Consider the following 115,343-nt stretch of genomic DNA (forward strand, 5'->3'; position numbering starts at 1 on the left):
TCGATGTTGCGGCCGCTCGCGCGCAGCGGCGCGGCGCCGGCCAGCCGGGCGAGCTGCTCGCTCGACAGGTACCAGCGCGACGGGTGCGGCGCCTCGAGCCGCACGCCCAGCTCCTCGATCAGCGGCCGCGCGATGGCGAGCAGCGCGGCGGCGTCGCCGTCGTCGAGCGCGAGGGCGGCCGGATCGACGAGCACCAGGTGATCGTGTGCGATTTCGACGTGCACGGGCTCGACGCACGCCCACGCGTGCGTGCCGGGGGCGCCGCCGTCGGCCAGCAGCATGTAGGGCGCGAGCGGCGCCTCGTCGGCGGCGTTGCCCTGGGTCGCGCCGAACTGGCGGGCCAGCCAGCGTTCGTGCGGCAGCGTGCGCTGGAAGTCCTCGCCGGCCACGCGCTCGACGAGGCTGGCGCGGGCGAGCAACTTTTCGAGCGCGGGGCTGTCCAGCGTGTGCAGGGACGAGGCCGCATCGGCCGCCGACGGCAGCGCGAACGGAACGAGAAAATGGAGGCGTCGGTCGTGCATGATGGTGCGCATTGTATGGCAAACTGCGCGCGTGATCGGGCCGGCTGACGGCCCGTTCGCGTCCGGCGGCCGTTTTTCGACCGTGCCCGGGCCGGTGGTCGCCACCGGGCGGCGGTCCGGCCGCGGGGCGCCTCCCCGCCGTAACCAGCAGAAAGGATTCGCTTGAAACTTCCGTACGAATGGCAGATCGGCTGGCGCTACACGCGCGCCGGCAAACGCACGACCGGTAACGGCTTCATTTCCTTCATCGCGCTTGTGTCGATGCTCGGGATCGCGCTCGGCGTCGCCGCGCTGATCGTCGTGCTGTCGGTGATGAACGGCTTCCAGAAGGAAGTGCGCGACCGCATGCTGTCGGTGCTCGCGCACGTCGAGGTGTTCTCGCCGACGGGTTCGATGCCCGACTGGCAACTGACCGCGCAGGAAGCGCGCCGCAATCCGTCGGTGATCGGCGCGGCGCCGTACGTCGACGCGCAGGCGCTGCTCACTCGCCAGGACGCGGTGAGCGGCGTGATGCTGCGCGGCGTCGAGCCGACGCTCGAGCCGCAGGTGTCCGACATCGGCAAGGACATGAAGGCCGGCCAGCTGGGCGCGCTGGTGCCGGGCCAGTTCGGCATCGTGCTCGGCGATGCGCTCGCCGGCAACCTCGGCGTGACGGTCGGCGACAAGGTCACGCTCGTTGCGCCGGAAGGGTCGATCACGCCGGCCGGCATGATGCCGCGGCTGAAACAGTTCACGGTCGTCGGCGTGTTCGAGTCGGGGCACTACGAATACGACAGCACGCTCGCGATGATCAACATCCGCGACGCCGAGGCGCTGTTCCGGATGACCGCGCCGACCGGTGTGCGGCTGCGGCTGAAGGACATGCAGAAGGCGCCGGAGGTGGCGGTCGAGCTGTCGCATACGCTGTCGGGCAGCCTGTACATCCGCGACTGGACCCAGCAGAACAAGACGTGGTTCTCGGCCGTGCAGATCGAAAAGCGGATGATGTTCATCATCCTCACGCTGATCATCGCGGTGGCCGCGTTCAACCTCGTGTCGTCGCTCGTGATGACGGTGACCAACAAGCAGGCCGACATCGCGATCCTGCGCACGCTCGGCGCGCAGCCGGGGTCGATCATGAAGATCTTCGTCGTGCAGGGCGTGACGATCGGCTTCGTCGGCACCGCGTCGGGCGTCGCGCTCGGCTGCCTGATCGCATGGAGCATCCCGTGGCTGATCCCGATGATCGAGCACCTGTTCGGCGTGCAGTTCCTGCCGCCGTCCGTGTACTTCATCAGCGAGCTGCCGTCCGAACTCGTCGCGAGCGACGTGATCCGGATCGGGCTGATCGCGTTCGCGCTGTCGGCCGTCGCGACGCTCTATCCGAGCTGGCGCGGCGCGAAGGTGAAGCCGGCGGAGGCGCTTCGCTATGAATGACCGCGCGACCGCATTCGCGGACTCACGACAACACAACAGACAGGATTCGGCAGGTATGCAGGAATACGTGCTTCAGGCGCGCGGGATCACGAAGGCGTTCGTGCAGGGCGGCTTCAACGTGCAGGTGCTCAACAACACCGAGCTGACGGTGCGGCGCGGCGAGAAGCTCGCGGTCGTCGGCGCGTCGGGTTCAGGCAAGAGCACGCTGCTGCACGTGCTCGGCGGACTCGACGAGCCGAGCGCGGGCGAGGTGTCGCTGCTCGGCAAGCCGTTCACACAACTCGCCGAGCGCGAGCGCAACGAATTGCGCAACCGCGCGCTCGGCTTCGTCTACCAGTTCCATCACCTGCTGCCCGAGTTCACCGCGCTCGACAACGTCGCGATGCCGCTGCGCATCCGCCGGATGACGACCGAGGACGCCCGCGAGCAGGCACAGGCGATGCTCGAGCGCGTCGGGCTCGGCCCGCGTGCGAAGCACCGGCCGGGCGAACTGTCGGGCGGTGAACGCCAGCGTGTCGCGATCGCGCGCGCGCTGGTCACGAAGCCCGCCTGCGTGCTCGCGGACGAGCCGACCGGCAACCTCGACGGCACGACGGCCGACACGGTGTTCAACCTGATGCTCGAGTTGTCCGAGACGCTCGAGACGAGTTTCGTGATCGTCACGCACGATCCCGATCTCGCCGCGCGCTGCGACCGCATCATGCGGCTGCGCGACGGCGTGCTGCACGAGGAGCCGGCGCTGCCGGTGTAAAAGGGAAGCGAACGCGCGGCCTGTTGCCGGCTTCGTGCCGGCACGGCGCCGGCGCGCAGGATTGCCGCCATGTGGATCGACACGCACTGCCATCTCGATGCCGCCGAGTTCGACGCGGACCGCGACGACGTCGCGCGCGCGGCGCGTGCGGCCGGCGTGTCGCGCATCGTGATCCCGAGCGTCGGGCGCGACAACTTCACGACGGTGCGCGAGCTCGCGCACCGCACGCCGGGCGCGGTCTATGCGCTCGGCATCCATCCGATGTTCACGCCGCGCGCACGCGACGAGGATCTCGACCTGCTGCGCATGGAGATCGAGGCGAGCGTCGACGATCCGCGCTTCGTCGCGATCGGCGAGATCGGCCTCGACTATTTCGTGCCGGGGCTCGACGAAGCGCGGCAGCAGTTCTTCTACCAGGGGCAGCTCAAGCTCGCGCGTGAATTCGATTTGCCCGTGCTGTGCCACGTGCGCAAGTCGCAGGATCGCGTGCTCGCGGGCCTGCGCCGCTTCGGCGTGCGGCGCGGCATCGCGCACGCGTTCAACGGCAGTTTTCAGCAGGCCGAAGCATATCTCGCGCAAGGGCTGCATCTCGGCTTCGGCGGCAACGTGACCTTTGCGCGCGCGCTGCAGATCCGCCGTCTTGCCACGGAGCTGCCGCTCGATGCGCTCGTCGTCGAGACGGATGCGCCCGACATCGCGCCCGAATGGGCATACAAAACCCGCAACACGCCGGACCAGGTGCCGCGCATCGGCGAGGTGCTCGCCGAACTGCGCGGGCTCGACGCCGACGCGGTGTCCCTATGCACTTCGGCTAACGCGCTCGCCGCGCTGCCGCGACTCGCCCTTTCATCCGCATAATCGTTGCCGGAAGGCGCCGCGTCTGAAATCGCGGCGCCGGGTCGACGAGGAGGGGCGATGCGCGTGTGGTGGATCGCGTTCGCGCTCGGCGTGGTCGTCCTGCAGCGGCAGGCGGCGTTGCCGGGCGCGATCGCGTGGACGATCGGTGCGGCCGTGCTCGCGAGCTGCGCGGTGCTGGGCGCGTGGTGCATGCGTCGACGCCGCACACGGGCGAGCGTCGTGCTCGGATGGCTGTTTTGCGCGGTCGCGGCCGGTGTCGTCGGATTCGGCTACGCGGCCGCGCGGGCCGAATGGCGGCTGGGCGACAGCCTGCCCGTCGAGTGGGAAGGGCGCGACATCGTCGTCACCGGCGTGATACGCGGGCTGCCCGTGGTCGACGAGACCGGCGCGCGGCTGCTGTTCGCGGTCGAGTCGAACGATGCCGCGCTGGCCCGTTTCCCGCCGTTGATCCGGCTGTCGTGGCGTGCGTATGGCGCAGCCGCGACACGCGATCCGCTTCCCGAGCTGCGCGCCGCGCAGCGCTGGCGTTTCGTCGTGCGCCTGAAGCGGCCGCATGCCGAGGCCAATCCCGGCGTGCGCGACAGCGAGGCGGCGTGGCTTGCCGCGGGCATTCGCGCGATCGGTTATGTCAGCGCGCCCCGGCGTGCGGTATTGCTCGATGCGCGCGCATCGGGATGGCGTGCGTCGATCGATCGCGTGCGCGACGCGCTGCGCGCGCGTATCGGCGAGGCGCTCGGCGGCGACGCCGGCCACCGCGGCATCGTCGCCGCGCTCGCGATCGGCGACCAGTCGGGCATCGGCGACGACGACTGGCGCGTGCTGCGCAGCACGGGCACGAGCCACCTGGTTGCGATTTCCGGTCTCCATGTCGGCCTCGTCGGCGCTATCGCGGGCGGGCTCGTGTCGATGGTGTGGCGCCGCGTGCGCTGGCGCGCCCGCGCCGCGTCGCTCGTGGTGCCGGCACCGTACGCGGCCGCGCTCGCCGCGCTGGCGGCCGCGGCCGGCTACGCGGCGCTCGCCGGCTTCAACGTGCCGGCGCAGCGCGCGTGGTGGATGATCGCGACCGGCGGCATCGCGTATCTGGCCGGGCGCAGCGTGCCGACCTCCGCGGTGCTGTGCGCGGCGCTCGGCGGCGTGCTGCTCGCCGATCCGTGGGCCGTGCTGTCGGCCGGGTTGTGGCTGTCGTTCGGGGCGGTCGCAGTGATCCTGCTGGCCGTCGCCGGCTGGCGCGCGGTGCGCGAGCCTGACGCGGAAAGCGGGGAGGGCGACGTCGAGGCAGGCTTGTCGAGCCGGTTGCGCGCGTGGGGCGCACGCGCCGGGCGCCGTCTCGCGGAAGCCACGCGTGTGCAGTATGCGGTGACGATCGGTCTCGCGCCGCTGACGGCCGCGTGGTTCGCGCAGATATCGCTGTCGGGCCCGTTCGGCAATGCGTTCGCGATTCCGTGGGTCAGCTCGGTCGTCACGCCTGTCGTGCTGGCCGGCATCGCGCTGCCCGCGCCGCTCGATGCGTATGCATTCCGGCTCGCGCATGCGGCGCTCGAACCGATGATGCGGTTGCTCGGACACCTCGCCGACTGGCCGGCCGGCGTGTTCTGGCTGCGCATGCCCGACTGGCCGGTGCTGGTGCTGGCTTGCGTCGGTGTCGCGTGGGCGCTGATGCCGCGCGGCTGGCCGTTGCGCTGGGCGGCACCGCTCACGTGGCTGCCGCTCGTCGCACCGGCCGCCGATGCGCCGCCGCCGGGCGGTTTCCGGCTGACCGTGCTCGACGTCGGGCAGGGCGCGTCGGTGCTGGTGGAGACCGCGCGGCGCACGTTGCTGTTCGACGCGGGACCGGGCGCGGAGTCGACCCATGCCGGCGCGCGGATCGTCGCACCGGCACTGCGTGCGCGCGGTATCGCGGCGATCGATTCGCTCGTGCTCAGTCACGCGGATGCCGATCACGCGGGCGGTGCACCGGCCGTCTATGCGGCAGCCGACGTGCGCCAGCTGCTGGCCGGCATTGGGCCGGACAGCCGGCTGTGGCGCGACGCGGCCGCCGCCGGCGTCGCCGACCGGCTGCCGTGCGCGGCCGGGCAGCGCTGGACCTGGGACGGCGTCGCGTTCACGATGCTGTGGCCGCGCGGGGGCCCGGGCGCGGGGACGTCGAACGGGCAGTCGTGCGTGCTGCGCATCGACGCGGGCGACACGTCGGCGCTGCTGACGGGCGACATCGAGGCGCGCGCCGAACGCCAGCTCGTGGCCGCCGCGCGCGATACGCTGGCCGCGCAGATCCTGGTGGTTCCGCACCACGGCAGCCGCACGTCGTCGGTCGAGCCTTTCCTCGATTCGGTCGGGCCGCGCGTCGCGGTATTTCCTGTAGGCTATCGCAATCGTTTCGGGCATCCGCACCGGTCGGTGCTCGCCCGTTACGAGGCACGCGGGATTCCGCTGCCGCGTACCGATCGCGACGGCGCCGTGCGGTTCGACGTCGCGCCGGCCGATGGCGGGTTTGCGTTCGAGCGTCATCGCGACGTTCGGCGACGCTACTGGATGGATCGGTGAGCGCGGCGCGGGGCGGCGTATCGGAAAAGAACACCCGGGGCTCATGCGCGATGGGCAAGCATGCGCCCGGCAGAGCGCGAACAGGGGCGCGGGGCATGTGCTGAAGCATTCGCCCGGTCGACTGCGAAGCATGGACGGGAGTCGGCGCCGAAGCACTCACTCCCGTCGACAAAGGAGACATCGGCGTTTGAAGGACATCATCCACTTCTCGCATGCGAACGGCTTTCCGGCGTCGACATACAGGACGATCTTCGCCGAACTGTCCGACGACTACGAGCTGCGCTACATCGAACGGATCGGCCACGACCGCCGCTACCCGGTGACGCGCGACTGGCCGCATCTCGTCGAGCAACTGCTCGACGACATCGGCAGCTGCTACGAGCGTCCCGTCTGGCTCGTCGGCCATTCGCTCGGCGGCTACCTGTCGCTGATGGCCGCGCTGAAGAAGCCGCAATGGGTGCGCGGCGTCGTGATGATCGATTCGCCGATCATCGCGGGATGGCGCGCCCGCGCATTGCGGGCGAGCCAGTGGGCGGGGCTCGACGAGCGGCTGTCGCCGGCCGCCGCGACGCGCAACCGGCGCACGCGCTGGGGCAGCCGCGACGAAGTCTGGCGGCATTTCCGCGAGAAGCCTGCATTCGCGCGCTGGGACGAACGGATGCTGGCCGACTACATCGACCACGGGATTCCGCAGGCCGGCGCCGACGGCGAGCGCTCGCTCGCGTTCGACCGGCAGGTCGAATACCTGATCTACCGGACGCTGCCGCACACGCTCGGCCCGCGGCTCGCGCACGGCGCGCCGGTGCCGCTCGGTTTTCTCGCCGGCACGCGTTCGCGCGAGGTGCGCCAGGTCGGGCTCGATGCGACGCGGCGCGCGGCGCGCGGCCGCATCGAATGGCTGGAAGGCAGCCATCTGTTCCCGATGGAGCGGCCGATCGAGACCGCCCGCGCATTGCAGCGGATGCTGAATTCGCTGAGGGCGGCGGAGGGCGATGCGTCGCAGGGCGGCGCGCCGCTCGCGAAGCGCGCCTGACGCACGGCTCGACGGCCGGGGCGAACCGCCGGCGCACGCGGTGGCACCGGCTGGCGGGCGGCTTCGGCCCGGCGCGCGCGGCTGGCGGGGCGGTGGCGCGGGTCGGTGCGGGTCGGCCCGAAAGGGCGCGATCATCACGCCAATTGCTGAGAAAAGGGCGGGCTTTACGGTATAATCCGTTTTTCCCGCGAGCATCCAGCGATGACCAAATATGTTTTCGTCACCGGCGGCGTAGTTTCTTCCCTCGGCAAGGGTATTGCCGCCGCCTCTCTCGCCGCGATCCTCGAATCGCGCGGTCTGAAAGTCACCCTCCTCAAACTCGATCCCTACATCAACGTCGACCCCGGCACGATGAGCCCGTTCCAGCACGGGGAAGTGTTCGTGACGGAAGACGGAGCGGAGACCGACCTCGACCTCGGCCACTATGAGCGCTTCATCAGCACGAAGATGCGCAAGGCCAACAACTTCACGACCGGCCAGATCTACGAATCGGTGATCCGCAAGGAACGCCGCGGCGACTATCTCGGCAAGACCGTGCAGGTCATCCCGCACATCACGAACGAAATCCAGGCGTTCATCGAGCGCGGGGCGGCATCGGCCACCTGCGGCGAGCCGGACGTCGCGATCGTCGAGATCGGCGGCACGGTCGGCGACATCGAGTCGCTGCCGTTCCTCGAAGCCGCGCGCCAGATGAGCCTGCGCCTCGGCCGCAACAGCGCGTGCTTCGTGCACCTGACGCTCGTGCCGTACGTCGCGACGGCCGGCGAGCTGAAGACGAAGCCGACCCAGCACAGCGTGCAGAAGCTGCGCGAGATCGGCATCCTGCCGCACGTGCTGCTGTGCCGTGCGGACCGCCGCATCCCCGACGACGAATCGAAGAAGATCTCGATGTTCTCGAACGTGCCGGAAGACGCCGTGATCTCGGTGTGGGACGCCGACAGCATCTACAAGATTCCGCAGATGCTGCACGACCAGGGCCTCGACCGGATCATCTGCGAGGAACTGAAGCTGTCGCCGAAGGACGCCGATCTGACCATGTGGTCGACGCTCGTCGAGAAGCTCGAGAACCCGAAGCACGAAGTGACGATCGGCATGGTCGGCAAGTACGTCGACCTGACCGAGTCGTACAAGTCGCTGATCGAGGCGCTGCGCCACGCATCGCTGCACACGTCGACCAAGGTCAACATCGAATACATCGACTCGGAAGAGATCGAGACGAACGGTGTCGACAGCCTCAAGCATCTCGACGCCGTGCTGGTGCCGGGCGGTTTCGGCCGTCGCGGCACGGAAGGCAAGATTGCGGCGATCCGCTATGCGCGCGAAGCCAAGGTGCCGTATCTCGGCATCTGCCTCGGCATGCAGCTCGCGGTGATCGAATTCGCGCGCGACGTCGTCGGTCTGAAGCAGGCGAACAGCACGGAGTTCGACCCGGACACGCCGGAACGCGTGGTGGCGCTGATCACCGAATGGTACGACCGCGACGGCAAGGTCGAGACGCGCACCGAGGAATCCGATCTCGGCGGCACGATGCGCCTGGGTTCGCAGCGCTGCCCGATCAAGCCGGGCACGATGGCGGAAGAGATCTATGGCAAGGACGTGAACGAGCGCCATCGCCACCGTTATGAAGTCAATAACCGCTTCGTGCCCCAGCTCGAAGCCGGCGGCCTTATCATCAGCGCCCGTACCCCGAGCGAGGATCTGCCGGAAATGATGGAGCTGCCGCGTTCGATGCACCCGTGGTTCGTCGGCGTCCAGTTCCACCCGGAATTCACGTCCACGCCGCGTGACGGTCATCCCCTCTTCAAGTCGTTCGTCGAAGCAGCGCTGGCCAACAAGCAGGCGCGCGGAGTGCAAGCATGAAGCTGTGCGATTTCGAGGTCGGTCTCGACAAGCCTTTCTTCCTGATCGCGGGTACCTGCGTCGTCGAATCGGAGCAGATGACGATCGACACGGCGGGCCGCCTGAAGGAGATCTGCGCGAAGCTGAACGTTCCGTTCATCTACAAGTCGTCCTACGACAAGGCGAACCGCAGCTCGGGCAAGTCGTTTCGCGGCCTCGGAATGGACGAGGGCCTGCGGATCCTGTCCGAAGTGAAGCGCCAGCTCGGCCTGCCGGTGCTGACCGACGTCCATTCGATCGACGAGATCGAGCAGGTCGCGTCGGTCGTCGACGTGCTGCAGACGCCGGCGTTCCTGTGCCGCCAGACCGACTTCATCCATGCGTGTGCGCGCTCGGGCAAGCCCGTCAACATCAAGAAGGGCCAGTTCCTCGCGCCGCACGACATGAAGAACGTGATCGACAAGGCGCGCGACGCGGCCCGTGAAGCGGGGCTGTCGGAAGACCGCTTCATGGCGTGCGAGCGCGGCGTCTCGTTCGGCTACAACAATCTCGTGTCGGACATGCGTTCGCTCGCGATCATGCGCGAGACGAACGCGCCGGTCGTGTTCGACGCAACCCACTCGGTGCAGTTGCCGGGCGGGCAGGGCACGAGCTCGGGCGGCCAGCGCGAATTCGTGCCGGTGCTCGCGCGTGCGGCGGTCGCGACGGGCGTCGCGGGCCTGTTCATGGAAACGCACCCGAATCCGGCCGAAGCGAAGTCGGACGGCCCGAACGCGGTGCCGCTGAACCGGATGGGTGCGTTGCTGGAGACCCTCGTCACGCTCGACCAGGCGGTGAAGCGCCATCCGTTCCTGGAAAACGATTTCAATTAAAGATCGAATGAACCTTGCGACGGCTTCGCGCGTCAGTAGCGAAAGCGGTTCGGGCACGCGCGCCGTCGCAGTTTGAAGAATCCATCGTCATTCTCAGAGGAAACCCATGAGTGCAATCGTAGATATCATCGGCCGCGAGATTCTGGATTCGCGCGGCAACCCCACCGTCGAATGCGACGTGCTGCTCGAATCGGGCACGATGGGCCGCGCGGCGGTCCCGTCGGGCGCGTCCACGGGCTCGCGTGAAGCGATCGAACTGCGCGACGGCGAAGCCGGCCGCTACAACGGCAAGGGCGTGCTGAAGGCAGTCGAGCACATCAACACCGAAATCTCCGAAGCCATCATGGGCCTCGACGCGTCGGAACAGGCGTTCCTCGACAAGACGCTGCTCGAGCTGGACGGTACCGACAACAAGTCGCGCCTCGGCGCGAACGCGATGCTGGCCGTGTCGATGGCCGTCGCGAAGGCAGCCGCCGAGGAAGCCGGCCTGCCGCTGTACCGCTACTTCGGCGGTTCGGGTGCCATGCAGCTGCCGGTGCCGATGATGAACATCGTCAACGGCGGCGCGCACGCGAACAACAGCCTCGACATCCAGGAATTCATGATCGTCCCGGTGAGCCAGCCGACGTTCCGTGAAGCCCTGCGTTGCGGCGCGGAAGTGTTTCACGCACTGAAGAAGATCCTGAGCGACCGCGGCATGAGCACGGCGGTCGGCGACGAAGGCGGCTTCGCGCCGAACTTCGGCAGCAACGACGAGTGCCTGTCGACGATCCTGCAGGCGATCGAGAAGGCTGGCTACCGTGCGGGCGAAGACGTGCTGCTCGCGCTCGACTGCGCGGCATCCGAGTTCTACCACGACGGCAAGTACCAGCTCGCGGGCGAAGGCCTGCAACTGTCGTCGGCCGAATTCACCGACTACCTCGCGACGCTCGCCGACAAGTTCCCGATCGTGTCGATCGAGGACGGCATGCACGAAAGCGACTGGGAAGGCTGGAAGCTGCTGACCGATCGCCTCGGCAAGAAGGTGCAGCTGGTCGGCGACGACCTGTTCGTCACGAACACGCGCATCCTGAAGGAAGGCATCGAGAAGGGCATCGCGAACTCGATCCTCATCAAGATCAACCAGATCGGTACGCTGACCGAAACGTTCGCGGCAATCGAAATGGCGAAGCGCGCAGGTTACACGGCCGTGATCTCGCACCGCTCGGGCGAAACGGAAGATTCGACGATCGCGGACATCGCGGTCGGCCTGAACGCCGGTCAGATCAAGACGGGTTCGCTGTCGCGCAGCGACCGCATCTCGAAGTACAACCAGTTGCTGCGCATCGAGGAAGATCTCGGCGACATCGCAAGCTACCCGGGTAAATCGGCTTTCTATAACCTGCGCTAACGCGCTAATATCGGGTTCGTCATATCGACGCCGCTCTGTGCACGTGCGCGGAGCGGCGCTTCTTATATCTGCGTCTCTTACATGCGGCTTGTCACTGTCGTCCTGATTGCCTTGCTGGCGCTCATTCAGTACCCCCTATGGTGGGGACACGGCGGCTGGCTGCGGGTGCATGAATTGCGTCAGCAGTTGGACGACCAGCTCCAGAAGAATGCGGACGAGAAGCTGCGAAACGAGCGCACGGCGGGCGAGGTGCAGGATCTGCAGAGCGGCACCGCGGCCATCGAGGAGCGCGCGCGCTACGAGATGGGCATGGTGAAGGACGGCGAAGTATTCGTGCAGTTCGTGTCGCCGAATGCACCGGCCGCGCCGCTGAACAACGTGCCGTCGAATACGTCGACGCGCGGCACCGTGTCTGCGGCGCCGGTGCGTGTCGTACCGAATCCGCAATCGATCGCCAAGCCGTCGCGGCATCACGGCGGTGACAAGGGCAAGGCCGCGCATCACTGAGCACGGCCGCTCGAATCCATTGAAAAAGCGCGGGAAATGCCGCGCTTTTTTATTTCCTGCCGGGAGTCAATCGCCCTGGCGACGCACGCTCACCACCACCATCCCGGGTAGCCGTAGCTGATCCCGGTGCCCCAGCGATTGCCCCATCCGCCGTAATACCCGCCGTAGACGGTCACGGGCGGCGGCGAGTAATAGGCCCACGCGCGTGCCGCGGCCTCGGCGGCCATCGCGCTGTTCTGCTCGCGCAGCACCTGCTGGTCGATCTCGTCATAGCGCTTGCGTTCGGCGCTCGACAGCGCGGGCGGCTGGCCGCCGGATGCGGCGGGTTCGGGCAAGCGGCTCAGGATCGTGGAAGTCGGCGGCGGCATCGCGCAGCCGGCCAGCGCGAGCGTGCCGGCGGCGACGCTCGTCAGCACGAGGGTGCGGAATGGTCGATGAAACGGTCGTTGAAGCGGACGATTCATGTGTTTCTCCTGCAGCACGCCGACGCCGGGAAGCGGCTGGCGCCGAAGTGCGGGACTTCGGCGCCGCAGCGGTGCGTGCGACGCTCATGCGTCATTATGCGCCCGTGCCCGCACGGCGGGCATCGGGCCGCGGCTCAGTGACGCTGGTCGGTTGCCGGCGCAATGCCAGTCTCGACGCCGGGTGCCGCGAACAGTTGCGCGACGTCGACCGGATCGAATTCGTAGCGCTGATTGCAGAACTCGCAATGGATCTCGACGTGGCCGCGCTCGACGATCACGCTGTCGACTTCCTCGCGGCCGAGCATGCGCAGCATCGCTCCGACCTTCTCGCGCGAGCACGAGCACTGGAAGCGCGTGCCGGCCGGTTCGAAGTGCTGCACGTTTTCCTGCCAGAAGAGCCGCCGGAACACGACTTCCGGTTCGACCTCGAGCAGTTCCTGCGCGGACAGCGTGCCGCCGAGCGTGCAGACGCGCTCCCACGTATCGGTATCGGTTTCGGCGTTGCGCGGCACGATGCCGCCGTCGCCCGGCAGCTTCTGCAGCAGCATGCCGACCGCGCGGTCGCGATTGGCCGCGAGCCACATCCGCGTGTCGAGCTGCTCCGAGTGATGCATGTAGTGCTCGAGCACCTGCGACACGGATTCGAGCGGGCCGTCGACGCCGTTCAGCGGCACGATGCCCTGGTACGGCTGCTGGCCCGGCAGCTTGTCGGCCGGGTCGAGCGTGATCACGCAACGGCCGTGACCGCTCGCATTGACGAGTGACGCGAAACTCGTGTCGTCGCCGATCGTCTGCGCGGCGTCGCCGGCGAACTTCGCGGTGGCCCGCATCGACAGATCCGAACCGCACTGGACGACCAGCATCTGGACCGGCCCGTCGCCGAAGATCTGCATGATCAGGGTGCCGTTGAATTTCAGGTTCGCGGACAGCAGCGCGCACGCGGCCATCATCTCGCCGAGCACCGTGCGCACGGGGGCCGGGTAGTCGCGGCGGGAGAGCACCTCCTGCCACGTATTGCGCAGCGAAACGATCTCGCCGCGCACGGGCGCCGCATTGAACATGAATTTCTGTAACTGGTCGCTCACTCTTCTTCCTTGAAATCCGTGCGAATCATCCGATCCGCACGAGTTGCTCCTTGAAATGCGCACGCCGCTCGACGTACGTCTTCGCGTTCGTGCGCAGTCGCGCAATGTCTTCCGCCGACAGCTCGCGCACGACTTTCGCCGGTGCGCCGAGAATCAGCGAGTTGTCCGGGAACGTCTTGCCTTCCGTCACGACCGCGCCCGCACCTACCAGACAGTTGCGGCCGATTACCGCACCATTCAAGACCACGGCCTGGATTCCGATCAGCGAACCTTCGCCGATCGTGCAGCCGTGCAGCATGGCCTGGTGCCCGATCGTCACGTTTTCGGCAATCGTCAGCGGAAAGCCGGGGTCGGTATGCAGAACCGCGCCTTCCTGGACGTTGCTGCCCACGCCGACGGTAATCGTCTCGTTGTCGCCGCGAATCGTCGCGCCGAACCACACGCTCGCGTTCTCTTCGAGCACGACCTTGCCGATGATGGCCGCCGTATCGGCGACGAATACGCTTTCGTGGATCGTCGGGGCCGTATCGCCCAGCTTGTAGATCGTCACGGAGTCTCCTTGTCTCTTCGATGAGGGGCGCCGGTAGAATGACGCGTCCGGTTTGCCCGGCGCATTCGTCTTGCGTATTGCGCCGCGGAACAAACGCCTATTGTAAACCGTCGCGTGCGTGCGCTCCCGCGATGCGCGCGAAGGGTGTCCCCGTTTATGAGCATGGAGTCTTCTTCTTTCGGCAATGCGCCCGCCTGCGTGCGCCGTGCCGCGCTTGCCGCGCTGCGCGACGCCGAACCCGCGGCCAAGGCCGCCCAGGTGCGTTCGCTTTACGACGCGCTGCTGGCCGGGCGGGCGGCGATCGCCCCGTCGCTCGAACTGGGCGAACCGGCCGATCTGCCCGGGCGCCCGGTGCGTCCGCCGCTCGTCGAGCCGCGCCAGCTCGAGCGGCGCAGCATGCGTTCGCCCGAAGGGCGCGCGGTGCTGCTGCACGCGCTCGCCCATATCGAATTCAATGCGATCAACCTCGCGCTCGACGCGGTCTGGCGCTTCGCGGGCCTGCCCGACGCGTTCTACGCCGACTGGCTGAAGGTCGCGGCCGAGGAGGCGTATCACTTCACGCTGCTGTCCGAGCGCCTGGCGGCCTTCGGGCATGCGTACGGCGATTTTCCCGCGCACAACGGCCTGTGGGAGATGTGCGAGCGGACAAGGGGCGACGTGCTGGCGCGCATGGCGCTCGTGCCGCGCACGCTCGAGGCCCGCGGGCTCGACGCATCGCCGCCGATTCGCGCGCGGCTTCTGCAGGCGGGCGACGATGCGTCGGCCGCGATCCTCGACGTGATCCTGCGCGACGAAATCGGCCATGTCGCGATCGGCAACCGCTGGTTCCGCCATCTGTGCGACGCAGCCGGCCGCGACCCGGTGCCGACCTACCGGCAGCTCGCCGAGCAATACCATGCGCCGCGGCTGCGCGGCCCGTTCAATTTCGATGCGCGCCGCGATGCGGGATTCGAGCAGGCCGAACTCGACGAACTGGCCGCGCAGGATGGCGCGGGCGGCAACGCGCCACGCTAGCCGGCTCGTGTCGGGCTGCGTTTCGCCGGTCGCCCGCCGTCGCGTGCACCCGGCCGGCGGCGCTTGCCGATGGCCCGTTGCACGCGGGCGCCGCTAGAGCGGCGCCTCGACTGCCGGACACCGGAAAGCACACGCCGTCGCTATAATCGAACGACCATTCTTTTTTCTGGCGGTTGCCATGAGTGTCTCGAGTTCTGTTTCCGACTTCGTCACGGTCCGTGGCGTTCAGCTGCATGTCCGGCGCTGGGGCCGGCCCGACGCGCCGACGCTGTTCATGCTGCACGGCTGGATGGACGTCGCGGCGTCGTTCCAGTTCGTCGTCGATGCGCTCGCGGGCGACTGGCAGGTGATCGCGCCCGATGCGCGAGGTTTCGGGCTGTCCGACTGGCCGGTCGCGCGGCAGGGCGGCGGCCACTACTGGTTCCACGAATACCTGGGCGACCTCGATGCGCTCGTCGACCACTATGCGCCGACCGGCGAAGTCAACCTGGTCGGGCACAGCATGGGCGCGAACGTCGTGTGCCTGTATGCCGGCGCGCGGCCGGAGCGCGTGCGGCGCGTGGTCGATCTGGAGGGCTTCGGGCTCGCGCCCGCGCGGGCCGAGCAGGCGCCGCGCCGGCTGCGCGGCTGGCTGGACGAGCTGCGCGAGCCGCCGGCGCTGCGCCCTTACGCGTCCCTCGACGACGTCGCGGCGCGCCTGACCAAGACCAATCCGCGGCTCGCGCCGCGCCGCGCCGCGTTTCTCGCCGAGCACTGGTCGAAGCGCGGCGACGACGGCCTCTACCATCTGCTGGCCGACCCCGCGCACAAGATGCCGGGCCCGCTGCTGTACCGGCTCGACGAGGTGATGGCGACCTGGGCGCAGGTGCGCGCGAAGGTGCTGCACGTGGAGGCCGTCAATTCGCCGACGCTGGCGCACATCGCCGGCGACATCCCGCTTCCCGAATTCAAGGCGCGTTTCAACGCGTTCCCCGACTGGCGCGAGAAGCTCGTCGAGGATGCCGGCCACATGGTGCACCACGACCAGCCCGAGCAGATCGCGGCGCTGATCGAGGCGTTCTGCGCGTAAGCGCGGCGGCAGCGGCGGGGCAGGCGGGCGGCGCATTGCCGCGTTGCAGTAGAATGAAGGCTTACCTGCCATGCCGACAATGAACGCCGATCTCCACTGCCATTCCAATGTTTCCGACGGGTTGCTGTCGCCTGTCGACGTCGCGCGCCGCGCCCATGCCGGCGGCGTGACCCTGTGGGCGCTGACCGACCACGACGAGATCGGCGGCCAGGCGGCGGCACGCAGCGAGGCGCAGGCACTCGGCATGCGCTACCTGAGCGGCGTCGAGATTTCGGTCACGTGGGCGTCGCGAACGGTGCACATCGTCGGTCTGAACGTCGACCCGGCCAACCCGGTGCTCGTCGACGGCCTGCACCGCACGCGCCACGGTCGCGCGGCGCGCGCGGTGGCGATCGGCGAACAGCTCGCGACGCTCGGCATTCCCGGTGCGTACGACGGCGCGTTGAAATACGTGTCGAATCCCGACCTGATCTCCCGCACGCATTTCGCCCGCTTTCTCGTCGAGAACGGCCACGCCGAATCGACCTCCGACGTGTTCGATCGCCTGCTCGGCGATGGCAAGCCGGGCTTCGTCCCGCATCGCTGGGCGTCGCTGTCCGATGCCGTCGCATGGATCCGGGCGGCCGGCGGCGAAGCCGTGGTCGCGCATCCGGGCCGTTATCGCTATACGCCCGTCGAATTCGACGCGTTCTTCGCCGAGTTCATCGATCTGGGCGGCCGCGCGATCGAGGTCGTTACGGGCAGCCATACGCCCGACCAGTACCGCGAATACGCGGACGTCGCACGCCGCTTCGGCTTCGAAGCGTCGCGCGGCTCGGATTTCCATGCGCCGGGCGAGGGCCGTGTCGATCTCGGCAGCCTGCCGCCGTTGCCGCCCGACCTGACACCGGTCTGGGAGCGCTGGCTCTGACGCCGGGCGGCGGCCGGCCGCCTGCTGCCCGCGTTGCCGCCGGCACGCGCATCCGACTTTTCCCCCTTTACGTACCCCCATGTCCCAGTTCTTCAGGATTCATCCGGATAATCCGCAGCCGCGCCTGATCAAGCAGGCCGTGGAGATCGTCAGCAAGGGCGGCGTGATCGCGATGCCGACCGATTCGAGCTATGCGCTCGCGTGCCATCTCGACGACAAGGATGCGGTCGAGCGCGTGCGCCGGATCCGCGGCCTCGACGAGAAGCAGCACCTGTCGCTGCTCGTGCGCGACCTGTCGGAACTCGCCAACTTCGCGATGGTCGACAACCGCCAGTACCGGCAGATCAAGTCGGTGACGCCCGGCCCGTACGTCTTCATCCTGCAGGCGACGAAGGAAGTGCCGCGCCGGCTGTCGCACCCGTCGCGCAAGACGATCGGGTTGCGCGTGCCCGATCACGCGATCACGCTCGCGTTGCTCGAATCGCTCGGCCAGCCGCTGCTCGGCACGACGCTGATCCTGCCGCCGGACGACGAGCCGCTCAACGACCCCGAGGACATCCGCGCGCGGCTCGAGAAGCAGGTCGACCTCGTGATCGACGGCGGCGCGTGCCCGCGCGAGCCGTCGACGGTGATCGACCTGACCGGCGACGCGCCCGAACTCGTGCGCGCGGGGCGCGGTGCGCTCGAACCGTTCGGACTCTCGGCGGCGTAAGCGCGCCGTTCCATTTTTGCGCGAGTGCGCTTGTTACAATAACGCGATATGGATGCTTCCCTGATACAGACCATCGCCGTCTACGCGCTGCCCGTGATCTTCGCGATCACGCTGCACGAGGCCGCCCACGGCTACGCCGCCCGCCTGCTCGGCGACAACACCGCCTACATGATGGGCCGCGTGTCGTTCAACCCGATGCGCCACATCGATCCGCTCGGCACGATCGCGATCCCGCTCGCGATGTATTTCCTGACGGGCGGCGCATTCCTGTTCGGCTATGCGAAGCCGGTGCCGGTGTCGTTCGGCAATCTGCGCGATCCGCGCTGGGGCAGCCTGTGGGTATCGCTCGCGGGCCCGGCCTGCAACTTCGTGCAGGCGCTGATCTGGGGTGTGCTGACGCTGGTGCTGCCCGCGGTCGGCGTCGACGAGCCGTTCTTCACGCGGATGGCGTTTGCCGGCGTCAGCGCGAACCTCGTGCTCGGCGTACTGAACCTGTTTCCGCTGCCGCCGCTCGACGGCGGCCGCATCCTGGCGGCGCTGCTGCCGACGAAGCAATCGATCGCGCTGTCGCGCATCGAGCCGTACGGTTTCATCATCGTCCTCGTGCTGGTCGCGACGGGCGTGCTGACGAACTTCTGGCTGCGCCCGCTCGTCAATGTCGGCTACGCCGTCCTGAGCGCCATCCTGTCCCCATTCGCCTCGCTTCTCTAACGACAATCATGTTCCCTGAACGTATTTTCTCCGGCATGCGACCCACCGGGTCGCTGCACCTCGGCCACTACCACGGCGTGCTGAAAAACTGGGTGAAGCTGCAGTCCGAGTACCCGTGCTTCTTCTGCGTCGTCGACTGGCATGCGCTGACGACGCACTACGAGACGCCCGAGGTGATCGAGAAGAACGTGTGGGACGTGCTGATCGACTGGCTCGCATCCGGCATCGATCCGGCGCAGGCCACGCTGTTCATCCAGAGCAAGGTGCCCGAGCACGCCGAGCTCGCGCTGCTGCTCGGCATGAGCACGCCGCTCGGCTGGCTCGAACGCGTGCCGACCTACAAGGAGCAGATGGAGAAGCTGAAGGACAAGGATCTGTCGACCTACGGCTTCCTCGGCTACCCGGTGCTGATGGCCGCCGACATCCTGCTGTATCGCGGCTCTCTCGTGCCGGTCGGTGAAGACCAGGTGCCGCACGTCGAGATGACGCGTGAAATCGCGCGCCGCTTCAACTACCTGTACGGCCGCGAGCCGGGCTTCGAGGAGAAGGCGCTCGACGCCGCGAAGAAGCTCGGCGGCAAGCGCGCGAAGCTCTATCACGAGCTGCGCAACGCGTATCAGCAGGAGGGCGACGACGAGGCGCTCGAACAGGCGCGCGCGATGCTGCAGGAATCGCAGAGCCTGTCGATGAGCGACCGCGAGCGCCTGTTCGGCTATCTCGAAGGCGCGCGCAAGATCATCCTGGTCGAGCCGCAGGCGCTGCTGACCGAAGCATCGCGGATGCCGGGCCTCGACGGGCAGAAGATGTCCAAGTCGTACGGCAACACGATCGGCCTGCGCGAAGACGCAGAGACGATCACGAAGAAGGTCCGCACGATGCCGACCGATCCGGCGCGCGTGCGCCGCACCGATCCGGGCGACCCCGACAAGTGCCCGGTGTGGCAGCTTCACCAGGTCTATACGGACGAAGCGACGCACGACTGGGTGCAGAAGGGCTGCCGCTCGGCGGGCATCGGCTGCCTCGACTGCAAGCAGCCGGTCGTCGAAGGCATCCTGCGCGAACAGCAGCCGATGCTCGAGCGCGCGCAGAAGTACATGGACGATCCGTCGCTGCTGCGCGCGATCGTCGCGGACGGCTGCGACAAGGCGCGTAAGTACGCGACCGAAACGATGCGCGACGTGCGCGACGCGATGGGCCTGTCGTACAACTGAGCGACCGCATGCGCGCATCCGTCATTGCCGCCGCGGGCGGCCACGTCGCCCAGGCCGAGCCGTCCCGCTGGGTCGCGCAATGGTCGCGGCTCGTGCCGGCCGGCGGCGCGGTGCTGGACGTCGCCGCGGGCGGCGGTCGCCATGCGCGCTGGTTTGCGTCGCACGGGCATCCGGTCGTCGCGCTCGACCGCGATCCGGCCGCGCTGGCCGCATTGCGCGCGATCGCCGGTGTCGACGCGCGCGACGCCGATCTCGAAGGCGCCCCGTGGCCGTTGCCGGTCGGCGAGCGGTTTTCGGCGGTGATCGTCACGCATTACCTGCATCGCCCGCTCTGGCCCCATCTGCTCGATGCGGTGGCGCCGGGTGGCGTGCTCATCTACGAAACTTTCGCGCAAGGAAACGAAACGGTCGGGAAACCGTCCAACCCCGCGTTCCTGCTCGCCCCGGGCGAGCTGCTGGACGCCGTGCACGGCCGCCTGCGGGTGGTCGCCTACGAAGACGGGTTCGTCGCCGCGCCGCGCGAGGCGTTCGTCCAGCGTCTCTGCGCGGTGCGCGAGGGCGCGACCCCGAAGGCGGGGGCGGGAATTCCACGTTACGAACTGCCCGGCTAATCCGCTACAATCTCAACGTTTACCGGTACACAATCTCAATCGCGTTTCATGGCTAACGGCACCCAAGACGGCATTCAATTCCGCGGCAGCATCCCCGCGATCGTCACCCCGATGCTCGAAGACGGCAGTCTCGACCTGCCGGCGTTTCGCAAACTGATCGACTGGCATATCGCGGAAGGCACCGATGCGCTCGTCGTCGTCGGTACGAGCGGCGAATCGGCAACGCTCAACGTCGAAGAGCACATCCTGATGATCCGCACGGCGGTCGAGCATGCGGCGAAACGCATTCCGATCATCGCGGGCGCGGGCGGCAACTCGACCGCCGAGGCGATCGAGCTGACGAAGCACGCTAAGGCCGTCGGCGCGGACGCGACGCTGCAGGTCGTGCCGTACTACAACAAGCCGACCCAGGAAGGCATGTACCGTCACTTCAAGACGATCGCCGAAGCGGTCGACCTGCCGGTGATCCTGTACAACGTGCCGGGCCGCACGGTCGCGGACATGGCGAACGAAACGACGCTGCGTCTCGCGCAGGTGCCGGGCATCGTCGGCGTGAAGGAAGCGACCGGCAACATCGATCGCGCCGCCCAACTGATCAAGGCCGCGCCGAAGCATTTCGCGATCTACAGCGGCGACGATCCGACCGCGATCGCGCTGATGCTGCTCGGCGGCCACGGCAACATCTCGGTGACGGCGAACGTCGCCCCGCGTGCGATGAGCGACCTGTGCCGCGCGGCGCTGGCCGGCGATGTGCAAACGGCCCGCGCGCTGCACATGAAGCTGCTGTCGCTGCACAAGAACCTGTTCATCGAAGCGAACCCGATTCCGGTGAAGTGGGCGCTGCAGGCGATGGGCAAGATGCAGGGCGGCATCCGGCTGCCGCTCACGGCGCTCGACGAGCGCTGCCATGATGCCGTGCGTTCGGCGCTCGTCGAGGCCGGCGTTCTCGCCTGATGCCGAGGCGGCCGCGTCCTGCGGCCGCCGGCTCGAACCCTGATCAACCCGCACCGGCCGGCTCCGTCCGGCGCCGCTCCTGACGAGCGTTCTAGCAAGACGAAGGATTTCATGAAACGTTTCGCCATTTCCTCTCGCGCCATCCAGATGTCGGTGGTGGCGCTGGCGCTGGGCGCGCTCGCCGGCTGCGATACGCTGAACGACTACCTGGCCCCTGACCGGGTCAACTACAAGAACACCGGCTCGGCGCCGCCGCTCGCGGTGCCGAGCGACCTGAAGCCCGTGCCGACGACGCAGCAGTTCGTCGCGCCGCCGAGCAACGCCGGGCTCGGCACGCTGCCGCCGCGGGTCACGACGCAGGCCGGCAACGCGACCGACGGCATCCCGAGCGCGCAGGATCCGCTCGGCATGCACATCGAGCGCGACGGCGACCGCCGCTGGCTCGTCGTCGACGGCCGGACGCCCGAGCAGCTGTGGCCGATCCTGAAGGAGTTCTGGCAGGAGAACGGCTTCTCGCTGAAGACCGATGCGCCGTCGACGGGCATCATGGCGACCGACTGGGCCGAAAACCGCGCGAACATTCCGGACGACTGGTTCCGCCGCACGATCGGCAAGGTCATCGATTTCGCGTACTCGTCGGGCACGCGCGACCGCTTCCGTACGCTCGTGAACCGCACGTCGGACGGCAACACCGACATCTCGATCACGCACAGCGCGATGGAGGAAATGATGGTCGGCCCGCAGGGCGGCACGTCGTCGCGCTGGGAAGAGCGTCCGCGCAATCCGGTGCTCGAAGCCGTGTTCCTGTCGAAGCTGATGCAGAAGTTCGGCCTGACCGACGCGCAGGCGAAGCAGCTGCTGACCGATGCGCGTCCCGCGACGGCGCCGGCGCAGGTCAGCGACACGAGCAGCGGCGGGGCGACGCTCCAGCTGGCCGAGTCGTTCGACCGCGCATGGCTGCGCGTGGGCCTCGCGCTCGACCGCACCAACTTCACGGTCGACAATCGCGACCGCGAGAAGGGCATGTACACCGTGCGCTATGCGAACACGATGGAAGAGCTCAAGCGTGACGGCCTGTTCGGCAAGCTGTTCTACGGCGGCCCGTCGGCTGCGAAGCCGGGCAAGGAATTCCTGGTCAACGTGCGCGCGCAGGGCAACGGCGGCACGCAGGTCGCGGTGGTCGGCGCGAACGGCCAGGTCGACAACTCGTCGGACGCGCAGCGCATCATTTCGCTGCTCCACGCGCAACTGAACTGAGCGCGTGCGATACGCCAGCCTCGGAAGCGGCAGCGAAGGCAACGCGCTGGTCGTCGAGGCCTCGAGCGGCACGACGACCACCCGCGTGCTGCTCGACTGCGGCTTTTCCGCCAAGGAGGTCGAGCGCCGGCTCGGCCGACTGAATCTCTGCATCGGCGATCTCGATGCGATCCTCGTCACTCACGAACACAGCGACCACGTCGGCAGTGCGCTGACGCTCGCCCGCCGCGCGTCGCTGCCGCTCTACATGAGCTGGGGTACCGCGCGCGCGGTCGGCGCGGACGAGGCCGACGTCGATCTCCACGTGCTGTGGGGCGACGAGACGGTCGCGATACGCGATCTGGCCGTCATGCCCTATACGGTGCCGCACGATGCGCGCGAACCGCTTCAGTTCGTCTTTATGGACGGCGCCAGCCGGCTCGGCGTGCTGACGGACGTCGGAATGGCCACGCCGCACATCACGGCCGTCCTGAGCGGCTGTGACGCGCTGGTGCTCGAATCCAACCACGATACCGCGATGCTGGCCGGGAGCCGCTATCCGCAGTCGCTGAAGGCGCGCATCGGCGGCAACCACGGCCACCTGAGCAACGACGCGGCGGCGGACATCCTCGCGTCGCTCGAACGCAGCCGGCTCCGGCACCTCGTCGCCGCGCACCTGAGCCAGCAGAACAACCTGCCGGAACTGGTCCGCCAGGCGCTTGGCGGCGTGCTGGGGACGAACGGGGAGGACGTGATCGTCGCCACGCAGGACGCGGGCTTCGACTGGCTGGCGCTCGGATGAGCGGGGCCGGGCCGCGGCGGCGGCCCCGTGTGCCTGCCGGGTGGCGGGCGCGGAAGCGACAGGCGTAAAAAAACCGGCCCTCGGGCCGGTTTTTTTTCAGCTGACGCTGAGGCTTACTGGCTTGCGCCCGAAGCCGGAGCAGCCGTCGCTGCCGAAGCAGCCGACGCCACTGCAGCAGCAGCGTCGCTCGCAGCAGCCGTTGCCGACGAAGCAGCAGCCGAAGCGTCGCTCGCAGCACCAGCAACTGCCGAAGCAGCCGACGAAGCAGCAGCAGCCGCGTCGCTTGCAGCCGACGAAGCAGCTTGATCAGCGCTCTTGTTGCAAGCAGCCAGTGCAACAGCAGCCAACAGGGAAGCTACGAGGAGGGATTTCTTCATGATCACGTCCTTTTATGGTTAAAGGTAAGCAACAGCGCGAAACAATACCGGTAATGTGCTCCAACACCGACCTGGGCCGCTGGTGGAGATGCACTTCTTAGAGCGTGAATCTTCCCTACGGCTTGGGCGGAAATTATATGCACTTTCCTATCGACCGTCGACAAATGCGGGGTCAATACGTTGTCTTTCCCATACAGAATTTGATCCGTACGGGCATACGGGGCGACTCACACTAATTCCGGTTTCCGACCCGTATCCAGCCCGCACAATACCACTCGTGCAACAAGGCTGTCATCGAGGGAACCCGGGATAGTGTTACAAACCGTTTCGCCTCCATCTGGCGTTGATTGGCCAGTTCGGGCAGCCATTCGCCGGCCTGCTCGAGCGGTCCTTCTTCGCCATTAATGAAGTACGATCGCGCGTTATACATCAATGCGGCCCTTCTGTCGAGACACACGCCACGGCGCGACGCTTGCGTGACGAACGCGGCCTCGGACAGCGGGCGCGCCGGCGGGTCGAAAACGACGTTCGACTTCGGCTCGCTCAGGTAGCAGCCGAGGAACTCGGTGACCTCCCGCTTGCGCCAGCGGATCGCGTCGACGATCTCGGCAACGCGCTCGACCATCGCCGGAGGCAGTTGCGCGGGGGTATCGACGGCCGGCTGCTTCGGGTCGCGGTAGAGGTCGTCGCCGCCCCCGTCGCGCAGGCCGCCGCGCTCCGCGAGATAGTACAGGAACTGGGCGCCCAGCTCGCCGGCGGACGGGGCCCGGAAGCCGATCGAGCAGGTCATGCATTCGCCTTCGGCAACGCCGTCGTGCGCAATGTGCGGCGGCAGGTACAGCATGTCGCCGGGCTCCAGCACCCATTCTTCGCTCGGCTCGAAGTGCTCGAGGATCTTCAGCGGCACGTCCGGCTGAAGCGACAGATCCTTCTGCGCACCGATGCGCCAGCGGCGCCGGCCTTCGACCTGCAGCAGGAATACGTCATACGAATCGAAATGCGGGCCGACGCCGCCGCCGTCCGTCGCATACGAGATCATCAGGTCGTCCAGGCGCGCATCCGGGATGAAGCGGAAGCGGTCGAGCAGCGCGCGCGCCGCGTCGACGTGCAGGTCGAGGCCCTGCACGAGCAGGGTCCAGGACTTGCGCGTGACGGCCGGCAGCGAGCCGGGTTCGAACGGGCCGTGGGCCAGTTGCCACTTGTTACGAAAATGGGTGATGAGTCGCGATTCGGCGTCATAGTCCGCCGCGAGCTCGAACAGTGCGTCGCGCGAGACCGGCGACGCGATGCCGGGAATGGCCTGGCGGATCAGCAACGGCTTCTTCTGCCAGTAGCCGCGCATGAATTGCGCCGGTGTAAGACCGCCGAGCAGCGGTGTGGGAAGATCGGAAGGCGGCGCGCCGAGCGGGGCGGCAGCGACGTCCCGCGGTTCGGCTTGAGACCGGTTGCGCATCGTATAATGAGATTTGTATTTGGGAGAATTGGATGAAAATCGCAAAAAACACCGTCGTGTCCGTCACTTACAAGCTGTCGGATGCACAGGGCAACCTGATCGAGGAAAGCGACGAGCCGATGGTCTATCTGCACGGCGGCTATGATGGCACGTTCCCCAAGATCGAGGAACAGCTCGACGGCCATGAGCCGGGCTACGAGGCGCAGGTCCAGCTCGAGCCGCAGGACGCGTTCGGCGACTACGACCCCGAACTCGTGAAGATCGAGCCGCGCGATCGTTTTCCCGAGCCGCTCGAAGTGGGCATGCAGTTCGAAGGCACGCCGGAAGACGGCGACGAGGAAGTCGACTCGCTGATCTACACGGTCACCGACGTCGCGGAAGACAAGGTCGTGCTCGACGGCAACCACCCGCTGGCAGGCATGGCGCTGCGTTTCGCGCTCACCGTGAAGGACGTTCGCGAAGCGACCGAAGACGAAATCGAGCATGAGCACGCGCATGGCGCGGAAGGGCTCGAAATCGTCGACGAAGACGAGGACGAGGACGAAAACGGCGACGCGCCGTCACGGCGCACCCTGCACTGAGCTCGCAGGCAGGCCGGGTGTCGGCCCCGACGCAGGGGCCGGCGCAGGCCATGACGCGCCGCCTGGGGCGGCGCCGTCGCCCTGCAATGGCGGCGCGACCGACGACGAGTCGGGCAGCGCCGGCAACGCGGGGATTTCCGGCATCTGCGGCAGCGGCACGTCGTCGCGCGGCACGAGCGGCAGTGCGGGCGGCACGGGCAGATTCTTCGGTACGTCCTGCAGGCTCACGTTGAAGATCGTCTGCCGTGCCGGCGACACACTCACCTTGACCCACTGATTCGTCGGATGGCGCGGTCCGATCGCGACGCGCGTCACGTTACCGACCAGTTCACCGTCGTCTGTCCGCAGCGGGCGGTCGATCAGAAAACCGCTCGCCAGCGGTTCGCCGCTCGCGTGCATCACCAGGATCGGGCCGCGGAACGTCGCCGCCGCCTTCACCAGCGTTCGTTTCAACTCACGAAAGCCGTCGCGCACGCGCGGCCGGTTGAAACGCAGCCATGCGAAGCGCTCCGCGCGCTCATAGCGTTCGAACTGCGGATCGCCTTCGAACACCACCACCATCGCGCGTGCGTCGCGCCGCTTCGCATATTCGGCCGCATGGTCGATCCAGAAGCCGTTCGCGATGATGCGGTCCTCGAATTCGCCGTTGCGGCCGCCGGCCGTCAGGTAATGGTTGTTCGGCGCGGGCGCGTTGAGCGCGACGAAGACGATGTCGTCGCGCATCCAGCGGGCGTTTTCCCGATATGGCCGAAAGCGTGCGACTTCGCTTTCCCGCGTGATCTGCAGTGCGCCGGGCGAGGGCGATGCCGCATCGGCGAGCAGCGTCTGCCGCAGGAAGTCGAGCCGCTCGACCGGATCGTAGCCGCCGCCCGCCGCGGTGTTGCACGTGACCCAGTCGTCGTGACCGGGAACGAATACGAGCGGGACGCGAGTCGCATCCAGGATCGCGCCGCGCTGCGAATACAGCGCATCGCGGCAGGCTTCCTTCGACCCCTTCAGGTCGCCCGCATAGACGACGAACGCGAGGTTGCGCTCGCGCGCGATCGCGTCGAGCAGCCGCTGCGCGGCCGGTTCGTCGCCAGGGGCGTTGATCACACCCGACACGACCGCGAACGAGTAGGGCGCGCTGTTGCGCTTCGGCGGCGCGGCCACCGCGGCGGCTTGCGCGAACGCAAGCACGGCCGCGACGAGCGCGGCCGCGGTACGCACCGGCAGGCCGCGCGGGATGCGCAGGATGCGCTTACGCGTGCCCGTCGGCATCGTGCGACCGGACCAGCGTGCGCAACTCGTACAGCAGGTCGAGTGCCTCGCGCGGCTTGAGATCGTCGGGATCGATGTCGCGCAGTTTTTCGAGCGCCGGATGCGGTGTGTCGGGCAGCGCCGGCGCGTGCGCGCATTCGAGATCGTCGGCGGTGACCGGCGGCGCGCTGAACAGGTCGAGTTGCGGCGTGTGCTGCGACGCCGACTGCTGTTCGAGATACGCGAGGTGCTTGCGCGCGGCGCGGATCACCGGTGCCGGGACGCCCGCGAGTTGCGCGACCTGCAGCCCGTAGCTCTGGTTGGCCGGACCTTCGTTGACCGCATGCAGGAACACGATGCCGTGGCCGTGCTCGACGGCCGACAGGTGGACGTTGGCCGCCTGCGGGAATTCGGCCGGCAGTTGCGTCAGCTCGAAGTAGTGCGTCGCGAACAGCGTGTAGCACGCGTTGTGCGCCAGCAGGTGGCGCGCGATGGCCCACGCGAGCGCGAGGCCGTCGAACGTCGACGTGCCGCGGCCGATCTCGTCCATCAGCACGAGGCTTTGCGGCGTCGCGTCGTTGAGGATCGCCGCGGCTTCGGTCATCTCGACCATGAACGTCGAGCGGCCGCCCGCGAGATCGTCCGCCGCGCCGATGCGCGTGAAGATCCGGTCGATCGGGCCGAAGCACGCCGACTTCGCCGGCACGTAGCTGCCCACGTACGCCATCAGCGCGATCAGCGCGGTCTGCCGCATGAACGTCGACTTGCCGCCCATGTTCGGGCCGGTGATCAGCAGCAGCTTGCGCTCGGGGCCGAAGCGGCAGTCGTTCGCGATGAACTGTTCGACCTGCGCTTCGACGACGGGGTGGCGGCCCTGTTCGATTTCGATTCCGATCTCGTCGGTGAAGGTCGGCGCGACCCAGTCGAGCGCGCGGGCGCGTTCGGCGAAGGCGGCGAGCAGATCGAGTTCGGCGAGCGCCGAGGCGACGCGCTGGCACTCGGGGATGAACGGCAGTAACGCCTGCAGCACCGCGTCGTACAGCGCGCGCTCGCGTGCCAGCGCGCGTTCCTGCGCGGACAGCGCCTTGTCCTCGAAGGTCTTCAGTTCGGGCGTGATGTAGCGCTCGGCGTTCTTCAGTGTCTGGCGCCGGCGGTAATCGTCGGGCACCTTGTCGGTCTGGCCGCGTGTGACCTCGATGTAGAAGCCGTGCACCTTGTTGTATTCGACGCGCAGGTTCGCGATGCCGGTGCGCGCGCGCTCGCGCGCTTCGAGATCGATCAGGAACTGTCCGCAGTTCTCCGAGATGTCGCGCAGCTCGTCGAGCTCGGCATCGTAGCCGCGTGCGATCACGCCGCCGTCGCGCACCATCGCGGCCGGTTCGGGCGCAATCGCGCTGGTGAGCAGGTCGAGGCATTCGGCGGGCGGCGCGAGTGCCGCGTCGACGCGGGCGAGCGCGTCCGCGTTCGCGACGATCGCGCTGATGCGCTCGCGCAGCGCCGGCAGCGCGGCGAACGTGTCGCGCAGGCTCGACAGGTCGCGCGGGCGTGCGGACAGCAGCGCGAGACGCCCGGTGATCCGTTCGACGTCGGCGATCTGGCGCAGCGCGCTGCGCAGCGCATCGAGGCTGGCGTTGCCCGGTGCGTCGAGCAGCGCGCCGATCGCCTGCTGACGCGACTGTGCGGCCACCGACGCGCGCGGCGGATGATGCAGCCAGTGACGCAGCAGCCGGCTGCCCATCGTCGTGCAGCAGGTGTCGAGCAGCGAATACAGGGTCGGCGATTCGGTGCCGCGCAACGTTTCCGTCAGTTCGAGATTGCGGCGCGTGGCCGGATCGAGCCCGATGTACTCGGTTTCGTTCTCGACCTTCAGGCTGCGCACGTGCCGCAGTTGCTGGCCCTGCGTGGCGGCTGCGTAGAGCAGCAGCGCGCCGGCCGCGCCGCACGCGCTCGTCAGCGAATGCGCGCCGAAGCCGTCGAGGCCCGCGACGTCGAGCTGGTCGCACAGGCGCTGCGTGCCCGATGCAATGTCGAAGTGCCATGCCGGGACGCGCTTGCTTGCGCCCGCGCCGGCGGGCACGGTATCGGTTGCGCCGTCCGGTGTCAGGATTTCGGCCGGCCGGATGCGCTCGAGCGCGGCAGGGAGTTGCTCGGGGGCGATTTCGGCGAGGCGTAGCGCGCCGCTCGCAAGGTTCAGCCATGCCAGGCCGACGTTTACCGCGACGCCGCGCTTGTTGTGGCCCGTGCACATCGCGAGCAGGTAGACGTCGTTCTTGTCGGACAGCAGCGCTGCATCGGTCAGCGTGCCGGGCGTGACGACGCGCACGACCTTGCGCTCGACGGGGCCCTTCGACGTGGCCGGATCGCCGATCTGCTCGCAGATCGCGACCGATTCGCCCATCTTCACGAGTTTGGCGAGATATTGCTCGACCGCGTGGTGCGGCACGCCGGCCATCTTGATCGGCGTGCCGGCGGAGGCGCCGCGTTGGGTGAGGGTGAGGTCGAGCAGGCGTGCGGCCTTCTCCGCATCTTCGAAGAACAGCTCGTAGAAGTCGCCCATCCGGTAGAAGACGAGTGTGTCGGGATGGTCGGCCTTGATGCGCAGGTACTGCTGCATCATGGGCGTGTGGCCGGCGAAGGCTTCGGGCGACAGCGTGGTCATAAGTCAGGCGTGAGTTTATTGCTTGGGTTGCCCGAGTTTACCAGCGGCGTCATGTGCGGGCGCGAAGTTCGCCGTTTGGCCAGGTGCGGGCGCCGGGAATCGGCGGCGCTCAGGGGCCCATCCCGGCTCGTGGGTCAGGCGGGCCGGGTGCAACCGGAAATGGAGTGCCAACCCCGACACGCGGGTTGTGGTCGGCAATTTGGATCGTGACGGTACGGATTCGTTGATCGAATGTCGGACGTTCAGTCCATTTGCCCGATCGGAGGTCGTGACGTGAATGAATCGATCTGCCGCCTGATTTTGGGCTGGGCCTGCATCGCAGGCGGCATCACGATGTCCGCAGTCATCGCATTTCGTCCCGAACGGCTATTGACCTTCTATTGCAGGTCAAGGGCCTGGCGATGGTATTTCAGGTTTATTTTCAACGTGTCGGCAGAGGACATCGGGTCCGCCAGAATGGTTCGACTATTCAGACTCCAGGGGGCGTGGGGCTGGCGTTCTTTTGTATCCCGATTGTTTTCTTCCTGTTCCATGTGTAGAACGGTGCCGCCTCCCGCTCTGGGCAACCGTTCAAATCGTCATACGGTAGTGCGTATCCGACGGCGAAACCATGCGCGGTTATCGATGTAATCGGCCTTCGACCGCCGGTATTCGCATGATATTGTGAGGACCCGCAGAAGAATCCGCTGTTCATTCCGGTATGAGGGGCGACATGCGTCTATCCGATTTCATTGTTCGGAACATGGAACCGATCCTGGTGCAGTGGGAAGCGTTTGCCGCCACGCTGCTGCCGGCCGCGAGGACCATGGACTCGCACGGGCTGCGCGACCACGCGCGTCAGATCCTGGAGGCCGTGGCCAAAGACATCGGTACCCCGCAAACCAGGGAGGAGCAGCGCGAAAAATCGCTGGGACGCGCTCCCGAACCGTTGGATGCCAAGGAAACGGCCGCGCAGACACATGCCGTCCTGCGCGCCCGGCGAGGCTTCAACATCAACCAGCTGGCGGCCGAGTATCGGGCGCTGCGTGCCAGTGTGCTGCGCTTGTGGATCGACGCGTGCCAGCCGAGCGCACCTGATCTGGACGACATGATTCGCTTCAACGAGGCGATCGATCAGACGCTCGCCGAATCGGTTGCCTTTTTTACCGAGCAGGTCGAGCAGGCCCGCAACCTGTTGCTCGGCATGCTGGGCCACGACATGCGCACGCCGCTGCAGACCATTCAGATGACCGCGTCCTATCTTGCGGCGCTCAATGCGGGCGAGGCAATCTCGGAGGCCGCCGCCCGGTTGATCAGAAGCGGTGGCCGCATGCAAAGTCTTCTCGACGATCTCTGCGACTTCAATCGAACCCAGCTCGGGCTAGGGATCAACGTCGTCCCTCGCAATACGGATCTCGCGCATGTCCTCGCCAATGTGATCGACGAAGTGCAGGCAGCCCATCCGAATCGCAAGATCGACATCGACGTGAGCGGCGATCTGCAGGGTGAATGGGATGATCAGCGGCTGCAGCAACTCCTGAGCAATCTGGTGAGCAACGCCGTCACGTATGGGGCGCCCGATGCGCCCGTCCGGGTGATGGCGACGTCGGACGACACCGAGGTGCGGATCGAGGTGGGGAATAGCGGGCCCGCCATCGATCGTCTCACGCTCAACCGCATCTTCGATCCGCTTCAGCGTGGCGCCGGCCAATCCGAAAGAACCGACAACAAAGCCGGATTGGGGCTCGGCTTGTACATCGCCAGCGAGATTGCCAAGGCACATCGCGGTCGTATTGACGCGCGGTCAGATCAGACGGAAACGGTATTCGCGGTGCGCCTGCCGAGAGGCGTGCGAAATGAGCTTCCCGGAACCCGAGTCGAGCCGCAGTAACGCAGCGTGGCCTTCCCGCTCACGCCTTGTCAGAGTCGGCGCAGGGACGATTGCATCGTTGGCGTGACGGTTGCAGGTGCTGCCGTGGGTCGGGTGCGCGTGTGACCGGGAAACGTTGCTTTGGCTGCCCAGGTTTGCCGGCAGCCTCGCGCACCCGTTCGACCTCGCTTGCCGACGGACAGGCGGGAATCGACATCGCTCGGCACGCGGACCTGCGCGCACCGAGCGGCGTGGTACATCAGTCCGCGTGCGCCGATATCATGTCGAGCGCCACCGCCTGCGCGACTTCGATCCCGTCGATGGCTGCCGAGTAGATGCCGCCCGCATATCCGGCGCCTTCACCCGCCGGATACAGGCCGTCGACGTTCACGCTCTGGTAGTCGTCCTTGCGTCGAATCCGGATCGGCGACGACGTGCGCGTCTCGACACCGGTGAGCACTGCATCGTGCATCGCGAAGCCGGCGATCTTCTTGTCGATCTCGGGCAGCGCTTCGCGGATCGCCTCGATCACGTAGTCGGGCAGCGCGGTGCTGAGGTCGGTCGGGTTCACGCCCGGCTTGTACGACGGCTCCACCGAGCCCAGCGAAGTCGACGGCCGGCCTGCGATGAAATCGCCGACCAGCTGGCCCGGCGCGCGATAATCGCCGCCGCCGAGTTCGAACGCACGCTCTTCCCATTTGCGCTGGAACGCGATGCCGGCCAGCGGGCCGCCAGGGTAGTCGTCCGGCGTGATGCCGACGACGATGCCCGCATTCGCATTGCGCTCGGCCCGCGAATACTGGCTCATGCCGTTGGTGACCACGCGGCCCGGCTCGGAGGTGGCCGCGACCACCGTGCCGCCCGGGCACATGCAGAAGCTGTAGACGGCCCGGCCATTGCTGCAGTGGTGGACCACCTTGTAGTCGGCCGCGCCGAGCTGCTTGTGGCCCGCGAACTTGCCGAAGCGGCTGCGATCGATCAGCCCCTGCGGATGCTCGATGCGAAAGCCCAGCGAGAACGGCTTGGCTTCGATATAGACGCCGCGATCGTTCAGCATCTGGAAGGTGTCGCGCGCGCTGTGGCCCACGGCCAGCACCACGTGGTCGCACGGCAGCGTTTCGCCGTTCGACAGCTTGAGCGCGCGCACCTTGCCCTGATCGATCTCGATGTCGTCGACCCGCGTTTCGAAACGCACTTCGCCGCCCAGTTCGTGGATCGACGCACGCATCTTTTCCACCATGCTGACGAGGCGGAACGTGCCGATGTGCGGCCGGCTCAGGTACAGGATGTCTTCCGGCGCGCCGGCCTTGACGAATTCGTCCAGCACCTTGCGGCCGTAGTGATGGGGATCCTTGATCTGGCTGTACAGCTTGCCGTCGGAAAACGTCCCGGCTCCGCCTTCGCCGAACTGCACGTTGGACTCGGGGTTGAGCACGCTCTTGCGCCACAGGCCGAAGGTGTCCTTGGTGCGCTCGCGCACGGCCTTGCCGCGTTCGAGGATGATGGGGCGGAAACCCATCTGCGCGAGGATCAGCCCCGCGAACAGGCCGCACGGCCCCATGCCGATCACGACCGGGCGCTGGAAATTGCCGTGCTCGGGCGCCTTCGTGACGAAGTGGTACGCCATGTCGGGCGTCACGCCGCAATGGGGCTTGCCGGCGAGGCGCTTGATCGCGGCCGCTTCGTCGGCGACTTCGACATCGACGATGTACGTGAGCTTGATGTCGGCGCGCTTGCGCGCATCGTGCGCACGGCGGAACACGGTGTAACGGAGGAGCCCGTCCTCGGCCACGCCAAGCTCCGCGAGACGCGCGCGAACGGCGGCCTCGAGCGCGCTTTCGGGGTGATCGAGGGGGAGTTTGATTTCGCTTAGCCGTAACATGGGGACTCGGATGCGATTGCCACGGCGTCGTGGCGGTGTTGATACGGGCTGGGGCCGGCAGGCCGGCGGTATGGTCCGCCGTGCACGCATGCCGGACGCAAGCCCTTCATGGTCGCTGCGGGAGCGGCGGCGCAGGCGGCAGTCCGTCGGCCGGCCGCCACCCCGCGAGCCACTCGGGCAACTTCAGGATAGGCGTACGCGGCGACCGTCGTGCGGGAAGATTGTCCGCCTCCCGGCAACCGGGAGGCGAACGGCGCGCCGTCATGACGATGCCCGCGGGCGATGCATGCGAAAGCCGCGCCGGGCGGGCGCGGCCGGGGCTTACTCCGCCGCCGGATGCACGCGCGTGTAACCCTTCAGGATCGGGATCATCTGCGCGTAGATCTTCGGGTTCGCGGCGACGATTTCATGGCGATGCAGGAAATCGGCGTCGCCCGTGTAGTTGCCGACGAGGCCGCCGGCCTCGGTGATCAGCAGGCTGCCCGCTGCCATGTCCCACACGTTGATGCCTTGCTCGAAGAACGCGTCGAGGCGGCCGGCCGCGACGTTCGCGAGATCGAGTGCGGCCGCGCCCGGGCGGCGCAGGCCCGTGCAGGCCTGCGTCATTTCGGTGAAGAGGCGCGCGTAGGCGTCGAGGCCGTCCTTTTCGCGGAACGGGAAGCCCGTGCCGACCAGCGCGTCCGACAGGCGGTCGCGGCGGCCGACGCGGATGCGGCGGTCGTTCAGGTACGCGCCGCGGCCGCGGGTGGCCGTGAACAGGTCGTTCTTGTTCGGATCGTAGACGACGGCCTGCGTGACGACGCCCTTGTGCTCGAGCGCGATCGATACGCAGTAGTACGGGAAGCCGTGGATGAAGTTGGTCGTGCCGTCGAGCGGATCGATGATCCACTTGAATTCGGATTCGTTTTCCGATTCGCCCGATTCTTCCGCGAGGATCGCGTGGTCGGGGTACGCAGTCTTCAGCGTCTCGATGATCGCGTCTTCGGCGGCCTTGTCCACTTCGGTGACGAAGTCGTTTTGCTGCTTCTTGCGAATCTCGATCAGGTCGAGATCGAGGGACGCACGATTGATGATCTGTCCGGCGCGGCGCGCAGCCTTGACAGCGATGTTGAGCATGGGATGCATGAGCCTGGATCCTGTAGCCGGCGGCACGGGCCGCCACGAAGTGGAACGACCGCCCGGCACGGCGCAAAACGTGGCAGGCGAGGTGAGACGCGAATTGACAAAGAACGGGGTACGACCCGCGCCGCACGTTATGCGACGCGTAAAGGCATGATTTTACCCGATTTTTGGCGGTTTCAGGTGACCGGAATACGGGGAAACCCCCACTATCCATCTGGACGAGTGGGTTTGCCGCGGCGATGGCGATACCATACGGCCATTCTGACGAACCGAGTCGTATCGTAGTGGAAACCCCGCAGAACACCGCCGCGCCGGCCAAGCCGGGCGCGGCCTCGTCCCTGCCGCCGTCCGGCGGCTTCACGTCCACCCGTTTCGTGCTCGTCGAGCCGAGCCATCCCGGCAATGTCGGGGCGGCCGCCCGCGCGCTGAAGACGATGGGCTTTTCGCGTCTCGTGCTGGTCGCGCCGCGCGTGCCGCACGTGCAGAGCGACCCCGAGGCGATCGCGATGGCCAGCGGCGCGGACGACGTCCTCGCGTCCGCGCACGTCGTGCCGACGCTGGGCGAAGCGCTGTCCGGCGTTCACTGGTCGATTGCGCTGACCGCGCGCACGCGCGAATACGGGCCGCCGCGCCTCGCGCCGCGTGCCGCGGCCGCGCAGGCGTGCGCCCAGGTCGGCACGGGCGACATCGCGCTCGTGTTCGGCAACGAGCGCACGGGCCTCGCGAACGAGCACGTCGAGCAGTGCAGCGCGCTCGCGCACATTCCCGCGAACCCGGCCTACAGTTCGTTGAATCTCGCACAGGCCGTGCAGGTGCTCGCGTACGAGTTGCGTGTCGCGTTTCTCGATCAGGCGAGCGCGCCGTCGGCGCAACCGTCGGCCGAAACCGGCACGCTTGCGCAGAGCGACGAGATCGAGCGGATGTACGCGCACCTCGAGAACGCGCTGGTCGCGCTCGATTTCCTCGATCCGCGCAACCCGAAGAAGCTGATGCCGCGGCTGCGACGCCTGTTCGCGCGCACGGGCCTCGAGCGCGAAGAGGTCAACATCCTGCGCGGTGTCGCGAAGCACATCCTGTTGAAATCGGGCAAGCCGGGCGGCGACGCGTAAGCCTGGTCGTCAGTCGGCGGCGCGGGTCGCGGGTTTCCCGGCGCACGGGAAATCTTCCCGTCGAACAGATGTGCCGCCGGGGCCGCCGAAAGCGCCGGGGCAGATCGCTCCCCGGTCGACCCTCCCGCGAACAAACCCGACGGCAGCAGGCGTTCCGCCTGAATACCCCCGTCGTCGGCGGGGTGAACGCGCGGGCTCGTGCGGCCGTGTGCGACTCGCCCTACAATCGCCAAACCTCATAAGTAAATGACCCGGCGCGATAAGGGTCGGCCATGGCCGGCGACGCGCGCGGGCTTTTTCCCGGACCACATCATGTTCACGAGACTGCGCGAAGACGTCGCAACGATTCGCGAGCGGGATCCCGCCGCTCGCAGTGCGTGGGAAGTGCTGACCTGTTATCCGGGGCTGCATGCGCTCGTGCTGCACCGTTTCGCGCACGCATGCTGGCGCGCGAAGCGCTACTGGCTCGCGCGTTTCGCGTCGCAGGCCGGCCGTTTCCTGACGGGGATCGAGATCCACCCCGGCGCGACGATCGGCCGGCGCGTGTTCATCGATCACGGGATGGGCGTCGTGATCGGCGAGACGGCGATCATCGGCGACGACTGCACGATCTATCAGGGCGTGACGCTGGGCGGCACGTCGCTCACGCGCGGCGCCAAGCGCCATCCGACACTCGAGGCCGGCGTGATCGTCGGGGCGGGCGCGAAGGTGCTCGGCGGCTTCACGGTCGGCGCGGGGGCGAAGATTGGTTCGAACGCGGTCGTCGTGAAGCCGGTGCCGGCAGGCGGCACGGCGGTCGGCAATCCGGCGCGCATCGTGATGCCGGCGCAGCCGAAGCCGCAGCCCGAACGCGCGGCGTTCTGCGCATACGGGATCACGCCGAATGCCGATGATCCGATGTCGCTCGCGATTCACGGGCTGATCGATCACGCGGCGAAGGAAAGCCGTCGCGTCGACGAGATCGTCGCGGCGCTCGAACGGCTCGGCACGCATCTGGAAACACTGCAGGGCGCCGACGCGGCGCGCCTCGATCTGCGTCGCCTGTCGGCCGTGCTGGAAGGTAGGTCGGTCGAACGTCAGACCTGATTCAATGAACGTTCGCGGCTGCCGGTCGGTGCGGCGGCAGCCGCGACGTCAGTCGAGCGGCATCGCGTGGATGCCTTCCGCGTCGACGCGCAGGTACCCGCCGCGCGGCTTGCCGTGGTCGAGATCCCAGTCGGGCAACACCCAGCGGATACCACCGGGTTCCATGTGCCGGGCAGGGCGGTGCGTGTGGCCGTGAATGATCACGCTCGCGCGGCTTTTCCGGAACAGCGCGGCCACGCCTTCGCGCGTGACATCGTAGATGGCCGACGCCGGGCGCATCCGGCCCGCTTCGCTGTTCGAGCGCATGCGCTGCGCGAGCCCGCGGCGCCAGCGGAGCGGCCATGCGAGAAACAGCCATTGCATGGCGCGGTTGCGTGCGAAGCGGCGGAACAGCTGATAGCCGCGGTCAGCCGTGCATTGCGCGTCGCCGTGCGCGAGCACGATGCGCTGGCCGAACGCCGTGATCAGCGAAGGGTCGGGCAGCAGCATCGCACCGGCTGCCTTCATGAAGCGCCGGCCGAGCAGGAAATCGCGGTTGCCGTGCATCACGTAGAGCGCAATGCCGCGCTCCGAAAACGTATGCATCAGCGCGGCCATGCGTGCCGCGAACGGATCGTCGTCGAGGATGTCGTCGCCGATCCAGTATTCGAACAGGTCGCCGAGGATGAACACCGAGTCGGCGCTGTCGGCGGTGTATTTCACGAAATGCTCGAACGCGGCGACCGTCTTCGGAATCGCTTCGCTCAGGTGCAGATCGGAGAGAAACAGGAACGGGCGTGCGGCTTGCGCGTATTCGCGCTCGCCCGGCACGCCCGCGGAGACGCTTCGCGGCGGACTTTCCTGCAACATCGAAGTGCCTCCGTAACCGTGCGTCAGACCACGACGGCCTTTTCGATCACGACGTCGTCGGTCGGTACGTCCTGATGGAAACCGGCGTTGCCCGTCTTGACGCCCTTGATCTTGTCGACCACGTCCTGGCCTTCGACGACCTTGCCGAACACGGCGTAGCCCCAGCCTTGCGGCGTCGGCGACGAGTGGTTCAGGAAGTCGTTGTCGTTCACGTTGATGAAGAACTGGGCGGTCGCCGAGTGCGGATCGTTCGTGCGCGCCATCGCGACCGTGTAGTTGTCGTTCTTCAGACCGTTGTTCGCCTCGTTGTCGATCGGCGCGTCGGTCGGCTTCTGCTTCAGGCCCGGCTCGAAGCCGCCGCCCTGGATCATGAAACCGTTGATCACGCGATGGAATACGGTGCCGTCGTAGTGGCCCTTCTTCACGTAGTTCAGGAAGTTCTCGACCGTCTTCGGTGCCTTCTCGGCGTCGAGCTCGAGCTTGATCACGCCGTGGTTCGTATGCAGTTCAACCATGATGAATTCCTTCGATGAGGCGGTTTAAATGGCACGCGGCCGGTCGTGCGACGCGGCCGCGTGAGGTGCCGGACGGGCCGGCAGGTGCTTACTTCGAGACGATGCTGGCCGATTCGATCACGATCGGTTGTGCGGGCACGTCCTGCATCGGGCCGCGCGAGGTCGTCGCGACGCCTTCGATCTTCTTCACGACGTCGAGACCCGACACGACCTTGCCGAACACCGCATAGCCGTTGCCGTCCGGGTTCGGGTAGTCGAGGCCGCCGTTGTCGACCGTGTTGATGAAGAATTGCGCGGTGGCCGAGTTCGGATCGCTCGTGCGCGCCATCGCGATCGTGCCCGTCAGGTTCTTCAGACCATTGCGGCTTTCCAGCGGGATCGGCGCGCGGGTCGGCTTCTCCTCGAAGTTGGTCTTGTAGCCGCCGCCCTGGATCATGAAGCCCTTGATCACGCGATGGAAGATCGTGCCGTTGTACTGGCCGGCCTTCACGTAATCGAGGAAGTTGGCGACGGATTTCGGCGCCTTCTCCGGATAGAGCTCGACGCGGATGTCGCCCTGCGAGGTCTTCAGCTGCACGACGGGGTGCGCGGTAGCCGATTGCGCGAACGCAGGTGCGGTCGCGGTCGCGAGAAGGGCGGCGCCGCCAAGCGCCAGCAACAGACGTTTCATTGCGATCCTCAGGTTGGGAGGGAGGGAAGGCCGCGCCGCTTATTGCGACGGCGCGACGTACGGCGCCGCCAGTGCGCCCGACGGACCGTTGAACTGGAACGTCGGCGACATCGGCAGCGTGGTGGTGCTCACGTTCGCGGCGGCGCGGTCGGTGTAGTCGCGCGTGGCCGGGGTGGTCGCGCGGGCGTTCGGCGCGGCCTTCGGCGGCGACACGATCTTCTGGAGATCGGCGAGGCGCTGCGCGGTCGCGCCGCTCGTGCGGCCGAGCGATTGCGCACGCTTGTACGACTCGGCCGCGAGGCGCAGGTAAAGATCGCCGAGGTTCTCGTACGCGAGCGAGTAGCTCGGGTTCGATTGCGTCGCCGTGACGAGCGCGGTGCGCGCTTCGTCGTAGCGGCCGTGCTTCGCGTAGAGCGCCGCAAGGTTGTTGTACGGCTCGGGCAGTTCGGGGTACGCCTGCGTGATCGCGACGAACTGCTGGATCGCGTCGTCGTCGCGGTTCAGGCGGGCCAGCACGGTACCGCGCTTGAATTGCGCCTGAAGGTCGTGCGGGTTCGACGCGATGCGCGCGTCGAGCTGCGCGAGCGCCTGCTTCCACTGCTTGCCGGCGATCGACGCGTCGATTTCGGGGGTGCCGTCGGCGGTGGCCGGGGCCTTCTGCGCATGCGCCGCGGGAGCCGCGAAAAGCGTCAGCGCGACGCCCATGACGGTGGTCGCAACGAGGGTCGCAGCGCTGCGCGCGCGGCCGCGATGAGGTTTCATAGGCGTAAATCGGAATGTTATACTCCGACCCATTCTAACAAAACGTCTGCGCGTTCCGGCGAGCGGCGGACAGTCTTTCTTTGCCTCTCGTGGCCGTCACCGCTGTGCTTGCAGCCTGACCGCCCCATGTGATATCGAGGACGCTCGGCCTGGGGCCGCAGCAGATGGTCCGTCCGTTTCGCATGCTGGGCGAGCTTCGCCAGGGCGGTTTCCTTCGGCTCACGGTTCATCTCTATGGAATCACTGCGCATCTACAACACGCTCGCGCGTGACAAGCAAGTCTTCGTGCCGCGCCATCCCGGCGAAGTGCGGATGTACGTATGCGGCATCACCGTATACGACTATTGTCACGTGGGCCACGCGCGCATGCTGGTCGTGTTCGACCTCGTCCAGCGCTGGTTGCGTGCGATCGGCTATCGAGTCACGTATGTGCGCAACATCACCGACATCGACGACAAGATCATCCGCCGCGCGGTCGAGAACGGCGAGACGATCAAGTCGCTGACCGACCGGTTCATCGGCGCGATGCACGACGACGAAAGCGCGCTCGGCATCCAGCGGCCCGACATCGAGCCGCGCGCGACCGAGTTCATTCCGCAGATGCTCGGCATGATCGAGACGCTCGAGACGAACGGCTACGCGTACCAGGCGACCGACGGCGACGTCAATTACTCGGTGCGCAAGTTCGCGAACTACGGGAAGCTGTCGGGCAAGTCGCTCGACGATCTGCGCGCGGGCGAACGCGTCGCCGCGAACGACGCGAAGGAAGATCCGCTCGACTTCGTGCTGTGGAAGCGCGCGAAGCCGGAAGATCCGGAAGGCACGTCGTGGGCGTCGAAGTACGGGATGGGGCGCCCGGGCTGGCACATCGAGTGCTCGGCGATGGGCTGCACGCTGCTCGGCGAGCATTTCGACATTCATGGCGGCGGGCAGGATCTGCAATTCCCGCACCACGAGAACGAGATCGCGCAGAGCGAGGGCGCGACCGGCCAGACGTTCGTCAATTACTGGATGCACAACGGCTTCGTGCAGGTCGACAACGAGAAGATGTCGAAATCGCTCGGCAACTTCTTCACGATCCGCGAAGTGCTCGAACGGTACGACGCCGAGGTCATGCGCTTCTTCATCGTGCGCACGCATTACCGTTCGCCGCTCAATTACAGCGACGTGCATCTCGACGATGCGCGCGCATCGCTCACGCGCCTCTATACCGCGCTGAAGGATGTCGAGACCGACACGCTCGCGCTCGACTGGAACGAGCCGCATGCGCAGCGTTTCGCGGCCGCGATGAACGACGACTTCAACACGCCGGTGGCGGTGGCGACGCTGTTCGAGCTGGCGGGCGAGGTGAATCGCACGCGCGACGCGTCGCTCGCGCGGCAACTGAAACAGCTGGCGGGCCTGCTCGGCCTGCTGGGCCGCGAACCGCGCGCGTTTCTGCAGCAGGCGTCCGGCGCCGCGCAGGCGGGCGGGCTCGCCGCCGACGAGATCGAAGCGAAGATCGCCGCGCGTGTCGCGGCGAAGCAAGCGAAGGACTATGCCGAAGCGGACCGGATCCGGGCGGAACTGCTCGAGACCGGTATCGCACTTGAAGACAAACCGGGCGGATCGACCGAATGGCGTCGCGTATGAGCGCGGTGCGTTCCACTGACCGATCCGTCAGGTAGGAGGCAAGATGGCAACGGCCAGAAAAGCGCCGGTCAGGCGCGCGACCCCTGTCGCCGCGCGTCCGGCAGCCAAGCGCGTGCCGGCGGCGAAGCCGGACGCGACGCGCGCCGTGCCGAACGGCGCGCTCAACGGTCACGCGCAGCCGGCGGCCGCGCAGCCGGCCGCCGATGCGGCCCGCAAGGCCCGTGCGTCCGAAGCGGACGGCGAGGAGGTCGTCGTGCGTCCTGCATACTGGGACAAGGCATGCGCCGACCTCGTCAAGCGCGACCGGATTCTGAAGAAACTGATTCCGAAGTTCGGTCCCGCGCATCTCGTGAAGCGCGGCGACCCGTTCGTCACGCTCGCGCGCTCGGTGGTCGGCCAGCAGATTTCGGTGCCGTCCGCGCAGTCGCTGTGGGCGCGCATCGGAGATGCCTGCCCGAAACTCGCGCCGCAGCCGGTGATCCGGCTCGGCGCGGACAAGCTGATCGCGTGCGGGCTGTCGAAGCGCAAGACGGAATACATCCTCGATCTCGCGCAGCATTTCGTGTCGGGCGCGCTGCACGTCGACAAATGGACGTCGATGGACGACGAGGACGTGATCGCGGAGCTCACGCAGATCCGCGGCATCAGCCGCTGGACGGCCGAGATGTTCCTGATCTTCAATCTGTCGCGGCCGGACGTCCTGCCGCTCGACGATCCGGGCCTGATCCGTGCGATCAGCGTCAATTATTTCAGCGGGGAACCCGTCACGCGCAGCGAGGCGCGGGAAGTCGCGGCCAACTGGGAGCCGTGGCGCACCGTCGCGACCTGGTACATGTGGCGCAGCCTCGATGCGCCCGACGCCGACGCCTGAGCAGCGGCTATCGGGTTTTAAACATCAATAGTTGAGAGCCGGTTTTGCGCATCGCCCGCGCGGGTAGAATACGCGCTGCCGCAAGACCCAAGGATTCGAACACATGAAGACCACGTTTCTGGATTTCGAACAGCCGATCGCCGAACTCGAGGCCAAGATCGAAGAACTGCGATTCGTGCAGGACGACTCGGCTGTCGACATTTCGGAAGAAATCGAGCGGCTGTCGAAGAAAAGCCAGCAACTGACGAAAGATCTCTACGCGAACCTGTCGCCGTGGCAGGTGTCGCAGATCGCCCGGCATCCGCAGCGTCCGTACACGCTCGATTATGTTGCGGAACTGTTTACCGATTTTCACGAGCTGCACGGCGACCGTGCGTTCGCGGACGATCTGTCGATCGTCGGCGGCCTCGCGCGCTTCGGCGGTCATCCGTGCATGGTGATCGGGCACCAGAAGGGCCGCGACACCAAGGAACGCGCCGCGCGCAACTTCGGGATGCCGCGTCCGGAAGGCTATCGCAAGGCCGAGCGCCTGATGCGTCTTGCCGAGAAGTTCGGGCTGCCGATCTTCACGTTCGTCGACACGCCGGGCGCGTACCCGGGCATCGGCGCGGAAGAGCGCGGCCAGTCGGAGGCGATCGGCCGGAACCTGTACGTGATGGCCGAGCTGAAGACGCCGATCATCACGACGGTGATCGGCGAGGGCGGTTCGGGCGGTGCGCTCGCGATCGCGGTGGCCGACACCGTGATGATGCTGCAGTTCTCGACCTACTCGGTGATCTCGCCGGAAGGCTGTGCGTCGATCCTGTGGAAGAGCGCCGCGAAGGCGCCGGAAGCCGCGGAAGCGCTCGGCCTGACCGCGCACCGCCTGAAGGCGCTCGGCCTGATCGACAAGATCATCAACGAGCCGCTCGGCGGCGCGCATCGCGATCCGAAGGGCATGGCGGCGCTGCTGCGCCGCGCGCTCGCCGATTCGCTGCGCCAGTTCCAGGGGATGAACATCGATGCGCTGCGCGAGCGCCGCTTCGAACGCCTGATGGCCTACGGCAAGTTCAAGGAAACCACGCCGGGCGCATGACCGGCTGCGTCTTCCCTACGCGCGCCGCAGCGCGCGTGTCCCCGATCGTGATCCCACCGACCGAATTCTCCGCCGACCGCGTCGTTCTCGACGCGGTCGGCGTTGCGCTTTCCGGCATGCCGTCCGATGCGCGCATCGCGATCGCCTACAGCGGCGGCCTCGACTCGACGGTGCTGCTCGACGCCGCCGTGCGCGTCGCGGGCGCGTCGCGCTGCGTCGCGCTGCACGTCCATCACGGGCTGAGCGCGAATGCCGACGCGTGGGTCGAGCATGCGCAGGCGAGCGCGGCCGCGCTCGGTGTCGCATTCGAATCGATGCGCGTCGACGTGCCGCGCGACAGCGGCCTCGGCGTCGAGGCGACGGCGCGCGAGCGGCGCTATGCGGCGCTCGACGAGATGTGCGAGCGCCACGGCGCCGCCGCGCTGTGGCTCGCCCAGCATGCGGACGACCAGGCCGAGACCGTGTTGCTGCAGTTGTTGCGCGGCGCGGGGATTGCCGGGCTTGCCGCGATGGCGCCGCATTACCGCCCTGACGGCGTGCGCGTCGAGCGCGTGCGTCCGCTGCTGCGATTGTTGCGTGCGCAACTGGAGCGCTATGCGGCACAGCACGATCTGCAATGGATCGACGACGAATCGAACAACGACACACGCTATGCGCGCAATGCGCTGCGTATCGACGTGCTGCCCGCGCTGGCCGTGCATTTCCCGGGTTTTCGCGATGCGCTCGGCCGGGCGGCCCAGCATGCGGCGGCCGCGCAGCGGCTGCTTGACGACCTGGCCGAACTGGATTTCGCCGTCGCCGCGCGCGATGACGGCCGTGCGCTGTCGCGCGACGCGCTGGTCGGATTCGACGATACGCGCGGTGCGAACCTGCTGCGCTTCTGGATGCGCCGGCTCGGTTTGCCGGGCGCGTCGGCCGCCCGGCTCGCCAACATGATGCGACAACTGCGTGCCACGAACGTCGCGCATGCGCTGCGCGTCGATCACGCGGGGCAATGCCTGCGCCTTTATCGCGACGTCGTCTACTGGGAAGCGGGCGACAGCAGCGACCCGGCCGACGACGGCACGGGGACGCCGCATCCGGAAGCGGTGCTCGCATGGAACGGGCAGGAAGTCTGGCACCTGCCGGGATGGCGCGGCACGTTCGTGTTCGCGCCGGCCGAAGCGGGAAGCGCGGACGCGGTGCCGGAGGCGCTGCTGCGCGGCGCGCGGCTGGCAGCACGCGTCCGTGCGGGCGGCGAGCGGATGCGCACGACGCCGGGCGGCCCCGGCCGTACGCTGAAGAACCTGTTCCAGGAGCGCGGCGTGCCCGCATGGCAGCGCGACGTGCCGCTGCTGTTCGCCGGCGACCGGCTGATCTTCGTGCCGCGCGTCGGCGTGAATCGCGATGACGGCGTGCCCGGCGGCGGGGCAGCCGGTGACGGCGCATGGCGCCGGATCGAGTGGCGTCCGGACATGCTGATCGCCTGATCTCGGCAGGCTGCCGGCGGCGCGATGGCGCGCGCATTTTCACCATTTGGTAAACAGCGCCGGAACGGCTTCGGACGCGGCGAGCGGCTTGTCAAGCGGGCCTCTATCGGGTACGCTCGGACGTTTGCTCGGCTCGATTTTTGAGCGATTTGTGCAGGTTTTCCGCGTGACGTACCCGGTTTGCGCGGCCTGATCGGCCTTCCGGGCAAATTCCGTCACGCTTGCGTGTTGCGTCCCAGCCGTCCCTCTCGTCGTCCGTCCACAGCCACAAGCCGCGTGACCGAACGGCTACGCGGCCTGCCCAGCGCGCCCGTGCGGTTTCTCCTCCAGTTCAGAACGACAATGGCACTCATCGTACACAAATACGGCGGCACTTCGATGGGCTCGGTCGAGCGCATCAAGAACGTCGCGAAACGCGTCGCAAAATGGCATCAGGCCGGGCACCAGATGGTGGTGGTGCCTTCGGCGATGTCCGGCGAAACCAACCGTCTGCTCGGTCTCGCGAAAGAGATTTCGAGCCAGCCGAGCCCGCGCGAGCTCGACATGATCGCGTCGACCGGCGAGCAGGTCAGCGTCGGCCTGCTGTCGATCGCGCTGCAGGAAATCGGCGTCGAGGCCGTGAGCTACGCGGGCTGGCAAGTGCCGATCAAGACCGACAGCGCGTTCACGAAGGCGCGCATTCACTCGATCGACGACGAGCGCGTGAAGGCCGATCTGAATGCGGGCAAGGTCGTGATCATCACGGGCTTCCAGGGCGTCGATCCGGACGGCCACATCACGACGCTGGGCCGCGGCGGCTCGGATACGTCGGCGGTGGCGGTCGCGGCGGCGCTGGGTGCCGAAGAGTGCCTGATTTATACGGACGTCGACGGCGTCTACACGACCGATCCGCGCGTGGTCGAAGAGGCGCGACGCCTCGATCGCGTGACGTTCGAGGAAATGCTGGAAATGGCGAGCCTCGGCTCGAAGGTCCTGCAGATCCGCTCGGTCGAATTCGCCGGCAAATACCAGGTGAAGACGCGTGTGCTGTCGAGCCTGACCGATCCGCTGATTGCGCTCGACGAAGAAATGCGCTCGGGCACCCTGATTACTTTTGAAGAAGACGAGACCATGGAAAAGGCAGTCATTTCCGGCATCGCGTTCCAGCGCGACGAAGCACGCATTGCTGTGATGGGCGTGCCCGACAAGCCGGGCATCGCATATCAGATCCTCGGCCCGGTCGCGGATGCGAACGTCGACGTCGACATGATCATCCAGAACCAGAGCGTCCAGGGCAAAACCGACTTCACGTTCACGGTCGGCCGCGGCGACTACCAGAAGGCGATGGACATCCTCACCAACCAGGTGAAGGGCCACGTGAACGCCGAGCACGTGCAGGGCGACCCGAAGGTGTCGAAGGTGTCGGTTGTCGGCGTCGGCATGCGTTCGCACGTGGGCGTCGCGAGCAAGATGTTCCGCACGCTGTCGGAAGAGGGCATCAACATCCAGATGATCTCGACGTCCGAAATCAAGATTTCGGTGCTGATCGACGAGAAATACATGGAGCTGGCCGTCCGCGCGCTGCACAAGGCATTCGAACTCGACCAGGCATCGTGAATTTTCCGTGATGCATTGAAGAAAATGCATCACGGAAATTGACGGGCGGTTCGAAACCCTATATTATTTCGTTCTCGTCGCACTGCCTCCCTGGTGCGAGCGAAAGTTTGGGAGACGTGGCCGAGAGGTCGAAGGCACTCCCCTGCTAAGGGAGCATCTGGGCCAAAACCTGGATCGAGGGTTCGAATCCCTCCGTCTCCGCCAAAAGCGGTGACAAAGCCCCGCAAGTTCTCGGACTTGCGGGGCTTTTTCTTTTTCCGGCCCGGCGCTGTCGCGCGCTCGACACGCAATGCGGCCGGATCTCTCGTCCGTTGCGAAGTCGGCAGCTGCCTGCTGCAAACGACATGATCGATGCGCGCCATCCCCGTCGATGCGACGACGCTCGCTACGTCGCCGCTCCACGTCATGCGTACGCACCGCTTCATCGATTTCCCATTGCGACCCGATCATCACCGCGCGATGACGACGCGCACATGGGGTTCCCCGCGTCATCGTCGAATGCGATGGGAAGCGTGAAGCGAGCGGGTGGGGCGACCCCGGCCGGCCGCGCACAACGCGAAATGAAATAAAAATGAAAGTATTGTTGTAAGGAATTCGAGCCGCGCGCCGACCATTCCCTCGGGCATCGATAAGCTCGCTCCGACCCTCGGAAATGCGTGGCTCGCGTCAAAAATGCGGCACTGCGTCGATTTCCGCGCTCGACCTCATCCGCCAATACAAAAAATTACTCATAAAAATCAGAAGCATAGATTGGAGTGGAAAATCGATGTTCTGCTGCGCTGCAGAAAATAATCAATCGCCTTATGCTGGTTAACCCGATCGCATTTGAGCAGCGTCAAGTTATCCGCTGACGCCGCTTTACATTTTGCCAACACTGGCGATTCACGAAATCTATCTGTCGATTCGATTTCGTTCCTTTCGTCTCGCCTGTCACCGATGCAGTGCGCGACTTCATCAAGGCCTGTTGACATGCATGATTTCCCCTTCCTGAGCCTGGCCATCTGGGCTCCGATCCTGTTCGGCGCCGGTCTGCTGCGCGCCGGTTCCGACCGTCATCCCCGTCGAACGCGGCTGATCGCGCTCGCCGGTGCGCTGGTGGGGCTTGCCGCCGTCGTTCCGCTCGTCGCCGGTTTCGACGCGCATTCGGCCGCGATGCAGTTCGTCGAAAGCCGCAACTGGCTGGCGGCCTTCAATTCCGGATGGCGGGTCGGCATCGACGGCGCGTCGCTGTGGCTCGTCGTGCTGACCGCATTCACGACCGTCGTGGTCGTGGTGGCGTCATGGGAATCGGTCACGGTGCGCGTCGCGCAGTACTACGCGTCGTTCCTGATCCTGTCGGGGCTGATGGTCGGCGTGTTCGTCGCACAGGACGGACTGCTGTTCTTCATCTTCTTCGAGGCGACGCTGATACCGCTTTATCTGCTGATCGGCACGTGGGGGCGCGAGCGTCGCGTGTACGCTGCCGTGAAGTTCTTCTTCATCTCGTTCGCCGGGTCGCTGCTGCTGCTGATGGCGATGCTCTACCTGTACGCGCAGTCGCATACGTTCGACATGGCCGTGTGGCGCACGCTGCAGCTCGGCTTCGCGCCGCAGTTGCTGGTGTTCATCGGGTTCTTCGCCGCATTCGCGGTCAAGGTGCCGATGTGGCCGGTCCACACGTGGCTGAGCGACGTCTACACCGACGGCCCGACCGGCGCCGCGCTGATGCTCGCGATGCTCAAGCTCGGCGGCTACGGGTTCCTGCGCTTCGCGCTGCCGGTCACGCCCGATGCGAGCCACTTCTTCGCGCCGGCCGTGATCGCGCTGTCGCTGTTCGCGATCGTCTATGCGAGCCTGATCGCGCTCGCGCAGACCGATCTCGGCAAGCTGCTCGCGTATTCGACGGTCGCGCACATGGGGATCGTCACGCTCGGGCTGTTCCTGTTCAACCGGATCGGCGTCGAAGGCGCGATCGTGCAGCTCGTGTCGTACGGCTTCGTCGCGGGCGCGATGCTGTTGTGCGTGAACGTGCTCGTCGATCGCACGAAGCAGCGCGAGATTGCCGCGTACGGCGGTGTCGCGGGCGTAATGCCGCGTTTCGCGACCTTCACGGTGCTGTTCGCGATGGCCAACGTCGGCCTGCCGGGCACGTCGGGCTTCGTCGGCGAGTTCATGGTCATCATGGGCGCGATCCGTTTCAACTTCTGGATCGGCGCCATCGCGGCGCTCACGTTGATCCTCAGCGCGTCGTACACGCTGTGGATGCTCAAGCGCGTCGTGTTCGGCAAGGTCGCAACGCAGCGGATCGCGAAGCTCGCCGACCTGAACCGTCGCGAGATCGTGATGTTCGCGTCGCTCGCGCTGATCGTGCTCGCGGTCGGCATCGATCCGAAGCCGTTCACCGACGCTATCGATCCGACCGTCGGGCGGCTGATCGAAGACGCGAGCCATTCGAAGCTGCCGACCGGGGACGGCCCCGCGCAGCCGCTGCCGTCGTACATGGCGTCGACGCACGGCTGATCGCGGTACGGCGCGCGAGCAGCGCGCAACGCGCATCGCACGGCGGTGCAGTAGTTGCGTGCGCATCGATCGAGGCCAGGCACGACGCGCGCCGGGCCGGTTTCCGGCTGCGTGAAATTGCCCCGCGACAATGTGTCTCACGGCAGATTCTGCAATGATGATTTGCCGCATTGGCTGGTTTTTCATCGCACTCGCGCGACGTATGATTCGGCCACTTTCGTGGATCGAATGCGCATCGGGCATACGCAAACGGATTCAATGACCCTCGGGCTGTGTGATGAAAAGAAAAGCTTCAAAAGGCGGGGCGGCGCTGATGTCGATCGGCGCGGCTTTGAGCCTGTCAGGCTGTAATTTAGATGTACTAAATCCGAAAGGAAGCGTGGGTGCCGCCGAAAAGGCGCTGATCGCGACGTCCACCTGGGCGATGCTGATCGTCGTCGTGCCGGTGATCCTGCTCACGCTGTGGTTCGCATGGCGTTACCGCGCGTCCAACCGCAACGCCACCTACGCGCCGAACTGGTCGCACTCGACTGCGATCGAGGTCGTGATCTGGACGGTGCCGACACTGATCATCCTGTTCCTCGGCGTGCTCACGTGGAAGACCACGCACGAGCTCGATCCGTACAAGCCGCTCGAATCGTCGGTGAAGCCGATCGACGTCGAGGTGGTCGCGCTCGACTGGAAGTGGCTGTTCATCTATCCGGAGCTGGGCATCGCATCGGTGAACCAGCTCGCGATCCCGGTCGGCACGCCGGTGAACTTCCGCATCACGTCGGATTCGGTGATGAACTCGTTCTTCATCCCGCAGCTCGGCGGCCAGGTCTATGCGATGGCCGGCATGCAGACGCGCCTGCACCTGATCGCCGACGAGCCCGGCAACTACGCGGGCACGTCCGCCAACTTCAGCGGCCGCGGCTTCTCCGACATGAAGTTCCGCACGCTCGCCGAGCCGCGTGAGCAGTTCGATGCATGGGTGCAGAAGGTGAAGGCATCGCCGGAGCGGCTTGACGCGACCGTGTACGGCACCGTCGCGCAGCCGAGCGAGAAGGCGCCGGTGCGCTACTTCTCGTCGGTGGACCCGCGGCTCTTCCACAACATCATCGCGAAATACAACGATGGCCACGTCCTCGATCTGAAGGACGCCGCCTGCGGCACGAAGGGGTAACGCATGTTCGGCAAACTCACACTCTCGGCGATCCCGTTCGATCAGCCCATCATCATGGGGGCCGGCGCCTTCATGGGGCTGGTCGTGCTGGGCATCCTCGCCGCGCTGACGATCACCGGCCGGTGGAAATGGCTTTGGACGCAATGGCTGACCACGGTCGACCACAAGAAACTCGGCGTGATGTACATCATCGTCGCGCTGATCATGCTGCTGCGCGGCTTCGCCGACGCGATCATGATGCGCATGCAGCTCGCGCTCGCGTACAACGCGCCCGGCTACCTGCCGCCGCACCACTATGACCAGATCTTCACCGCGCACGGCGTGATCATGATCTTCTTCATGGCGATGGTGTTCATGGTCGGCCTGATGAACCTGGTCGTGCCTCTGCAGATCGGCGCGCGCGACGTCGCGTTCCCGTTCATCAACTCGCTGTCGTTCTGGATGACGGCGGTCAGCGCGATCCTGATCAACGTGTCGCTCGTGATCGGCGAATTCGCGCAGACGGGCTGGCTCGCGTACCCGCCGCTGTCGGAGCTGCAGTTCAGTCCGGGGGTAGGGGTCGACTACTACCTGTGGGCGCTGCAGATCTCGGGCGTCGGCACGCTGCTGACCGGCGTGAACTTCTTCGTGACGATTATCAAGATGCGCGCGCCGGGCATGACGCTGATGAAGATGCCGGTGTTCACGTGGACGGCGCTCTGCACGAACGTGCTGATCATGGCATCGTTCCCGATCCTGACCGCGACGCTCGCGCTGCTCGGCCTCGACCGCTACCTCGGCATGCACTTCTTCACGAACGAAGCCGGCGGCAACGCGATGCTGTACCTGAACCTGATCTGGGCGTGGGGCCATCCGGAGGTGTACATCCTGATCCTGCCGGCGTTCGGGATCTTCTCGGAAGTCATCGCGACGTTCGCGAAGAAGCCGCTGTTCGGCTACAAGACGATGGTGTACGCGACCTGCGCGATCATGGTGCTGTCGTTCCTCGTGTGGCTGCATCACTTCTTCACGATGGGCTCGGGTGCGAACGTGAACGCGTTCTTCGGGATCATGACGATGATCATCGCGATTCCGACCGGCGTGAAGGTGTTCAACTGGCTGTTCACGATGTATCGCGGCCGGATCGAATTCACGACGCCCGTGCTGTGGACGATCGGCTTCATGGTCACGTTCACGCTCGGCGGCATGACCGGCGTGATGATGGCGATTCCCGGCGCGGACTTCGTGCTGCACAACAGCCTGTTCCTGATCGCGCACTTCCACAACGTGATCATCGGCGGCGTGCTGTTCGGTTATCTCGCGGGCTTCAACTACTGGTTCCCGAAGGCATTCGGCTTCAAGCTGAACGAGAAGCTCGGCAAGGCCGCGTTCTGGTTCTGGCAGGTCGGCTTCTACGTCGCGTTCGTGCCGCTCTACGTGCTCGGCTTCATGGGCATGACGCGCCGCCTGAACCATTACGACAACCCGGCGTGGCATCCGTGGCTGCTGGTCGCCGCGTTCGGCGCGGTGCTGATCGCGATCGGCATTGCGTGCCAGCTGCTGCAGCTGGTGGTCAGCATCCGCAACCGCCACCTGCCCGAGTATCGCGACACGACGGGCGATCCGTGGGGCGGCCGCACGCTGGAGTGGGCGACCTCGTCGCCGCCGGCCGATTACAACTTCGCGGTGATCCCGCAGGTGCGCACGCTCGACGCGTATGCGGACATGAAGGCACGCGGCGAAGGCCGGCCGGACCCGGCGTCGATCCGCGACATCCACATGCCGTCGAATACCTGCGCGGGCCTCGTGATCGCGGTCTTCAGCCTGGTGCTCGGCTTCGCGCTGGTGTGGCACATCTGGTGGATGGCGATAGGCGGGCTCGTCGGGATCGTCGCGACGCTCGTGATCTACAGCTCGCGCGACAACGACGGCTATTACATTCCCGCGTCGACGGTGCGGAAGACCGAAGACAGGCAGCCGACGAAGCGCGTGGCCGCGCGCGTCGACGACGTCGAACTGGAGGCCAACTGATGTTGCAGAAAACCTTGAGCGCAACCCTGCTCGAGCACGACGACCATCCGCCGTCGCATTCGGTGTTCGGGTTCTGGCTGTACCTGATGACCGACTGCGTGATCTTCGCGGCGCTGTTCGCGACGTTCGCGGTGCTCGGCCACCAGTACGCGGGCGGGCAGACCGCGAAGGACCTGTTCGACATTCCGGGCGTCGCGGTGGAAACCGCCGCGCTGCTGCTGTCGAGCATCACGTACGGCTTCGCGATGCTCGCCGCATACAAGCAGCGGCGCGGCGCGCTGCTCGCGTGGCTCGCGGTGACGTTCGTGCTCGGCGCGGCGTTTCTCGCGATGGAGCTGCGCGAGTTCTCGCACCTGATCGCGGAAGGGGCGGGCCCGCAGCGCAGTGCGTTCCTGTCGGCGTTCTTCACGCTGGTCGGCACGCACGGGCTGCACGTGACGGCCGGCCTGCTGTGGATGATCGTGCTTGCCGGGCAGATCGTGTTGCGCGGCGGCGACCTGACCGATCGCGACCTGCGACGCCTGACGTGCCTGAGCCTCTTCTGGCACTTCCTCGACATCGTGTGGATCTGCGTGTTTTCCTTTGTCTATCTCGCGAGCGTGATCTAAATGGCCCATTCGCATTCGTCTCAACTCGAAGAAGGGCACGGCAGTGTCGGCGGCTACGTCGCCGGCTTCATCCTGTCGGTGCTGCTCACGGCCGCGTCGTTCGGCCTCGTGATGGGCGGCGCGCTGTCGCCGCACGCGTCGCTGATCGCGCTGGCCGTGCTCGCGTTCGTGCAGATCGTCGTGCATCTCGTGTACTTCCTGCACATGAACGGCTCGTCGGGCCAGCGCTGGAACGTGATGGCGTTCAGCTACACGGTGCTGACGGCGGCGATCCTGATCGTCGGCACGTTGTGGGTGATGCACAACGTCAGCATGAACATGATGTCGCGCTGAGCGGCATCCACGCGCAGCGATCGATATCCATGCGTGTGTTCATGAAAAAAGGCGGCACGCGCGTGCCGCCTTTTTTCGTCCGTGTCGCGCCGCGTAGCGGGATCAGTGTCGAGCGCCCGCGTCGGCGGTCAGCGCATGCGAGCAGTCGGCGCGGTACTCGGCGGCGAGCCGCTGTTTCGCACCGTCGAGATCGTCGGGATAGTACGGGCTCGCGTGTGCCGGCTCGTAGCCGACCTGTTCGAGTTCGCTCAGCTCGCGCACGAGGTCCGCACGCGTGACGTCGTGGCCGGTGTGGACGAACGGATACGCGTTGCATTGCTGCGGGGTCAGGTGAGGTGCCGCGAGTGCGGCGCCGCTCGCGCATGCGAGCAGCATGCAGGCGACGGTAGTCGACAGTTTCATCCGGTAGCTCCTGGTTTCGCGGCCCGATGCCGCATGACGTCAGCGTAGGCGGTGCGCGCGACGGCGCGGGCGACGCACGGATGAAACATGTTTCACCCGTACGCGGTGGCGCCTGATGAAGCAATTTTCATGAAAGGCAGGACGGCAACCGGCTCGTCTACGATAGTTGCGGGCGCATCGCATGCGCCCGTCATGACGTTCATTGCGAGGGCAACGATGCGAGTACTCACGGTCGAGGACGATGCGGTGACCGCGAACGAAATCGTCGGCGAACTGGTCGCACGCGGGTTCGAGGTCGACTGGATCGACAACGGCCGCGAAGGGATGATGCGCGCGATGAGCGCATCGTACGACGCGATCACGCTCGACCGGATGCTACCGGGCGTGGATGGCCTCGCGATCGTCACCGCGATGCGTACGGTCGGTATCGATACGCCGGTGCTGATGCTGAGCGCACTCGGCGACGTGGATGAGCGTATCCGCGGGCTGCGCGCGGGCGGTGACGATTACCTGACGAAACCGTTCGATTCGGGCGAACTGAGCGCGCGCATCGAAGTGCTGCTGCGCCGCCGGCAGGCATCGGACGTGCCCCAGCAGACGCTGTTGAAAGTCGGGGCGCTCGAGCTCGACCTCATTTCGCGCTGCGCGCGGCGCGGAGGCGACGAGATTCAGCTGTTGCCGACCGAGTTCCGCGTGCTCGAATTCATGATGCGCAACGCGGGGCAGACGATCACGCGCACGATGCTGTTCGAGGCCGTGTGGGGCTATCACTTCGATCCGGGCACCAACCTGATCGACGTCCACATGGGCCGGTTGCGCAGGAAGATCGATCCGCCGGGCGCGGACCCGATGATCCAGACGGTGCGCGGCTCGGGCTACATGCTCGCATGACGGAGGCCCGGATGGATGCGGCTCGCGCGGCGAACTTCACGCGCCGCTGGCACACGACGACGTTTCGCTGGCTGTGCGCGTATGCGGCGATCTTCTCGGTGTCGCTGCTGCTGCTCGCGGGCGTGATCAGCGTGGCCGCGACGCACACGATGGCGCGCGATACCGACGAAGTGCTCGCATGGCAACTGATCTATTTCGATTCGATTCCCGACGCCGAACTGCCGCTCGCGATCCACCGGCGGCTCGAGCACGAGCACATGCATACCAGTTTCTACGGGCTGTTCGATGCGAACGGGCGCCGTGTGGCCGGGGATATCGCGACACCGCCCGCGCTGCGCGCGGATCGCAACGGACGCACGTTGAACCGCACGCTTGCGCCGCTCGACGGCCAGCCCGCACCGATCACGCGTGCGATGGCCGTACGCCGCGACAACGGGATGACGCTGGTCGTCGCGCGCGACCTGTCGCATTTCATCCAGATTCGCGACGTCGCGATCCGCGGGCTCGTGATCGGCGGCGTGATGATCCTGATCGCGGGCATCGCGGGCGGCAGCATGCTCGGCATGCGGCAGATGCGCCGTGTCGCCGCGATCCGGCGCGTCACGCGGCAGATCGCGGAAGGCGATCTCGGCAAGCGGCTGCCGGTCGGACGCTACGACGAACTCGATCTGCTCGCGCATCTCGTGAACCACATGCTCGACGAAGTCGAGCGGCTGATGGGGGAGGTGCGCCATACCTGCGACGGTATCGCGCACGACCTGCGCACGCCGCTCGCACGCGTGCACACGATGCTGGCCCGGCTCGCGGAGCAGCCGTTTTGCGCGGACGACCCGGCGTCGTCGGCACTGCTCGCGTCGGCGCGCGACGAGACCGACCGGCTGCTCGAACGCTTTCGCGCGATGCTGCGGATCTCCGAGATCGGCACGCTGAGCCGGCGCGGCGGCTTTGCCGCCGTCGACGTCGCGGCATTGCTGCACGACGTATGCGAGCTGTACGAACCGCTGGCCGAAGCCGTGGACGTGTCGTTCGAACTCGACGTGGCATCGGTCGAGCGCATTCACGGCGATCGCGCGTTGCTGTTCGAGGCCTTCAGCAATCTCGCGGACAACGCAATCAAGTTCACGCCACCGGGCGGCCGCGTGCGCGTTGCGCTCGATGCGGCGCCGGGCGGGCCGCTCGTCCGGTTTGAAGACACAGGGCCCGGGATCCCGCCCGGCGAACGCGACGCGGTGCTCGAGCGCTTCTATCGAGGCGAGCGCACGCGCCATGTGAGCGGCTCGGGGCTGGGGCTGAGCATCGTGTCGGCCGTGATGCGCGTGCACGGCTTCGCGTTGCGGATCGGCGATGCGCCGCTGGCCGGGGCGGCGATCACGGTCGAATGCTGGCCGCGCTCGCTCGCGTGACGACGTCGGAGACCGGTCGATGCGCATCCTGCTGATTGCGTCGCCGAATCCGGAAGCGGCGCGGCTCGACAAGGCATTTCGCGAGAGCATGCATGGTGTCGAGCGTGTCGACGGATGGCGCGACGGCTGCTTCGTGGCGACGCAGGACCGGTTCGACGCGATCGTGATCGTTGCGCCCGACCCGGCTGCGGGCCCGGCTATCCTCGATGCATTGCCGCGACTTGCCGCATCGGCCGCGGGCGCGACGATCGCCGCGATCGTTGCCGGCACGACGCCCGCGCAGCGCGCACGGATGCTGCAGGCCGGTTGCGACGTGTGTCTTGCCCATCCCTGTTCGTTCGTGGAACTGCACGAGCGGTTGCGCGCGCTGTGGCGCCGCTCGGGCGTCATCGCGATACGCGAGCCGGTCCGGCTCGACGCGGCTACGCGCGCACTCGAAGAGCGTGGCCGGAAGCTGGCGCTCAGCACACGGGAATTCCGGCTCGTCGAATGCCTGCTGCGCGAAGCGGGGCGACCGGTGGGGCGCGATGCCGTGCTGCGTTATGCGTGGGGCGATGCCGACGTCGAACCCGAGACGGTCAATGCGCTGGTCGTGCGGCTGCGGCGCAAGCTGGCCGCGCACGCTTTTTCCGCGCGTATCGAAACGGTTGCGCGATTCGGATTCAGGTTCGACGCGGGCGAGTGACGACGCGGTATGGCGCCGTGCTCGCGGATGTCACGCACGCCGCGCGTCGCGCGGCATGCGCGAATGCGTGCGGTCAGTGCGAATAGAGTTCGCGGTCGAGCTGCGCGAGCTGGCCGTCGCGTTCGGCCTCGACGAGTTCGCGATAGACCTGTGCGCGAGTCAGCGGCGTTGCCGCCCGCGCATTCCATGCCGGTTGTGCCGACGACGACGGTGCGGCCGCAGCCGCGGCGAGCGTCTGCGTCGCAGTCGCGATGTCGTGCTGCGTGGCGCCGGCCCGGCCGGGCAGCGCGACGCAGAGGGCGCAGAGCAGGGTAGCGAACATCAGTGTCTTCATGGCGTGCTCCTTTCAGGTGACGGTGGCGGGCGCCGCGATGGCGATGCCGGCAGGATCGACGTTATCGGGCGCGCCGGTTCGGGCGGCCGGCACGCCGATGAAGAATCGTTCATGAACCCGCGTCGTGCCAGCCGCCGCCGAGTGCGCGTACGAGCCCGACGGATGCCTGCAGGCGCCGCGCGTCGACGTCGAGCGACGCGATCCGCGTATCGAGTTCGGTCGTCTGCGCGGTGACCACGTCGAGATAGCTGACCGCGCCGTCGCGATAGCGCGACATCGCCAGCGCGAGCGAATGCCGCGCCGCGGCGCGCGCCGCGTCGTCCTGGTCCGATTCGTCGCCGAGGCGGTGCAACTGCGCCAGCTCGTCCTCGACTTCGCGGAACGCCTGCAGCACCACCGCGCGGTAGCGCGCGCCCTGTTCGTCGAACTGCGCACGCGCGTTGCGTACGCCGGCGGCGCGCCGGCCCCCGTCGAACAGCGTCGTCGCGAGACGCGGTCCGAGCGACCAGATCTCGTTTGGCGCGGCGAGCCACGGCGAAAACGTGTCGCTCTGGAATCCGGCGTCGAGGCCGAGCGACAGGTCGGGAAAGTACGCGGCGCGTGCGACGCCGATCCGCGCGTTCGCGGCCGCGACGCGGCGCTCGGCCGCGGCGACGTCCGGCCGGCGCTCGAGCAGCGTCGACGCGAGCCCCGTCGGAATCGACGGCACGCCCGGCAGCGCAGCCACGGGCGGCAGCGAGAACGTCGACGCCGATTCGCCCACGAGTGCCGCGATCGCGTGCTCGTCGAGCGCGCGACGCGCGGCGATGTCGGACGCGCGTGCCCGGGCGAGCGCGAGCTGTGTTTGCGCACGCGATACGTCGAGCCCCGATGCGAGACCGCCGCGATGGCGGCTGACGGTGAGTTGCCACGCACGGCGGTACGTGTCGATCGTCTGCGCGAGCGTGTCCGCTTCACGGTCGAGTCCTGCGAGGTCGAAGTAGGTGCTGGCGACGCCGGCCTGCAGGCTGAGCCGGACCGACGCGAGCGCGTCGTCGGCTGCCTGCGCATCGTCGCGACCCGCCGCGACCGTGTTGCGGACCTTGCCCCACAGATCGACGTCGTAGCCGAATCCCGCGTCGAGCGTGTTCGATTCGTAGACGTCGGGCTGGCCGCTGCCGCGCAACGGCCGGCGCGCGGACTGACGGTCGCGGTTCGTTTCGGCACCGATGCCGAGGGTCGGCAACAACGCGGCATGCGCGCCGTCGAACAGCGCGACGGCTTCGTCGTGCCTCGCGACGGCGGCGGCCAGGTCGGGATTCGCGCGGGCGACGAGCGGTTCGAGCCGATCGAGTGTCGCGTCGCCGTATACGCGCCACCAGCCGTCGCGCGGCAGGCGATCGGCCGGCGCGGCATCGACCCATGCGCCCGTTTCGCGAAACGCGGCCGGCACGGGAACGGCCGGCGCACGATAGGTCGGCGCCAACGAGCAGCCGGCGAGCAGCGCTACGCTGCCCAGCCACACGGCAAGCAGTCGGTCAGCCATGCGCACGCTCCGTCGGCGCGGCGCCGGCGATACGCACGGGGTCGCCGTCCGCGAGCGAATCGGGCGGATTGTCGATCACGCGGTCGGCCGCCGCGAGCCCCGACGCGAGCACCACGCGCGTGCCGAGATCGGTCGCGATCGCCACGTTGCGCAGCCGTGCATGCCCGGTTGCGTCGAGCACGGCGACCTGCAACCCGTCGTGACGGAAGATCAGCGTGCTCGCCGGAATCGACAGCGCGTGCGCGGCGCCCGGCATCGCGATGCGCACCTGCGCGTATTCGCCCGGGAACAGCGTGCCTGCCGGGTTGGCGATCGAGAATTGCGCGAGCAGCGTGCCGGACGCCGGATCGATCGACTGGGCGGAATCCGCGAGCGTGGCGTCGAACGTGATGCCGGGGCGCTCTGGCACGGTCAGCGCGACATGCATGCCCGCGTGGATCGCGGCCGCGTCGTCTTGCGGGACGTGCACGTACAGCCGCAGCCGTCGCGCGTCCGACACGGTGAAGAGCTCGGCGCCGTTGCCGCTGCCCGCGTCGATCAGCGCGCCGACATCGGTCTTGCGGGCCGTCACGATGCCGTCGAACGGCGCGGTGAGCCGCTTGAACGATTCGAGCGCTTCGAGTCGCCGGACGTTGGCGGTGCTCGCCGCGACGGCCGCGCGTTTCGCATCGAGGTCGCTGCGTTTCTCGTCGGCTTCCTGCCGCGAGACGGAATCCTGCGCGAGCATCTCGGCCCAGCGGGCAGCGGTGACGGCCGCGAGCCGTTCGTTCGCGCTCGCGCTCTGCAGGTCGGCGCGTGCCTGCTGCAACTGCTGGTCGAGATCGGGTGTGTCGATCGACGCGAGCAACTGGCCGGCCTTCACGTGCGCGCCGATGTCCGCGTACCACGCGTGCAGGTAGCCCGGCACGCGCGCGTAGATCGGCGCGTCGACGTACGCGTCGAGCCGGCCGGGCAGCACCAGCGCGTCGGCCGCGGCCGGCTGCGGCGCCACCGTCGCGACGGTCGGGATCGCCTGTTGCGCGGTCCACGCGGCGACCGCGTGCGCATCGTGCAGGCGTGCGACGAGGCCGGCCGCCGCGACCGCAAGCGCGGCGACGGCGCCCGCGATCGCGAGCGGTTTCAGATAGCGCGGCGTGCCGGGGGGGCGGACTTCGAATTCAGTGGACATGCTGTTCTCCCGGGGTGAGGGACAGGGATTCGGAACGGGGCGCGCGATCGCGCCGGTGGACGAGGCTGAACACGACGGGCACGAACACCAGTGTCGCGACGGTGGCGCACAGCAGGCCGCCGATGACCGCGCGGCCGAGCGGCGCGTTCTGCTCTCCGCCGTCGCCGAGGCCGAGCGCCATCGGCGCCATGCCGATGATCATCGCGAGCGCGGTCATCATCACGGGCCGAAACCGCGTGAAGCCGGCCTCGAGCGCGGCGACGGCCGCGTCGGCGGTATGCGCGAGCCGTTCGCGCGCGAAGGTCACGACGAGGATGCTGTTCGCGGTTGCGACGCCCATGCACAGGATCGCGCCCGTCAAGGCGGGCACCGACAGCGGCGTGCGCGTGACGAACAGCATCCAGACGATGCCGGCGAGCGCCGCGGGCAGGCCGCTCACGATCACGAATGCGTCGCGCCACGAATGGAAGTTGACGACGATCAGCAGGTAGATCAGCAGGACCGCGCCGGCGAGGCCCGCGAGCAGGCCGCCGAACGCGCTGTTCATCGTCTGCACCTGACCGCGCAGGGTCACGCGCGATCCCTTGGGCAAGCCGGCCGCGTTCGCGCGCAGCACGCGTTCGATGTCGGCGCTGACCGCCCCGAGATCGCGATCCTGCGTCGTCGCGAAGATGTCGTACAGCGGGGCGATGTCGTAGTGCGACACGACCGCGTCGGTCTGGCCGCGCACGATTGTCGCGAGCCCGCCGAGCAGTTGCGGCGTGCCCGAGCGGCCCGTGACGGGCAACGCGCGCAGGTCCGACAGCGACGTCATCCGGTACTGGGGCGTCTGCGCGACGATCGGATACGACACGCCGTTGTGCGGATCGAGCCAGTAGGTCGGCGACACCTGGCTCGTGCCGGACAGGCTGGCGACCACGGCATTCGTGACGTCCTGCTCGGTGATGCCGAGTTGCGCGGCGCGCGTGCGGTCGACCGACACCGTGAACTGCGGATAGGTCGACGCCTGCTGCACGCGCGCGTCCGCGACGCCCGGCACGCTGCGGATGCGCCGCAGCAGGGCGGCGGCATACGCGCGGTTGGCGGCACGGTCGGGGCCCGTCACCTGCACGTCGATCGGCGCGGGCGCGCCGAAGTTGAGGATCTGGCTCACGATGTCGGCGGGCAGGAACGAGAACGTCACGCCGGGAAACGCGCGCGGCAGTTGCGTACGCAACTGCCTGACATAGTCGGCCGTGGGCGCGTGATCGCCCGTGAGCGACACGAGGATGTCGCCGTCCTGCGGGCCGATCGTGCCGCTGTTGCTGTACGTCAGGTTGATCCCGCTGTTCGGCAGGCCCATGTTGTCGACGATGCTCGCGACTGCGCGCGGCGGCACGACGTCGCGCACCGTCTGCTCGACGTGGTCGAACAGCGCGGCCGTTTCCTCGATGCGCGTGCCGATCGGTGCGCGCACGTGGATCGCGATTTCGCCCGCGTCGACCGACGGGAAGAAATTGCGGCCGAGCCATGGCACCAGCGCGAACGACACCGCGACCGCGGCAACGAACAGCGTGACGAAGCGCGCGCGATGCACGAGCGCGAGGCCGAGCACGGCGCGGTAGCCGGCGCGCAGTGCCGCGAAGCGGCGCTCGAACCCGTGCTGGAACGCGACGAGCGGATGGCGCGCGCGCGGCGGCGGGAACGGCGCACCGTGCGGCGCGAGCGCGGCCGCCGGATGCGCGGCATGCGGCTTCAACAGGTAGCGGGCCATCGTCGGCACGAACGTGCGCGACAGCACGAACGACGCGATCATCGCGAAGATCACGGCTTCGGCCATCGGGACGAACAGGAAGCGGGCCACGCCGTCGAGCAGCAGCATCGGCACGAACACGATGCAGATGCACAGCAGCGACACGAACGCCGGCGCGACGATCTGCGACGCGCCGTCGAGGATCGCATCGCGCACGTTCTTGCCCTGTTCGAGATGCCAGTTCACGTTCTCGATCGTGACGGTGGCATCGTCGACGAGAATGCCGACCGCGAGCGCGAGGCCGCCGAGCGTCATCACGTTGAGCGTCTCGCCCACGGCCGCGAGCGCCGCGATCGCGGCCAGCACGGCGAGCGGAATGGACGCGGCGATGATCAGCGTCGAGCGCCAGCTGCCGAGGAACAGCAGGATCATCGCCGACGTGAGTGCGGCGGCGATCAGGCCTTCGCGCGCCACGCCGCTCACGGCGCCCTTGACGAACACCGACTGGTCGCCCATCACGACGAGCCTGAGCGACGGCGGCAGCGTCGCCTCGATGCGCGGCAACTGCGCCTTGACGCCTGCGATGATGTCGAGCGTCGATGCCGAGCCGCTTTTCAGCACGCTCATCAGCACCGCGCGACGGCTGTCGACGCGCACGATGTTGCCCTGAGGAGGAAAGCCGTCGCGGACGTGCGCGACGTCGCGCATGAAGATCACCGCGCCGTTCACGGTCCGGATCGGCAGCGCATTGATCTGGTCGATGGTCAGCGGGCTGTCGTTGAGCCGGATGTTGTATTCGTAGCCGCCGATCTTCTGCGTGCCGGCCGGAATGATCTGGTTCTGCTGCGCGAGCGCGGTGGCGACGTCCTGTGCGGACAGCCCCTTGGCCTGCAGCGCCTGCGGATCGAGGTCGATCTGCACCTGGCGCACCTTGCCGCCGTACGGCGACGGAATCGCGACCCCCGCGACGGACAGCAACTGCGGCCGGATCACGTTGGTGGCGTAGTCGCCGAGCTGCTGCTCGTCGAGCGTGTCGCTCGTCAGCGCCAGTTGCAGCACGGGCACGGTCGACGCGTTGTAGTTGAGGATCTGCGGCGGCGTGGTGCCCGGCGGCATCTGCTTGAGCACGGTCTGCGAGATCGACGTGACTTGCGCGGTCGCGGTGCGGATGTCGACGCTCGGCTGGAAGAAGATCTTGACGATCCCGAAGCTGCGAAACGACTGCGACTCGATGTGCGCGACGTCGTTGACCGTCGTGCCGAGCGTGCGTTCGTAGTAGGTGACGATGCGCCCGGCCATGTCGGCCGGTTGCAGGCCCGCGTAATTCCACACGACGCTGATGACCGGAATCCGGATGTCGGGGAAGATGTCGGTCGGCGTGCGCAGCGCCGCGAGCGGCCCCGCGATCAGGATCAGCAGCGCGAGGACGATGAAGGTGTAGGGGCGCGCGAGCGCGAGTCGGACGAGTTTCAGCATCGGCGAGGTCTCCGCCGGCGCGGGGCGCCGGCCTGTCAGCGAGTTGCCGACGCGCGGCGGGTGCCCGGTTCGGCTCGCGCAGTGTGCGTGGCGGCGCTTAACGCGGGGCGCGGGCCAGGATGAAAGATGTTTTAGGAACCGGTGGCGAGGGGCAGGGCGGACGCCGATTGTTACAAGACGTTAGCGCGGGCTCATCGTTGCGATGAGACGCATCAGTTCTTACAAACTTGAAATATGCGGACGCGGTGCTTGCCGTTATAGTCGAATCACACATGACACAACCAGAAGAGGAATTCATGAAGACTTTGCGTGTTGCCTCGCTCTTGACCGGTATGACGGCCTTGCTCGTGTCGGGCGCAGCAATGGCGGGAGTCAATGTCGGGATCAATCTCGGCGTTCCGGCACCGGTCTACGTCGCGCCTGCGCCCGTGTATGCGCCGCCGCCCCCGCCGCCGGTCGTCTATCAGCCTGCGCCGGTCTACGCGCCGGCCCCTGTCTACGCACCGGCGCCGGCCATCGTGATCGGCTGGCACGGCGACCGCTACTGGGACGGCCGTCGCTACTGGGGCCGCGACGAGTGGTACCGCCATCACGGCCGCGGCTGGGGCGGCGATCGCGGCCACTGGGATCACGGCCGCCACAACGGCTGGCGCTGATCGCCGGTGCGCGCGCCTCGTGCGCGCGCCCGCGATCCGCTCGTGAAGAAACCGCCCGTGTGGCGGTTTTCTTTTGGCTCGCACGCTCGAATGGGTAGAATCGTTCCTCGTTACTACCCTTATTCGATCGACAGGGCTTCTATGACGAAGGGTTCGCCCCGGGCCGCCGCCGCGCGAGCCCGCTTCGGCGCGCTGCGTGCGGTACGGGCGGTGCAGGCCGCCGGCCGCGCGGCCGCGACGATTGCGCTGTACGCGGTGCTGGCGGCGCCGGCCGCGCACGCGGCCTACGCCATCGCCCAGTACGGCGAGCCGAAATATCCGCCGGGCTTCAAACATTTCGACTACGTCAATCCCGACGCGCCGAAGGGCGGCACGCTCGTGCTCGCGAACCCGAACCGGCTGACGTCGTTCGACAAGTTCAATCCGTTCACGATGCGCGGCAACCCGGCGCCGGGCATCGACATGCTGTTCGAGAGCCTCGCGACCGGCAGCTCGGACGAGCCGTCGTCCGCGTACGGGCTGCTCGCCGACGACATCGACATCGCGCCGGATCGGCGCTCGGTCACGTTCCATCTGAATCCGCGCGCGCGCTTCTCGAACGGCGATCGCGTCACCGCCGACGACGTCAAGTTCTCGTTCGACACGCTGAAGAGCAAGCAGGCCGCGCCGCAATTCGGCGCGTATTTCGCGGAGATCGCGAAGGCGGTGGTCGTCGATCCGGGCACCGTGCGCTTCGAGTTCCGCAGCGCGAACCGCGAATTGCCGCTGATCGCAGGCGGCGTGCCGGTGTTTTCGCGCAAGTGGGGGGTGCGCGCGGACGGTTCGCGCATCCCGTTCGACCAGCTCGCGTTCGAGCAGCCGATCGGCAGCGGCCCTTACCTGATCGAGCGCTACGACAACGGCCGCAACATCACGTACCGGCGCAACCCCGCATACTGGGGCGTCGACCTGCCGGTGCGGGTCGGCACGAACAACTTCGAGCGGATCGTCTACAAGCTGTACGGCGACGGCGTCGCGCGGCTCGAGGCGTTCAAGGCCGGCGATTACGACGTGCTCGTCGAGTACATCGCGCGCAACTGGACGCGCCGCGACGTCGGCAAGCGCTTCGACAGCGGCGAGCTCGTCAAGCGCGAATTCCGCCAGCACAACGGCGCGGGCATGCAGGGCTTCTTCATGAACCTGCGCCGCCCGCTGTTTCGCGACGTGCGCGTGCGGCAGGCGCTCGACCTCGCGTTCGACTTCGAATGGCTGAACCGCCAGCTGTTCTACGGCGCCTACACGCGTCTGGACAGCTATTTCGCCGACACCGACCTGCAGGCGACCGGCACGCCCGGCCCCGGCGAGCTGAAGCTGCTGGAGCCGCTGCGCGCGCAGCTCGACCCGGCCGTGTTCGGCCCAATGGTCACGCAGCCGGACACGAACCCGCCGGGCTCGCTGCGCGCGAATCTGCTGAAGGCGCGCGCGCTGCTCGCGCAAGCCGGCTGGACCTATCGCGACGGCGCGCTGCGCAACGCGAAGGGCGAGCCGTTCACGTTCGAGATCCTCGACGATTCGGGCGCGGCGATGGAAGGGATCGTCGCGGCCTACCAGCGCAACCTCGCGAAGCTCGGCATCGTCGCGCGCTTTCGCACGGCCGATTTCGCGCTGCTGCAGAAGCGTCTCGACGCGTTCGACTACGACATGACGACGATCCGCTTGCCGGGTGTGCAGGTGCCCGGGGCCGAGCAATACTCGCGGTACGCCAGCAAGTTCGCCGACGAGCCGGGCTCCGACAACCTCATCGGGTTGAAGTCGCCGGCCGTCGACGCGTTGCTGCACGCGCTGGGTACCGCGCAGACGCGCGAAGACCTGCTCGACGCGACCCATGCGCTCGACCGCGTGCTGATGCACGGCTACTACGCGGTTCCGCAGTGGTACAGCACGACGCACCGGATCGCGTACAAGCGCACGCTCGCCTATCCGCAGACGCTGCCGCTGTACTATTCGGCCGAGGGCTGGGTGGTGTCGACCTGGTGGGCGAAGCCCGATCACTGACCCTGCCGCCCGTACGTCCAACCCCGCCTACCGATCGCGAGTCGACGCCCTATGTGGAGCTACATCCTCAAACGCCTGCTGCTGATGATCCCGACGCTCGTCGGCGTGCTGACCCTCACGTTCGCGGTGATCCAGTTCGTGCCGGGCGGCCCCGTCGAACAGGCCGTGCAGGAGTTGCGCAAGGGCGCGACGGAGCAGGGCGCGGTGCCGTTCGGGATGCGCGCGCATACCGGCGTCGACGCGCAGCAGCTCGCGCAGCTCAAGGCGCTGTATGGTTTCGACAAACCGCCGCTCGAACGCTACTGGCTGATGCTCAAGCGTTTCGCGCGCTTCGATCTCGGCGACAGCTACTTCCGTCACCAGAGCGTGTGGTCGCTGGTCGTGCAGAAGCTGCCCGTGTCGATCAGCATCGGGCTGTGGACGTTCTTCCTCACCTATCTGATATCGGTGCCGCTCGGCATCGCGAAGGCCGTACGCAACGGGTCGCCGTTCGACGTCGCGACGAGCCTCGTCGTGCTAGTCGGCTATGCGATTCCGGGCTTCGTGCTCGGCGTGCTGCTGCTCGTGCTGTTCGGCGGCGGCTCGTTCTGGCAGATTTTCCCGCTGCGCGGGCTCACGTCGGACAACTTCGCGCAGCTGTCGCTTGTCGGCAAGGTGCTCGACTATCTGTGGCATATCGCGTTGCCGATCACCGCGTCGGTCGTCGGCAGCTTCGCGGTCGTCACGATGCTCACGAAGAACGCGTTCCTCGACGAAATCCGCAAGCAATACGTGCTGACCGCGCGCGCGAAAGGGCTCGCCGAGCGCACGGTGCTGTGGAAGCACGTGTTCCGCAATGCGATGCTGCCGCTGATCGTCGGCTTCCCGGCCGCGTTCATCGGCGCGTTCTTCACCGGCAGCCTGCTGATCGAGACGCTGTTCTCGCTCGACGGCCTCGGGCTGCTGTCGTACGAATCGGTCGTGCGGCGCGACTACCCGGTCGTGCTCGGCACGTTGTACCTGTTCACGCTGATCGGACTGGCGACCAAGCTGATCTCGGATCTCTGCTACGTGTGGGTCGACCCGCGCATTCAATTCGACAACCTGGAGCGCTGACATGAAACCATCCGTCCGCATGCCCGGCGTCACCGGGCGAGGTGCGCGATGAGCGGTGCCATCGACACGTCCCGCCTGGACGCGGCGCGCGCGCGAGTGTCCCCGTCGCCCGCGCGCCGCGTGTGGCAGCGCTTCCGGCAGCAGCGGCTCGGCTACTGGAGCTTCGTGATCTTCTTCGCCGCGTTCGCCGCGAGCCTCGCGGCGCCGCTATGGTCGAACGACAAGCCGCTCGTCGTCCGCTACGACGGCCAGACCTATTTCCCGCTGTTCCATGCGTATCCGGAAACGACCTTCGGCGGCGACTTCCCGACCCCGGCCGATTATCTCGATCCGTATGTGCGTAAGCGGCTCGAGGCGCCCGGCAATTTCGTCGTCTATCCGCCGAACCGTTACTACTACGACACGCTGAACTACTTCTCGAACGTGCCGAATCCCGCACCGCCGTCGCGCGAGAACCTGCTCGGCACCGACGCGCAGGGGCGCGACCTGCTCGCGCGGCTCGTGTACGGGTTCCGCGTGTCGGTCGAGTTCGGGCTGATCCTCACCGTGATCGGCACGCTGATCGGCATTGCCGCGGGCGCCGTGCAGGGCTTTTTCGGCGGCCGCATCGACATCGTCGGGCAGCGGCTGATCGAAATCTGGAGTTCGCTGCCCGAGCTGTACCTGCTGATCATCTTCGCGTCGATCTTCGAGCCGAGCTTCCTGCTGCTGATCGTGCTGCTGTCGCTGTTCGGCTGGATCGGGCTTGCCGATTACGTGCGCGCGGAATTCCTGCGCAACCGCACGCAGGACTACGTGCGCGCGGCGCGTGCGATGGGGCTTACGAACTGGCAGATCATCTGGCGCCATGTGCTGCCGAACAGTCTCACGCCGGTGATCACGTTCCTGCCGTTCCGGATGAGCGGTGCGATCCTCGCGCTCACGAGTCTCGATTTCCTCGGGCTCGGCGTGCCGCCGCCGACGCCGAGCCTTGGCGAGCTGCTTGCGCAGGGCAAGGGCAATCTCGACGCGTGGTGGATCTCGCTGTCGACGTTCGGCGTGCTGGTCGCGACGCTGCTGCTGCTGACGTTCATGGGCGACGCACTGCGCAACGCGCTCGACACGCGGATCGCCGATTCGGTGCGGGCCGCGGGAGGCCAGCGATGAGCACGATTTCCGCATCGCCTTCGCCGGGCGAACCGCTGCTGTCGCTGGAGGGCCTGCACGTGCGCTTCGGCGACACGGTCGTGGTGGACGACGTGACGCTCGCGATCGGGCGCGGCGAGCGCGTCGCGCTGGTCGGCGAGTCGGGGTCGGGCAAGAGCGTCACGGCGCTGTCGATCCTGCGGCTGCTGCGCGACGCCGACGTGAGCGGCGCGATCCGCTTCGCGGGGCAGGACCTTTCGGCCAAGAGCGAGCGCGAGATGCGCGGGCTGCGCGGCTCGGACATCGCGATGATCTTCCAGGAGCCGATGACGGCGCTCAATCCGCTCTATACGATCGGCGCGCAGATCGGCGAGACGATCGTGCTGCACGACGGCGTGTCGGCGGTCGAGGCGCGCAAGCGCGCGATCGCGTTGCTCGCGCGCACGGGCATCGCGGAGCCGGAGAGGCGTGTCGACAGCTATCCGCACCAGTTGTCGGGCGGCCAGCGCCAGCGCGCGATGATCGCGATGGCGCTCGCGTGCCGGCCGCGCCTGCTGCTGGCCGACGAGCCGACCACCGCGCTCGACGTGACGATCCGCGCGCAGATCGTCGACCTGCTGCTGGAGCTGCAGCGCGAGGAAGCGGAAAAGCGCGGGATGGCGATCCTGCTCATCACGCACGACCTGAATCTCGTGCGGCACTTCGCGGATCGCGTTGCGGTGATGGAGCGCGGCCGGCTCGTCGAGAGCGGGCCGGTCGAGCGGATCTTCGCGGCGCCCGAGCATCCGTATACGCAGCGGCTGCTGAACAGCCGGCCGCAGCGCGCGGTCGCGCCGGTGATCCCGATCGCGCCCGTCGTGCTCGACGCGCACCACGTGAGTGTGCAGTTCGCGCGCCGGCGGCCGGGTATCGCCGGCTGGTTCGGCACGGTGCCGGTGACGGCCGTCGCGGACGTGTCGGTCTCGGTGCGGCAGGGCGAGACGCTCGGCATCGTCGGCGAATCGGGGTCGGGCAAGTCGACGCTCGCGATGGCGCTGCTCGGCCTGCAGAAGACGGCCGGCGGCACGATCGAATTCCAGGGGCGCGCGCTGTCGACCTATCGCGGCCGCGAGCAGACCGCGCTGCGCTCGAACATGCAGGTCGTCTTTCAGGACCCGTTCAGTTCGCTTTCGCCGCGTCACACGATCGAGCGGATCGTCGGCGAGGGGCTCGAGCTGCATCGGCCGGACATGACGCCCGATGCGCGCCGCGCGAAGTCGCTTGCGGTGCTGCGCGAAGTCGGCCTCGACCGGACGGTGCTGCATCGTTATCCGCACGAATTCTCGGGCGGCCAGCGCCAGCGGATCGCGATCGCGCGGGCGCTGGTGCTGGAGCCGCGCATCCTGATCCTCGACGAGCCGACCTCCGCGCTCGACGTGTCGATCCAGCAGCAGGTGCTGAAACTGCTCGCGAATTTGCAACAGAAATACAACCTCGGCTACGTGTTCATCAGCCACGACCTGGAGGTGATCGGGGCGATGGCGCACCGCGTCGCGGTGATGCAGGACGGGGCGGTGGTCGAGTCGGGGGAGGTGGCCGACATCTTCGGCAGACCGTCACATCCTTACACACAAAAGCTGTTGAAAGCGGTCTGGAAAGCGTGATAGGCCGCCAATGGTCTGACCATCTCGATTGTATTTATTAATTTGTTTTGACAAACGATTACGCGCTGGCTAGTATCGACCGAAATTTTCCGCCAATCAGCTGATTTTTAAGCAAATTCCATCGACCAATGCAGCATCGATCCCTGACCCAGGCATGCGCGCGCACCGTCGCCGGGCTGTTCATCGGCGCCCTGTTCGCAGCAGCTCCCGGCGCTTTCGCCGACGAAGTCAGCAGTTTTAACCAGAATGTCACCAATTCGACTCAGATCGGGTCGGGTTCCTCCCTCCAGCAGACCAGCGCGCAGCCGTCGAGCGGCGGCGCGAAGTCGTTCCTCGCGGGCATGGCCGGCAAGGCGGGCGACGTGGTCGTCGGCGCGCTGAACATGATCGGCGTGCGCTATCGCTGGGGCGGCAACTCGCCGGATTCGGGCCTCGACTGCAGCGGCTTCGTGCGCTACGTGTTCCAGGACACCCTCGGGATGTCGCTGCCGCGCCGTGCGGAAGAGATGAGCCGCGTCGGCGAGAAGGTGAGCATGAGCAACCTGAAGCCGGGCGACCTCGTGTTCTTCAACACGATGCGCCGCACGTTCTCGCACGTCGGCATCTACATCGGCGACAACAAGTTCGTGCACTCGCCGTCGACGGGCAGCACCATCCGTGTCGACGATCTCGATAGCGGCTACTGGGAAAAGCGCTTCACCGGCGCGCGCCGGCTCGAATCGGAGTTCCCGATGAAGCCGGAAGGCCTGCGTCAGCGCGTGCGCGCGACGATCGGCGACGATTCGGCGAACGGCAACAACTGACGTTCGACGGCCGTCCCGGCCGGATCGAAAAAACCCTGTCACCGAAAGGCGGCAGGGTTTTTTGTTTTGGGGCGGCGCAAGCGGCGTTCGCCGTGTGCATGCCGGCGGCGCGCGCCGGCATGCGTGGCGGTTACGTGCCTGTTGCGCGCTTACGCGGCAGCCGTGCCGCGCGCTGCCGCGAGCTTGCGCTGCAGTTCCGGCATGATGCGCGCGACGGCTTCCTCGCCCGCGAGGATGGCCGCGTTGCGCTGGTTGAAGTCGCTGCCGCCCATGGCCGCGAGGTTCGGGCGGATCACGACGTCCGCATACTTGTCGAGCTCGTAGGTCTTGATCGTCTGGCCCATGATCGTGAAGGTCTGCAGCAGCATCTCGATCGGGTTGTTGGTCGCCGCGCCGTCGGGACGGGCCGAGATGTCGACCGCGATCACGAAGCTCGCGCCCATCTTGCGCGCAAACGACGCGGGCACGGGGCTCACGAGGCCGCCGTCGACATATTCGCGGCTGCCGATCTTCACCGGTTCGAACACCGACGGCACGCTGCACGACGCGCGTACCGCGAGCCCCGCATTGCCCTGCTGGAACAGGATCGGCTGACCGCTCTGCAGATCGGTCGCGACGATGCCGAGCGGCTTCGCCATCTTTTCGATCGGCCGGTTGTTGAGCGTCTTGTTCAGGAAGTTCTGCAGCGCCACGCCTTGCAGCAGCCCGCGCGAGCGGAACGGCAGCGCCCAGTCGCTGATTGCCGCCTGGTCCATGTCGAGCGCGATCTTGTTGATCTGCAGCGCGCTCATGCCCGATGCATAGAGTGCGCCGACCACCGAGCCCGCGCTTGTGCCCGCGACGATTTCAATCGGGATGCCGCGTGCCTCGAGCGCCTTCAGCACGCCGATGTGCGAGAAGCCGCGCGCGGCGCCGCCGCCGAGCGCGATGCCGATCTTCACGGGCTTCTCGTGCGACTGCGTGGCGCCGGATGCGGTATCCGGACGGGATTTGTCGCCGAACGACGTGCAGGCGGCGAGGCTGGCGGACGCGGCGGCGATCGTGAAGTGGCGGCGCGACAGGCGAGGGGACGACATCGAATGATTCTCCGGCGGCTTGGCGGCGGGTTACACGGCCCGCGGCGGCGATAGGTTCCGAGCGGCCGCGCGGCAGGTTCCGGGCGGCCGGCGCCGCGCCGGCTGGCGGCCGCGGCGCGCACATCATAAAGCAAGCGGTGCGCTTGGCGCGATGTCCGGCGCGAGTATAATTCCGGCTTCTTTCCCGTTCCGGGCGTCGCCGGCCCCGCTGCTGTCCGGGTTGCCGCCGTCGATCCCGCGTCGAATCATTCATGCGCCCCAGGCGTTCGAGTTACCGTTTATGACCCGTCCTGTCCGTACCCGCTTCGCGCCGAGTCCCACCGGCTTCATCCACCTCGGCAACATCCGCTCCGCACTCTATCCGTGGGCGTTCGCCCGCAAGATGAAGGGCACGTTCGTGCTGCGCATCGAGGATACCGACGTCGAGCGCTCGTCGCAGGAAGCGGTCGATGCGATCCTCGAGGGGATGCAGTGGCTCGGCCTGGATTTCGACGAAGGCCCGATCTACCAGATGCAGCGGATGGACCGCTATCGCGAGGTGCTCGCGCAGATGCTCGAGAAGGGTCTCGCGTACCCGTGCTACATGTCGGCCGAGGAACTCGACGCGCTGCGCGAACGCCAGCGCGAGGCCGGCCTGAAGCCGCGCTACGACGGCACGTGGCGTCCGGAGCCCGGCAAGGTGCTGCCGGAGCCGCCGGCCGGCGTGAAGCCGGTGCTGCGCTTCCGTAATCCGCTGACGGGCACGGTCGTGTGGGACGACGCCGTGAAGGGGCGCGTCGAGATCTCGAACGAAGAACTCGATGACCTCGTGATCGCGCGCCCGGACGGCACGCCGATCTACAACTTCTGCGTGGTGGTGGACGACATGGACATGGGCATCACGCACGTGATCCGTGGCGACGACCACGTGAACAACACGCCGCGCCAGATCAACATCCTGAACGCACTCGGCGGCGAGCCGCCGGTCTACGCGCACCTGCCGACCGTGCTGAACGAGCAGGGCGAGAAGATGAGCAAGCGGCATGGCGCGATGAGCGTGATGGCGTACCGCGACGCGGGCTTCCTGCCGGAGGCCGTCGTCAACTATCTCGCGCGCCTCGGCTGGTCGCACGGCGACGCGGAGATCTTCTCGCGCGAGCAGTTCGTCGAATGGTTCGATCTCGAGCATCTCGGCAAGTCGCCTGCGCAGTACGACCACAGCAAGCTGAGCTGGCTGAACGCGCATTACATCAAGGAAGCGGACAACGCGCGCCTCGCCGAGCTGGCCAAGCCGTTCCTCGACGCACTCGGCATCGAGGACGCGGCGATCGCGACGGGCCCGGCGCTCGATGCCGTGGTCGGACTGATGAAGGATCGCGCGACGACGGTCAAGGAGATCGCGGAAGGCGCTGCGATGTTCTACCGGGTGCCGGCGCCGGAAGCCGATGCGCTGGCGCAGCACGTGACCGATGCGGTGCGTCCGGCGCTGGCCGATCTCGTCACCGCGCTGAAGGCGGCCGACTGGACGAAGGAGGCCGTGTCCGCGGCGCTGAAGGCGACGCTCGGCGCGCACAAGCTGAAGATGCCGCAACTGGCGATGCCGGTGCGGCTGCTGGTGGCGGGTACGACGCACACGCCGTCGATCGATGCGGTGCTGGTGCTGTTCGGTCGTGACGTCGTGGTGTCGCGCATCGAGGCCGCGCTGGCCTGAGGTTCGGGTGCGAGCGAAGCTGCCCGTGCACGACATCGCGGCAGCTTCGCAAAAAAATTCGCGCGAATCGCAAAAAGGGTATTTACAAGTTCAAAGTAGGTCCATATAATCTCACTTCTGTTCTGCAAGGGGGTATAGCTCAGCTGGGAGAGCGCTTGCATGGCATGCAAGAGGTCAGCGGTTCGATCCCGCTTACCTCCACCATCAGAACAAGCTGGGTTGATTTGCGAAGCAGCGGTGGTAATAAATGCTTCACAAAATGATTCAAAGCAGTTAGAATTTCGGCCTTCGCTGTTGATTGAAAAATGAATAGCGAAAGTCAGACAAATCTGAAAAGATTTTGTCCCCTTCGTCTAGAGGCCTAGGACATCACCCTTTCACGGTGAGTACAGGGGTTCGAATCCCCTAGGGGACGCCAGATTCAGCGGCGTTTCGTAGAAATGTCGCAACGCTTGCAGGAACGTAACCGACGTCCTGCGGGTGAGGGTAAGAAAGCTGGAGCGGTAGTTCAGTCGGTTAGAATACCGGCCTGTCACGCCGGGGGTCGCGGGTTCGAGTCCCGTCCGCTCCGCCAGAACGAAGCCCGTTCAAGACGTTTTTGAGCGGGCTTTTGTATTAAAGATGTAAGCAGTACGTTGTCCCCTTCGTCTAGAGGCCTAGGACATCACCCTTTCACGGTGAGTACAGGGGTTCGAATCCCCTAGGGGACGCCAGATTTCGGTGTCGTTCGAACAAACGATGCGCCGGCAGGAAGCAACCGACGCCTGCCAGGCAGTAGCAAGACTGGAGCGGTAGTTCAGTCGGTTAGAATACCGGCCTGTCACGCCGGGGGTCGCGGGTTCGAGTCCCGTCCGCTCCGCCAGAAAAATGAAGAAGCCCGCCTTGTGCGGGCTTCTTCATTTGCATTTCCGATTGCGTCTGCTGGCGGGCGCGTGGCTGCGGAGGGGAGGAAGCCATGCAGGCAAGCACAGCACTTCCGCTCATCCGGCGTCGAACCGCTACGAGAAATTCGCGATTGCATCCGCACGCGACTGCGCTATCGTGGCGGGGTGCGTTCTTGACCCCTGCGCGATGCTCGATCCGACCGACCTGCGACTCCTGTATCAGCTCCGGCCCGCGGAAGCCGGCGATTTTCCGTTCGCCGAAGCGCTGACGCACGGCAACATGGGCGGCTATTACAAGCGTCACGGGCTCGTGTGGCGCAGCGACCTGTTCTACGCGAGCTGGCGCGAATCCGAGAACTTCATCCTGGAAGCCGACGGCGAGCGCATCGGCGTGCTGCGCGTGACCGAAGAGGGCGACTCGCTGCATATCCGCGACGTACAGATCGCGGCCGGCCATCGCGGGCAGGGCGCCGGTACCTACATGCTCGACATGGCACACCGCTGGGCGCGTGCGCGCGGGCTGCACGAACTGCAGCTGCGCGTGTTCGTCGACAATCCTGCCGCGCGCCTCTACCTGCGCATGGGCTATCGGGTTGCCGGGTCGCGGCTCGCGCAACTCGGCTCGATCCGCCACATGGTGCGGCCGGTCTGACGCGCGGACGACCCCGCGCGACGCGTTCAGCGGGCAGCGTCGATCGCGTCGTCGTCCGGCGTTTCGTCGTCCGCGAGGCGGCCTTCCGGGCCGCGGTGCTCGTAGCCGCGCAGCATGAATGCGCGCGGGCTTTCGCCGAACGCGCGTCGGAACATCGCAGAAAAGGCGCTTTGGCTCTGATAGCCGAGTTCGCGGGCGATATGCGATAGCGGGCGCCCCTGGTTCAGCAGCGGAATGGCCCGAGCCAGCAGCGCCTGCTGGCGCCACTGCGAAAAGCTCACCCCCAGTTCCTGCCTGAAGAGCCGTGAAATCGTGCGCGTACTCGCACCGACCTCGCTCGCCCAGTGTTCGAGCGACTCCGCATGCGCCGGATGCGCGAGCACCGATTCGCACAGCAGGCGCAGCCGTTTTTCATCGGGCATCGGCACCGCGAGCGGCAGCGGTTCGGCGCGACTCAGCTCGTCGAGTACGAGCTCGCACAGCAGGCGCTCGCGCGCGGCGTTCAGGCCGCGCGCGTCGAGTGCGACGATCAGTTCGCGCAGGAGCCCCGTCACCTCGACGACACGGCACGCATCGAGCCCGTCCGGCACGATCGACGCGTCGATATACAGCGTGCGCAAATACGCTTCTTCGACGATCACGACCTCATGCGTCACGCGCGGCGGCACCCAGATCGCACGGGACGGCGGCACCATCCAGGTCGTGCCGGTCGTCGCGACGCGCAGCACGCCGCGCGACGCGTACGCGAGCTGCGCCCATGCATGCGTGTGCAGCGGGATGCGGCGTCCGGCGTCGACCTGCCGTGCGCGCACGCGCATCGGGTGGACGGTGGTCGGTGCGAATTCGGGCGGAATGTCGATGACGTCCGAGTTCGGTACGTCGGCTTGGGCGGGCGGATTCATGGACGATTCGGGCAGCGCGGCGGCGATGCCGTTATTGTAGAAGGCGCCGCGAAAGCGCATGCGGCGGTTTGTCCGGTGATCTTGCCGCGTTCAAATGAACTTTGTGTGGGGGCCTGGCGATTCAACGGCTGCCCCGGGGCCGGACGCGCTCGCGGCTCCGAACCACCGGCCGGTCTCGCGGTCTATCGAGGCGCGGGCGATTTTGCACGAACCGTGTGCCGGTCGCACGCGAACACGGCAACATATGAATCGAAGAGGAGAACCACGATGCGTCACGTATTCGTCTACGGCACGTTGAGAAACGGCGAGGCCAACGACATCGGCCACGCGGCCGCCAGGCACGGGATTGCCGCGCCGACGCTGCTCGGCGCCGCCGCGCTGCCGGGCGAGCTGTACGATTTCGGTACGTATCCGGGGATGATCGCCGGGTCGGACGGCAGGTCGCTCGTCTGGGGCGACGTCTACGAGGTCGACGAGCGGCTCGTCCCCGTGCTCGACGAGATCGAGCGCGTCTATCCGGGCGTCGACTCGCTGTTCAAACCCGAGAGCGTCACGGTCGAACTCGGCGGCCGGCAGTACGCGTGCCTTTACTATCCAGTTGCCGCGCACGCGACAGCCGGGCGTCCGCGCATCGCGTCGGGCGACTGGGTTCAGCACCGGCGCGAGCGCGAAGCCGTCTGACCGGTTGCGCGGCAGCCGCGCGTCGCAAAAGAAAAGCGCCCCGTAAGGGGCGCTTTTTTGATGCCGTCACCGTATCCAACCGGCGCCGGCGCAGGGTCGACTCCGGTCGAGACGGGCAGCGGCGTCAGATTTCCTCGTACAGCGGCAGCGTCAGGAACTCGGTGAAGCCCTCCGACGTCGACATCTGCTCGAAGATCGCGGCGGCGCGCTCGTACGGCTGCGTGTTGCCGCCGACCGAACGCTTCACGTTGTCGAGCTCGGCCTTCGACAATTCGCGCACGAGTTCGGCCGTGACCTTGCGGCCGTCGTCGAGCACGCCCTTCGGCGAGCGGATCCATTGCCACACCTGCGAACGGGAAATTTCGGCCGTCGCCGCGTCTTCCATCAGGTTGTGGATCGGCACGCAGCCGTTGCCGTCGAGCCACGCACCGAGGTAGTGGATGCCGACGTTGATGTTGTTGCGCAGGCCGGCTTCGGTGATCGGCGCTTCCGGCTGGAAGTCGAGCAGGTTCCTGCCTTCGACCTGCACGTCGTCGCGCTGCTTCGCGATCTGGTTCGGCTTGTCGCCGAGCACCTTCACGAATTCCTCCATCGCGATCGGCACGAGGCCCGGGTGCGCGACCCAGCCGCCGTCGTAGCCGTCGGTCGCGTCGCGCTGCTTGTCCGAGCGCACGCCGCCCATCGCCTTCTCGTTCGCTTCCGGATCGTTCTTGATCGGGATCAGCGCGCTCATCCCGCCGATCGCCGGCGCGTTGCGCTTGTGGCAGGTCTTCAGCAGCAGCAGCGCGTACGCGCGCATGAACGGCACCGTCATCGTGATCTTCGAACGCTCGGCGAGGCAGAAGTCGCGATCGTTCTTGAACTTCTTGATGGCCGAGAAGATGTAGTCCCAGCGGCCGGCATTCAGGCCCGAGCTGTGTTCGCGCAGTTCGTACAGGATTTCGTCCATCTCGAACGCGGCGAGAATCGTCTCGATCAGCACCGTCGCGCGGATCGTCCCGCGCGGCACGCCGACGGCTTCCTGCGCGGCGACGAAAATGTCGTTCCACAGGCGCGCCTCGAGATGGCTTTCCATCTTCGGCAGGTAGAAGTACGGGCCCGAGCCGCGCGCGAGCAGTTCCTTCGCGTTGTGGAACAGGAACAGTGCGAAATCGAAGATGCCGCCGGACACGCGCTGGCCGTCGACCGTCACGTGCTTCTCGTCGAGGTGCCAGCCGCGCGGACGCACGATCAGCGTCGCGACCTTGTCGTTCAGCCGGTACGACTTGCCGTTCTGCTCGAGCGAGATCGTGCGGCGCACCGCGTCCTTCAGGTTGATCTGGCCGTCGATCTGGTTCGTCCAGCTCGGCGCGTTCGAATCCTCGAAGTCCGTCATGTACGAATCGGCGCCCGAGTTCAGCGCGTTGATGATCATCTTGCGCTCGACGGGGCCCGTGATCTCGACACGGCGGCATTGCAGGTCGGCCGGCAGCGGCGCGACCTTCCAGTCGCCTTCGCGGATCGCCTTCGTCTCGGCCAGGAAGTCGGGGCGCTCGCCTGCGTCGAGGCGTTTCGTGCGCTCGACGCGCGCCTGCAGCAGCGCCTGGCGGCGCGGTTCGAACGTGCGGTGCAGCGCCGCGACGAGTGCCAGCGCGTCGGGCGTCAGGATCGCTTCGTAACCCGGCTTGATTTCGCCGGTGATCGTCATGCCTTGCGGCAGCGTGATCGGGGTGCTCATGAGTCTCATCTCCTTGGTCGGTCAGTTGCGGTTTCGGTGAAGGGGGAAGGCGGCAGCGCCGCGAACGTCATGCACCCGGGCCGGGGCGCGTGCGGTTTGCGGGCTTGCCGGACGGAGCCGGGGTGGCGAGGAAGGCGAGCAGGTCGGCCATGCCGGTGCCCGTGCCGTCGGGCGGCGCGCCGAGTTCCTCGGCGGGCGCGCCCGTGCGGTTGAGCCAGAACGTCGTGTAGCCGAACCAGACGGCGCCGGCGACGTCCCATGCGTTCGACGACACGAACACGATGCCGCGCCGGTTCGGTCCGAACGCGGCGGTGCCGAGCGCGTACGCGGCCGGGCTCGGCTTGTACGCGCGTACGGTGTCGGCCGACAGCACGCGATCGAACAGGCCGGACATGCCGGCGCTCTTGATCGCGATGTCGAGCATCTGCGGCGTGCCGTTCGACAGGATGCCGAGCGGCGGGCGCGGGTCGAGCGCGCGCAGCCTGCGCAGCGCGGGCACCGTATCGGGATAGGTGGACAGGCACGCGTATTCGTCCATCAGCCGCTTCTCGGCCGCGCTGTTCAGCGCGAGCCCGAGCCGGCGCGCGGCGAACCGCAGCGCGTCGAGCGTGATGTCCCGGAACGGGCGATAGCGGGCGCCGGCCGGATCGGCCAGCGTGCGCAGTTGCGAGTATTCGATCTGCTTGCGTCGCCACAGCTGCGACAACCGTTCCCCGTGACCGGGAAACATCTGCTCCGCCGCGGCCAGGACCGCACGCACGTCGAACAACGTGCCGAATGCGTCGAAGAGGATTGCGTCGGGAGAGGAGAGTGTCGTTGTGGCCGACATAGCCTTGCGCTCCAGTTTCAGAGGTCGGGATCGATTCTATTCGTGATCGTAGGTGCTAAAAAAGACGCTAATCATCACTTGATCTTTTACTTTCATATACCTAATCTTGAGCGGCTCAAGCTATTTGAAGGGCGGTCATGCCGTCCTTGCGTGTCATGGACCGGTTCAAGCAGATCGAAACGTTTGCCGCGGTCGCGGCGAAAGGCAGCCTGTCGGCGGCCGCGCATGCGGAAGGCGTCGCGCCGGCGATCATCGGCCGTCGCCTCGACGCGCTCGAGGAGCGGCTCGGCGTGAAGTTGCTGGTGCGCACGACGCGCAAGCTCACGCTGACCTTCGAGGGCTCGGCCTTCCTCGAGGATTGCCAGCGGATCATCAACGACATGCAGAACGCGGAGGCGAGCGTGTCGGCCGGCGGCGTCAAGGCGAGCGGCCACCTGCGCATATCCGCGCCGGCCGGCTTCGGCCGGCGGCACGTGGCGCCGCTCGTGCCCGAATTCAGCGTCGGGCATCCGGACGTGTCGGTCACGCTCGACCTGTCCGACCGGATGGTCGACCTCGTCAACGAGGGGTTCGATTGCGCGGTGCGGCTCGGCGAGCTGCCCGACTCGTCGCTCGTGTCGCTGAAGCTCGGCGAGAACCGCCGCGTGTGCGTCGCGTCTCCCGCGTATCTTGCGCGGCGCGGCACGCCGGCCACGCTCGCGGAACTGGCGCGGCACAACTGCCTCGCGCTCGCGGCGAACGCGAACCAGCAACGCGGCTGGACGTTCCAGGAGGACGGCAAGGTCGTGTCGATTCGCGTGAACGGCACGATGGAATGCTCGGACGGCGCGGTGCTGCACGAGTGGTGCCTCGAAGGCTACGGCCTGGCCTGGCGCTCGTGGTGGGAGGTCGGCGACGACATCGCGGCCGGTCGCCTCGTCAGTGTGCTCGACGCATTCGCGGCGCCGCCGATCGGCATTCACGCGGTGTTTCCGCAACGCCGGCATCTGCCGCTGCGGGTGCGGCTGTTTCTCGATTACCTGAAGCACACGTACGAGCGGCCCGGATACTGGGGCGAGTAGGCCGCGCGGGTCCGCGCGTTTCCGATATGAGGGCGAACCCGCTGCCGGCACCGGTTCGGCGATTTCGCGCACTACACTCGTAGGAGGTATGTCCGACGCGTCGCGGCCGGCTCCGATGGGATCGCGGCGTGCGGCGTGCGATTGACGAAGGAGGGCGCGATGTTCCGGCACATCCTCGTTCCAACCGACGGTTCCGAGCTGTCGCAGAAGGCGATCGACGGCGCGATCGACCTGGCTCGCGCGGTCGGTGCGCGCGTCACGGCCTACGCGTGCCTGCCGCAGTACCCGTATTCGCCGTTTTCCGAAGTGATCATCGAGCCGCCCGCCGATTTCCGTGCGCGCAGCGAGCGCGAGGCACGTGCGCATCTCGACGAGGTCGAATCGGCCGCGAAGGTGGCCGGCGTCGCCTGCGACACCTGGACGAGCGTGCACCCGTCGCCGTATCTCGGCATTATCGAGGCGGCCGAACGCGGCGGCTGCGACGTGATCTTCATGGCGTCCCACGGACGCCGCGGGCTCGGCAGCTTGCTGATCGGCAGCGAGACGCAGCGCGTGCTGACCCATACGAAAATTCCGGTGATCGTCTATCGGTAGGGCGGCGCCCTGGAAAAAGGGCGCGCCGGACGGAGCCGGCGCGCGTCGTTGCTGGCGGCCCGCAGGCCGCGCGGCCGGTCGCGCGATCGGTATCGCACGCCTGCCGTCTCCTCCCTGATTTTTATTCGGTGGCCGATGCCGCGCCGTCGCGTGACGGCGCGTGTATCGGCACGACGCGTCGCGCGTCGTGCTTGTCTGCTTACGCGACCTTCTTGCCGTCGAAGAACTGCTCGTCTTCGGTCGAGCCGTGCAGCGCGGTGGTCGACGCTTCGCGCTCGACCGTCTGCGTCACGGCGTCGAAGTAGCCGGTGCCGACTTCGCGCTGGTGCTTGACGGCCGTGAAGCCCTTGTCCGCCGCGGCGAACTCGGCCTGCTGCAGTTCGACGAACGCGCTCATCTGCGTGCGGGCATAGCCGTGCGCGAGGTTGAACATCGAGTAGTTCAGCGCATGGAAGCCGGCCAGCGTGATGAACTGGAACTTGTAGCCCATCGCGCCGAGTTCCTTCTGGAATTTCGCGATCGTCGCGTCGTCGAGGTTCTTCTTCCAGTTGAACGACGGCGAGCAGTTGTACGACAGCAGCTTGCCCGGGAACTGCTTGTGGATCGCTTCCGCGAATTTCTTCGCGTACTCGAGATCCGGCTTGCCGGTTTCGCACCAGACGAGGTCGGCGTACGGCGCATACGCGAGACCGCGCGAGATCGCCTGCTCGATGCCCGGCTTCGTGCGGAAAAAGCCTTCCACCGTGCGCTCGCCCGTCAGGAACGGCTTGTCGTTGTCGTCGATGTCGGACGTGATCAGGTCGGCCGCTTCCGCGTCGGTGCGGGCGACGAGCAGGGTCGGCGTGCCCATCACGTCGGCCGCGAGACGCGCCGCCGACAGCTTCGCGACCGCTTCGCGCGTCGGCACCAGCACCTTGCCGCCCATGTGGCCGCACTTCTTCACGGACGCGAGCTGGTCCTCGAAGTGGACGCCCGACGCGCCGGCCTCGATCATCGCCTTCATCAGTTCGAACGCGTTCAGCACGCCGCCGAAACCGGCTTCCGCGTCGGCGACGATCGGTGCGAAGAAATCGACGTAGCCTTCGTCGCCCGGGCTCTTGCCTTCCGACCACTGGATCTGGTCGGCGCGCGTCAGCGTGTTGTTGATGCGCTTCACGACGAGCGGAACCGAGTTGGCCGGGTACAGCGACTGGTCCGGGTACATTTCGCCCGCGACATTCGCGTCGCCGGCCACTTGCCAGCCCGACAGGTAGATCGCCTTCAGGCCGGCCTTCACCTGCTGCATGGCCTGGTTGCCGGTCAGCGCGCCGAGGGCGTTGACGAACGGCTCGTTGTTGACGAGGTTCCACAGCTTTTCCGCGCCGCGCTTCGCGAGCGTGTGCTCGATCGGGACCGAACCACGCAGGCGGACCACGTCCTCAGCCGAGTAGCTGCGCTTGATGCCTTTCCAGCGCGGATCGGTTTCCCATTGCTGTTGCAGTTCCAGTGCCTGTTGCTGACGCGACATGATGAGCTCCTTGATACGGTGCGATGCCAGATGGGTCGAATATGACGGTGGAGATGCTGTTCTCGAAACCGGGAGCGGTGCGTTCCGGTTCGTGAGGTCTTGTATAAGAGTCTAGGCAAATCGACTGGCGCGGGACAGGGGGCTTTTCGGTGCGGCAGTTAAATTTTTAGTTGTTTTGAATCAATGCGTTGAAATTGAAATTTCGAGATAAGAAATGCCTTTTCCCATCCCGCAATCGTGCGGGTTGTGCCACGCAGCATGATTTTTTACGACACAAAAAAATTTTCCGTATCGTGAAATGTGGGGCGGGACGAAAAAAAACCGGCGCGCAGGCGCCGGTTTGGCTGGACGAGCGGACCGAGCCGCCGTCCGAGGGGCGGCCGGTGGCCGCCCGTGCGTGCTTACGACGCGGAGTTGCTGCGACGCGGGCCGCCGCTGCGCTGGCCGTCGCGACGCGGGCCGCCGTCGCGGCTGCCGCCCGGCTTGCCGCTCCAGCCGCCGCCATTGCCGCCGCCGTAGCTGCGACCGCCGTTGCCGCCATGACCGCCGCCCGGCTTGCCGCCGAAACGTCGACCGCCGTTACCGCCGCCCGGACGGCCGCGGCCGCCGGTGCCGCCGTTGCGCGGGGGCGCCTTGCGCGGCTCGAAGCCTTCGATCACGTTGACCGGCAGCGGCGAGCGCACGAAGCGCTCGATGCGCTTGAGCGCGCCTTGCTCGGCGTGGTGCACGAGGCTCACCGCGATGCCCGAACGGCCCGCGCGGCCCGTACGGCCGATACGGTGCACGTAGTCTTCCGCGAACTTCGGCAGGTCGTAGTTGAACACGTGCGTGATGCCCGGAATGTCGATGCCGCGCGCCGCGACGTCGGTTGCCACGAGCACGCGCACGCGGCGCTCGCGCAGCGCACGGATCGTGCGGTTACGCGCGCCTTGCGGCAGGTCGCCGTGCAGCGCGGCCGATTCGAAGCCTGCGTCGGCGAGACGGCCGGCGAGCTGGTCGGCGTCGATCTTGGTCGCCGTGAAGATGATCGCCTGGTCGAGCGCGCCGTCGCGCAGCAGGTGATCGAGCAGGCGATCCTTGTGGTCGCGGTCGTCCACATAGTGGACGGTCTGCGCGATGTTCGCGCGCGACTCGAGGCGCTGCTGGATCTCGATGCGCTCCGGATCCTTCAGCAGGCGGCTCGTCAGCGAACCGATCTTGCCGTCGAGCGTGGCCGAGAACAGCATCGTCTGGCGCGTCGCGGGCGTCGCGGCGACGATCGTTTCGATATCGTCGATGAAGCCCATGTCGAGCATGCGATCGGCTTCGTCGAGCACGAGCATCTTCAGCTCGGACAGGTCGATGCGGCCGCGCTCGAGGTGGTCGAGCAGACGGCCCGGCGTGGCGACCAGGATTTCCGGGTTCTTCGCGAGCAGCATCAGCTGCTGGCCGTAGGCGACGCCGCCGAGGATGCTGACCGTGCGCAGGCGCTTCAGGTGCTTGCCGTAGGTCGACGCGGCCGTGGTGACCTGCATCGCGAGTTCGCGGGTCGGCGTCAGCACGAGCAGGCCCGGGCGCGCGACGGGTTGCGGGCGGCGCACGCGGCGATCGCCCTGGTTCGGTTCGCGCGGCGCGCGCGGTTGCTGCGCCAGCGTTTTCTGGAGCTGCGCGAAACGTTCGATCGCGGGCAGCATGAATGCAGCGGTCTTGCCCGAACCGGTCGGGCTCGAGACCAGCAGGTCACGGCCGGCGATGCCGGCCGGAATCGCGCGCTGCTGGACCGGCGTCGGCTTCACGTAGCCGGCGGCCTGCAGCGCGGAGACGATCTCCGGCGACAACCCGAGCGACGCGAAGCTCGGCTCGTCCGACGCCGGTTCGACCGCGGCCGGTACGGCGGCGTCGTCGAGACCGAGCGCCTGGTCGGCGATCGCGTTGAGCGGGCTGGAGTTGATGCTCGAAGTCATAACAATCCTTGAAACACAGTGGGTGAAACGTCGGCGCCAATCGCGCATACCCAAGTCGTCGGATTCAGCGAGCAAATCGGGAAACGGGTGCAATCCGCCGAACCGTCGGCGGATGAGGCATTAGAAGCTGTTTTGGGTGCGGCGCGCTTCAGGAGCGGGGCCGCCAGCCTGATAAGTGACGACCGCGAAGGTCGAAGCAGGAGGGGACAGGTTCTAAACCGGATTGGAGCTTAACGCTACGAGGCGTCGGGCCGGAACGGCTTGCGAGCCGAGCGCGGAGATGACGCAGCCAGCATTATAAAGAGATTTGCTGCGCTGCGCCACCGATTTGATTGCCTATTGGCGAGCGGCGGCGATTCGGTCAGGAAGCCGTGCCGTTCTTCAGCGATTCGACGAGTTCGATGTACTGCTGCTTCGCCGCATCCTGCGACGTGCCCTTCAGCGCATCCCACGCGTCGTACTTGTATTTGCCGACGATGTCGGTGAAGCCCGGCTTGTCGCCGTGGGCGTCGCCGTCGGTCGCCTGCTTGAAGAGCGCGTACAGGCGCAGCAGGGTCAGGTTGCCCGGGCGTTCCGTCAGTTGCTTGACGTCGATCTGGGCCTGGTCGAATTGGGCGGTGAGGTCGCTCATCGAATGTCTCCGTAAGGGTTTCAGGTCGGGCGATCTTAACAAGCGGACCGTTGCGCGGGGTCGAGCGATCCTTCCAAACCGCCACCGCGGCGGCGCGTGCGCGCGGATCGGGCCCGATCGCCCGTGGGAGCGGGGCGCCGCATTACAATGTCGCCCATGACGCAAACAGTGCTCCTCGCCATCGATACGTCGACCGAATACTGCTCGGTCGCGCTGCTGCGCTCGGCCCATGCCGATGACGCCGTTTCCACCCCGCAAACCTGGGTCCGCCACGAGCTGACGGGCGCCGTGTCGAGCACGCGCGTGCTGCCGGCGATCCAGGCGCTTTTCGCCGAATCGGGGCTGACGCTCGCCGATTGCGATGCCATCGCGTTCGGCGCGGGCCCCGGCTCGTTCACCGGCCTGCGCACCGCGACGGGCATTACCCAGGGTCTCGCATTCGGATGCGGGCTGCCGGTCGTGCCGATCGGCACGCTGCTCGCCTGCGCCGAGCACGCACGGCTGCGCGCGCCCGGCACGACCCGCGTGCTGGCCGCACTGGATGCGCGGATGGACGAAGCGTACTGGGCGGATTTCGAATGGGACGACAGCACCGGCGACTGGCGCACGTTGCATCCGGCTTCGCTCGATGCGCCGGGCGCCGTCGGCGTGCCCGATGCGCCGTTCACGCTCGCGGGCAATGCGGCTGCCGCGTTCGGCGCGCAGTTGCCGGCCGCCACGCGGGCTGCCGCGATCGACGGCGATGCGATGCCGCACGCGCTGGCGGTCGCCCATGCCGCGCTGCGCGCGTTCCGGGCGGGCCGCACGGTGCCGGCCGATCAGGCGGCGCCGGAGTACGTGCGCGACAAGGTCGCGCAGACGACCGCCGAGCGCATCGCGGCACGGGCCGCGCAGACGGGCGGAGCGAACGGATGACGGGCGTCCTGCTGAGCGACCGCTATCTGGCGCCGATGACGGATGCCGATCTCGACGAGGTCGTCGCGATCGAGCGCGTCGCATACGAATTCCCGTGGAGTCGCGGCAACTTCGAGGATTCGTTGCGTAACGGCTATCTGGGCGTGTGTCTGCGGCACGTGACGGGGGCGCTGATCGGCTATTGCGTGCTGATGCCCGTCGTCGACGAGATGCATCTGCTGAACCTGTGCGTCGCGCCGGCCGCGCAGCGCGCGGGTGCGGGCCTCGCGCTGCTGCGCGAGGCCGTGCGCATTACGCGCGCGGAAGGGCTCGACGGCGTGCTGCTCGAGGTGCGGCCGTCCAATCCGCGCGCGATCCAGTTGTACGAGCGTTTCGGCTTCGTGACGATCGGCCGGCGCAAGAACTATTACCCGGCGAAGCATCGCAGCCGGGAGGACGCGATCGTGATGCGTCTGACGCTGAACAAGGATGAGGGGGACGCGCATGGCATGGGCTGAAGCGGCGCTCGAGGAAATGGGCCTCGCGCAGATCTGGGTGCGGCGCGGGCAGCGCGCGGAGGAAGGCGAGGGCGCGGCCGCCGCCGCACCGGCCGCGGCGCGAACCGGTATGGCGGACGCCGCGCCTGACGTCGCGACCGAGCGCGCTGCGCGCACCGCGCGTACGCCGGTGCAAGACGAGTCACCGCCCGCCGTAGTGCGCAGCGGCGATGCTCCGCCGGCTCGCGAGCCGGTCGCCCCGGCTCCACGGGGCGGCGACGGCGATCGGGCGCCCGCACGGGTCGCGCCGGTCGCGTCGACCGGCACGATGCCGCCGATGGACGATGCTCCGCCTGCCACGGCCGACGATTTCGCGTGGTTCGATGCGGCGCCGCCGGGCGAACCCGCGCCGGTGGCCGAATCGCGTGCCGTCGGCACGCCGGTTGCCGCCCTTGACTGGGATGCGCTCGCTGCGCGCGTGGCCGACTGCACGCTGTGCGGTCTGTGCGAGAAGCGGACCAACACCGTGTTCGGCGTCGGCGACCGCGAAGCGGACTGGATGCTGATCGGCGAAGCGCCGGGCGAGAACGAGGACAAGCAGGGCGAGCCGTTCGTCGGCCAGGCCGGCAAGCTGCTCGACAACATGCTGCAGTCGCTGTCGCTCAAGCGCGGCGACAACGTGTACATCGCGAACGTGATCAAGTGCCGGCCGCCCGGCAACCGCAATCCGGAGCCGAACGAGGTGGCGAGCTGCGAGCCCTATCTGCAGCGTCAGGTCGCGCTCGTGAAGCCGAAGCTGATTGTGGCGCTCGGCCGCTTCGCCGCGCAGACCCTGCTGAAGACCGACGCGAGCATTGCGTCGCTGCGCGGCCGCGTGCATGCCTACGAAGGCGTGCCGGTGATCGTGACCTACCACCCGGCGTATCTGCTGCGCAGCCTGCCGGACAAGTCGAAGGCATGGGCCGACCTGTGCCTCGCGCGCGACACGTTCCGGCGCGCCGAAGGCGCCGACGCGAACGGGCCGGCCGGACAATGACGGCCGGCGCGGCGTTCGTCTTCGTCGACACGCTGCACGACGTCGCGGTTCGGGATCTGGGCTGGTTGCTGGCCAGCCCGAGCCTGCTCACCGCGGTACCGGGCGCGCCGCTCGCCGCTCCATGGCTCGATACGGCCGGATGGACGGCCGTCGAAACGTGGCTCGCCGCGCTCGATGCGCAGCCCGAGCCGCTGCATCGCGCGCTCGACGGGTTCCGGCCCACCCGGCTCGGCCGCTACGCCGAATGCCTGCTCGAGTATTTCCTGACGCACGGACCGTCGCTGCGGCTCGTCGCGGCGAACCTGCCGCTGCGCAGCAACGGCAAGACGCTCGGCGAAGTCGATTTTCTCGTCGACACGCCGGACGGGCGGCGCCTGCACTGGGAGCTCGCGGTGAAGTGCTATCTGTGCGCGCCGGTACGAGCCGGCGCATCGCTCGCGGATTTCGTCGGCCCCAACCTCGTCGACCGGTTCGACCGCAAGCGCTGTCGCTTGCTCGACCACCAGCTGCGGCTCGGCGATCGCGACGGGTTTGCGCGGCTCGGCTACGGCGCGCCGTCCGACGCGCAGATGTTCATCAAGGGCTGGTTGTTCTATCCGTACGGCGCGCCGTTGCCGCGGGTGTCCGCGGAAATCGCGCCGGATCACCCGCACGGTTTCTGGCTCACGCACGCGCAGTGGCCGGCGTGGGCGGCCGCGCAGCGTGCGGGCGTCGCATGGAGCGTGTTGCCGCGGCTCGCGTGGCTTGCGCCGCGACGGGCCGCCGCCGGTGCCGGATTCGCCCCCGAGCCGCTCGCGGCCGCGCTGGAACTGCCGCCGGAATTGACGGTGCGCGAGGCGCCCGCGTTGATCGGCGTCCATGAACGGGGCGGTGACGGCATCTGGCGCGAGACGTCGCGCGGCTTCGTCGTGTCCGACGACTGGCCGGCGCGCGCGCAGGCGTTCGCCGCTGAGGATCACTGACGCCGTATCAGCCGGCGCTTACCACCAGCGATGGAAGTGATGGACGGGGCCGACGCCGTGGCCGACGTCGAGCTGGCCGCTCGCGGCGATCGCGCCGGTGAGATAGGTCTTGGCCTCGCGTACCGCGCTTTCGAGGTCGGGCTGCTGCGGCAGCAGCGCGGCGATCGCCGACGACAGCGTGCAGCCGGTGCCGTGCGTGTTGCTGACCGGCACGCGCGCCCCATCGAGCCGCACGGTGCGCGCCGCCTCGACGAGCCAGTCGGGGCTCGCGGACGCGTCGGGCAGATGGCCGCCTTTCATCAGCACGGCGCGCGCGCCCGTCTGCAGCAACGCCTGGCCTTGCCGGACCATGTCGTCTTCGGTGGTTGCGGCCGCATCGTTCAGCAGGGCGGCCGCTTCGGGCAGGTTCGGCGTGACGACCGTCGCGAGCGGCAACAGCGCGTGGCGCAACGCGTCGACCGCATCGGGCGCGAGCAGCGCGTGCGCGCTCTTCGAGATCATCACCGTGTCGAGCACGACGAAACGCGGCGCGTAGCGGCGCAGCGCGTCGGCGACCGCGTGCACGATCGCCGCGTTCGCGAGCATCCCGATCTTGACCGCATCGATGCGGATGTCGTCGAACACCGCGTCGAGTTGCGCGGTCACGAACGCGGCATCCGGCGCATGCACGCCGGTCACGCCGCGCGTGTTCTGCGCGGTCAGCGCGGTGATCACGCTCGCGCCGTATGCACCGAGCGCGGAAAAGGTCTTCAGGTCGGCCTGGATGCCTGCGCCGCCGCCCGAATCGGAGCCGGCGATCGTCAGGATGTTGGGTATCGGGTGCGTCATGATGGCAACGCGCCGGTTCGAAGACCGGCGCCGGCGGACGAAAACGGAAAGGGTAGCGTCAGTGCCGCGATTCGCCGATCAGCGCGACCGAGTCGAACTGGCGCTGGTTCGCCTGGTGGCGGCGCATCACGAGCCACATCGTCAGGCACACGAACGTGCCGAACAGCACGATCACGATGCCGACCGGCACGTCGAGCCACACGAGCACCGCATACAGGCACAGCATCACGAGCACCGACAGGTTCTCGTTGAAGTTCTGCACCGCGATCGAGTGGCCGGCCGACAGCAGCACGTGGCCGCGATGTTGCAGCAGCGCGTTCATCGGAACGACGAAGTAGCCGGACAACGCGCCGACGCCGATCAGGAAGAGGTACGCGACGATCAGGTACACGGGCATGCGCAGGTGGCCGAAGTGCACGGCCCAGTGCGACGGGAACAGGTCGCGCGTGTAGAACGCCATCAGCATCACCGCGATGCCCATGATGATGCCGACGGGCAGCACGGTCAGCGACTTCTTCAACGGGATCCGGGCGGCGGCGGCGATCGCGCCGGCCGCGACACCGACCGCGACCACGGCCTGCAGGATCGCGCCTTCCGACAGCGACATGCCGAGCGAGACTTCGGCCCACTTCAGCACGATGAACTGGAGTGTCGCGCCCGCGCCCCAGAACAGCGTCGTGACCGCGAGCGAAATCTGGCCGAGCTTGTCGCGCCACAGCACCATGAAGCAGTCGGCGAAATCGGTGAGTAGCTTGACCGGGCCGCGTTCCTGCTTCGGGTAGCGGGCGCCCGTATCGGGAATGCGCAGGTTGAACAGGGCGGCGACCACGTAGATCGCCATGATGATCGCCATCGCCGCTTCGGCGGGCGTGGCGATCCAGGCGGGCGTGTGCGCGATCACGTGCGATGCGATGTGCGGGCTGATCAGCGCGCCGCCGAGCACGGTGCCGAGGATGATCGAGCTGACGGTCGTGCCTTCGATCCAGCCGTTCGCGGCGACCAGCCGGTCCGCCGGCAGCAGCTCGGTGAGAATGCCGTATTTCGCGGGCGAATAGGCCGCGGCACCGAACCCGACGATGCCGTACGCAATCAGCGGATGAGCGCCGAACAGCATGATCATGCAGCCGACCACCTTGATCGAGTTCGTGATGAACATCACGCGGCCTTTCGGACGCGAATCCGCGAAGGCGCCGACATAGGCCGCCAGCACCACATAGGACAACACGAAGAACAGCTTCAGCAGCGGTGTCATCCAGTTGGGGGCGTGGAGGTCTTTCAGCAGGGCGATGGCGGCGATGAGGAGCGCATTGTCGGCCAGCGACGAGAAAAACTGCGCGGCCATGATGGTGTAAAAACCTTTTTTCATCTGATGCGATGCTTTCGTCGCTGCGGCAGGGCCGCGTAGGCCGCCTGGTATGCGATCGGCTTATTCCGTTCGAAATGGGTTGTGCGCACGGCTTTATAACATGAAAATACGCCAATTCGGACTAGCAAGATTCCCCGATCGTTCCGCAAATTGTCGGCTTCGGTGCTCAAAAGGCGCGGTAAGCTGATGATTCGCAAGCGTCTTTACGTAAATTTCCCATGCCGCGCCCGATCTCCGCCACCATCCACACCGCCGCTCTCGCGAACAATCTCTCCGTCGTCCGCCGCTTTGCCGGCCCGTCCAAGGTCTGGGCGGTCGTCAAGGCCAACGCGTACGGTCACGGTCTCGCCCGTGTGTTTCCGGGCCTGCGCGGTACCGACGGCTTCGGCCTGCTCGATCTCGACGAGGCGGTGAAGCTGCGCGAGCTCGGCTGGGCCGGCCCGATCCTGCTGCTCGAGGGCTTCTTCCGCTCGACCGACATCGACGTGATCGACCGCTACAGCCTGACGACGACCGTTCACAACGACGAGCAGATGCGGATGCTGGAAACGGCGCGGCTGTCGAAGCCCGTCAACGTGCAGCTGAAGATGAACAGCGGGATGAACCGGCTCGGCTACCTGCCGGAAAAATACCGCGCGGCATGGGAGCGCGCCCGCGCGTGCCCCGGCATCGGCCAGATCACGTTGATGACCCATTTTTCGGATGCGGACAACGAGCGCGGCGTCGGCGAGCAGCTCGCGACGTTCGAGCGCGGTGCGGAAAACATCGCCGGCGCGCGCAGCCTCGCGAACTCCGCGGCCGTGCTGTGGCATCCGGACACGCACTTCGACTGGGTGCGCCCGGGCATCGTGCTGTACGGCGCGTCGCCGTCCGGGCTGTCGTCCGACATCGCCGACACGGGGCTGAAGCCCGCGATGACGCTGTCGTCCGAGCTGATCGCCGTGCAGACGATCGCGAAGGGGCAGGCCATCGGCTACGGCTCGACGTTCTCCGCGCAGGCGCCGATGCGGATCGGCGTGGTCGCGTGCGGTTACGCGGACGGCTATCCGCGGGTCGCGCCCGAAGGCACGCCCGTGATCGTCGACGGCATCCGCACGCGGATCGTCGGTCGCGTGTCGATGGACATGATCACCGTCGACCTTACACCGTGCCCGCAGGCCGGTGTCGGCGCACGCGTCGAGCTGTGGGGCAATGCGCTGCCGATCGACGACGTCGCGCGCCATTGCGGCACGATCGGCTACGAGCTGATGTGCGCGGTCGCCGGCCGCGTGCCCGTGCGCGCGGAATAAGGGCGTCGCGCGTGGCCAAACAGAAAACCGTCTACGTCTGCAGCGAGTGCGGCGGGCAAACCCCGAAGTGGCAGGGCCAGTGCCCGTCGTGCCAGGCCTGGAACACGCTGGTCGAATCGGCAGCCGAGACGCCGTCGGCCCACCGTTTCCAGTCGCTCGCGAAGCGGGCGCCCGTCCAGCGGCTCGCCGACATCGAAGCGGCCGACGTGCCGCGTTTCTCGACCGGCATCGGCGAGTTCGACCGCGTGCTCGGCGGCGGGCTGGTTCCCGGCGGCGTCGTGCTGATCGGCGGCGACCCGGGCATCGGCAAGTCGACGCTGCTGCTGCAGTCGCTCGCGGACATCGCGAACGAGCGGCGCGCACTCTATATCAGCGGCGAGGAATCGGCCGCGCAGATCGCGTTGCGTGCGCAACGGCTCGCGCTGCTCGACGGCGGCACGCCGGCGGCGGAGTTGAAGCTGCTCGCCGAGATCCAGCTCGAAAAGATCCAGGCCGCGATCGACGCGGAACGGCCGGACGTGGCCGTCGTCGACTCGATTCAGACCGTCTATTCGGAGGCGCTCACCTCGGCGCCGGGTTCCGTCGCTCAGGTGCGCGAGTGCGCGGCGCAGCTCACGCGCATCGCGAAGCAGTCGGGCACCGCGATCATCATGGTCGGGCACGTGACGAAGGAGGGCAACCTGGCCGGCCCGCGCGTGCTCGAACACATCGTCGACACGGTGCTGTATTTCGAAGGCGATACGCATTCGTCGTTCCGGCTCGTGCGTGCGTTCAAGAACCGTTTCGGTGCGGTCAACGAACTCGGCGTGTTCGCGATGACCGAGCGCGGGTTGCGCGGCGTCGCGAATCCGTCCGCGCTGTTCCTGTCGCAGCACGAGCAGGTGGTGCCCGGATCGTGCGTGCTTGTCACGCAGGAAGGCACGCGCCCGCTGCTCGTCGAAGTCCAGGCGCTCGTCGATACGGCGCACGTGCCGAACCCGCGCCGGCTCGCGGTCGGCCTCGAGCAGAACCGGCTCGCGATGCTGCTCGCGGTGCTGCACCGCCACGCGGGCATCGCGTGCTTCGACCAGGACGTGTTCCTCAATGCGGTGGGCGGCGTGAAGATCACCGAGCCGGCCGCCGACCTCGCGGTACTGCTCGCGATCCATTCGTCGATGCGCAACAAGGCGTTGCCGAAGGGGCTGATCGTGTTCGGCGAGGTGGGGCTGGCGGGCGAGATCCGCCCGTCCCCGCGCGGGCAGGAACGGCTGCGCGAGGCGGCGAAGCTCGGTTTCACGGCCGCGCTGATCCCGAAGGCGAATGCGCCGAAGCAGCCGATCGAAGGGCTGAACGTGATGGCCGTCGACCGGCTCGAGCAGGCGATCGACCGCGTGCGCGATCTCGAGTGACCGGCCCGGCAGGCATGAGGGCCGGGCCTGCCGCCGATCTGTCGCGTAATTCGTTGTAAAGAATATGTAGGCTGATGTAACCCGCCGGACATCGCTTTTCCCTATCCTTGGCCGGATTGTCGAACCGCGCAATGCGAAGGGATCCTATGTTGAAATCATATCGGGCAGCGCCGAGCGGACGCCTTTACAACCTGCGTGGCTGCCGCGTGTCGGAGCCGATTCGCCAACCTTGGGGCGGCGGATGCCGGATCGTCGAATGGATCGACGACGAGGGGCGCCTCGCGCGCAAGGTCGTGTCCGAGGACGTGACGGAAGCGGAGGTCGCCGCGGCGATCCGGCGGCCGACCGAAGGGCGCCGGTACCTGATGGGCGACGACGAGCAGATGCCTCGCGACACGTTGCCGCGCCGCTGAGCCGGCAAAGTCGGCGAGCGATCGGTGAATCGAATGTCGGTGGAGTGAATGAACAGGCCGGGCCCACGCGCCCGGCCTTGTCGTATCCGCGCCCGTTCAGCGCCGGATGGATCGTCGAGGCGCCGTGGATGTCAGGACCCGCGGCGACGCCGAGGCAACCGGCCCGCCGGGCTGGCAGGCGTAGCGACGTATCGATGTACCGACGTGTCGATGTATCGGCCGGCGACGCCGCGGACGGCGTTCAGCCGATCTGCTCGAGTTCTTCCTGCGCCGCGAGCCAGTCGGCCTCGACCGTTTCGAGACGCGTGTTGACGTCGCCGAGCTTGCGGATCGCGTCGGTCAGCGCCGTCTTTTGCTCGGCTTCGTAGCTCGCCGGATCGGCGACGAATGCGTCGAGGCGCGCCTTCTCCGCGTGCAGCGTCTCCATTTCCTTTTCGAGCTTCGTGATGCGCGTCTGCAGCGGCTTTTTCAGCACCGACAGGCGCTGCCGCTCCTCGGCCGCCTGACGCTTCTGGTCCTTGCGGTTGGCCGCGGCACCCGCGCCCGGCGACGCCGCGCTGTCGGCCTTCGCGGCCGCGCGCTGCTCGGCCGCGTGCTGCAGCAGCCAGTCGCGGTAGTCGTCGAGGTCGCCGTCGAACGGCTGCAGCCGGTGCTTCGCGACCAGCATGAACTGGTCGGTCGTCGCGCGCAGCAGATGCCGATCGTGCGACACGAGGATCAGCGTGCCCTCGAACTGCGCGAGCGCCATCGTCAGTGCATGGCGCGTTTCGAGGTCGAGGTGGTTGGTCGGTTCGTCGAGCAGCAGCAGATTCGGCTTCTGCCAGATGATCAGCGCGAGCGCGAGGCGTGCCTTTTCGCCGCCGGAGAACGGCCCGACCGGGCTGGTCGCCATGTCGCCCGAGAAGTTGAAGCCGCCGAGAAAGTCGCGCAGTTCCTGTTCGCGGGTGTCGGGCGCGAGCCGCGCCAGATGCGCGAGCGGCGAATCGTCCTCGCGCAGCGTTTCGAGCTGGTGCTGCGCGAAATAGCCGATCGTCAGCCCCTTGCCGTCGCGCACGTGCCCCGACAGCGGCGCGAGCGTGCCGGCCAGCGTCTTGATCAGCGTCGACTTGCCCTGGCCGTTCGCGCCGAGCAGGCCGATGCGCTGGCCGTTCTGGATCGACAGCGCGACGCGCTCGACGATCGGGATTTCCGCGCCGTCGTCGGCGTGGTAGCCGCAGCGGACGTCTTCCATCACCATCATCGGATTCGGCGCGGCATCGGGCGTGCGGAATTCGAACGTGAACGGCGACGCGATGTGCGCGGGCGCGATCAGCTCCATCTTCTCGAGCGCCTTCATCCGGCTCTGCGCCTGCTTGGCCTTGGTCGCCTTGGCCTTGAAGCGGTCGACGAAGCTCTGCAGGTGCTCGATCGTCTTCTGCTGCTTCTCGTACGCGCTTTGCTGCAGCGCCAGTTGCTGCGCGCGCAGCACTTCGAACTGCGAGTAGTTGCCGCCGTAACGCTTCACCTGGCGGTTTTCCAGATGCAGCGTGACGTTGCAGATCGAATCGAGGAATTCGCGATCGTGCGAAATCACGACGAGCGTGCCGGGGTAGCGGTGCAGCCAGTCTTCGAGCCAGACGATCGCGTCGAGGTCGAGGTGGTTGGTCGGTTCGTCGAGCAGCAGCAGGTCGGAGCGGCACATCAGCGCCTGCGCGAGATTCAGGCGCATGCGCCAGCCGCCGGAGAAGCTCGCGACGGATTCGCGGGTTTGCGCGAGCGTGAAGCCGAGGCCGAGCAGCAGCGCCTCGGCGCGGGCCGGCGCGGTGTAGCCGTCGGCATCGGCGAACGCCGCGTGCGCGTCGGCTTCGGCAGCGCCGTCATGCGCGGCGGAAGCGGCGGCGATGCGCGCTTCGATCTCGCGCAGCGCGGCGTCGCCGTCGAGCGTGTAGTCGAGCGCGGAACGATCGACGGCAGGCGTTTCCTGCGACACGTGGGCGATCCGCCACGACGGCGGCATCGAGAAATCGCCGCCGTCGGAGTGCAGCTCGCCGCGCAGGACCGAGAAGAGCGTCGACTTGCCGGCGCCGTTCGCGCCGATCAGGCCGGCTTTCTCGCCGGGATTGAGCACGAACGAGGTCGACTCGAACAGCGGCTTGGTGCCGCGCGCAAGGCTGAACTGATTGAAACGGATCACGGCGGAAATGACTGGCCAAAACCGCTATTCTAGACTGCGCGCCGCCTGCGCCGGCCATTGGCCGTTCGGCGGATGTCGCGACGGGGCAATTTCGCCTAGACTCCACGTCGATCCGGTTTCGTAAAAGGAGTGCCCGATGTCCACCCTGTATTCGTTCAGCGCAGAGACGCTCGCCGGCGCGCCGGTTTCGCTCGACGCCTATCGCGGCAAGGTGCTGCTGATCGTCAACACCGCGAGCGAGTGCGGTTTCACCCCGCAGTACGCGGGCCTGCAGAAGCTGTACGACCAGCACGCGGCGCGCGGTTTCTACGTGCTCGGCTTTCCGTGCAACCAGTTCGGCAGGCAGGAGCCGGGCGACGCCGCGCAGATCGGCGCGTTCTGCGAACGCAATTACGGCGTCACGTTCCCGATGTTCGCGAAGATCGACGTGAAGGGCGACCACGCGCATCCGCTGTATCGCTACCTGACCGACGAAGCCCCCGGCATTCTCGGCCTGAAGGCGATCAAGTGGAATTTCACGAAATTCCTGATCGATCGCGACGGGCGCATCGTCAAGCGCTACGCGCCGTCGACCAAGCCGGAGGAAATCGCCGCGGATATCGACAAACTGCTGTGACGGCGTCGGCGGCGATGCAGGCGCATGCACGCCGCCGCGGCCGTCAGAGGATCGGTGCGAACAGCCGCGCGACGTGCATCGCGATGCGCCGCCACGCGGCTGCCCGCCGGTATTCGTTTGCATCGACTTCGTACGCCTGCGCGAAATCGGCGTCGAGCATCGTCTCGACTTCGTCGGCGAAGGTCCGGTCGACGGTCAGCACCATGATCTCGAAATTGAGGCGGAACGAGCGGTTGTCGAGGTTCGCGCTGCCGATCGCCGCCGCGATGCGGTCGATCAGCACGACCTTCTGGTGCAGGAAGCCGGGCCGGTAGCGGAACACCTTGACGCCCGCGTCGACCAGGTCGCGCGCGTACAGCTTCGACGCTTCGAACACCACGTAGTGATCGCGCCGGCTCGGGATCAGGATGCGCACGTCGACGCCGCGCATCACGGCGAGCTTCAGCGCGGCGATCACGGCTTCGTCGGGGACGAGGTACGGCGTGGTGATCCAGACCCGCTCGCGCGCGGCATTGATCGCCTCGACGAAGAACAGCGAGCCCGTCTCCTGCTTGTCGGCCGGCCCCATCGGCACCGCGAGGCAATGCATGTGGTCGCCGGGCTGCGCGGGCGGCGGCATCGCGAGCGGCGGCAGCCGCTGCGTGGCCCAGTGCCAGTCTTCGGCGAACACGTACTGGATGCTCGCGACCACCGGGCCGCGGATCTCGATGTGCGTGTCGCGCCACGGCGACAGCCGCCGGTTCGCACCGAGATACTCGACGCCGACGTTGTGGCCGCCGACGAACGCGCGATTGCCGTCGACGACGACGATCTTGCGGTGGTTGCGGAAGTTGAGCTGGAAGCGGTTGACGAACTTCCGGTTGGTCGCGAACGGATGAACCTCGACGCCGCCCCGGCGCAGCGTGTCGACATAGCTGCGCGGCAGGTCGAAGCTGCCGATGCTGTCGTACAGCAGGCAGCAGCGCACGCCGGCTGCCGCGCGCGCGAGCAGCGAGTCGCGCAGCATCCGGCCGAGCGCATCGTCCCGCACGATGAAGAACTGCACCACCACGTAGTCGCGCGCGGCGTCGATGGCCGCCAGGATCGCCGAGAACGTCGCGTCGCCGTTCACGAGCGTGCGGACCGAATTGCCGCCGAGGAACGGCATCCCGCCGAGCCGCGTGAGCGCGAGCACGGCGGCCTGGCCGATCGCGTCGGCGGCCGGCCCGTCGGTCGCGTCGGTACTGAGCCACGGCGAGCGCGGTGTGTGCATGCGCAACATTTCCAGCTCGTGACGCCGGGCGTCGACGTAGCCGGAGAACTTGCTGCGGCCGAGGAACAGGTACGGAACGAGCGTGAGATACGGCATGGCCGCGAGCGAGACGGCCCACGCGATCGCGCCTTGCGACGTGCGCGTGTTCAGGATCGCGTGGCATGCCGCGACGATCCCGAGCACATGGATGGTCAGGATCAGGGTGCCGAGATGTAGCCAGTCGAGGGTCATGAGCGCGTGACGGACTCCTGAGGTCGCGCGGCCGGGCGGCCGCCTACGCGCATCTTACCCAACCGTGCGGCGCAACGGTGCGCCGCACGGCGGGCGGGCCGAAGCGGCTCAGCCCTTGCGCGGCAGGTCCGACGCCTGGATCAGGAACACGGCGTCGTCGCCCGCACTGGTGGGCAGCCACGTGAGCTCGAGGCCGCCGAACGCGGCTTCGACGTTTTCGCGTTCGTTGCCGATCTCGACGACGAGCACGCCGTCGTCATGCAGCCAGCGATGGGCTTCGGCGACGATGCGTCGCACGATGTCCATCCCGTCGTCGCCGCCCGCGAGCGCCATCTCCGGCTCGTGCCGGTACTCGGGCGGCAGGGCGGCCATCGACGACGCGTTCACGTACGGCGGGTTCGTCAGGATCACGTCGTAGCGCGCGCCCGGATCGGTGCGGAAAGCGGGCAGCGGTGCGTACAGGTCGCCGCGATGCAGCGCGATGCGGTCTTCGAGGCCGTATTCGCGCACGTTGATCTCGGCGACTTCGAGAGCCTTGTCGGACAGGTCGACGGCGTCGATCTCGGCGTTCGGGAACGCGCTCGCCGCGAGGATCGCGAGGCAGCCGGAGCCCGTGCACAGCTCAAGCACCGCGCCGACCTGCTCGGGATCGGCGACGTACGGCTGCAGCCCGTCGTCGAGCAGTTCGCCGATGAACGAGCGCGGCACGATCACGCGTTCGTCGACGTAGAAGCGGTGGCCGTGCATCCACGCTTCGTGCGTGAGGTAAGCGGCCGGCACGCGGTCGGTCGCGCGCCGTTCGATCACCGCGAGCACCGCCGCGATTTCGTCGGGCAGCAGCCGTGCGTCGAGGAACGGCTCGAGCGTGTCGAGCGGCAGGTCGAGCGTGCGCAGCACGAGGTAGGCCGCTTCGTCGTACGCATTGTCGGAGCCGTGGCCGAACGCGAGCTTCGCCTTCGAGAAGCGCGTGACCGCGTAGCGCAGCAGGTCGCGAACTGTGGCAAAAGGTGTCGTCATGCGAGGCTCCATCAGGCGATCAGTTGTTCGAGCACGCGGCGGTACACGTTCTTCAGCGGATCGACGAAGCGCACTTCGATGTGCTCGTCGATCTTGTGGATGCTGCCGTTCGGCGGGCCGAACTCGATCACCTGCGGGCAGATGCGTGCGATGAAACGGCCGTCCGACGTGCCGCCGGTGGTCGACAGCTCGGTCGTGAGGCCGGTCTCGGCGCGGATCGCGTTTTCCAGCGCGCCCGACAGCTCGCCGCGCGGCGTGAGGAACGGCAGGCCGCTGATCGACCACTTCAGCGTGTATTCGAGGCCATGCTTGTCGAGGATCGCGTGCACGCGCGCCTGCAGGCCCTCGACCGTGCTGGCGGTCGAGAAGCGGAAGTTGAACAGGAGGTCGGCGTGACCGGGAATCACGTTGGTCGCGCCGGTGCCGGCGTGCAGGTTCGACACTTGCCAGGTGGTCGGCGGGAAGTATTCGTTGCCTTCGTCCCACTGCTCGGCGGCGAGCTCGGCAAGTGCAGGCGCGAGCAGGTGGATCGGGTTCTTCGCGAGATGCGGATACGCGATGTGCCCCTGCACGCCCTTGACGACCAGTTCGCCGGACATCGATCCGCGGCGGCCGTTCTTGACGACGTCGCCGAGTTCGTTAGTCGACGTCGGTTCGCCGACGATGCAGTAGTCCATGCGTTCGCCGCGCGCTTCGAGCAGTTCGACGACCTTCACGGTGCCGTCGGTGGCGGGGCCTTCCTCGTCGCTCGTGATCAGGAACGCGATCGCGCCGCGGTGGCCCGGATGGGCCGCGACGAATTCCTCGGTCGCGACGACGAACGCCGCGAGCGAGGTCTTCATGTCGGCCGCGCCGCGGCCGTACAGCTTGCCGTCGCGATGGGCGGGGATGAACGGCGGCGAGCTCCACTGTTCGAGCGGGCCGGTCGGCACGACGTCGGTGTGGCCCGCGAACGCGAGCAGCTTGCCGTCGCGGCCGTCGGCGCCGCGCTTGACGGCCCACAGGTTGGTCACGCCGTGCGACGCGACGGTCTCGCATTCGAAGCCGAGCGCGGCGAGGCGCTCGGTCATGATCTGCTGGCAGTGCTGGTCGTCGGGCGTCACGGACGCGCGGGCGATCAGCTGTTCGGTAAGGGCTAGGGTGGCGGACATGGTTCGGACCACTTTCGATAAAAAATGCCGGCGCGGTGGCCGGCAGCGATGAGACGTCGTGCGCTGCGCGAGCGGGCGCCGCGCAGCGCGGGCAGCCCTATGCGGCAAACAGCGCCGCGTATTGATCGGCCGCGAAGCCGAGCGATTTCACGCGGCCGTTGACCACCAGCACGGGGCGCTTGATGACCGACGGCTTGTGGATCATCAGCGCGACCGCGCCGGCCTTGGTTTCGGCGGCCGCCTTCATCGCGTCGTCCAGGCCGCGCCACGTCGTGCCGCGCTTGTTCACGAGCGCGTCGAGCGACACGTCCTTCAGCCAGTCTTCGACGAGCGGTGCACTGACGCCGAGCTTCTTGAAATCGTGGAACTCGAATTCGACGCCGTGATCGTCGAGCCACACTCGGGCCTTCTTCACGGTGTCGCAGTTCGGAATCCCGTAGACGACCACGGTGCGCGGCTTTGCCATCAGTCGCCTCGCAGCAGCTCGTTCAGGCCGACCTTCGCGCGCGTCTTCGCGTCGACCTTCTTCACGATCACCGCGCAGTACAGGCTGTGCGAGCCGTCCTTCGACGGCAGGTTGCCGGCGACGACGACCGAGCCGGCCGGGATGCGGCCGTAGCTGACTTCGCCCGTCTCGCGGTCGTAGATCTTCGTGCTCTGGCCGAGGTATACGCCCATCGAGATCACCGAGTTTTCCTCGACGATCACGCCTTCGACGACTTCCGAGCGCGCGCCGATGAAGCAGTTGTCTTCGATGATGACCGGGTTCGCCTGCAGCGGCTCGAGCACGCCGCCGATGCCGACGCCGCCCGACAGGTGCACGTTCTTGCCGATCTGCGCGCACGAGCCGACCGTCGCCCACGTATCGACCATCGTGCCTTCGTCGACGTACGCGCCGATGTTGGTGTACGACGGCATCAGCACGACGTTCTTCGCGATGAACGAGCCGCGGCGTGCGATGGCCGGCGGAACGACGCGGAAGCCGCCCGCGGCGAAATCTTCCGCCGTGTAGTTCGCGAACTTCGACGGCACCTTGTCGTAGAACTGCGAGTAGCCGCCCGCGGGCATCGGCGCGTTGTCCTCCAGGCGGAACGACAGCAGCACGGCCTTCTTCAGCCACTGGTGCACGGTCCAGCTGCCGTCGATCTTCTCGGCCACGCGCAGCGCGCCTTTGTCGAGCTGCTCGATCGCGTGAGCGACGGCCTCGCGGACGTCGGCGGGTGCGGCCTTCGGCGACAGCTCGGCGCGGTTTTCCCAGGCGGTATCGATGATTTGCTGAAGTTGTTGCGACATGTTCGTTTTCGCAGGAGATGGATGGAATTGATCGGATGGACGATTACCGCGCGAGAGACCGGCAGAAATCGACGATGCGTTGCGCGCCCTCGACGCATTCGGGGGTGCCCGCGACGAGCGCGATCCGGATGAAATCGCGGCCCGGATTCGACCCGTGCGCATCGCGCGCGAGGAACGAGCCGGGCAGAACCGTCACATTATAGTCGGCGTACAGGCGGCGGGCGAACTCGGTGTCCGACAGGCCGGTGCGCGCGACGTTGGCCCACAGGTAGAACGCGGCGTCGGGCAGTTTCACGTCGATCACGTCGGCGAGCATCGGCGTGACCGTATCGAACTTCTGCACGTACAGCGCGCGGTTCTCGCGCACGTGCGCCTCGTCGTTCCACGCGGCGATGCTCGCGTGCTGCCACACCGGCGACATCGCGGAGCCGTGGTACGTGCGGTACAGCAGGAATTGCTTCAGCAGCGCGGCGTCGCCGGCCACGAAGCCCGAGCGCATGCCCGGCACGTTCGAGCGCTTCGACAGGCTCGACAGCATCACGAGCCGCTCGAAGCCGCGGCCGAGGCGATGCGCGGCCTCGAGGCCGCCGAGCGGCGGCGCCGCTTCGTCGAAGTAGATTTCCGAATAGCACTCGTCGGACGCGATCACGAAGCCGTGGCGGTCGGACAGCGCGAACAGCTCGCGCCAGTCGTCGAGCGTCAGCACCGCGCCCGTCGGGTTGCCCGGTGAGCACACGTACAGCAGCTGCGTGCGGGCCCAGACGTCGTCCGGCACGGCCGCGTAGTCGCACGCGAAGTTGCGGGCCGGGTCGCTGTTCGCGAAATAGGGTTCGGCACCGGCCAGCAGCGCCGCGCCTTCGTAAATTTGATAGAAAGGATTCGGACAGAGTACGATCGCCTTCTCGCCGTGCGCGCCCGGGCGCGCGTCGATCACGGTCTGCGCGAGCGAGAACAGCGCCTCGCGCGAGCCCGACACGGGCAGCACCTGCGTGGCCGGATCGATTGCCGGCAGCCCGTAGCGGCGCTCGAGCCAGTGCGCGATCGACGTGCGCAGCGCGTCCGAGCCGGCGGTGGCCGGGTACGACGCGAGGCCGTCGAGCGCGGCCACCACGGCGTCGCGGATCAGCGCCGGGGTCGCGTGTTTGGGCTCGCCGATGCCGAAGCTGATCGGTTTGAGGGCGCCGGCGGGCGTCACGTCCTTGAACAGGGCGCGCAGCTTTTCGAAGGGATAGGGCTGGAGCGAGTCGAGTCGAGGGTTCACGGGCGAAGCGGCCATCGCGGCCGGTTGGAGCGAAAGAAGCGGCGGGCGCGCCGCGCGGCTGCGAACGGGCGCCGGGGGCGCGGGTCGCAACGGACGATTATAGCGTGATGCAATGCGGTCACGGCCCGCCGGAGCGGCGGCCGGGCCGGTCGAATAAAGGGTATCGAACCAAATGAATAACGCGGTACGCGGCAGCCTGCCGACGCTGGCCATCCTGATCGGCGCATCGGTATGGGGCCTGATCTGGTATCCGCTGCGGATCCTCGCGTCGCTCGGCGTGACGGGCACGCTGGCGAGCGCGCTGACGAGCCTCGTCGCGTTCGTGTTCGTGATCGTCGCGCGGCACCGCACGATCGCGACGCTGCGCTGGCACTGGGTGCTGCCGGGCATCGCGGTGACGGCCGGCGTGACGAACCTCGGGTTCGTATGGGGCACGATTCACGGCGAGGTGCTGCGCGTGATGCTGCTGTTCTATCTGACCCCCGCATGGACCGCGATCTACGCGCACTTCCTGCTGCGCGAGCGGCTGACCTGGGCCGGCGCGGGGCTCGCGGCGCTGTCGATCGGCGGCGCGATGCTGATGCTGTGGTCGCCGGCGCTCGGCCTGCCGCTGCCGGCCAGCCCGGCCGAATGGGCCGGCCTCGCGGCCGGGTTGAGCTTCGCGATGAGCAACGTGCTGGTGATCAAGGCGAGCCGCGAGCTACCCGAGATGCGCGCGGAGATGCGCACCGCGACGCTGTTCGGCGGCGCGGCCGTGTTCGGCGCGATCGCGTCGCTGTTCGAGGGGATCCCGGCCGCGCCGGCTGGCGGCCAGCTTGGCATCGCCGCGCTGATCATCGTCGCGATCGGCGTGACGATGGCGTCGAACAACCTGCTCGTCCAATACGGGCTGGCGCGCGTGCCGGCCAACCGCGCGTCGATCATCATGCTGTTCGAGATCGTGATCACCGCGCTGTCGGCGTGGGTGTTCGCGAACGAACTGCCGAGCGCGCGCGAGTGGGCGGGCGGCGCGTGCATCGTGCTGGCGACGCTGCTGTCGAGCCGGGTCCATCGTGCCGCGCCGGCACCGGGCAAACCCGGCGACGGTCGGGACGGCGCGCGCGCGATGGTATGATGGAAGCCGTTTGCGGGGCCCAACGCTGAATGCGCGCGGCCCCGCTTTTGAATTCCGGAGCGCGTCGCGCGCAGGGGCCTTCTGGCCTCGCGCGGTGCGGCTCCGTCCGTTTCACACCTTCTTCACATCCGATACCGCCGTGCGTCTGAGCTCGATCAAACTCGCTGGCTTCAAATCCTTCGTCGATCCCACGCATTTCCAGGTTCCGGGCCAGCTTGTCGGCGTGGTGGGCCCGAACGGGTGCGGCAAGTCCAATATCATCGACGCCGTGCGCTGGGTGCTCGGCGAGTCGCGCGCGTCCGAGCTGCGCGGCGAGTCGATGCAGGACGTCATCTTCAACGGCTCGACCGCCCGCAAGCCCGGCAGCCGGGCCAGCGTCGAGCTGATCTTCGACAACTCCGACGGCCGCGCGGCCGGCCAGTGGGGCCAGTACGGCGAGATCGCCGTGAAGCGCGTGCTCACGCGCGACGGCACGTCGAGTTACTACATCAACAACCTGCCGGCGCGCCGCCGCGACATCCAGGACATCTTCCTCGGCACGGGCCTCGGCCCGCGTGCGTACGCGATCATCGGGCAGGGCATGATCGCGCGGATCATCGAGGCGAAGCCGGAAGAGCTGCGCGTGTTCCTCGAGGAAGCCGCCGGCGTATCGAAGTACAAGGAACGCCGCCGCGAAACCGAGAACCGCCTGCACGACACGCGCGAGAACCTGACGCGCGTCGAGGACATCGTCCGCGAGCTGACCGCGAACCTCGAGAAGCTCGAGGCGCAGGCGGTCGTCGCGACCAGGTACAAGGAACTCGTCGCCGACGGCGAGGAGAAGCAGCGCCTGCTGTGGCTGCTGCGCAAGAACGAGGCCGCCGGCGAACAGCAGAAGCAGCAGCGCGCGATCGAACAGGCGCAGATCGACCTCGACGCGCAGACGGCCAGGCTGCGCGAGGTCGAGGCGCAGCTCGAAACGCTGCGCGTGGCGCACTACGCGGCGAGCGACGCGATGCAGGGCGCGCAGGGTGCGCTCTACGAGGCGAACGCCGAGGTGAGCCGCCTCGAGGCCGAGATCAAGTTCATCGTCGAATCGCGCAACCGCGTGCAGGCGCAGATCGCCGCGCTGAACGCGCAGCGCGAACAATGGCGCGCGCAGGCCGAGAAGGCGCAGGACGAACTCGAGGAAGCCGAGGAAGCGCGCGCGATGGCCGACGAGAAGGCCGCGCTCGCCGAAGACAACGCGGCCGCGAAGCACGACGCGCTGCCGGCGCTCGAAGCGAAGTGGCGCGATGCGCAGGCGCAGCTCAACGACGAGCGCGCGCGGATCGCGCAGACCGAACAGTCGCTGAAGCTCGAAGCCGCGCACCAGCGCAACGCCGACCAGCAGCTTCAGCAGCTTCAGCAGCGCCATGAGCGCCTGAAGAGCGAAGCGGGCGGGCTCGACGCGCCGGACGAAGCCCAGCTCGAAGAGTTGCGCATGCAGCTCGCCGAGCAGGAAGAGATCCTCGCGGAAGCGCAGGCGCGCGTGGCCGACGCGCAGGAAACGGTGCCGCGCCTCGATGGCGAGCGCCGTGCCGCGCACGAGCGCGTGCAGGCCGAGGCCGCACAGATCCACCAGCTCGAGGCGCGTCTCGCCGCGCTCAAGCAGTTGCAGGAAAACGTGCAGACCGAAGGCAAGATCCAGCCGTGGCTCGACAGGCACGAGCTCGGTGCGCTGCCGCGGCTGTGGAAGAAGCTGCACGTCGAAGCGGGTTGGGAAGCCGCGCTCGAAGCCGTGCTGCGTGAGCGCCTCGCCGCGCTCGAAGTATCGAATCTCGACTGGGTGAAGGCGTTTGCGACCGACGCGCCGCCCGCGAAGCTCGCGTTCTATGCGCCGCCCGCGGCCGGCGAGCCGGCTGCGGCCGCGGCCGGCCTGCGTCCGGTGCTGTCGCTCGTGCGTATCGACGATGCGGGCATCCGCGCGGTGCTGAACGACTGGCTCGGCAACGTCTACGTGGCCGACGACGTCGCGCAGGCGCTCGCCACGCGCACGCAGCTGCCGGCAGGCGGCGCGTTCGTCGTGAAGGCCGGCCATATCGTCACGCGGGTCGGCGTGCAGCTTTATGCGGCCGATTCGGAGCAGGCCGGGATGCTGGCCCGCCAGCAGGAAATCGAAAACCTGACGCGCCAGGTGCGCGCGCAGGCGCTGCTCGCCGACGAGGCGCGCACGGCCGCCGTGCGCGCGGAAGCGGCGCACACGCAGGCCGCGCAGGCGCTCGGCGACGTGCGTGCGCAAGCCGAGCGTGCGACGCAGCGCGTGCACGCGCTGCAGATGGACGTGCTGAAACTCGCGCAGGCGCACGAACGTTACACGCAGCGCAGCACGCAGATCCGCGAGGAACTCGAGGAAATCGGCGCGCAGATCGAAGAACAGCGCGCGCTGCGCGCGGAGTCGGAAGCGAATTTCGAGCGTTTCGACGGCGAACTCGCGGAACTGCAGGCGCGCTACGAAGACAACCAGCTCGCGTTCGAGGCGCTCGACGAATCGCTGACGCACGCGCGCCAGGAAGCGCGCGACCTCGAGCGCGGCGCGAACGATGCGCGCTTCGCCGCGCGCAACGCGGTCACCCGAATCGACGAGCTCAAGCGCAGCATCCAGGTCGCGCACGAGCAGAGCGAGCGCGTTGCCGCGTCGCTGGAAGACGCGCGCGCCGAACTCGAGACGATCAACGAGCAGACCGCGCACACGGGCCTACAGGATGCGCTCGAGATTCGCGCGGTGAAGGAAGAGGCGCTGCAGGCCGCGCGGATCGAACTCGACGACCTGACCGCGAAGCTGCGCGCGTCGGATGAGCAGCGGCTCGTCGCCGAGCGCTCGCTGCAGCCGCTGCGCGACCGCATCACCGAACTGCAGCTGAAGGAGCAGGCCGCGCGCCTGGCGGTCGAGCAGTTCGCCGAGCAACTGACGGCGGCCGAGGTCGACGAGGAAGCGCTGCGCGAGAAGCTCACGCCGGACCTGAAACCGTCGTACCTGCAGGGCGAGGTCACGCGGCTGAACAACGCGATCAACGCGCTCGGCCCGGTGAACATGGCCGCGCTCGACGAGCTGAAGGCCGCGAGCGAGCGCAAGGTGTTCCTCGACGCGCAGTCCGCCGACCTGGTCGACGCGATCACGACGCTCGAAGACGCGATCCACAAGATCGACCAGGAAACCCGCACGCTGCTGCAGGGCACCTTCGACGAGGTCAACCGTCACTTCAGCGACCTGTTCCCGCGCCTGTTCGGCGGCGGCCAGGCGAAGCTGATCATGACCGGCGACGAAATTCTCGATGCCGGCGTGCAGGTGATGGCGCAGCCGCCAGGCAAGAAGAACGCGACGATTCACCTGCTGTCGGGCGGCGAGAAGGCGCTGACCGCCACCGCTCTGGTGTTCGCGATGTTCCAGCTGAACCCGGCGCCGTTCTGTCTGCTGGACGAGGTCGACGCGCCGCTCGACGATGCGAACACCGAGCGTTTCGCGAATCTCGTGCGCGCGATGTCCGACAAGACGCAGTTCCTGTTCATCTCGCACAACAAGATCGCGATGGAAATGGCGCAGCAACTGATCGGCGTGACGATGCAGGAGCAGGGCGTGTCGCGGATCGTCGCGGTGGACATGGAAACCGCCGCGGGTTTTGCCCAGAATTGACGTTTGACGAAACCGGACCGCGTTCGCGCGGCGCATGGGCGCCCGTTCGCAGGTCCGACGAACAAGAATTGCTGATGGAGCGTGCATGGACGAGTTGACACTCGGTTTGATCGGCGCGGGCGCCGTCGTGGTGGGCGGCGTCGTGGTCTACAACGCATGGCAGGGCGCGAAGGTGCGGCGCAGGATCCCGCGCCCGATGCCGGAGGAAGCGGCCGAGGCGATGAATCGCCCCGAACGGGACGAAGAACTGCCGTTCATCGAGCCGGTGCGTCAGCCGGTGCGGCGCGAGCCCGCGGCGGCAGTCGCCGCGCCGACCGAAGCGGCACGCGTCGAACCGACCTTCGGCGGCGCGGCGTCGGGTGGCGTGGCCCCGGCCGACATGCCGGCCGATCTGCAGGCCGAGGCGACCGGCGTCGACACGCCGGCCGAACCGGTCGAGCCTGCGGCCGGCGAAGGCGCCGTGCCGGCTGCCGCGCACGAAGCGCCCGCTGCGGCGGACGAGCCGGTCGAACCCGTCCTGCCGGCCGCGACGACGATCTCGTCGGCGCCGCCCGCGATCGTCGACCGCCGGATCGACTGCATCGTGCCGATCCGCCTCGCCGGGCCGCTGCCGGGCGACAAGATCCTGCCGTTCGCGCAGCGGCTGCGCCGCGCGGGCAGCAAGCCCGTGCATATCGAAGGCAAGCCGGAAGGCGGCCAGTGGGAGCTGCTGCAGAACGGCGTGCGTTACGAGGAACTGCGCGCGGCCGCGCAGCTCGCGAACCGCAGCGGCGCGCTGAACGAACTCGAATTCTCCGAGTTCGTTACGGGCGTCCAGCAGTTCGCCGACGCGATCGACGGCGCGCCGGAATTCCCGGACATGATGGAAACGGTCGCGATGGCGCGCGAGCTCGACGGCTTCGCCGCGCAGTGCGACGCGCAACTGTCGATCAACGTGATGTCGGACGGCGCGCCGTGGTCGGCGAACTACGTGCAGGCCGTCGCGTCGCAGGACGGGCTGCTGCTGTCGCGCGACGGCACGCGCTTCGTGAAGCTCGATGCGAAGCAGAACCCCGTGTTCATGCTGCAGTTCGGCGACACGAACTTCCTGCGCGACGACCTGACCTACAAGGGCGGCAACATGATCACGCTGGTGCTCGACGTGCCGGTCGCCGAAGAGGACATCCTGCCGTTCCGGCTGATGTGCGACTACGCGAAGTCGCTGTCCGAGCGGATCGGTGCGCGGGTCGTCGACGATTCGCGCCGGCCGCTGCCGGAATCGACGCTGGTCGCGATCGATCAGCAACTGATGAAGCTGTACGCGAAGCTCGAGGAAGCCGGCATTCCGGCCGGTTCGCCGGTCACGCGCCGCCTCTTCAGCCAGTAACGCGTCCCGGCGGGCGGCGGCCTTCGGCGCCGTCGCCCGTCGCTGCAATGCACCGCGCTTGTGTGCGCCGCAGCGAGCCCGCGCGGCACGCATCGCGCGCCCCCGCTTGCGGCGTCAAACTGAGATAATCCGAATTCCGATTTTTCAGAGCGACTCTGCCGCCAGCATGGCCCGAACCCAAGCCGAACCGCCAGCCAGCCAGCCCGACGCGCGCGCCGCGTGGCTGCGCGACCAACTCGAGCGGGCGAACTACGCCTACTACGTACTCGACCAGCCGGATCTGCCCGACGCCGAATACGACCGGCTGTTTCGCGAGCTGCAGCAACTCGAAGCCGACCATCCCGAACTCGTGACGCCCGATTCGCCGACGCAGCGCGTCGGCGGCGAAGCGGCGGGTGGTTTCACGCCGGTCGTCCACGACGCGCCGATGCTGTCGCTGAACAACGGCTTCGCCGACGAAGATATTGTCGCATTCGACAAGCGCATCGCCGACGCGCTCGACAAGGCCACCGATCTCGCCGGCTCGGTGACGGAGCCCGTCGAATACGCGTGCGAACTGAAGTTCGACGGCCTCGCGATCTCGCTGCGCTACGAGCAGGGCGTGTTCGTGCAGGCGTCCACGCGCGGCGACGGGACGACGGGCGAGGACGTGACCGAGAACGTACGCACGATCCGCTCGATTCCGCTGAAGCTGAAGGGCAAGCACGTGCCGGCCGTGCTCGACGTGCGCGGCGAGGTGCTGATGTTCAAGCGCGATTTCGCACGCCTGAACGAACGCCAGCGCGCGGCCGAGCAGCGCGAATTCGCGAACCCGCGCAACGCGGCCGCCGGCAGCCTGCGCCAGCTCGACTCGAGAATCACCGCGCAGCGCCCGCTGTCGTTCTTCGCGTACGGGATCGGCGTGCTCGACGGGATGCCGATGCCCGACACGCATAGCGCGTTGCTCGACTGGTACGAGTCGTTCGGCCTGCCGGTGAACCGCGAGCGTGCGGTCGTGCGCGGTGCCGAAGGCTTGCTCGACTTCTTCCGCAAGGTCGGCGAGAAGCGCGAATTGCTGCCGTACGACATCGACGGCGTCGTCTACAAGGTCAACCGGCGCGACGAGCAGGAGCGCCTCGGCTTCGTGTCGCGCGCGCCGCGCTTCGCGCTCGCGCACAAATTCCCGGCGCAGGAAGCGCTGACGAAGCTCGTCGCGATCGACGTGCAGGTCGGCCGCACCGGCGCGATCACGCCGGTCGCGCGTCTCGAACCCGTGTTCGTCGGCGGCGCGACCGTGACCAACGCGACGCTGCACAACGAGGACGAGGTGCGCCGCAAGGACATCCGGATCGGCGACACCGTGATCGTGCGGCGGGCGGGCGACGTGATTCCGGAGGTCGTCGGCGCGCTGCTCGACCGGCGCCCGGCCGAGGCGGCCGAATTCGTGATGCCGACCGAATGCCCGGTATGCGGCTCGAAGATCGAGCGTCTGCCCGACGAGGCGATCGCGCGCTGCACGGGCGGCCTGTTCTGCCCGGCGCAACGCAAGCAGGCGCTGTGGCATTTCGCGCAGCGTCGCGCGCTCGACATCGATGGGCTCGGCGAGAAGATCATCGACCAGCTCGTCGAGCTCAATCTCGTGCGCACGCCGGCCGACCTGTTCAATCTCGGTTTCGCGACGCTCGCCGAACTCGACCGCTTCGCCGAGAAGTCCGCGCAGAATCTGCTCGACTCGCTCGAGAAGGCGAAGCACACGACGCTTGCACGCTTCATCTACGGGCTCGGCATCCGTCACGTCGGCGAATCGACCGCGAAGGATCTCGCGAAGCATTTCGGCTCGCTCACGCCGATCATGGACGCGTCGATCGAGGAACTGCTCGAAGTCAACGACGTCGGGCCGATCGTCGCCGAGTCGATCCACCAGTTCTTCGCGGAAGAGCACAACCGCACCGTGATCGAACAGCTCCGTGCGCCGGGCAAGGTCACGTGGCCGGAAGGGCCGCCTGCGCCGAAGGCGCCGCAGGGCGTGCTGGCCGGCAAGACGGTCGTGCTGACGGGCACGCTGCCGAATCTCACGCGCGACGCGGCGAAGGAAATGCTCGAAGCGGCGGGCGCGAAAGTGGCCGGTTCGGTATCGAAGAAGACGGATTACGTGGTCGCGGGCGCCGAAGCCGGCAGCAAGCTCGCGAAGGCCGAGGAACTCGGCATCCCCGTGCTGGACGAAGACGGCCTGCACCAACTCCTGGAGGGCAATACGCCATGATTCGCGAGATCCTGAAGATGGGCGATCCGCGCCTGCTCGAAGTCGCCAAGCCGGTCGAGCAGTTCGATACCCCCGAACTGCACGAGATCGTCGCGGACATGTTCGAGACGATGCACCATGCGAACGGCGCCGGGCTGGCCGCGCCGCAGATCGGCATCGGGCTGCAGATCATCATCTTCGGCTTCGGCAACAACAACCGCTACCCGGACGCGCCGCCGGTGCCCGAGACGGTGCTGATCAACCCGAAGGTCGAGTACCTGCCGCCGGATATGGAAGAGGGCTGGGAAGGCTGCCTGTCGGTGCCGGGCATGCGCGGCGTCGTCAGCCGCTACGCGAAGGTGCGCTACAGCGGCTTCGACCAGTACGGCGAGAAGATCGACCGCGTCGCCGACGGGTTTCACGCACGGGTGGTCCAGCACGAATACGATCACCTGATCGGCAAGCTGTATCCGATGCGGATCACCGACTTCACGCGTTTCGGGTTCACGGAAGTGCTGTTCCCGGGGCTCGATCCGGCCGACGACGACTGATCGTCCGGCGCCCGCAGAACGAAAAAAAGCCCGCTTGCAAGCGGGCTTTTTCATTGCAGCGCGCACGTGGCGTGCCGACGGTCAGAACGTCTCGTCGGCCGACAGATAGCGCCATTGGCCTTGCGGCAGCGCGCCGAGCATCACGCGGCCCATGCGCACGCGCTTCAGGCCGATCACGTCGAGTCCGACCAGTTCGCACATGCGGCGGATCTGACGCTTCTTGCCTTCGCGCAGCACGAAGCGCAGTTGTTCGCCGTTCTGCCAGCTTACCATCGCGGGCTTCAGCGGGACGCCGTCGAGCTCGAGGCCGTGACGCAGCTTCGCGAGCGATTCCGCGGGGAAATGCTGGTCGATGTCGATCAGCCGTTCGCCGAAGCGCACGCGCACCAGGTACTCCTTGTCGATATCCGACTGCTCGCCGATCAGCTGCTTCGCGATCACGCCGTTCTGCGTCAGCACGAGCAGGCCGGTGGAGTCGATGTCGAGCCGGCCGGCCGGCGCGAGCGCATGCAGGTGCTGCGGAGAGAAGCGCACCGGCGAATGGTCGCCGCTCCAGCGGTTCGCGCGCGTGATCAGCACGGCCGCCGGCTCGTAGCCGTCTTCCGCCTGGCCCGACACGTAGCCGACCGGCTTGTGCAGCAGGATCGTCACTTGCGCGGCCTGCGCGGCGCTCGCGCGTTCGTCGATTTCGATCTTCTGGTCGGCGCGCACCTTGGTGCCGAGCGTGTCGATGCGTTCGCCGTCGACCAGCACCCAGCCTTTTTCGATCCATTCGTCGGCTTCGCGGCGCGAGCACATGCCGAGTTCGGACATCCGTTTCGACAGGCGCATCAGGCCCGTTTCGTCGCCGTAGTCGACGTCGGCCGCGGCGCGCTTGACCGGTTGCGCGGTCTTCACCGCGCCGAACGAGCGGCGCTCGCCGTCGCGTGCGGGGCGGGCCGGACGATCGCCGAAGCTGCGTTTCGCACCTTCGCCCGCTGCTTTGTCGCGATACGACGGGCGCTTGCCTTCGTCGGCGCCTGCGCGGCGCGGACGCGCATCGTCGTCACGGCGCGGCGGGCGATCGGACGACGTGCGGCGCTCGCCGAAGCTGCGCTTCGCGCCTTCGCCGGAAGCGTTGTCGCGATACGACGGGCGCTTGCCTTCATCGGCGCCTGCGCGGCGCGGACGCGCATCGTCATCCCGGCGCGGCGGGCGATCGGACGACGGACGGCGGTCGCCGAAGCTGCGTTTTGCACCTTCGCCCGCTGCCTTGTCGCGATACGACGGGCGCTTGCCTTCGTCGGCACCTGCACGGCGCGGCCGCGCATCGTCGTCACGGCGCGGCGGGCGATCGGACGACGGACGGCGGTCGCCGAAGCTGCGCTTCGCGCCTTCGCCGGATGCGTTGTCGCGATAGGACGGGCGCTTGCCTTCATCGGCGCCTGCACGGCGCGGACGCGCATCGTCGTCACGGCGCGGCGGCCGGTCGGACGACGGACGGCGATCACCGAAGCTGCGCTTCGCGCCTTCGCCGGAAGCGTTGTCGCGATACGACGGGCGCTTGCCTTCGTCGGCGCCTGCACGGCGCGGACGCGCATCGTCGTCACGGCGCGGCGGCCGGTCGGACGACGGACGGCGATCACCGAAACTGCGCTTTGCACCTTCACCGGCCGCGGTGTTGTCGCGATAGGGCGCGCGCGTGCCGCGTTCGGCACCGCCGTCACGCGGCGCGCGCTTGGCCGGTGCGCGGTCCGCGCCCGGGCGCTCGGCGCCGGCAGCGCCGCGCGGCTTGAACGAGCGTTCGCCGGCGGCGGCCGGCGCGGCCTTCTTCGGGCGAGCCGGCTTGTCCCCCGCGGGCGGCGCGGCGGGACGCACCGCCTTGCGGGCGACGAGGCTGCCGGAGCGGACAGGGGCGCGGGTCGGCGACGCCGGCTTCGGATTCTTGACGGTTAATTTGGTGCGCATAAACGCTGGAATTCAATTCAGACTGCGATCGCACGCAGCAATTCGGTTTCGAGCTGGATCTGCAGGCGGTTGTCGGACAGGCCGGCACCCGCGAGCAGAAAGATGTCCTCGACGCGTTCACCGAGCGTATTGATCCGCGCCGCATGCACGCCGATCCGATGCTCGGCGAGTACGCGCGCGATCGAATAGAGAAGGCCCGGCCGGTCGTTGGCCGACACGGACAGGATGTAGTACTGGCCGCGCTCGTCGGCCCGCAGGTCGACGCGCGGCGTGATCGGAAACGTCCGGGACAGCCTCGACAGGCGGCCCTTGGACGGCTCCGGCAACGGTGCGGTTTCGGCGAGCCGCGTCGCGAGCTGTTGCTCGACGAGATTCGCGATGTCGCGGTACCGCACGTCACGTTCGGTCTGCGTGACGATGAAGTTGTCGAGCGCATAGCCGTGCCGCGTGGTGCTGACGCGCGCATCGAGCACCGACAGCCCGTTGCGGTCGAAATATGCGCAGATGTCCGCGAACAGGTCGGGGCGATCCTTCACGTACACGAGCACCTGCAGCGCGTCGCCGATCGGCGACGGACGTGCGCGGACGATCGCGGTATCGGCGTTCACGTGCCGGTACAGCACGCGGGTCTGCCACGCGATGTCGGCCGCGTCGTGACGCAGGAAGAAGCCCACGTCGAGCTGATCCCACAGCGCGCGGTGCGCATCGTCGGGCACGGTCTCGAGGCGCAGCAGCGCGAGCGCCTGCTCCTGGCGCGACTTCAGCTCCGAATGCGCGTCGGGATTCGCGCCGCCGAGCACCGCGAGCGTGATGCGGTACAGATCCTCGAGCAGCTTGCCTTTCCACGTGTTCCACACTTTCGGGCTCGTGCCGCGGATATCGGCGACCGTCAGCAGGTACAGCGCGGTGAGGTACCGCTCGTTGCCGACGACTTCGGCGAAGCGCTTGATGACCTCGGGGTCGCTCGTGTCCTGCTTCTGTGCGACCTGGCTCATCGTCAGGTGATGCTGGACGAGCCACACGATCAGCGCCGCGTCGTCGCCGGCGATGCCGTGCTCCCGGCAGAAGCGCCGCGCGTCGGCCATGCCGAGCGTCGAGTGGTCGCCGCCGCGGCCTTTCGCTATGTCGTGGAACAGCGCGGCGACATACAGCACCCACGGGCGCTCGAAGTTGCCGATCAACTGGCTGCAGAACGGATATTCGTGCGCATGCTCGGCCACCGCGAAGCGGCGGAGGTTGCGCAACACCATCAGGATGTGCTGATCGACCGTGTACACGTGGTACAGGTCGTGCTGCATCTGGCCGACGATGCGGCGAAAATTCAGCAGGTAGCGGCCGAGCACGCTCGTCTGGTTCATCAGCCGGAACGCGTGCGTGATCCCTTCGGGCTGCTGCAGGATCCGCATGAACGTGTCGCGGTTCTGCGGATCGCGGCGCCACGTGTTGTTCATGATCTCGCGCGAGTTGTACAGCGCGCGCAGCGTGCGCGCCGACAGGCCCTTCACGCCGCGGGTCGTCTCGTACAGCAGGAACGCTTCGAGGATCGTGTCGGGGTGGCGCTCGAACACGCCGTCGTCGACGATCTCGAGCATCCCCTGCTTCTCGACGAAGCGGTCGGGCGACAGCACGCGCGTGATGCCGCTCGTCGCGGGGAAGAGCTGCGCCTCGATGTTCTGGATCAGGATCGTCGCCAACTGCGTGACGGCTTTCGCGGCCCAGTAGTAGCGGCGCATCAGCTGCTCGCTCGCGCGCTTGGCCTGGGTCGGCTGATAGCCGAAGCTCTCGGCCGCCTGCGTCTGCAGGTCGAACACGAGCATGTCCTGGCGGCGCCCGGCGATCACGTGCAGCCGCGCGCGCAGCGTCTTCAGGAAGTCTTCGTTGCGGCGCAGCTCGCGCGCTTCGCGATCGGTGATGAGGCCGCGCGTGTCGAGCTCGCGCCAGCTGCTGCCGAAGCCCGCCGCGCGTGCGATCCACAGGATCGTCTGCAGATCGCGCAGCCCGCCGGGGCTTTCCTTGACGTTCGGTTCGAGGCTGTACGGCGTGTCCTGGAACTTCGCGTGGCGCTGGCGCATCTCGAGCACCTTCGCGGTAAAGAACGCGCGGGCGTCGAGCGCCTCGTGATAGCGCACCGTGAAGCGTTCGAACAGCGCGGTGCTGCCGACGATGCGGCGCGCTTCGAGCAGCGACGTCTGCACGGTGACGTCCTGCGACGCCTCCTCGATGCATTGCTCGACCGTGCGCACGCTGCTGCCGATTTCGAGGCCGAGATCCCACGCCATCCCGATGAAGCGCTCGATCCGCGCGTCGAGCGCCGGGTCGTGCGCATCGGGCAGCAGCACGAGGATGTCGACGTCGGAATAGGGCGCGAGCTCGCCGCGCCCGTAGCCGCCGACGGCGACGAGCGCGAGCGTCGCGGGCAGCCCGCAATCGTCCCACACGCGCTTCAGTGCGTTGTCGGTGAGTTTCGACAGCGCGTGCATCAGCGACGTGACGTTCGTCGCGCGGCGAAAGCGCTCGAGCAGGTCGAGCTTGGCGGCCTTGAATTCGGCGCGTCGCGACAGCGCTTCGGGCGAGGGGGCGGCGTGAGCGCTCATGGGCGGCCGTTCAGGTGCGGGTGGGGGCGGGCTGGCGCGACGGCGCTCAGACCGCGGCGGCCGGTTGCGCGAACACGGGGCGTGCCGGCGTGCCGGCCGACACCGTCAGCACCTCGTAGCCGGTTTCGGTGACGAGCACCGTGTGCTCCCACTGCGCGGACAGGCTGCGGTCGCGCGTCTTGACCGTCCACTGGTCGGGCATCGTGCGGATGTCGCGCTTGCCGGCGTTGATCATCGGCTCGATCGTGAAGATCATCCCGGCCTTCAGTTCGATGCCGGTGCCCGGGCGGCCGTAGTGAACGACCTGCGGATCCTCGTGGAACACCGTGCCGATGCCGTGGCCGCAGTATTCGCGCACGACGCTGTAGCCCTGCGCTTCCGCGTGCTTCTGGATCGCGTAGCCGATGTCGCCGAGGTGCGCGCCGGGCTTGACCTGGTCGATGCCGAGCCACATGCATTCGTAGGTGGTCTGCACGAGGCGCTTCGCGAGGATCGAGCCTTCGCCGACGATGAACATCCGGCTGGTGTCGCCGAAGTAGCCGTTCTTGATCACGGTGATGTCGATGTTCAGCGCATCGCCGTTCTTGATCACCTTCTCGCCGGGAATGCCGTGGCAGATCACGT

At 67.4% G+C, this 115,343-nt stretch carries 97 protein-coding genes, 6 tRNA genes and 1 pseudogene (2 of these 104 cut by a window edge); 66 read left to right on the forward strand and 38 right to left on the reverse strand.

What is annotated here, in order from left to right; all coding sequences use genetic code 11:
* A protein-coding gene (locus HWX08_RS15910; protein WP_174921661.1) for a regulator crosses the window boundary here: on the reverse strand, positions 1-533 show its 5' end (the start). It extends 544 nt beyond the left edge of the window; the window shows 533 of its 1,077 coding nt (coding positions 1-533); its start codon is at positions 531-533; the stop codon falls past the left edge of the window.
* Positions 534-683: 150 nt separating this feature from the next.
* Between HWX08_RS15910 and HWX08_RS15915 the strand changes: the two genes are divergently transcribed.
* From HWX08_RS15915 to ftsB, 9 genes are all read left to right on the forward strand, one after another.
* On the forward strand, positions 684-1,937 hold the full coding sequence (locus tag HWX08_RS15915; RefSeq protein ID WP_069257064.1) for a lipoprotein-releasing ABC transporter permease subunit: 1,254 nt from the start codon (positions 684-686) through the stop codon (positions 1,935-1,937).
* The gene (gene lolD / locus HWX08_RS15920; RefSeq protein WP_084636025.1) at positions 1,930-2,688 is read left to right on the forward strand and encodes a lipoprotein-releasing ABC transporter ATP-binding protein LolD; all 759 of its coding nucleotides are present in this window, start codon (positions 1,930-1,932) and stop codon (positions 2,686-2,688) included. The genes HWX08_RS15915 and lolD overlap by 8 nt, the downstream gene beginning before the upstream one ends.
* A 69-nt stretch (positions 2,689-2,757) precedes the next feature.
* Positions 2,758-3,546, forward strand: coding sequence for a TatD family hydrolase (locus tag HWX08_RS15925; protein WP_069257063.1), 789 nt, complete (start codon positions 2,758-2,760; stop codon positions 3,544-3,546).
* Between the two features lie 57 nt (positions 3,547-3,603).
* On the forward strand, positions 3,604-6,087 hold the full coding sequence (locus HWX08_RS15930; RefSeq protein ID WP_174921662.1) for a DNA internalization-related competence protein ComEC/Rec2: 2,484 nt from the start codon (positions 3,604-3,606) through the stop codon (positions 6,085-6,087).
* Between the two features lie 187 nt (positions 6,088-6,274).
* Positions 6,275-7,120, forward strand: coding sequence for an alpha/beta fold hydrolase (locus HWX08_RS15935; protein ID WP_174921663.1), 846 nt, complete (start codon positions 6,275-6,277; stop codon positions 7,118-7,120).
* Positions 7,121-7,321: 201 nt separating this feature from the next.
* Positions 7,322-8,980: a CTP synthase gene (locus HWX08_RS15940; RefSeq protein ID WP_069257060.1), complete on the forward strand. Its 1,659-nt coding sequence runs from the start codon at positions 7,322-7,324 to the stop codon at positions 8,978-8,980.
* Positions 8,977-9,831, forward strand: coding sequence for a 3-deoxy-8-phosphooctulonate synthase (gene kdsA, locus HWX08_RS15945; protein ID WP_174921664.1), 855 nt, complete (start codon positions 8,977-8,979; stop codon positions 9,829-9,831). Before HWX08_RS15940 ends, kdsA begins: the two co-directional genes overlap by 4 nt.
* 106 nt (positions 9,832-9,937) lie before the next feature.
* The gene (gene eno, locus HWX08_RS15950) at positions 9,938-11,221 is read left to right on the forward strand and encodes a phosphopyruvate hydratase (protein ID WP_011352544.1); all 1,284 of its coding nucleotides are present in this window, start codon (positions 9,938-9,940) and stop codon (positions 11,219-11,221) included.
* Positions 11,222-11,302: 81 nt separating this feature from the next.
* Positions 11,303-11,728, forward strand: a complete 426-nt coding sequence (ftsB, locus tag HWX08_RS15955) for a cell division protein FtsB (RefSeq protein WP_069257058.1) — start codon at positions 11,303-11,305, stop codon at positions 11,726-11,728.
* An 89-nt stretch (positions 11,729-11,817) separates the two neighbouring features.
* On the opposite strand, the gene HWX08_RS15960 is transcribed toward ftsB, so the two are convergent.
* The 3 genes from HWX08_RS15960 to HWX08_RS15970 form a co-directional block, all read right to left on the reverse strand.
* Positions 11,818-12,192: a hypothetical protein gene (locus tag HWX08_RS15960; RefSeq protein WP_069257057.1), complete on the reverse strand. Its 375-nt coding sequence runs from the start codon at positions 12,190-12,192 to the stop codon at positions 11,818-11,820.
* A gap of 134 nt (positions 12,193-12,326) precedes the next feature.
* Positions 12,327-13,277 (reverse strand): Hsp33 family molecular chaperone HslO, encoded by a 951-nt coding sequence (gene hslO / locus HWX08_RS15965; protein ID WP_107309919.1) that lies wholly within the window; start codon positions 13,275-13,277, stop codon positions 12,327-12,329.
* 25 nt (positions 13,278-13,302) lie between these two features.
* A complete protein-coding gene (locus tag HWX08_RS15970) occupies positions 13,303-13,827 on the reverse strand; it encodes a gamma carbonic anhydrase family protein (protein ID WP_069257055.1) in 525 nt (174 codons plus the stop codon).
* A gap of 156 nt (positions 13,828-13,983) precedes the next feature.
* Here HWX08_RS15970 and HWX08_RS15975 point away from each other — a divergent pair, with 156 nt between their 5' ends.
* From HWX08_RS15975 to HWX08_RS16020, 10 genes are all read left to right on the forward strand, one after another.
* Positions 13,984-14,841: a ferritin-like domain-containing protein gene (locus HWX08_RS15975; RefSeq protein WP_174921665.1), complete on the forward strand. Its 858-nt coding sequence runs from the start codon at positions 13,984-13,986 to the stop codon at positions 14,839-14,841.
* A gap of 178 nt (positions 14,842-15,019) precedes the next feature.
* On the forward strand, positions 15,020-15,910 hold the full coding sequence (locus HWX08_RS15980) for an alpha/beta fold hydrolase (protein ID WP_174921666.1): 891 nt from the start codon (positions 15,020-15,022) through the stop codon (positions 15,908-15,910).
* A gap of 79 nt (positions 15,911-15,989) precedes the next feature.
* Positions 15,990-16,820, forward strand: coding sequence for a 3',5'-nucleoside bisphosphate phosphatase (locus tag HWX08_RS15985; RefSeq protein ID WP_174921689.1), 831 nt, complete (start codon positions 15,990-15,992; stop codon positions 16,818-16,820).
* A gap of 79 nt (positions 16,821-16,899) precedes the next feature.
* Positions 16,900-17,532, forward strand: coding sequence for an L-threonylcarbamoyladenylate synthase (locus HWX08_RS15990; RefSeq protein WP_034183578.1), 633 nt, complete (start codon positions 16,900-16,902; stop codon positions 17,530-17,532).
* Between the two features lie 48 nt (positions 17,533-17,580).
* Positions 17,581-18,243, forward strand: a complete 663-nt coding sequence (locus tag HWX08_RS15995) for a site-2 protease family protein (protein ID WP_069248339.1) — start codon at positions 17,581-17,583, stop codon at positions 18,241-18,243.
* A gap of 8 nt (positions 18,244-18,251) precedes the next feature.
* On the forward strand, positions 18,252-19,454 hold the full coding sequence (locus HWX08_RS16000; protein ID WP_011352534.1) for a tryptophan--tRNA ligase: 1,203 nt from the start codon (positions 18,252-18,254) through the stop codon (positions 19,452-19,454).
* Between the two features lie 8 nt (positions 19,455-19,462).
* Positions 19,463-20,065, forward strand: a complete 603-nt coding sequence (locus HWX08_RS16005) for a class I SAM-dependent methyltransferase (RefSeq protein ID WP_174921667.1) — start codon at positions 19,463-19,465, stop codon at positions 20,063-20,065.
* 48 nt (positions 20,066-20,113) lie between these two features.
* Positions 20,114-21,019, forward strand: a complete 906-nt coding sequence (gene dapA / locus HWX08_RS16010) for a 4-hydroxy-tetrahydrodipicolinate synthase (RefSeq protein ID WP_069257051.1) — start codon at positions 20,114-20,116, stop codon at positions 21,017-21,019.
* Between the two features lie 111 nt (positions 21,020-21,130).
* Entirely contained in the window at positions 21,131-22,276 is a 1,146-nt protein-coding gene (gene bamC, locus HWX08_RS16015; protein WP_069257050.1) for an outer membrane protein assembly factor BamC, read from the forward strand.
* 4 nt (positions 22,277-22,280) lie between these two features.
* The gene (locus tag HWX08_RS16020; protein ID WP_069257049.1) at positions 22,281-23,057 is read left to right on the forward strand and encodes an MBL fold metallo-hydrolase; all 777 of its coding nucleotides are present in this window, start codon (positions 22,281-22,283) and stop codon (positions 23,055-23,057) included.
* A gap of 306 nt (positions 23,058-23,363) precedes the next feature.
* Here HWX08_RS16020 and HWX08_RS34700 read toward each other — a convergent pair.
* Both HWX08_RS34700 and HWX08_RS16025 read right to left on the reverse strand, forming a co-directional pair.
* Positions 23,364-23,610: pseudogene (locus HWX08_RS34700) on the reverse strand (hypothetical protein).
* A 56-nt stretch (positions 23,611-23,666) separates the two neighbouring features.
* The gene (locus tag HWX08_RS16025; protein WP_174921668.1) at positions 23,667-24,887 is read right to left on the reverse strand and encodes a cupin domain-containing protein; all 1,221 of its coding nucleotides are present in this window, start codon (positions 24,885-24,887) and stop codon (positions 23,667-23,669) included.
* A 32-nt stretch (positions 24,888-24,919) separates the two neighbouring features.
* Between HWX08_RS16025 and HWX08_RS16030 the strand changes: the two genes are divergently transcribed.
* Positions 24,920-25,468, forward strand: a complete 549-nt coding sequence (locus tag HWX08_RS16030) for an FKBP-type peptidyl-prolyl cis-trans isomerase (protein WP_069257047.1) — start codon at positions 24,920-24,922, stop codon at positions 25,466-25,468.
* Here HWX08_RS16030 and HWX08_RS16035 read toward each other — a convergent pair.
* Together HWX08_RS16035 and mutS are read right to left on the reverse strand one after the other, a co-directional pair.
* A complete protein-coding gene (locus HWX08_RS16035; RefSeq protein ID WP_174921669.1) occupies positions 25,448-26,728 on the reverse strand; it encodes a hypothetical protein in 1,281 nt (426 codons plus the stop codon). The two genes, HWX08_RS16030 and HWX08_RS16035, sit on opposite strands and share 21 nt — an antisense overlap.
* Positions 26,709-29,366, reverse strand: coding sequence for a DNA mismatch repair protein MutS (mutS, locus tag HWX08_RS16040; protein ID WP_174921670.1), 2,658 nt, complete (start codon positions 29,364-29,366; stop codon positions 26,709-26,711). Before mutS ends, HWX08_RS16035 begins: the two co-directional genes overlap by 20 nt.
* Before the next feature lie 712 nt (positions 29,367-30,078).
* Here mutS and HWX08_RS16045 point away from each other — a divergent pair.
* Entirely contained in the window at positions 30,079-31,236 is a 1,158-nt protein-coding gene (locus HWX08_RS16045) for a sensor histidine kinase (protein ID WP_069258032.1), read from the forward strand.
* 238 nt (positions 31,237-31,474) lie between these two features.
* On the opposite strand, the gene HWX08_RS16050 is transcribed toward HWX08_RS16045, so the two are convergent.
* Together HWX08_RS16050 and HWX08_RS16055 are read right to left on the reverse strand one after the other, a co-directional pair.
* On the reverse strand, positions 31,475-33,097 hold the full coding sequence (locus HWX08_RS16050; protein ID WP_174921671.1) for an NAD(P)/FAD-dependent oxidoreductase: 1,623 nt from the start codon (positions 33,095-33,097) through the stop codon (positions 31,475-31,477).
* A 321-nt stretch (positions 33,098-33,418) separates the two neighbouring features.
* Positions 33,419-34,222 carry an inositol monophosphatase family protein gene (locus HWX08_RS16055; RefSeq protein WP_011352522.1) on the reverse strand — a complete coding sequence of 268 codons (804 nt, stop codon included), beginning with the start codon at positions 34,220-34,222 and terminating at the stop codon, positions 33,419-33,421.
* 281 nt (positions 34,223-34,503) lie between these two features.
* Here HWX08_RS16055 and HWX08_RS16060 point away from each other — a divergent pair, with 281 nt between their 5' ends.
* Complete coding sequence (locus HWX08_RS16060) at positions 34,504-35,328, forward strand: RNA methyltransferase (RefSeq protein ID WP_069257042.1); 825 nt, start codon at positions 34,504-34,506, stop codon at positions 35,326-35,328.
* 312 nt (positions 35,329-35,640) lie between these two features.
* A complete protein-coding gene (gene cysE, locus HWX08_RS16065; protein WP_069257041.1) occupies positions 35,641-36,414 on the forward strand; it encodes a serine O-acetyltransferase in 774 nt (257 codons plus the stop codon).
* A 48-nt stretch (positions 36,415-36,462) separates the two neighbouring features.
* Here the strand turns inward: cysE and HWX08_RS16070 are convergent, their stop codons facing one another.
* From HWX08_RS16070 to HWX08_RS16085, 4 genes are all read right to left on the reverse strand, one after another.
* Positions 36,463-37,263 (reverse strand): UDP-2,3-diacylglucosamine diphosphatase, encoded by an 801-nt coding sequence (locus HWX08_RS16070; protein ID WP_174921672.1) that lies wholly within the window; start codon positions 37,261-37,263, stop codon positions 36,463-36,465.
* A gap of 23 nt (positions 37,264-37,286) precedes the next feature.
* Positions 37,287-37,778: a peptidylprolyl isomerase gene (locus HWX08_RS16075; RefSeq protein ID WP_069257039.1), complete on the reverse strand. Its 492-nt coding sequence runs from the start codon at positions 37,776-37,778 to the stop codon at positions 37,287-37,289.
* 88 nt (positions 37,779-37,866) lie between these two features.
* A complete protein-coding gene (locus HWX08_RS16080) occupies positions 37,867-38,448 on the reverse strand; it encodes a peptidylprolyl isomerase (RefSeq protein WP_174921673.1) in 582 nt (193 codons plus the stop codon).
* 39 nt (positions 38,449-38,487) lie between these two features.
* Positions 38,488-39,210 (reverse strand): tetratricopeptide repeat protein, encoded by a 723-nt coding sequence (locus HWX08_RS16085; RefSeq protein WP_069257038.1) that lies wholly within the window; start codon positions 39,208-39,210, stop codon positions 38,488-38,490.
* 234 nt (positions 39,211-39,444) lie between these two features.
* On the opposite strand from HWX08_RS16085, the gene cysS reads away from it, so the two are divergent.
* The 11 genes from cysS to cyoD all read left to right on the forward strand — a co-directional run bounded on the left by cysS (position 39,445) and on the right by cyoD (position 52,468).
* Entirely contained in the window at positions 39,445-40,842 is a 1,398-nt protein-coding gene (cysS, locus tag HWX08_RS16090; protein ID WP_174921674.1) for a cysteine--tRNA ligase, read from the forward strand.
* Between the two features lie 43 nt (positions 40,843-40,885).
* A complete protein-coding gene (locus HWX08_RS16095; protein WP_069257036.1) occupies positions 40,886-41,713 on the forward strand; it encodes a DNA-3-methyladenine glycosylase family protein in 828 nt (275 codons plus the stop codon).
* A 103-nt stretch (positions 41,714-41,816) separates the two neighbouring features.
* Entirely contained in the window at positions 41,817-42,788 is a 972-nt protein-coding gene (locus HWX08_RS16100; RefSeq protein WP_174921675.1) for an acetyl-CoA carboxylase carboxyltransferase subunit alpha, read from the forward strand.
* Between the two features lie 47 nt (positions 42,789-42,835).
* Positions 42,836-44,257 (forward strand): tRNA lysidine(34) synthetase TilS, encoded by a 1,422-nt coding sequence (tilS, locus tag HWX08_RS16105; protein WP_174921690.1) that lies wholly within the window; start codon positions 42,836-42,838, stop codon positions 44,255-44,257.
* Between the two features lie 342 nt (positions 44,258-44,599).
* The gene (locus HWX08_RS16110; RefSeq protein ID WP_069257034.1) at positions 44,600-45,853 is read left to right on the forward strand and encodes an aspartate kinase; all 1,254 of its coding nucleotides are present in this window, start codon (positions 44,600-44,602) and stop codon (positions 45,851-45,853) included.
* Positions 45,854-45,963: 110 nt separating this feature from the next.
* Positions 45,964-46,057, forward strand: a tRNA-Ser gene (locus HWX08_RS16115).
* A 765-nt stretch (positions 46,058-46,822) separates the two neighbouring features.
* Positions 46,823-48,352: a complex I subunit 4 family protein gene (locus HWX08_RS16120; protein ID WP_174921676.1), complete on the forward strand. Its 1,530-nt coding sequence runs from the start codon at positions 46,823-46,825 to the stop codon at positions 48,350-48,352.
* A 277-nt stretch (positions 48,353-48,629) separates the two neighbouring features.
* Positions 48,630-49,517 carry a ubiquinol oxidase subunit II gene (cyoA, locus tag HWX08_RS16125; protein ID WP_069257032.1) on the forward strand — a complete coding sequence of 296 codons (888 nt, stop codon included), beginning with the start codon at positions 48,630-48,632 and terminating at the stop codon, positions 49,515-49,517.
* A 3-nt stretch (positions 49,518-49,520) separates the two neighbouring features.
* The gene (cyoB, locus tag HWX08_RS16130) at positions 49,521-51,527 is read left to right on the forward strand and encodes a cytochrome o ubiquinol oxidase subunit I (protein ID WP_069257031.1); all 2,007 of its coding nucleotides are present in this window, start codon (positions 49,521-49,523) and stop codon (positions 51,525-51,527) included.
* Complete coding sequence (cyoC, locus tag HWX08_RS16135; protein ID WP_174921677.1) at positions 51,527-52,135, forward strand: cytochrome o ubiquinol oxidase subunit III; 609 nt, start codon at positions 51,527-51,529, stop codon at positions 52,133-52,135. The genes cyoB and cyoC overlap by 1 nt, the downstream gene beginning before the upstream one ends.
* Positions 52,136-52,468 carry a cytochrome o ubiquinol oxidase subunit IV gene (gene cyoD / locus HWX08_RS16140; protein ID WP_069257029.1) on the forward strand — a complete coding sequence of 111 codons (333 nt, stop codon included), beginning with the start codon at positions 52,136-52,138 and terminating at the stop codon, positions 52,466-52,468.
* 102 nt (positions 52,469-52,570) lie between these two features.
* Here the strand turns inward: cyoD and HWX08_RS16145 are convergent, their stop codons facing one another.
* Positions 52,571-52,870, reverse strand: coding sequence for a DUF4148 domain-containing protein (locus HWX08_RS16145; RefSeq protein WP_069257028.1), 300 nt, complete (start codon positions 52,868-52,870; stop codon positions 52,571-52,573).
* A gap of 216 nt (positions 52,871-53,086) precedes the next feature.
* Between HWX08_RS16145 and HWX08_RS16150 the strand changes: the two genes are divergently transcribed.
* The 3 genes from HWX08_RS16150 to HWX08_RS16160 are packed head-to-tail and all read left to right on the forward strand — an operon-like array spanning position 53,087 to position 55,849.
* Entirely contained in the window at positions 53,087-53,761 is a 675-nt protein-coding gene (locus HWX08_RS16150) for a response regulator transcription factor (protein WP_174921678.1), read from the forward strand.
* Positions 53,762-53,772: 11 nt separating this feature from the next.
* Entirely contained in the window at positions 53,773-55,164 is a 1,392-nt protein-coding gene (locus tag HWX08_RS16155; protein ID WP_174921679.1) for a sensor histidine kinase, read from the forward strand.
* Between the two features lie 19 nt (positions 55,165-55,183).
* Complete coding sequence (locus HWX08_RS16160; protein ID WP_069257026.1) at positions 55,184-55,849, forward strand: response regulator transcription factor; 666 nt, start codon at positions 55,184-55,186, stop codon at positions 55,847-55,849.
* A gap of 73 nt (positions 55,850-55,922) precedes the next feature.
* Here the strand turns inward: HWX08_RS16160 and HWX08_RS16165 are convergent, their stop codons facing one another.
* The 4 genes from HWX08_RS16165 to HWX08_RS16180 form a co-directional block, all read right to left on the reverse strand.
* Entirely contained in the window at positions 55,923-56,183 is a 261-nt protein-coding gene (locus HWX08_RS16165) for a DUF4148 domain-containing protein (protein ID WP_174921680.1), read from the reverse strand.
* Positions 56,184-56,292: 109 nt separating this feature from the next.
* Positions 56,293-57,708, reverse strand: a complete 1,416-nt coding sequence (locus HWX08_RS16170; protein ID WP_174921681.1) for an efflux transporter outer membrane subunit — start codon at positions 57,706-57,708, stop codon at positions 56,293-56,295.
* Positions 57,701-58,876 (reverse strand): efflux RND transporter periplasmic adaptor subunit, encoded by a 1,176-nt coding sequence (locus tag HWX08_RS16175; protein WP_174921682.1) that lies wholly within the window; start codon positions 58,874-58,876, stop codon positions 57,701-57,703. The genes HWX08_RS16170 and HWX08_RS16175 overlap by 8 nt, the downstream gene beginning before the upstream one ends.
* Positions 58,866-62,084, reverse strand: coding sequence for an efflux RND transporter permease subunit (locus HWX08_RS16180; RefSeq protein WP_174921683.1), 3,219 nt, complete (start codon positions 62,082-62,084; stop codon positions 58,866-58,868). Before HWX08_RS16180 ends, HWX08_RS16175 begins: the two co-directional genes overlap by 11 nt.
* 296 nt (positions 62,085-62,380) lie before the next feature.
* Here HWX08_RS16180 and HWX08_RS16185 point away from each other — a divergent pair, with 296 nt between their 5' ends.
* The 6 genes from HWX08_RS16185 (at position 62,381) to HWX08_RS16210 (ending at position 69,440) form a co-directional block, all read left to right on the forward strand.
* Positions 62,381-62,740, forward strand: coding sequence for a hypothetical protein (locus tag HWX08_RS16185; protein ID WP_174921691.1), 360 nt, complete (start codon positions 62,381-62,383; stop codon positions 62,738-62,740).
* Between the two features lie 141 nt (positions 62,741-62,881).
* Positions 62,882-64,774 carry an extracellular solute-binding protein gene (locus tag HWX08_RS16190; protein ID WP_174921684.1) on the forward strand — a complete coding sequence of 631 codons (1,893 nt, stop codon included), beginning with the start codon at positions 62,882-62,884 and terminating at the stop codon, positions 64,772-64,774.
* Between the two features lie 51 nt (positions 64,775-64,825).
* A complete protein-coding gene (locus HWX08_RS16195; protein WP_069257019.1) occupies positions 64,826-65,869 on the forward strand; it encodes a microcin C ABC transporter permease YejB in 1,044 nt (347 codons plus the stop codon).
* 48 nt (positions 65,870-65,917) lie between these two features.
* Positions 65,918-67,015, forward strand: a complete 1,098-nt coding sequence (locus HWX08_RS16200) for an ABC transporter permease (RefSeq protein WP_069257018.1) — start codon at positions 65,918-65,920, stop codon at positions 67,013-67,015.
* Positions 67,012-68,637: an ABC transporter ATP-binding protein gene (locus HWX08_RS16205; RefSeq protein ID WP_069257017.1), complete on the forward strand. Its 1,626-nt coding sequence runs from the start codon at positions 67,012-67,014 to the stop codon at positions 68,635-68,637. Before HWX08_RS16200 ends, HWX08_RS16205 begins: the two co-directional genes overlap by 4 nt.
* Positions 68,638-68,765: 128 nt before the next feature.
* Positions 68,766-69,440: a C40 family peptidase gene (locus tag HWX08_RS16210; RefSeq protein WP_174921685.1), complete on the forward strand. Its 675-nt coding sequence runs from the start codon at positions 68,766-68,768 to the stop codon at positions 69,438-69,440.
* A 149-nt stretch (positions 69,441-69,589) separates the two neighbouring features.
* On the opposite strand, the gene HWX08_RS16215 is transcribed toward HWX08_RS16210, so the two are convergent.
* Positions 69,590-70,516 carry a patatin-like phospholipase family protein gene (locus tag HWX08_RS16215; RefSeq protein WP_174921686.1) on the reverse strand — a complete coding sequence of 309 codons (927 nt, stop codon included), beginning with the start codon at positions 70,514-70,516 and terminating at the stop codon, positions 69,590-69,592.
* A 280-nt stretch (positions 70,517-70,796) separates the two neighbouring features.
* Between HWX08_RS16215 and gltX the strand changes: the two genes are divergently transcribed.
* The 7 genes from gltX to HWX08_RS16250 all read left to right on the forward strand — a co-directional run bounded on the left by gltX (position 70,797) and on the right by HWX08_RS16250 (position 73,742).
* Positions 70,797-72,206 carry a glutamate--tRNA ligase gene (gene gltX / locus HWX08_RS16220; RefSeq protein WP_069257014.1) on the forward strand — a complete coding sequence of 470 codons (1,410 nt, stop codon included), beginning with the start codon at positions 70,797-70,799 and terminating at the stop codon, positions 72,204-72,206.
* 128 nt (positions 72,207-72,334) lie between these two features.
* Positions 72,335-72,410, forward strand: a tRNA-Ala gene (locus tag HWX08_RS16225).
* A 138-nt stretch (positions 72,411-72,548) separates the two neighbouring features.
* Positions 72,549-72,624, forward strand: a tRNA-Glu gene (locus tag HWX08_RS16230).
* 79 nt (positions 72,625-72,703) lie between these two features.
* A tRNA-Asp gene (locus HWX08_RS16235) sits at positions 72,704-72,780 on the forward strand.
* Positions 72,781-72,843: 63 nt separating this feature from the next.
* Positions 72,844-72,919 (forward strand) — tRNA-Glu (locus HWX08_RS16240).
* 72 nt (positions 72,920-72,991) lie between these two features.
* Positions 72,992-73,068, forward strand: a tRNA-Asp gene (locus HWX08_RS16245).
* A 209-nt stretch (positions 73,069-73,277) separates the two neighbouring features.
* Positions 73,278-73,742: a GNAT family N-acetyltransferase gene (locus HWX08_RS16250; RefSeq protein ID WP_069257013.1), complete on the forward strand. Its 465-nt coding sequence runs from the start codon at positions 73,278-73,280 to the stop codon at positions 73,740-73,742.
* A 26-nt stretch (positions 73,743-73,768) separates the two neighbouring features.
* Here the strand turns inward: HWX08_RS16250 and HWX08_RS16255 are convergent, their stop codons facing one another.
* Positions 73,769-74,644 carry an AraC family transcriptional regulator gene (locus HWX08_RS16255; RefSeq protein WP_069258030.1) on the reverse strand — a complete coding sequence of 292 codons (876 nt, stop codon included), beginning with the start codon at positions 74,642-74,644 and terminating at the stop codon, positions 73,769-73,771.
* Between the two features lie 267 nt (positions 74,645-74,911).
* On the opposite strand from HWX08_RS16255, the gene HWX08_RS16260 reads away from it, so the two are divergent.
* Positions 74,912-75,325, forward strand: coding sequence for a gamma-glutamylcyclotransferase family protein (locus HWX08_RS16260; protein WP_069257012.1), 414 nt, complete (start codon positions 74,912-74,914; stop codon positions 75,323-75,325).
* A gap of 124 nt (positions 75,326-75,449) precedes the next feature.
* Here HWX08_RS16260 and aceB read toward each other — a convergent pair whose 3' ends face one another.
* On the reverse strand, positions 75,450-77,042 hold the full coding sequence (gene aceB, locus HWX08_RS16265) for a malate synthase A (protein ID WP_069257011.1): 1,593 nt from the start codon (positions 77,040-77,042) through the stop codon (positions 75,450-75,452).
* 67 nt (positions 77,043-77,109) lie between these two features.
* A complete protein-coding gene (locus tag HWX08_RS16270; RefSeq protein ID WP_174922850.1) occupies positions 77,110-77,871 on the reverse strand; it encodes a haloacid dehalogenase type II in 762 nt (253 codons plus the stop codon).
* A 155-nt stretch (positions 77,872-78,026) separates the two neighbouring features.
* On the opposite strand from HWX08_RS16270, the gene HWX08_RS16275 reads away from it, so the two are divergent.
* Both HWX08_RS16275 and HWX08_RS16280 read left to right on the forward strand, forming a co-directional pair.
* Positions 78,027-78,932 carry a LysR family transcriptional regulator gene (locus HWX08_RS16275; protein ID WP_069257009.1) on the forward strand — a complete coding sequence of 302 codons (906 nt, stop codon included), beginning with the start codon at positions 78,027-78,029 and terminating at the stop codon, positions 78,930-78,932.
* A gap of 159 nt (positions 78,933-79,091) precedes the next feature.
* The gene (locus tag HWX08_RS16280; protein WP_174922849.1) at positions 79,092-79,526 is read left to right on the forward strand and encodes a universal stress protein; all 435 of its coding nucleotides are present in this window, start codon (positions 79,092-79,094) and stop codon (positions 79,524-79,526) included.
* A gap of 199 nt (positions 79,527-79,725) precedes the next feature.
* Here the strand turns inward: HWX08_RS16280 and aceA are convergent, their stop codons facing one another.
* The 3 genes from aceA to HWX08_RS16295 all read right to left on the reverse strand — a co-directional run bounded on the left by aceA (position 79,726) and on the right by HWX08_RS16295 (position 83,607).
* Positions 79,726-81,033, reverse strand: a complete 1,308-nt coding sequence (gene aceA, locus HWX08_RS16285; RefSeq protein WP_174922848.1) for an isocitrate lyase — start codon at positions 81,031-81,033, stop codon at positions 79,726-79,728.
* A gap of 401 nt (positions 81,034-81,434) precedes the next feature.
* Positions 81,435-82,976: a DEAD/DEAH box helicase gene (locus tag HWX08_RS16290; protein ID WP_069257007.1), complete on the reverse strand. Its 1,542-nt coding sequence runs from the start codon at positions 82,974-82,976 to the stop codon at positions 81,435-81,437.
* A gap of 361 nt (positions 82,977-83,337) precedes the next feature.
* Positions 83,338-83,607: an acyl-CoA-binding protein gene (locus HWX08_RS16295; RefSeq protein ID WP_031399394.1), complete on the reverse strand. Its 270-nt coding sequence runs from the start codon at positions 83,605-83,607 to the stop codon at positions 83,338-83,340.
* 147 nt (positions 83,608-83,754) lie between these two features.
* Between HWX08_RS16295 and tsaB the strand changes: the two genes are divergently transcribed.
* Genes tsaB through HWX08_RS16315 form a run of 4 tightly spaced genes read left to right on the forward strand, consistent with a single transcriptional unit; the run spans position 83,755 to position 86,996 of the window.
* Complete coding sequence (tsaB, locus tag HWX08_RS16300) at positions 83,755-84,522, forward strand: tRNA (adenosine(37)-N6)-threonylcarbamoyltransferase complex dimerization subunit type 1 TsaB (RefSeq protein ID WP_174922847.1); 768 nt, start codon at positions 83,755-83,757, stop codon at positions 84,520-84,522.
* Complete coding sequence (rimI, locus tag HWX08_RS16305) at positions 84,519-85,019, forward strand: ribosomal protein S18-alanine N-acetyltransferase (RefSeq protein ID WP_174922846.1); 501 nt, start codon at positions 84,519-84,521, stop codon at positions 85,017-85,019. The genes tsaB and rimI overlap by 4 nt, the downstream gene beginning before the upstream one ends.
* The gene (locus HWX08_RS16310) at positions 85,006-86,034 is read left to right on the forward strand and encodes a uracil-DNA glycosylase (RefSeq protein WP_174922845.1); all 1,029 of its coding nucleotides are present in this window, start codon (positions 85,006-85,008) and stop codon (positions 86,032-86,034) included. The genes rimI and HWX08_RS16310 overlap by 14 nt, the downstream gene beginning before the upstream one ends.
* The gene (locus HWX08_RS16315) at positions 86,031-86,996 is read left to right on the forward strand and encodes a DUF1853 family protein (protein ID WP_174922844.1); all 966 of its coding nucleotides are present in this window, start codon (positions 86,031-86,033) and stop codon (positions 86,994-86,996) included. Before HWX08_RS16310 ends, HWX08_RS16315 begins: the two co-directional genes overlap by 4 nt.
* 18 nt (positions 86,997-87,014) lie before the next feature.
* Here the strand turns inward: HWX08_RS16315 and thiD are convergent, their stop codons facing one another.
* A complete protein-coding gene (gene thiD, locus HWX08_RS16320) occupies positions 87,015-87,824 on the reverse strand; it encodes a bifunctional hydroxymethylpyrimidine kinase/phosphomethylpyrimidine kinase (RefSeq protein ID WP_107314104.1) in 810 nt (269 codons plus the stop codon).
* Positions 87,825-87,882: 58 nt separating this feature from the next.
* Entirely contained in the window at positions 87,883-89,190 is a 1,308-nt protein-coding gene (lplT, locus tag HWX08_RS16325; protein ID WP_069257001.1) for a lysophospholipid transporter LplT, read from the reverse strand.
* A gap of 218 nt (positions 89,191-89,408) precedes the next feature.
* On the opposite strand from lplT, the gene alr reads away from it, so the two are divergent.
* From alr to HWX08_RS16340, 3 genes are all read left to right on the forward strand, one after another.
* Positions 89,409-90,479 carry an alanine racemase gene (alr, locus tag HWX08_RS16330; RefSeq protein ID WP_174922843.1) on the forward strand — a complete coding sequence of 357 codons (1,071 nt, stop codon included), beginning with the start codon at positions 89,409-89,411 and terminating at the stop codon, positions 90,477-90,479.
* 11 nt (positions 90,480-90,490) lie between these two features.
* On the forward strand, positions 90,491-91,867 hold the full coding sequence (radA, locus tag HWX08_RS16335) for a DNA repair protein RadA (RefSeq protein WP_069256999.1): 1,377 nt from the start codon (positions 90,491-90,493) through the stop codon (positions 91,865-91,867).
* A gap of 146 nt (positions 91,868-92,013) precedes the next feature.
* Entirely contained in the window at positions 92,014-92,280 is a 267-nt protein-coding gene (locus tag HWX08_RS16340) for a DUF2866 domain-containing protein (RefSeq protein WP_069256998.1), read from the forward strand.
* Between the two features lie 241 nt (positions 92,281-92,521).
* On the opposite strand, the gene HWX08_RS16345 is transcribed toward HWX08_RS16340, so the two are convergent.
* Positions 92,522-94,453 (reverse strand): ATP-binding cassette domain-containing protein, encoded by a 1,932-nt coding sequence (locus HWX08_RS16345; RefSeq protein WP_069256997.1) that lies wholly within the window; start codon positions 94,451-94,453, stop codon positions 92,522-92,524.
* A gap of 136 nt (positions 94,454-94,589) precedes the next feature.
* On the opposite strand from HWX08_RS16345, the gene HWX08_RS16350 reads away from it, so the two are divergent.
* The gene (locus HWX08_RS16350; protein ID WP_174922842.1) at positions 94,590-95,069 is read left to right on the forward strand and encodes a glutathione peroxidase; all 480 of its coding nucleotides are present in this window, start codon (positions 94,590-94,592) and stop codon (positions 95,067-95,069) included.
* Positions 95,070-95,112: 43 nt separating this feature from the next.
* Here HWX08_RS16350 and cls read toward each other — a convergent pair whose 3' ends face one another.
* The 6 genes from cls to dapC form a co-directional block, all read right to left on the reverse strand.
* Positions 95,113-96,552: a cardiolipin synthase gene (gene cls / locus HWX08_RS16355; protein ID WP_069256995.1), complete on the reverse strand. Its 1,440-nt coding sequence runs from the start codon at positions 96,550-96,552 to the stop codon at positions 95,113-95,115.
* Between the two features lie 108 nt (positions 96,553-96,660).
* Entirely contained in the window at positions 96,661-97,569 is a 909-nt protein-coding gene (gene prmB / locus HWX08_RS16360) for a 50S ribosomal protein L3 N(5)-glutamine methyltransferase (RefSeq protein ID WP_069256994.1), read from the reverse strand.
* 11 nt (positions 97,570-97,580) lie between these two features.
* Positions 97,581-98,720 carry a succinyl-diaminopimelate desuccinylase gene (dapE, locus tag HWX08_RS16365; RefSeq protein ID WP_069256993.1) on the reverse strand — a complete coding sequence of 380 codons (1,140 nt, stop codon included), beginning with the start codon at positions 98,718-98,720 and terminating at the stop codon, positions 97,581-97,583.
* Positions 98,721-98,817: 97 nt separating this feature from the next.
* The gene (locus tag HWX08_RS16370) at positions 98,818-99,186 is read right to left on the reverse strand and encodes an ArsC family reductase (RefSeq protein WP_069256992.1); all 369 of its coding nucleotides are present in this window, start codon (positions 99,184-99,186) and stop codon (positions 98,818-98,820) included.
* On the reverse strand, positions 99,186-100,013 hold the full coding sequence (gene dapD, locus HWX08_RS16375) for a 2,3,4,5-tetrahydropyridine-2,6-dicarboxylate N-succinyltransferase (protein WP_069256991.1): 828 nt from the start codon (positions 100,011-100,013) through the stop codon (positions 99,186-99,188). Before dapD ends, HWX08_RS16370 begins: the two co-directional genes overlap by 1 nt.
* Positions 100,014-100,056: 43 nt before the next feature.
* Positions 100,057-101,289, reverse strand: a complete 1,233-nt coding sequence (dapC, locus tag HWX08_RS16380) for a succinyldiaminopimelate transaminase (RefSeq protein ID WP_069256990.1) — start codon at positions 101,287-101,289, stop codon at positions 100,057-100,059.
* 157 nt (positions 101,290-101,446) lie between these two features.
* Here dapC and HWX08_RS16385 point away from each other — a divergent pair, with 157 nt between their 5' ends.
* The 5 genes from HWX08_RS16385 (at position 101,447) to def (ending at position 110,178) form a co-directional block, all read left to right on the forward strand.
* Complete coding sequence (locus tag HWX08_RS16385; protein WP_174922841.1) at positions 101,447-102,388, forward strand: DMT family transporter; 942 nt, start codon at positions 101,447-101,449, stop codon at positions 102,386-102,388.
* A gap of 139 nt (positions 102,389-102,527) precedes the next feature.
* Entirely contained in the window at positions 102,528-106,040 is a 3,513-nt protein-coding gene (gene smc, locus HWX08_RS16390) for a chromosome segregation protein SMC (protein WP_174922840.1), read from the forward strand.
* 85 nt (positions 106,041-106,125) lie between these two features.
* A complete protein-coding gene (locus tag HWX08_RS16395; RefSeq protein ID WP_069256988.1) occupies positions 106,126-107,406 on the forward strand; it encodes a cell division protein ZipA C-terminal FtsZ-binding domain-containing protein in 1,281 nt (426 codons plus the stop codon).
* A gap of 166 nt (positions 107,407-107,572) precedes the next feature.
* Entirely contained in the window at positions 107,573-109,648 is a 2,076-nt protein-coding gene (ligA, locus tag HWX08_RS16400) for an NAD-dependent DNA ligase LigA (RefSeq protein ID WP_174922839.1), read from the forward strand.
* Positions 109,645-110,178: a peptide deformylase gene (gene def, locus HWX08_RS16405; protein ID WP_069256986.1), complete on the forward strand. Its 534-nt coding sequence runs from the start codon at positions 109,645-109,647 to the stop codon at positions 110,176-110,178. Before ligA ends, def begins: the two co-directional genes overlap by 4 nt.
* An 81-nt stretch (positions 110,179-110,259) precedes the next feature.
* On the opposite strand, the gene HWX08_RS16410 is transcribed toward def, so the two are convergent.
* The 3 genes in view from HWX08_RS16410 to map are tightly spaced (at most 46 nt apart) and all read right to left on the reverse strand, a layout consistent with a single transcriptional unit that may run on beyond the window.
* Complete coding sequence (locus HWX08_RS16410; RefSeq protein WP_175807031.1) at positions 110,260-112,125, reverse strand: pseudouridine synthase; 1,866 nt, start codon at positions 112,123-112,125, stop codon at positions 110,260-110,262.
* A gap of 17 nt (positions 112,126-112,142) precedes the next feature.
* A complete protein-coding gene (locus tag HWX08_RS16415; RefSeq protein ID WP_174920480.1) occupies positions 112,143-114,719 on the reverse strand; it encodes a [protein-PII] uridylyltransferase in 2,577 nt (858 codons plus the stop codon).
* Between the two features lie 46 nt (positions 114,720-114,765).
* On the reverse strand, positions 114,766-115,343 hold the 3' portion of the coding sequence (gene map / locus HWX08_RS16420; protein WP_069256984.1) for a type I methionyl aminopeptidase. 238 nt of this gene lie beyond the right edge of the window; the window shows 578 of its 816 coding nt (coding positions 239-816); its start codon lies off the right edge, out of view — the gene reads right to left on this strand; its stop codon occupies positions 114,766-114,768.

It is taken from the genome of Burkholderia metallica, from assembly GCF_902832845.1.
Taxonomy (GTDB): Bacteria; Pseudomonadota; Gammaproteobacteria; order Burkholderiales; family Burkholderiaceae; genus Burkholderia; species Burkholderia metallica.

Bases quoted from the DNA above. Each gene is read 5' to 3' on its own strand.
- HWX08_RS16030 (WP_069257047.1), top strand. From the start codon at position 24,920: ATGAAAATCGCAAAAAACACCGTCGTGTCCGTCACTTACAAGCTGTCG.
- dapC (WP_069256990.1), bottom strand. From the start codon at position 101,289: ATGGCCGCTTCGCCCGTGAACCCTCGACTCGACTCGCTCCAGCCCTAT.
- def (WP_069256986.1), top strand. From the start codon at position 109,645: ATGATTCGCGAGATCCTGAAGATGGGCGATCCGCGCCTGCTCGAAGTC.
- ftsB (WP_069257058.1), top strand. From the start codon at position 11,303: ATGCGGCTTGTCACTGTCGTCCTGATTGCCTTGCTGGCGCTCATTCAG.
- HWX08_RS15985 (WP_174921689.1), top strand. From the start codon at position 15,990: ATGAACGCCGATCTCCACTGCCATTCCAATGTTTCCGACGGGTTGCTG.
- HWX08_RS16255 (WP_069258030.1), bottom strand. From the start codon at position 74,644: ATGAATCCGCCCGCCCAAGCCGACGTACCGAACTCGGACGTCATCGAC.
- tsaB (WP_174922847.1), top strand. From the start codon at position 83,755: ATGTCGCCCATGACGCAAACAGTGCTCCTCGCCATCGATACGTCGACC.
- HWX08_RS16415 (WP_174920480.1), bottom strand. From the start codon at position 114,719: ATGAGCGCTCACGCCGCCCCCTCGCCCGAAGCGCTGTCGCGACGCGCC.
- HWX08_RS16290 (WP_069257007.1), bottom strand. From the start codon at position 82,976: ATGACTTCGAGCATCAACTCCAGCCCGCTCAACGCGATCGCCGACCAG.
- lplT (WP_069257001.1), bottom strand. From the start codon at position 89,190: ATGAAAAAAGGTTTTTACACCATCATGGCCGCGCAGTTTTTCTCGTCG.
- aceB (WP_069257011.1), bottom strand. From the start codon at position 77,042: ATGAGCACCCCGATCACGCTGCCGCAAGGCATGACGATCACCGGCGAA.
- HWX08_RS15925 (WP_069257063.1), top strand. From the start codon at position 2,758: ATGTGGATCGACACGCACTGCCATCTCGATGCCGCCGAGTTCGACGCG.
- HWX08_RS16250 (WP_069257013.1), top strand. From the start codon at position 73,278: ATGCTCGATCCGACCGACCTGCGACTCCTGTATCAGCTCCGGCCCGCG.
- HWX08_RS16165 (WP_174921680.1), bottom strand. From the start codon at position 56,183: ATGAAGACACTGATGTTCGCTACCCTGCTCTGCGCCCTCTGCGTCGCG.
- HWX08_RS16210 (WP_174921685.1), top strand. From the start codon at position 68,766: ATGCAGCATCGATCCCTGACCCAGGCATGCGCGCGCACCGTCGCCGGG.
- HWX08_RS16370 (WP_069256992.1), bottom strand. From the start codon at position 99,186: ATGGCAAAGCCGCGCACCGTGGTCGTCTACGGGATTCCGAACTGCGAC.
- HWX08_RS16195 (WP_069257019.1), top strand. From the start codon at position 64,826: ATGTGGAGCTACATCCTCAAACGCCTGCTGCTGATGATCCCGACGCTC.
- HWX08_RS16395 (WP_069256988.1), top strand. From the start codon at position 106,126: ATGGACGAGTTGACACTCGGTTTGATCGGCGCGGGCGCCGTCGTGGTG.
- prmB (WP_069256994.1), bottom strand. From the start codon at position 97,569: ATGACGACACCTTTTGCCACAGTTCGCGACCTGCTGCGCTACGCGGTC.
- HWX08_RS16385 (WP_174922841.1), top strand. From the start codon at position 101,447: ATGAATAACGCGGTACGCGGCAGCCTGCCGACGCTGGCCATCCTGATC.
- HWX08_RS15995 (WP_069248339.1), top strand. From the start codon at position 17,581: ATGGATGCTTCCCTGATACAGACCATCGCCGTCTACGCGCTGCCCGTG.
- HWX08_RS16145 (WP_069257028.1), bottom strand. From the start codon at position 52,870: ATGAAACTGTCGACTACCGTCGCCTGCATGCTGCTCGCATGCGCGAGC.
- HWX08_RS15940 (WP_069257060.1), top strand. From the start codon at position 7,322: ATGACCAAATATGTTTTCGTCACCGGCGGCGTAGTTTCTTCCCTCGGC.
- HWX08_RS16120 (WP_174921676.1), top strand. From the start codon at position 46,823: ATGCATGATTTCCCCTTCCTGAGCCTGGCCATCTGGGCTCCGATCCTG.
- HWX08_RS15930 (WP_174921662.1), top strand. From the start codon at position 3,604: ATGCGCGTGTGGTGGATCGCGTTCGCGCTCGGCGTGGTCGTCCTGCAG.
- HWX08_RS16045 (WP_069258032.1), top strand. From the start codon at position 30,079: ATGCGTCTATCCGATTTCATTGTTCGGAACATGGAACCGATCCTGGTG.
- HWX08_RS16085 (WP_069257038.1), bottom strand. From the start codon at position 39,210: ATGAAACCTCATCGCGGCCGCGCGCGCAGCGCTGCGACCCTCGTTGCG.
- HWX08_RS16315 (WP_174922844.1), top strand. From the start codon at position 86,031: ATGACGGCCGGCGCGGCGTTCGTCTTCGTCGACACGCTGCACGACGTC.
- alr (WP_174922843.1), top strand. From the start codon at position 89,409: ATGCCGCGCCCGATCTCCGCCACCATCCACACCGCCGCTCTCGCGAAC.
- HWX08_RS16050 (WP_174921671.1), bottom strand. From the start codon at position 33,097: ATGTTACGGCTAAGCGAAATCAAACTCCCCCTCGATCACCCCGAAAGC.
- HWX08_RS16280 (WP_174922849.1), top strand. From the start codon at position 79,092: ATGTTCCGGCACATCCTCGTTCCAACCGACGGTTCCGAGCTGTCGCAG.
- HWX08_RS16260 (WP_069257012.1), top strand. From the start codon at position 74,912: ATGCGTCACGTATTCGTCTACGGCACGTTGAGAAACGGCGAGGCCAAC.
- dapA (WP_069257051.1), top strand. From the start codon at position 20,114: ATGGCTAACGGCACCCAAGACGGCATTCAATTCCGCGGCAGCATCCCC.
- HWX08_RS16275 (WP_069257009.1), top strand. From the start codon at position 78,027: ATGGACCGGTTCAAGCAGATCGAAACGTTTGCCGCGGTCGCGGCGAAA.
- HWX08_RS16025 (WP_174921668.1), bottom strand. From the start codon at position 24,887: ATGCGCAACCGGTCTCAAGCCGAACCGCGGGACGTCGCTGCCGCCCCG.
- HWX08_RS16350 (WP_174922842.1), top strand. From the start codon at position 94,590: ATGTCCACCCTGTATTCGTTCAGCGCAGAGACGCTCGCCGGCGCGCCG.
- HWX08_RS16270 (WP_174922850.1), bottom strand. From the start codon at position 77,871: ATGTCGGCCACAACGACACTCTCCTCTCCCGACGCAATCCTCTTCGAC.
- aceA (WP_174922848.1), bottom strand. From the start codon at position 81,033: ATGTCGCGTCAGCAACAGGCACTGGAACTGCAACAGCAATGGGAAACC.
- HWX08_RS16310 (WP_174922845.1), top strand. From the start codon at position 85,006: ATGGCATGGGCTGAAGCGGCGCTCGAGGAAATGGGCCTCGCGCAGATC.
- dapE (WP_069256993.1), bottom strand. From the start codon at position 98,720: ATGTCCGCCACCCTAGCCCTTACCGAACAGCTGATCGCCCGCGCGTCC.
- HWX08_RS16170 (WP_174921681.1), bottom strand. From the start codon at position 57,708: ATGGCTGACCGACTGCTTGCCGTGTGGCTGGGCAGCGTAGCGCTGCTC.
- HWX08_RS16080 (WP_174921673.1), bottom strand. From the start codon at position 38,448: ATGAAACGTCTGTTGCTGGCGCTTGGCGGCGCCGCCCTTCTCGCGACC.
- HWX08_RS16340 (WP_069256998.1), top strand. From the start codon at position 92,014: ATGTTGAAATCATATCGGGCAGCGCCGAGCGGACGCCTTTACAACCTG.
- HWX08_RS16075 (WP_069257039.1), bottom strand. From the start codon at position 37,778: ATGGTTGAACTGCATACGAACCACGGCGTGATCAAGCTCGAGCTCGAC.
- HWX08_RS16070 (WP_174921672.1), bottom strand. From the start codon at position 37,263: ATGTTGCAGGAAAGTCCGCCGCGAAGCGTCTCCGCGGGCGTGCCGGGC.
- HWX08_RS16200 (WP_069257018.1), top strand. From the start codon at position 65,918: ATGAGCGGTGCCATCGACACGTCCCGCCTGGACGCGGCGCGCGCGCGA.
- HWX08_RS16035 (WP_174921669.1), bottom strand. From the start codon at position 26,728: ATGCCGACGGGCACGCGTAAGCGCATCCTGCGCATCCCGCGCGGCCTG.
- rimI (WP_174922846.1), top strand. From the start codon at position 84,519: ATGACGGGCGTCCTGCTGAGCGACCGCTATCTGGCGCCGATGACGGAT.
- HWX08_RS16175 (WP_174921682.1), bottom strand. From the start codon at position 58,876: ATGTCCACTGAATTCGAAGTCCGCCCCCCCGGCACGCCGCGCTATCTG.
- HWX08_RS16100 (WP_174921675.1), top strand. From the start codon at position 41,817: ATGAAGACCACGTTTCTGGATTTCGAACAGCCGATCGCCGAACTCGAG.
- HWX08_RS16000 (WP_011352534.1), top strand. From the start codon at position 18,252: ATGTTCCCTGAACGTATTTTCTCCGGCATGCGACCCACCGGGTCGCTG.
- cls (WP_069256995.1), bottom strand. From the start codon at position 96,552: ATGACCCTCGACTGGCTACATCTCGGCACCCTGATCCTGACCATCCAT.
- mutS (WP_174921670.1), bottom strand. From the start codon at position 29,366: ATGACCACGCTGTCGCCCGAAGCCTTCGCCGGCCACACGCCCATGATG.
- HWX08_RS16095 (WP_069257036.1), top strand. From the start codon at position 40,886: ATGGCAACGGCCAGAAAAGCGCCGGTCAGGCGCGCGACCCCTGTCGCC.
- bamC (WP_069257050.1), top strand. From the start codon at position 21,131: ATGAAACGTTTCGCCATTTCCTCTCGCGCCATCCAGATGTCGGTGGTG.
- cyoB (WP_069257031.1), top strand. From the start codon at position 49,521: ATGTTCGGCAAACTCACACTCTCGGCGATCCCGTTCGATCAGCCCATC.
- thiD (WP_107314104.1), bottom strand. From the start codon at position 87,824: ATGACGCACCCGATACCCAACATCCTGACGATCGCCGGCTCCGATTCG.
- HWX08_RS16185 (WP_174921691.1), top strand. From the start codon at position 62,381: ATGAAGACTTTGCGTGTTGCCTCGCTCTTGACCGGTATGACGGCCTTG.
- HWX08_RS15980 (WP_174921666.1), top strand. From the start codon at position 15,020: ATGAGTGTCTCGAGTTCTGTTTCCGACTTCGTCACGGTCCGTGGCGTT.
- cysE (WP_069257041.1), top strand. From the start codon at position 35,641: ATGTTCACGAGACTGCGCGAAGACGTCGCAACGATTCGCGAGCGGGAT.
- HWX08_RS16205 (WP_069257017.1), top strand. From the start codon at position 67,012: ATGAGCACGATTTCCGCATCGCCTTCGCCGGGCGAACCGCTGCTGTCG.
- gltX (WP_069257014.1), top strand. From the start codon at position 70,797: ATGACCCGTCCTGTCCGTACCCGCTTCGCGCCGAGTCCCACCGGCTTC.
- HWX08_RS15990 (WP_034183578.1), top strand. From the start codon at position 16,900: ATGTCCCAGTTCTTCAGGATTCATCCGGATAATCCGCAGCCGCGCCTG.
- cyoD (WP_069257029.1), top strand. From the start codon at position 52,136: ATGGCCCATTCGCATTCGTCTCAACTCGAAGAAGGGCACGGCAGTGTC.
- cyoA (WP_069257032.1), top strand. From the start codon at position 48,630: ATGAAAAGAAAAGCTTCAAAAGGCGGGGCGGCGCTGATGTCGATCGGC.
- HWX08_RS16150 (WP_174921678.1), top strand. From the start codon at position 53,087: ATGCGAGTACTCACGGTCGAGGACGATGCGGTGACCGCGAACGAAATC.
- cyoC (WP_174921677.1), top strand. From the start codon at position 51,527: ATGTTGCAGAAAACCTTGAGCGCAACCCTGCTCGAGCACGACGACCAT.
- HWX08_RS15960 (WP_069257057.1), bottom strand. From the start codon at position 12,192: ATGAATCGTCCGCTTCAACGACCGTTTCATCGACCATTCCGCACCCTC.
- ligA (WP_174922839.1), top strand. From the start codon at position 107,573: ATGGCCCGAACCCAAGCCGAACCGCCAGCCAGCCAGCCCGACGCGCGC.
- HWX08_RS16155 (WP_174921679.1), top strand. From the start codon at position 53,773: ATGGATGCGGCTCGCGCGGCGAACTTCACGCGCCGCTGGCACACGACG.
- HWX08_RS16110 (WP_069257034.1), top strand. From the start codon at position 44,600: ATGGCACTCATCGTACACAAATACGGCGGCACTTCGATGGGCTCGGTC.
- HWX08_RS16005 (WP_174921667.1), top strand. From the start codon at position 19,463: ATGCGCGCATCCGTCATTGCCGCCGCGGGCGGCCACGTCGCCCAGGCC.
- HWX08_RS16180 (WP_174921683.1), bottom strand. From the start codon at position 62,084: ATGCTGAAACTCGTCCGACTCGCGCTCGCGCGCCCCTACACCTTCATC.
- HWX08_RS16190 (WP_174921684.1), top strand. From the start codon at position 62,882: ATGACGAAGGGTTCGCCCCGGGCCGCCGCCGCGCGAGCCCGCTTCGGC.
- dapD (WP_069256991.1), bottom strand. From the start codon at position 100,013: ATGTCGCAACAACTTCAGCAAATCATCGATACCGCCTGGGAAAACCGC.
- HWX08_RS16160 (WP_069257026.1), top strand. From the start codon at position 55,184: ATGCGCATCCTGCTGATTGCGTCGCCGAATCCGGAAGCGGCGCGGCTC.
- lolD (WP_084636025.1), top strand. From the start codon at position 1,930: ATGAATGACCGCGCGACCGCATTCGCGGACTCACGACAACACAACAGA.
- HWX08_RS16215 (WP_174921686.1), bottom strand. From the start codon at position 70,516: ATGTCGTCCCCTCGCCTGTCGCGCCGCCACTTCACGATCGCCGCCGCG.
- cysS (WP_174921674.1), top strand. From the start codon at position 39,445: ATGGAATCACTGCGCATCTACAACACGCTCGCGCGTGACAAGCAAGTC.
- kdsA (WP_174921664.1), top strand. From the start codon at position 8,977: ATGAAGCTGTGCGATTTCGAGGTCGGTCTCGACAAGCCTTTCTTCCTG.
- HWX08_RS16055 (WP_011352522.1), bottom strand. From the start codon at position 34,222: ATGCATCCCATGCTCAACATCGCTGTCAAGGCTGCGCGCCGCGCCGGA.
- HWX08_RS16295 (WP_031399394.1), bottom strand. From the start codon at position 83,607: ATGAGCGACCTCACCGCCCAATTCGACCAGGCCCAGATCGACGTCAAG.
- eno (WP_011352544.1), top strand. From the start codon at position 9,938: ATGAGTGCAATCGTAGATATCATCGGCCGCGAGATTCTGGATTCGCGC.
- HWX08_RS16410 (WP_175807031.1), bottom strand. From the start codon at position 112,125: ATGCGCACCAAATTAACCGTCAAGAATCCGAAGCCGGCGTCGCCGACC.
- HWX08_RS15975 (WP_174921665.1), top strand. From the start codon at position 13,984: ATGAGCATGGAGTCTTCTTCTTTCGGCAATGCGCCCGCCTGCGTGCGC.